Here is a 113669-nt window from a genome sequence, read left to right as displayed (position 1 = left end):
ATACCGCGCTGGTGCAGCTCTTGCGCCAGGGAAAACAGGTACTGCGCGTTGGTGCCCAGCGGCCCGCTGGCATGGGCAATCAGCGGCGCGATAGTATTTGAACAGGTGTCCGCTTCATATAACGGATGACGCGGATCCATGATAAATACCAGCGCCGAGACCCGGCGGCCATCTTTTAGCGTCAGCTCGCGCCAGCTGGGCAGGTAGCAGCCGGTCACCATTTCACGTTTCCACAACAGCTCCAGTTCTTCATGCAGCCGCTCATGCGGCAGACGAAAAGCCAGCCCGCTGGTGATGCCGCCCTCTTTCAACGCCAGCATGCGTCCGGGCTGCTGCGCCGTGCCGCGTCCTGCGGTTAAGCGCAGACAAAACGCGCGATGCCAGCCGTGCAGCGTGGCAGCCGCCACCTCTTCTGCCTCAAATACCGGATTCCACATCAGGGAGCCGTAGCCAAAAATCCAGACCGGACTGTTGTCGGGCCGACAAGCCAGCGTTGCTGCCAGCGATGCCGCGCGTTGTTCACTGGTCCATAACAGCGACTCTTCAATTTCGCCAAAAGCGGTTTTACAGTCTGCTTTTAATAAGAATTCGCGTGTTAACAACCTTACCTCCTCAGCCTTGCTTATCTTACCTCTGTCGTATCGCCCTCGCGCCTGCGAGGGATCACCGCAGCGCGGCTGCCGTTGCGTCAGAATTAAGAAACCTTATTCATTTCCGCCAGCGCTTGCAAGCGTGAAGCCGAACGCATACATATTCGATGTTATAAAAAGCATCGGCGGCGCGAAGGAACTCTTGAGTGATTTAAGGGAAATTTTTATCGTGAGAACTAACGGGGAGCGAACCGGGGTAATATGACGCAGCGGTCAGCGCGCGCGCGGGGAAAATCATTCAGCCCGATACGCCGAAGCATAATATTATCCGGCAACATGGCGCGGGGAAAATGCTGGCCAGAGGCGCAACATTACTGACCCGATAAACAGACGTAGCTACGGCTTTTGGCCGGGTACAGGGCGCACCCGGCGACGCGCTTATTTTTTGGGATGCCACTTATCGTCATCACCCTTTTCATATTTACTTTTTACCGCCGCCCAGGCCACCTTATGGGCGACTTCTTCACGCGATTCGTCGCCCCGCCGCGCTTCTTTCTCTTTGTATTCATCCCAGGCGCTGTTAAACGCCGCCTGATAAATATCCTGCGCATGGGCAGGCAGGACATTTTTGACATTATCCGGCAATGAAGCTGTGGTTTTATAAGGCATATTTCCTCCTGTGATCGTCGATTTAAGTGTGGCCTGGCATGATTTTTTACGCAAACCTTGCGGCTAAGGCGCTGTTGATCTTTTCTGACGCAGAAGCGCTATAAGCTCTGGTTTACCACGCCATTTCCAGCTTTAAGCGGTAGTTTGATTATATTTTTATTATCGTAATGTCTTGATTTAAATATAGTTACCGGAGATTTCTCATAAAAATTAACGTTCTGAACTTATTCGCGCAAAAAAGTAAACTAAAGTAAAAAAGCATGCATATTTATGTCAGGCCACTACACTGTTGGCGCTGGTAAAAATGATTACAGCGTTTAATCTTTAGAGGCCCGCTATTGGGTTTCTGTAATAAGGGATGTCCCGATCAGACAGGAGGATATGTTGCCTATGGGTACACACGACAGCAAGAAAACCCGCCATACCGAATATTCACTTTTTTTCCCTCTGGCTGCGCTGGCTGTTTTATGGTTTTACGGTAGTGCAGATTCTCTGCCGCTGGTGATATCCATTAATCTGTTAGCGCTGGTAGGCATTTTGTGCAGCGCCTTTAGCGTGGTACGTCATGCGGACGTGCTGGCGCACCGACTGGGCGAGCCTTATGGTTCGCTGATTTTGAGTCTGTCGGTGGTGATTCTGGAAGTCAGCTTGATTTCGGCGTTAATGGCTACCGGCAGCGCCGCGCCCGCGTTGATGCGCGATACGCTTTATTCCATCATTATGATTGTCACCGCCGGGCTGGTAGGGTTTGCGCTGCTGCTGGGCGGCCGAAAATTTGCCACGCAGTATGTTAATCTTGCCGGGGTGAAACAGTATCTGATTGCTATTTTTCCGCTGGCGATTCTGGTTCTGGTGTTCCCCAATGCGCTGCCGGGCGGCAATTTCACCACCACGCAGGCGCTGATTATTTCCGCTATTTCCGCCGCCATGTATGGCGTGTTTCTGCTGATCCAAACTAAAACGCACCAAAGCCTGTTTATCTATGAGCATGAAGATGAAGGCGATGATGACGATCCGCATCACGGTAAACCGTCCGCCCACAGCAGCCTTTGGCATGCGATCTGGCTGGTGATTCACTTGGTGGCGGTGATCAGCGTAACTAAAATGAACGCGGGCCCGCTGGAGCATCTCCTCACTGAACTCAACGCGCCTGAACAGTTTACCGGCTTTTTGGTGGCGCTGCTGATTCTGTCGCCGGAGGGTCTGGGTGCGATTAAAGCGGTGCTGGCGAATCAGGTACAGCGCGCCATGAACCTGTTTTTTGGTTCGGTGCTGGCGACCATTTCCCTGACGGTGCCGACGGTAACGCTAATCGCCGCGATCACCGATCAGCAGCTGATTTTCGGTCTGGAACCGCCGCATATGGTGGTGATGAGCGCGGTGCTGATCCTGTGTAATATTTCGTTCTCGACTGGCCGCACCAATGTCCTGAACGGTGCGGCGCACCTGGCGCTGTTTATCGGCTATCTGATGACGATTATGCTGTAAGTTTGCTTGCCCAACCGGCACGCAGAACCATAAAAAAAGCAGCGGGTTAACCGCTGCTTTTTTGATCCACAAGCCTGCGCACTTACTTGCTGGTGTCCAGCTCCGGGAAGCCTTTTACCAGATCGTCAATCGCTTTCATCTGCGCCAGGAATGGTTCCAGCTTGTCCAGCGGTAGCGCGGACGGGCCGTCGCATTTTGCGTTAGCCGGATCCGGATGCGCTTCAATAAACAGACCCGCAATGCCCACCGCCATACCGGCGCGCGCCAGCTCAGCAACCTGCGCACGACGACCGCCGGAAGCGGCGCCAAACGGATCGCGCGTTTGCAGCGCGTGGGTGACGTCGAAGATCACCGGGCTGTTGTTAGAAACGCGCTTCATGACGTTGAAGCCCAGCATATCAACCACCAGGTTGTCATAACCAAAGTTAGCGCCGCGATCGCACAGAATAACCTTGTCGTTACCGCCTTCGGCAAATTTTTCAACGATATTGCCCATCTGGCCTGGGCTAACGAACTGCGGCTTCTTGACGTTGATGACCGCGCCAGTTTTCGCCATCGCTTCAACCAGATCGGTCTGACGCGCCAGGAAGGCAGGCAGCTGAATGACATCAACCACATCGGCAACCGGCTGCGCCTGGGACGCTTCATGCACGTCAGTAATGATTTTCACGCCGAAGGTTTGCTTCAGCTCCTGGAAAATCTTCATGCCCTCTTCCAGGCCCGGACCGCGATAGGAGCGAATTGAGGAACGGTTAGCTTTATCAAAAGAGGCTTTGAAAACGTAAGGAATGCCCAGTTTGTTGGTTACGGTGACGTAATGTTCGCAGATGCGCATCGCCAGATCGCGCGACTCCAGTACGTTCATTCCACCAAAGAGTACAAACGGCAGATCGTTGGCGACCTGAATATCACCGATACTGACAACTTTTTCTTTCATGCCTTCGCCTTTTTTCATTGAATGGTCAACACCGCTTAGTGCAGCGTCACCTGTTTCTGTTCTATTGCGTGAATCTGAACTTTAATCATCTCGCTGACCGGATCTTCCGGGCACTGCTCAACAAAGTAGATCAGATCGCTCAGGGCAACGTGTTCACAATCAAGCTGGGCGTAAATCAGCCCGCGATCGCGAATTTCATACGGGTCGTCCGGGTCGATCTCCAGCAGCAGGTTACAGACATTCAGCGCCAGCTCCATGCGCTTCTCTTCCATCAATGCCGTTTTCAACGTATCCAGCATTTTGCGGACCACGGTAGCGGATTCCGCCTCATCGAGATCTTCGTCATACAGCTCCGCCGTTGGGCTGATGTTGCCCTTCAGCCAGACTTCCAGCGTATGCTCACTCAGCGTGTCGCCGTTAAATGGATTGATCAGCCACATTTCGCCATCCATCCAGTCGGCGCGCAAAATCAGCTGCGTCGGGAAAATCACCGGCATTAGCGGCAGCTCCAGCTGATGCGCAATATGCAACAGCACCACGCCGAGCGACACCGCCGTTCCCCGACGCGTGTTTAACACGTTATCCAGCCAGAGCACGTCGGAAAGCTTGTAGACGCCGCTGGCGCCGCCAAATTGCCACTTTTTATAAAACAGCTCCAGCAGCTTTTCCAGCTGAAAATCGGGCCCTTCTACTGTGGAAACCCAGGCGCGCGCTTCTTCAACCAGCGCCTGCAGCTGCGCGTTTACCGTTTCTGCCGGAAAGTCAGTGCGGATAGCGCGCGAAGTGGCGATCACCGCTTCACACAGCGGCGCTTCGCTAAAATCGATATTTGTTACGGATGTCATACAATCCCCAAAAGCGGCACTTTGGTTACGGCCAGCTTAATAATGATGCCCAGCACCGCCAGCGCCACGATAAAGGCAATCCAGCGTACTTTAGCCTCACGCGGGCGGCGGCCAAATGCCACTACGCCCAGGGCGACATAGATAATAACGCCAAACAGCTTTTCCGTCAGCCATGTACCCTGCGGCGAAAACGGATAAAAGTGCGTAATCACTACCAGAGAGATCCCGGTAATAAACAGCAAGGTATCATTGACATGCGGCACGATGCGCACCCAGCGCTGCGACATCATCGCCGAACCGCGTTGCAGCCAGAAAAAACGCAGCATAAACAGCAGTACCGTCACGGCGACGGTGAGCAGATGAAGATGTTTAATTACGCCATAATAAGCAGCCATAGTGCTCTCCCTGTTAATAATTGGCCAGCGTTACGCGGTCGTGACCGGCATAGTCCTGGCAGGTTTCTGCTGCCTGATAGTTATGGGCCGAGAGGATAGTACGCACTGCGGCGCCCTGTTGCCAGCCATGCTCCAGCATTATCGATCCTTCCGGCAGCAGGTAGTCGCGGGCGGCCTGCGCAATATGCCGAATATCGGCCAGCCCCTGCTCATCCGCGACCAGCGCGCTGAGCGGCTCAAAGCGTACGTCGCCCTGCTGTAAGTGCACGTCGGCGGCATCAATATAGGGAGGATTGCTGACAATCAGCGCAAAGCGTTGGCCCGCCAGCGCGCTGAACCAGTCGCTCTGCAGGAAAGTGGCGTTGGCGATGTGCAATTTTTGTGCGTTGTGCTGCGCCAGCGCGACCGCTTCCGCTATCCGATCGACGCCGATAACCCGGCAGTCGGGCCGTTCGCTGGCGATGGCTAACGCCACTGCGCCGGTGCCGGTGCCGAGATCGAGAATATCCACCGCGTGATGAGGCAGACGCGCCAGCGCCTGCTCCACCAGAATTTCAGTATCGGGACGTGGAATCAGGGTAACCGGCGAAACGGTGAGCGGCAGCGACCAGAACTCCCGTTCGCCGGTCAGATGCGCAACCGGTTCGCCACGCGCGCGCCGGGCGATAAGCGTATCGAGCTGTGCCAGCTGCGCAGCCTCCAGCGGCGTCTCATCAAACGCCATCAGCCAGCTGCGCGACTTCCCGGTAACAAAAGAGAGCAGCACTTCGGCATCGCGCTTCGGGCTTTCGCCGCCGCACAGCGTGGCGCAGGCGGCTTTTAACCAGCTGCGAATCTCCATTAATCCTGCCCGGACAGCGCAGCCAGCTGATCGGCCTGATGCTCCTGCACAATCGGTTCGATCAGGGTATCCAGCTTGCCTTCCATCACCTCATCCAGACGATAGATCGTCAGGTTGATGCGATGGTCGGTTACGCGCCCCTGCGGGAAGTTGTAGGTACGAATACGATCGGAGCGATCGCCGCTGCCTAACAGATTGCGACGCGTGGACGCTTCCTGCTCATGCCGGCGGGCCATCTCAGCAGCATGAATACGCGCGCCCAGCACCGACAACGCTTTGGCTTTGTTTTTATGCTGGGAACGTTCGTCCTGACACTCCACCACAATGCCGGTCGGCAAGTGGGTGATACGGATCGCGGAGTCGGTGGTGTTAACGTGCTGACCACCAGCACCCGACGAGCGGAAGGTATCAATTTTCAGGTCGGACGGATTGATATCGGGCAGTTCTGCTTCCGGCAGCACCGGCATCACGGCAACCGTACAGGCGGAGGTGTGGATGCGTCCCTGAGATTCGGTTTCCGGCACGCGCTGCACGCGATGGCCGCCGGACTCAAACTTCAGCCGACCATAAGCGCCTTCGCCGCTGACGCGCGCGATCATCTCTTTATAACCGCCGTGCTCGCCTTCGTTGGCGCTAATCACTTCCACACGCCAACGGCGCGCTTCGGCAAAGCGGCTATACATACGGAACAGGTCCCCGGCAAAAATCGCCGCCTCGTCACCGCCTGCACCGGCACGTATCTCTACAAAGCAATCGCGTTCGTCGTCGGGATCTTTCGGCAGCAGCAATACCTGTAGCTGCTGTTCCAGCTCTTCGCTCTGCGTACGGGCCGTTTTCAGCTCGTCCATGGCCATATCGCGCATTTCCGCATCGCTCAACATCTGCTCGGCGGTGGCAATATCTTCCTGCACCTGCTGCCATTGACGGAAGCATTTACTGACGTCGGTAAGCTGAGCATATTCGCGCGAAAGCGCACGGAAACGCTCCTGCTCGGCGATGACGCTGGCATCGCCAAGCATCGCTTCCACTTCTTCGTGGCGCTCCTGCAAGGCTTCCAGTTTGGCAACAATAGAAGTCTTCATCTGGTATGGTTTACCCTGTATTGGTGTGGAATTGTTCTAGTCCAGCCCGAGGCTGTCACGCAGGATCTGCAGGCGCTCACCGTCGCCGTCGCGTGCAGCCTGCTGCAGGGATTTTGTAGGGGCATGAATCAGCCGGTTGGTTAGCTTATGGGCCAGGTCTTGCAGCACGTCCTGCGCATCGGCGCCCTGCTGCAACGCGGCCAGCGCTTTTGCTTCCAGCTCAGCACGTATTTGCGCCGCCTGATCACGATAGTCGCGAATGGTTTCGACCGCGCTTTGCGCGCGCAGCCAGGCCATAAACTCACAGCTCTCCTGCGCAACGATGGTTTCAGCCTGGACGGCTGCCGCCTTACGCTGAGCCATGTTGTTTTCAATAATCGCCTGCAGGTCATCAACGCTGTAAAGATAGGCGTTAGCCAGCTTGCCGACTTCCGGCTCGACATCGCGCGGTACGGCGATATCCACCAGCAGCATCGGCTGATTACGGCGCGCTTTTAACGCCCGCTCAACCATGCCCCGACCGATAATCGGCAGCGGGCTGGCGGTGGAGCTGATAATAATATCCGCTTCCGCCAGGCGGCTGTCGATCTCCGAAAGGCTGATGACTTCCGCGCCCACTTCATCCGCCAGCAGCTGAGCGCGCTCGCGGGTACGGTTGGCGATGATCAGTTTTTTAACGTGATGTTCGCGCAGATGGCGCGCCGCCAGCTCGATGGTTTCGCCCGCACCGACCAGCAATACGTTAACGGTCGCGAGCGATTCAAAGATCTGGCGCGCCAGCGTACAGGCGGCAAAAGCCACAGAAACGGCGCTGGCACCGATCTCGGTTTCGGTACGCACCCGTTTGGCAACGGAAAAGGTTTTCTGGAACATGCGCTCCAGTTCGCTGGAGAGCGAATGGCCGCGCTGCGAGTCGGCAAAGGCTTTTTTCACCTGGCCTAAAATTTGTGGCTCGCCGAGCACCAGCGAATCCAGCCCGCTGGCGACGCGCATCAGATGGCTCACCGCCTCATTGTCATGATGCCAGTAAAGGCTTTTACGCACCTCGTCTTCGCGCAGGCCGTGATAGTCACATAGCCATTGCACCAGACGTTCATGCAGGTTTTCCTGCTGCTCTACGCTAAGATAGAGTTCTGTGCGGTTACAGGTGGACAGCACAACGCCCCCCTGCACCATCGGCTGCGCCAGCAGGCTGTTTAAAGCCTGTTCCAGCGTATCCGGCGAGAAGGTCACTCTTTCGCGTAAGGCAACAGGTGCCGTTTTATGATTTATTCCGAGGGCCAGCAGCGTCATGGTGAATCAGATCGGGTTATCCCAATGTTGTTGGGGTTTTATGGGGCGCATTCTACAAGATGCGTGGGATCATGAAAAGCCATACAAAGACTATGACTGTAATAAGATATAGCTGATAAGACTAAATTTCGACAATCTGACGTTGACGGGTAACAGGTGAATGATTAGCGTTACTCGTTTGGCGTTAAAAAAGTGTTTGAGGAGAAGATCCGGTGTTTGACTCGTTTATCCGTCGCCCTTTGCGACTGTTACCCCTTGCCAGCGTGTTGCTGGCGGCCTGTACCATCAATAAACCACAAGGCCCCGGTCAAAGCCCGACCTCCCCGCAGTGGCAGCAGCATCAGCAGGCGGTACAAAAAATTACGCAGTATCAAACACGCGGCGCTTTCGCCTGGCTTTCCGATCGGCAAAAGGTTTACGCGCGCTTTAACTGGCAGCAGACCGCGCCTGACCGCTATCGCCTGTTGCTGACCAACCCGCTCGGCAGCACGGAGCTGCAGCTGGATGCGCAGGGCGAAACGGTGCAGCTGGTGGATAACAAAGGCAAACGCTACGTCAGCAACGACGCGGAGAAAATGATCTCTCAGCTGACCGGCATGGATATTCCGCTGGCGAACCTGCGGCAGTGGATGCTTGGCCTGCCGGGCGACGCCACCGACTTCACGCTGGATGAGCAATATCAGCTGCGTACGTTGAGCTACAGCCGCAACGGGCTGCAGTGGGATGTCACCATTCAGGGCTATGACAACAAGGTTAACCCCGCCTTGCCTGCCAGCATTGAGCTTAAACAGGGCGATAAACGCATTAAACTGCGCATGGATAGCTGGACCGTACAATGATCACCACCTGGCCTGCACCGGCGAAACTTAATCTGTTTCTCTATATCACCGGCCGTCGTGCTGACGGCTACCACAATCTGCAAACGCTGTTTCAGTTTCTCGATTATGGCGACAGCCTGGAGATTACGCCGCACGCGCATGGCGAGATCCGTTTATTAACGCCGGTGGTCGGCGTGGCGCATGAAGATAACCTTATCGTGCGCGCCGCGCGGCTGTTAATGCACGCCGCTGCCGAACGCGGCACGTTGCCGCCGCAGGCGGGCGCGGATATCGCCATTGAGAAGCGCTTGCCGATGGGCGGCGGGCTGGGCGGCGGCTCGTCCAACGCCGCTACGGTGCTGGTCGCGCTTAATCATCTGTGGCAGACCGGGCTGGACACCGACACGCTGTGTGCGCTGGGGCTGCAGCTGGGTGCCGATGTGCCGGTGTTTGTGCGCGGTCACGCCGCTTTCGCTGAAGGCGTGGGCGAGGCGTTGCAACCCGCTACGCCGCCAGAGAAATGGTATCTGGTGGCGCACCCTGGCGTCTCGGTTTCTACGCCGCACGTGTTTAACGATCCTGAACTGTCGCGTAATTCGCCGGTACGCTCATTTGCTGCGCTGTTACAGGCCCCTTTCAGCAATGATTGTGAGACAGTCGTAAGAAAACGTTTTCGCGAGGTTGATGCGCTTGTTTCCTGGCTGCTAGAATACGCGCCGTCGCGCCTGACAGGAACCGGCGCTTGTGTGTTTGCAGAATTCGACACCGAGTCCGCTGCCCGTCAGGTGCTTGAGCTGGCCCCGAACGGGATGCAGGGATTCGTGGCGCAAGGCGTAAACCTTTCGCCTCTCCATCGCATTCTTTCCGGGCACCTGGCGTGATGTGACAGTGTCACCCTGTTCCTGATGCTGCACAGAACGCTTTAATACACCCGTATGCACGCACGCGACGGATATAGCGCGCCCGTTGCCGTTCGCCTGTTTGCATTCTCTGGACGCAAAGCCTGAGGTTCTTCTCGTGCCTGATATGAAGCTTTTTGCTGGTAACGCCACCCCGGAACTAGCACAACGTATTGCCAACCGCCTTTACACCAGCCTGGGCGACGCCGCCGTCGGTCGTTTCAGTGATGGTGAAGTGAGCGTACAAATCAACGAAAATGTACGCGGTGGTGATATTTTCATCATCCAGTCCACCTGTGCCCCTACTAACGATAACCTGATGGAGCTGGTTGTCATGGTAGACGCGCTGCGTCGCGCTTCCGCTGGTCGTATTACCGCTGTCATCCCCTACTTTGGCTATGCTCGTCAGGACCGTCGCGTTCGTTCAGCACGCGTGCCGATCACCGCTAAAGTGGTTGCGGACTTCCTTTCCAGCGTCGGCGTTGACCGCGTGCTGACAGTGGACCTGCACGCAGAACAGATCCAGGGCTTCTTCGACGTTCCGGTCGATAACGTGTTCGGTAGCCCGATTTTACTGGAAGATATGCTGCAGATGGGCCTGGAAAATCCGATTGTGGTTTCCCCGGACATCGGCGGCGTTGTTCGCGCCCGTGCTATCGCGAAGCTGCTTAACGATACCGATATGGCCATTATTGATAAACGTCGTCCGCGCGCTAACGTTTCTCAGGTTATGCATATTATTGGTGACGTGGCAGGCCGCGACTGCGTGCTGGTTGATGATATGATCGATACCGGCGGCACGCTGTGTAAAGCGGCTGAAGCGCTGAAAGAGCGCGGCGCCAAACGTGTCTTCGCCTATGCCACCCACCCGATCTTCTCAGGCAACGCAGCGGAAAACCTGCGTCACTCGGTGATCGATGAAGTTATCGTATGCGACACCATCCCGCTGGCCGACGAGATCAAGGCGCTGCCAAACGTGCGCACCCTGACCCTTTCCGGCATGCTGGCTGAAGCGATTCGCCGCATCAGTAATGAAGAGTCTATTTCTGCGATGTTTGAACATTAATCGCTGACAGGTTGAAAACCGGGCTTCGGCCCGGTTTTTTTTTACCTAAACCTTTGTGCTATCTGCAGATAAGCCTGCGGCGCGTATAGCTAATCCCGCGATCGATTCTGGACAAAACGCGTAAAGTTACAGGCGTTCGCTTTTTACCGCTGCGTTAAGCGCTTTTGACAACCGGCGAGTCGTGATATTTTGCTGCGGTTTTTTATGGGGAAGCGCGTTTATGGCACTTGATGTCTACACACTGTTTATCTGTGAACTCTATGTGCTGGGCTTTCTGAGCATAATCATGATTTTTGCCTGGAGCGGCGCGCAGTACGATCGGGTGCTGGGGTTTACTGCCATGGCGATTGTCGCCACCATGGCCTCGGTATGGCTCGGCAGCCTGCGCGGTCACGGTCATCTGTTTTTGCCGGTGGCGGTCGGCAACACGCTGGTAATGTTGGCCTACGGCATGTGGCTGAACGCGTTCCGGGTGTTTGCCGGGCTGCGGCCAGGATTCAGCTGGCTGTTTGGTGCCCTGCTTTGGGCGCTGCTCTGCTGCTTTCCTTCGTTTTATCACTCAATGCCGAAACGCATTATGGTGAGCTGCCTGTTGTGCATCAGCTATACCGTTGCGCTGATTATGATGTTAACCCGCTCACGCGCCTGCTTGCAGATCACCTTTTGGCCTGCCCAGCTGCTGCTCTGTTTTCATCTGTTTTTCCATCTCTCGCGCATGTGTTTCGACAGCGGCGCACATGGTCACGGCACCGACAGCCCTTTTTCCAGCTACGTTATTCTGGAGTCAACGCTGTTTGTCATCGGCCTGACGTTTACTATTCTGGCAATGGTGAATGAGCGCACGCAGATACGCTACAAGCAGGCTTCGCTGCGCGATCCGCTGACCAGCGTCTGGAACCGTCGCGCGCTGTTTGCTCAGGCAGGCCTCGCCGAGAAAAAAAGTGCGCAAAAGCAACAGCCTCTTGTCGCTTTGGTATTCGACCTCGACCACTTTAAAAGCATTAACGATCGTTATGGTCATAATCAGGGCGATCGGGTATTGCTGGATTTTTGCCGCGTCGCAGAGAACGTTTTGCCTGCGGAATGCACCTTTTCCCGGCTGGGCGGTGAGGAGTTTGCCGCGCTGTTTATCGGCGACGTGGCGAAAGCGCAGAGTTTATGTGAAGAGATCCGGCTGCTGGCGATGGTTTCCCGCCCGGATAATATCGAATATACGGTGAGTATTGGCATTGCCGCCGGACGAACCCACAGTTTTTCATCGTTAATGATGATGGCGGACAAGGCGCTTTACGCGGCAAAAGCGAACGGGCGCAACCGTATTGAGCTGATGACTTCAGCGCCGCAGACCGCGACGCTGGAGAGCCTCAGCGTTTAGTGGGAGTGAGGACGATGGTGTGAGGCGCGACGGCAACGCTGATCGCCACAGTGGCGCAGCCAGTAGTAGCGATCGGCCACTTTTTCCCGGCCGCTCACACGTGCGCCCACCAGCCACAGCAGAGCGCCGATGAAAATACTCAGGATCGCCAGCGGCGTAAACATGGGCGGCAACTGGAGCTGCGGCAGCTCATTCAGTACCGCATAGCTGATGCCAACAATCATGGTCACTAACCCCACCCCCATTAAGCCATTACCGGCAATCATTGCGTTTTTACGTTTCATCCCCTGCCTCCTTTTTGTGGGCTGCACAGCACATACTGTTAAACCATCATAAGCTTAGGAGATGGCCCCGCTGTTCGTTGCGCGCACGATCACACATTTTAACCACTGTTTGACAAATTTTATCGATAAGCCGCTGTATTTATATAGAAAAGATATTATTACCTTGCGTAACTAAATAGGCGACCCGCTTTGTATTCTGCCCCCCAGGTCGCTACACTATCGCCCTTCGGTTTTAAGCAGGAACAACCCCGTGAGTGAGATTAAGCTGATTGTTGGCCTCGCCAACCCTGGCGCCGAATACGCCGCAACGCGCCATAATGCTGGCGCCTGGTATGTGGATTTGCTCGCAGAGCGCCATAATCAGTCCCTGAAAGAAGAGAGTAAATTTTTTGGCTATACCGCGCGGCTTAACGTGGCGGGGAAAGATGTGCGGCTGCTGGTGCCGACCACCTTTATGAACCTGAGCGGTAAAGCGGTGGCGGCGATGGCGACCTTTTATCGTATCGCCCCGGAAGAGATTCTGGTGGCCCATGATGAGCTTGATTTGCCGCCGGGCGTGGCGAAATTCAAGCTGGGCGGCGGACACGGCGGGCATAACGGCCTGAAAGATATCATCAGCAAGCTGGGCAATAATCCCAATTTTCATCGCCTGCGCATCGGTATCGGCCATCCTGGCGATCGTAATAAAGTGGTGGGTTTTGTGCTGGGCAAACCGCCCGCCTCAGAGCAAACACTGATCGATAACGCCGTTGACGAGGCGGCGCGCTGTACGGAAGTCTGGTTAAAGGACGATCTGCTGAAAGCGATGAACCGCCTGCACAGCTACAAGGCGGGCTAATTTTTCGCCTGGCGCATTAACCCGGCAGGTCAGCGATTTTACTGAGCGGCAGCGGCGCGTAAAGGTAGTTTTGCAACGCCCAAACGCCCTGCTGCTCCAGCATCGCCCGCTGCGCCTCATTCTCCACGCCATCCACGATCAGGCGGTTGGTCATCTGCATAATCTGCCGCAGCAGCACCACAAACATCGATTTATGCACGTTTTCGGCAAAAAAGCGCCGGTCCAGCCGCACCGCTTCAAAGATGTGGCTTTGCACCGCATTCAGATTTGCATACCCCGCCCCCAAATCACTCAGCCATAAGATATTCAGCTGTTCGCTCAGCGTACGGATTAACGGGTTATCACCGCCATCGTGCAGATTGGGAAAGGCTTCCGATAGCGACAGGCGTAAAAAAGGCAGATGCTGCAACGCATGGCGAATAAACGCCGACTCGGTAACCCGCTGCGCCAGCGCAAAATCAAGCGTAATTGAGCAGAGCCACTGACGCTGATGCAGCAAAGCGGACATGCTTTCCAGGCTCAGCAGCTGATGGATCAGCATCTCTTCCCGCTGCGCCGTGGAGAGGGAATCCAGCTTCAGCCGACCGAGCACGCTGCGGTATGCCCCCGAGTGCGGCTCATCATAGTGCAGATCAAGCGCAACGATACGCCCGGCAGGCGTATGCAGCACGTCGCACATTATTTCCAGCGGCTGTTGCAGCTTGCTCATAGAAAACGGGTTGCGCCTCCTGCCTCTCGTTACGCCTCATTCTTATTATCAGCAACAATCCGCACAATTGCCGATTTAATACGCGTTTTCCCGCAGGCTGAGGATGAAATCAGCCGCATCCGGGCCATAATTACGTGTATAATAGCGGCAAATTTTTCATGTCATTACCGGCAACGGTTATTGTCCGGTTATCTCAGCAATTAAGGTGATTCAAACATGGGATTCAAATGCGGTATCGTGGGCCTGCCTAACGTGGGTAAATCCACTCTGTTCAATGCGTTAACCAAAGCGGGCATCGAAGCAGCAAACTTCCCGTTCTGTACCATTGAGCCTAATACCGGCGTGGTGCCAATGCCTGATTCACGTCTCGATAAGCTGGCGGAAATCGTTAAGCCGCAGCGTATTATCCCGACCACCATGGAATTCGTGGATATCGCAGGTCTGGTTAAAGGGGCATCCAAAGGCGAAGGCCTGGGTAACCAGTTCCTGACCAATATCCGTGAAACCGAAGCGATTGGCCACGTAGTCCGCTGCTTTGAAAACGACAATATCATTCATGTTTCCGGCAAAGTCGATCCGGCGGAAGATATTGACGTCATTAATACTGAGCTGGCGCTTTCTGACCTTGATACCTGTGAACGTGCCCTGCAGCGCGTACAGAAGAAAGCCAAAGGCGGCGATAAAGACGCTAAGCTGGAGCAGGCGGCGCTGGAGAAATGCCTGCCGCACCTGGAAAATGCCGGTATGCTGCGCGCCCTGGCGCTGGATGAAGACGAGAAAGCGGCCATCCGCTATCTGAGCTTCCTGACGCTGAAGCCAACCATGTATATCGCTAACGTCAATGAAGACGGCTTCGAGAATAACCCTTACCTGGATCAGGTGCGCGCTATCGCGGAGCAGGAAGGTTCAGTGGTGGTGCCGGTTTGCGCCGCCGTGGAATCTGATATCGCCGAGCTGGAAGATGAAGATCGCGCTGAGTTTATGGCGGAGCTGGGCCTGGAAGAGCCGGGCCTGAACCGTGTGATTCGCGCGGGCTATGCGCTGCTAAACCTGCAGACCTACTTCACCGCTGGCGTAAAAGAAGTGCGCGCCTGGACGATTCCTGTCGGCGCCACTGCGCCGCAGGCGGCCGGTAAGATCCACACCGACTTTGAGAAAGGCTTCATCCGCGCACAAACCATCGCGTTTGAAGATTTTATCACCTACAAAGGTGAACAAGGTGCGAAAGAAGCCGGTAAAATGCGTTCAGAAGGTAAAGAGTACATCGTTAAAGATGGCGATGTGATGAACTTCCTGTTTAACGTCTAATTTTGTTGTTTCAGGGATCGCAGTACGATTCCCTGATGCGACAAGCGCTAAAAATCCACGCCTTGGCGTGGATTTTTTTATGGGCGGTGCTTAATGGCCCCAATAGCGGACGTCGCTGACGGTGTGGTTTGTGCATAGTGCGGACGCTGACAGAACGCCTGCGACACACCTTTTATGGCAAATTCAAGCTGTGAGTGAAAACGCTGTTAAAATTGCAGTATATTGCCTTTGCCAGTTGGTACAAGCGGGTTGAAAATCCGGCATTGCAGGAAAGAACGTCTGAGCTTACTTGCTTAATATTCTTAACTTTGGGCATATAACGTTGCTATAGTTTAGCGGCGTTGAAACCCAGCCATGTGAATGGTCATATTAATCAGCCAGGATGGCTCTGTGAAAAATAAAATCCTCTGCCTGTTATCTGCCTTTTCCGCATTTGCCGCTGCAACACAGTCTCCTGATGAAATTGTGGTTGCCGGTGGCAAATATTATGCCGGTAACGTTTTTGGTCAACATGACTATGCAGCACATGCCAACATCACGCTGAATTCTTTCAGGATTATGCGTACTGAAGTTACCTACCGGCTTTATTCAGATATTCAGGAGTGGGCTCTTGAGCGTGGTTATGCATTCGGTGCCGGATGTAACGGAGCTGCTTACGAGGATTGCCTGCCGGCGGATACAGACAACGGCGCACATCCGGTTACCAGTGTTGAATGGTCAGATGCGGTGATTTTTGCTAATGCCCTGAGCGAAAAGGCGGGGCTGAGACCCGTCTATCTCAATAAGCAGGGCGTCCCGGCGCGCGACAGCTCCCATTACGAATTTACACAGGATACTCAGGCTAATGGTTACCGCTTACCCACAATTGAGGAATGGCAGGTTGCCGCCCGTGGAGGAAAGGCCGCCCTGGAAAAGGCTTCTTATGGTTTCAGATTCGCTGGCAGTAACAACGCAAAAGCTGTCGCCTGGTTTCCTGACTTCAACGATCCGCATTTTGGTACTACCCGTGTGAAAAGCCTGCGGCCTAATGCGCTCGGTCTGTATGATATGAGCGGTAACGTGTCGGAATGGGTTGATGCTTTCGATACCCTTTCTGGCGTGAAAATGTATTACTTTTGTGGCGGCAGCTTCTTGTTGCATACGGGCAGTCTGACCAGCTGCGACACGCACAGCGCCGGCTATGCCCTGCCGGACACCGGCTTCAGACTGGTGCGGAAATTTTGAAACTGAAGATTCCTTTTATAATGTTGGCGGCCATGCTGATAAGCCTTCCGGCTTCATCACAGTCAGACACCCATATTTACCTGAAGAAAGGGCTGAACAGCATTGATTTGAATGATGACGGCATACTTGACTCTGTCTTTTCCGCCACTTACGACAATAATACGTCTCATCCCAGTGAAACCCTCAACATCTTTATCAGACAAGGACAAAACTGGTTTATTGTCCCGGTCCCGGACGACGATGGCTTTACCTGGACAGATTTAAGACTGTCAGCATCGACCCTTAAGGTAAGCGGCACAGAACTTCACTGCTATAAAAAACGGGTTTACCTTATCAGGGCTGTCAAATATGCCGGCAGCTCTGGTGATGGAGACCTTACCGATAAATCGCGTGTTAGGTTTTCACGATTCCGTCTGGAGGAAAATAACGACGATCCCGGGACGTCTGTTTTTTACTGGGATCCCGCGGGGATTTATCTCACTGAACAAACTTTTGATGAAGTGAATGAAGCTTTTCAGATTCTGGACATGGAGAAATTTCGTTGAAACGTATCACAGGGATTTTGCTTTTTTTCCTGCCGTTCTGCTGTCATGCGGGGGGCAAAAATCAGTATCATGTTCTGATACAGCAGTCGCTTAATCAGCAGTCTCTCTGCCTGGGGGAGAAGCAGTGGCCGGTTTCAATAAGAGCAGGCACCGACCGGTGGATTAATGCAAAAATGGAGGCGCTTGCCGATGCTGGCCTGATTACCTCTCATGTGAAAGCAGGAAGGAAAATCTGGGAGCTAACCCCTTACGGGCAAGCTTCGTTCACTAAATATCATGATTTCTGCTATGGAACCATGCGCGTCAGAGCCATAAAGGCTGTCTCGACAGATAACGCAGGCGTTACCGATGTGACCTTTACCTATTATATCCGTGCCCTGCCCGCCTGGGCGAAAAATCACTCAGTGCGCGTTGCCAATACCGATCTCGATAATTTAGTCATGGGGGTTGATTCAGTGCGTTATCAGGCCCAGTTTAATACCGACACTCAGGGAAATCTTCGGCTTATCAGTGAACCTGAACAGCTTGATTTACTGTACTAGCAGATGGGTCTGAAACAGGTTTTGGGACTTACCATTTTGTAAGCGACTTCTTTTAATCATGTAAAGACTGACATTGCAGCAATGCCCCCACGCCGGAGCTGGCTGTTCTTAACAGCTTCAGCAGCGGTTATATTTTCAAAGCCTGTATCTGGTGCTTACCTTTAAGTCAGAACCTATCCTGACAGTACAGGGAATAATTTGTCTGGTGCGAAAAAAGTTTAAAAGGAGTTACGGAAGATGAACGTTTCCATTGGTGTTCTTGCAGGTATGGGCCCCCGCTCTACTGCCCCCTTCATTGATATGCTTGTGACTGACTGCCAGATCAAATATGGCGCAAGATACGATATGGATTTTCCTAAAATGCATATTATCTCGTTACCTACACCTTTCTGGCCCGGCAAGGAAATTGATGATAAGGCGATGATCGCTACCTTGAAACGGGGTATATCTGAACTCGTCCAGGCAAAAGTCAGTTTGATTGCCATTCCGTGTAATCTTGCACACTGCTACTTTGCTGAAATGCAGGAAGCGAGCGCAGGTATTCCACTGCTTCATATTGCAGACTGCGCTCTGGAGTCGATGCCTGCAGAAGCAACCAAAATAGCTATTCTGGCTACAAAACCAACACTTGAGGCGGGCTTTTACCATGACCGCTTAAGGGCTGCAGGCAAAGTGATTATTGATTTCCCAGAGCTGCGTGAAATGACGACATCGCTTATCGGGCTGGTTAAAACTAAAGGTTTTCTCGATAAAGATGTTCAGTCAGCGTGGCAGAATATAATGGCGGTAATCGAAAACAATAAGGTGGAAGCGCTTCTGATTGCCTGTACAGATCTTAGCCCTTTGATAACTGAAAAACCCTTGAGCTTTGTTATCGTGGACACAGCCTCAAGTCTTTCCAGAGCAACGATTACACGCTTCAGACAATTTTCTGAAGGCGGTTAAAAGCGTTAATTATAATATCTGCCTGCCAAATGTCTGCTGCTCACTCTTTCCAAACCGGCTGCCCGTAGCGGGTCGCCGTTAAATTCAGTAGTAACTTCCGCATTTTCCTCTTTGTTTCACCCTTTCCCTTATATTTCCCTGCCACAACGGATCATTACGTCACAAGCTGGCGAATTAAACACTTTATTAACATTTTCATTGCGGCTGATGAAGAATAATCTTATTAATATTTAATCGCTTATCGCCCATAGCCTCGCTGCGGGTAAATAAAAGCAATTAAAAGGATACCTTATGACGACGAAACCCGCCGCTGAAGTTTGTGCGGCACCGGGTCTGTTCCAGACGCTAAAATCCTTTCCGGCGACGGTCCATGCGTTGCTCTTTTTTACGCTCGTCATACGTTTCAGCTATTTTATGGCCTGGCCGTTTATCGCCGTGATCATGACGCAGAACTACCATATGTCGCCGATCGCCATTGGCGTGGCGATGACCAGCAGCGCGCTGTTCTCGGTGGTGCTCGGTATGTATGGCGGGCAGATTTCGGACAGGCTGGGACGCCGCGTTATTCTTTTGCTGGGTTGTGCGTTTTCCGCCGTAGGCTATATCACCCTGGCGCAGGCAACCGGAATGGGCCTGTTTATCATCGGCCTGATGATCATTGGGGTTTCCTTTGCATGGGTAGATCCGCCGCTGCGCGCACTGATGAGTGATTTGCTGGGTGACCGTCGTCGTCGTGCCCTGGCCCTGCAAATGCGTTACTACCTGATCAACGTCGCGGCGGTATTTGGCCCGCTGGTGGGGATCATGTTTGGCCTGACATCGCAAAAAGGAACATTCCTGATAACCGGGCTCTCCTATCTGCCTTTTTTTGTCTACGTGCTGCTGTTTATTCCTGCGGGTAAACTGCTGGGTGAGGAACAGACCGGCAGCGAGCCGACGCTTAAGCTGCGCCAGGTGGCAGGCATTATCGCCAGGGATAAAACCTACCTTGCGGCGCTGCTGTGCAGCATTTTGTGCAGCGTGGTTTTTATCCATTACGAAGCCATCCTGCCGCAGTATCTCCTTTTACTTGACGGCAACGCGGCGGTTAAGTTGATTACCCTGATCCTGGTCACTAACGCCTGTACCGTACTGGTATTCCAGACTTTTATTATGCGATTTCTGACACGGGCCTCCCTGCCAAAACGCATTCTTCTGGGCGGCATGATTTTCGCGTTATCGCAGCTTTGTTTTTTTTCCATACGTTCGACAGAAATTTGGCCCTGGCTGATGGTCACCGGGGTGTTCAGTCTGGGGGAAGCGATTCTGATGCCCAACCTGAACATTTTACTCGATCAGCTGGCACCGGCAGCGCATCGTGGTGCCTATTTGGGTGCCTCCATGCTGTCGACGCTGGGGATCGCTGCCGGGCCGTTAATCGGTGGTGTGATGCTGGCGATGACCGGCGCAGGGGTATTTATCTGCACCGCATTGCTCAGTCTCTTGTTATGCGCGATCGTTTATGCCTGCCGGATTAGCATGCTGACACGTTTGCAGGACTCATAATAAAAGCCCAGGCATATTCATTCCGTTGACCAGGAAATGCCATAGCCATTGCCAGCGCTGAGAACCTGAGCAAACCCGGCTGGGCCTAAATGCATACCAGCAATGAGTAGCTTTTCTCTGACCGCCTGTTCCAGAACGTTTTTCCGCGTCTCTTCGGCCAGCGCGGGATCGCAGTCAAACAAAATGGAAACGGCCGGTCGGGCCAACTGAATATGAGGGTAATGGACGATGTCTCCCCATATTAATAAGCTTTGTCCACCCGAATCAATGCGAAACCCTGTATGGCCCGGCGTGTGGCCCGGTAACCATACCGGAAGAATGCCGTCGGCGATGTTTTCCCCGTTAAAAAAGCTCACCTTCGGCGCATAAGCCTGTAACGTTTGGCGCACCAGCCTGAAATTATGTTGCCCGCGCTCATTGGCTATTTCCCGTTTTTTATCATCCCACCAGTGTTCCGCTTCACGAGGATGCAGAATAATTTCAGCATATTTATAGACTGGCTGTTTTTCAGCATCGAGCAGGCCGCCAATATGGTCCGGATGGCAGTGGGTCAATAAGATAGTGTCTACATCGTCAGGGCTGACCCCAGCTGCTGCAAGGTTTGCTTTGAGCTGCCCTCCCACGTTGTTCAGCATCCCTGCGCCGGTATCAACCAAAATCGTCCTCCCCCGCCCGCGAATAAGATAGCAATTTATATGAATATCGCCGGCCTCAGCGATCCCGGCATAATGCTGAATAACGCCTGCATCCGTTGGTTCAATACCGGACAAGAGATCCAGACTGGCGGCCATGTTGCCGTCGCTCAGCGCGGTGATCTGAAAATCGCCAATCTGACGAAATGGAAAAACAGGATGGTTCATAAATGCCTCAGGATCAGTTTCATGACATTGGTAAAGAGGGGATGAACATTTTTTCGTTCTGCGCCGAAAATTTCACAGCGCAGAGCGCTGCAACTGCGATGTAAAAGGTTCATCAAATAAGCCTGCTCAGTGACTTTTATGCATGCTACAAGCTGCTTTTACCGCGTTAAAACGATAATATGTCACGTATCGATGACATTAAATCAATGTAGCTAAATCAGATGCCCTGAGAAAGGGAAGGTTTTATGCGCAGAAAGCTACCCAGCAGCACTTCCCTTCAGGCCTTTGATGCCGCCGCGCGGCACGGCAATTTTGCGCGCGCAGCAAAGGAGCTGTCGCTGACAGAAGGCGCTATTAGCCGTCAAATTGCGCGTCTTGAATCCTTGCTGAACTGTCGTTTATTTGACCGCACGGGAAGCCGCGTAAAGCTTAATCCTGTGGGTGCACGTTACGCGCATCACGTCCGTGAAACGCTCGAACGACTCGAAAGAGATACGCAATACATCATGGGCATGCCTGAAGGTAATAAGAGTCTGGATATTGCCGTCCTGCCGACCTTTTCCAGTCGATGGCTTATTCCCCGCCTGAACAGCTTTAAAGCGCTACATCCGGATATCACCTTGAATATTGCGGCCAGAACGGATCCTTTCATTTTGTCCGGAAGCGGCTTTGACGCCGTCATTCACTTTGAACATCCCGCATGGACAGGCATGCGTATGCAATTCTTGTTTCAGGAAAAACTGGTGCCGGTGTGCCACCCTGCACTGTTAATAGATAAAGACGTCAATAAACAGTTAAACGAACTGCCGCGGATTCATCGTCGACAGAATCCGGATGCCTGGCATCGCTATGCGCAGGAAAGAGAGATAATCCTTGATAATCCGGCTCAGGGCGTTCGCTATGATCTTCATGAAATGGCAATAGCCGCCGTAATGGCGGGGCAAGGCGTAGCACTGGTACCACGCATGTATATTGAGAATGAATTGAGTAGCGGCATGCTGGTTTCACCCTGGCCGGTATCAGCAAACCTGAGCAAAAATTTCTGTTTAGTAAAGCCCTCGGAAACAGGAATAAATGAAGCGGCGGTAGAGGATTTTGAACGCTGGTTGCTGGCTGAAATGAATAGCCCTGCAGACGTGCTGATTTAACTATGTTTAGCGCTAAAAAGCATAATGTTATGTCTGCTTCTCGCCTGTATAAGATAAGCATAATCCTGTTCTCTGCATCACTGAGATGACAGATAACAATGCTGCCCTGGAATAAAAGCGGAAAACGATTAGGAGATAGCTCAGGTTAGCGGCCAAAAATTCGAATAGCCTATGCACGTCTTTAATTGAGACACGGGAAAACGCCTTTTATAAAATCGACCTTTATCGATCCAGGCGCATAAGGCGATGCCGTCTTCATATTCAAGCACAACCATGGTTTTTCTTCTTTTTCGACGCCGAACGATTGTGCCTATCAGCATCATGTTGATACCTTTATTGACAACGCTTTGTCATCAGCAGATCTGTTTAACAGCACCGACCTGACGATAAATTCGTTACTCTTCCTGAGGTCTGCGATATCTGGCTGAATTTTTCCATATACCCGCATTCCTTCCAGCATCATAAAGATGCTCATTGCCATTACCCTTGCCTCTTCATCCATTCTGAAGACTTGCTGTGCCTGCCCCTTAATTAAAATTTTCTCCAGTTGGTTAATTATGCTGTGAAATTTATATACAACCTTGTCTTTGACCTGTTCATCGCCGGGTAAAAGCTCGCTGGCAGCAGCAATGGTAAAGCAGCCTTTCTCCCCACCAGGAGCAGAGGATAATAGCGCTGCAAATTCGAGCGTTTCACGCAGTGCCGCTTCTGGCGATAAATCAGCATCTCGTTTTATGCCTCTTGAAACGCCTTCATCCATATATTGCTGCAAGGCAGCGAGGTAGATAGCCCGCTTATCTGGGTAAAGTTTATAAATGCTGGCGCTTGCCAGGCCTGAGGCTTTCATCAGGTCAGACATAGAGGTTGCCCGATATCCTTTCTGCCAAAAGCATTCAAGCGCTGTGTTGAGAAATTCTTCTGGATCGAACTCTCTGGGTCTGCCTGGAGCGGGTTTCATATGCTTCTCCTCAGTTGAAAATCAATTGTAGATCGTCCAATCTACAATTGAAAAGATTATTTTTACTTATCTTGTAAACTCAACCTGGCTGCCCTTTATATATGCCGTGCGTCCGCTTCAGCAGTATCCACAGCATTAAGGGCAGCATAACGATTTGTGCGGGAACGTTCTGATTGGTTTTTTAGCTATAGCCTGTTCAGCAGCGCTGTCTGGCTGCGGTCTGATACAGCATGATCAGAGGCGGTCCTTCGCAAGGTTTGCGTTATACAGGGCAATGAATAAATGTCGTTCGGGCCGCAGGACTGTGTGTCCACCGAACGACCGGTTTATTTACCTGATTTCACTAACATCTGCTCAGCAGCCTTGAGATGCTGCTCAACCACCGGCGTGTGTGCGTCGGCCAGCGCCTTCACATCTGCATCCTGGAGCTTTTTGGCATCGCTTTGCAGCGTTGACAACACCTTCCGGTGATCTTTGGTGCCAGCGTTTTCCATATACATCTTGTCAAATTCTTCGCCGCTCTGCTTTTCCAGCGTGGCGGCCATGGCTTTGTGCTTAGCATCCGGCTCAGTGGGTAGTGTCACCCCCTTCTGCTGGGCCACCGCCTCTACTTTGCTCAAGGCTCCACCGTGATCGTCAATCATCTTCTGAGCATATGCTTTGACTTCACTGCTTTGGGCCTTGCTTAACGCGATCTTAGCGGCAGCGATTTCATTAATATTGGCCTGCGCCATGTCCTTTATCGCCTTTTCATCACCGGAACTAAGTTTGGCGCTCGATCCGCTTTGAGCTGCGGCGTCATGCTGTGCGGCGTGGGTTGGCGTCTGGGCTTGCACGCCAACGGTGCTGAGCATAGCGGCTACCGCTGATACAACGAGCAGTCCTTTTAAGGTTTTATTCTTTTGCATGTTGTTCTCCTGAAGGTCGTAGGGAGTGTAGATGTCAGGTCATTAACCGGGCGCAGCCTCGTCTGTAAATGACTACTGCAATGGTTAGTATAGTGAATGATTCGAGCCAGCGGTTTACGTGATGGCTCTCAACGGATGACGGCAGGCCATCACGAAAGCAAACAAGCGGAAATGGCATAGCGCGGAGCAGGCGTGCGCGTCCGGCTGTCTTGTGCCACAAGCAAACGTTGAAATATCAGTGGAATTGTTGCGTGATGAAACAGATGACGGATGTATCTGTCTCTCGTAAGGTAAATGATGATTTTAAAGACACGTTTTGCGGTGAATTACCCGAAGGTTTTATTGTAATCGCCCGCGAATATCATATCCCTCACGGACAGGAGTAATATGTGCTGACAATATGGGGAAGGAAAACGTCATCAAACGTGCAGGCTTTGATGTAATGTGCAGGCATATTATCAACGTCTTACCTCCCGGCAGGCTTTTCGCGAACATGTCATGATCTCATATGATGAGCTAAGAGCTTAAGCGGCATAACCGGCCTTAACGTACCCCACCGGTGACGCCCCGATACCTATTTGGCAACGCTTAGCAGCTGCTGCGCCAAATAGCGCAAATCCTCTTTTGCCGCCAGAAAGCCTGATGTAGTGGGATCAACGCTAAGTATATCGGCATAGCCATTCACCGCAGCGCCAAGCAGGCGGGCAATGCGCTCAGCCTCAACTTTTCGATAAAGCCCCTGGCTAATGCCTGCGGCCACGATGCTTTCTATCAGCTTAATCCAGCGGTTCATGTTGTTCATGGCCAAATCGGCATAGGCGGGATCGTGCAGGGCCTGCGTCCAGACTGAATTGTACAGCAGCCAGTCGGCATCATGGGTGGCAGGCAAACTGGTAATAAAGGTATCAAGCGCGACATCAGGCGCAAAATCAGCGATAGCCTGTTTAAAAGCATCCAGATCGGCCTGCATAAAACGCTCAACCGCCTCCAGCCTGAGCGAACCCCAGTCGCGGAAGTAGTGATAGATATGGCTACGTGAGATACCGACATGTTCAGTAAGTTCTCTCGTGGTCACTTTATCAATGCCTTTATCAATAAAAAGCGCTATCGCCCCGTCGAGAATTTTTGTCCGAAGATTTTCGGCTGGCATATTTTTCATCATTCCCCTGGATTGACTTTGAGCAACCGCTCAAATAGACTGATTTTCGATTTTGAGCAACCGCTCAAGACTACCATAAACAGAAGTTAACCATGCATACCTTTAAAACGCCAGCGGCACCTGCAGCTGCACGCAGCGCCCTTCAGACCCTGAAAATGTTAGGCCGTCGACATCGTAAAAAGCTGCTGCTTACTTTTCTGCTGGTCATTGCCGAGAACGTGACCTATCTGCTTTACCCGTTACTGGCGGGGTTTGCCATTAATGCCATTCTTTCCGGGCAGGCGCTGCACGCTATGTTATACGCAGGTATGGTTTTTACTATGTGGGCGATTGGCGCGGCACGACGCAGCGTAGATACCCGTACTTTTGCCCGCATTTACGCCGAGCTGGCGGTGCCGGTGATCATGACTCAACGCAGTGAAAACCACGGCGCATCAACTATCGCGGCACGCGTGACCCTTTCGCGTGAGTTTGTAGATTTTTTTGAGAAGCATCTGCCGGTGCTTATCACCTCCGTGGCGTCCATTATCGGTGCCGCTGTAATGCTGCTGGTCATTGAGTTCTGGACCGGCGTGGTCTGTATCGCGATCCTCATTTTCTTCGGCTGCTTTCTGCCCGGCTTCACGCGTAAAAATGAAGCGCTGTTTGTGCGTCTGAATAACCGGCTGGAAAAAGAAGTAGGCTTTGTCAGCAGCGCCAGAGCGCCTTCGCTGGCGAAGCATTACGGCGTACTGGCCGGGCTGCGCATCCGCCTTTCCGATCGTGAAGCGATAGGTTATCTGGCGATTGGTTCAGTGATCGCACTGCTGTTCGCCATGACCCTTATCAATATGGCGTTAAACGGCGTCAGCGACGCCGGGCATATCTATTCGGTGATGACCTATATGTGGATGTTTGCCATGAGTCTGGATGATGGCCCGCAGCTGCTGGAAAAATATTCTCAGCTCAAAGATATCGGCCGCCGCGTCAATACCGGGCAGATCTGAGCATCACATACAGCCCTACTCTTTCCCGCTTAATTATCGGACATTTCAATGCCGTAATTCTTTATTGCAAGGCCTGTGTTTGCCTGGGTTATCGCCCTGTTTATCGTGCTGGCAGGCGTGATCGCCATTCCGCAGTTGCCGGTGGCGCAGTATCCTTCGGTGGCACCGCCCAGCGTCAGCATCACGGTGACCTATCCCGGCGTCACGCCTGAAACCATGAATACATCGGTGATTTCACTGATTGAGAGAGAGATCTCAAGCGTTGACGATATCCTCTACTTTGAGTCCTCAAGTGATACCTCAGGCTCTGCCAGCATCACCATTACCTTTAAACCCGGAACGGACATCAAGCTCGCTCAGGTTGATGTGCAGAACAAAATCAAGGTGGTTGAATCCCGGTTGCCGCAAACCGTGCGGCAAAACGGTCTGGATGTGGAAGCGGCCAACTCCGGCTTTCTGATGATTGTCGGGCTGCGCTCACCCACCGGTCAGTACTCAGAACAGGATTTGAGCGACTACTTTGCGCGTAACGTTTCTGAGGAGCTACGGCGCGTGCCGGGCGTCGGCAAAGTTCAGCTGTTTGGCGCAGAAAAAGCGATGCGCGTCTGGCTGGATCCGATCAAACTGTTTAACTATAAGCTTTCGATCAGCGACGTCACCACCGCGCTGAGCCAGCAGAACGCGCAGGTTTCGCCGGGCAGAATCGGTGATGAACCGGCGCAGCCCGGACAGTCTGTCACCTGGCCGCTCACCGTACGCGGACAGCTCAGTTCGGTAGACGATTTCCGCAACATTACGCTAAAGGCGCTGAGTAACGGCTCGCGCGTGCGACTGGCTGACGTGGCGCGCGTCGAACAGGGTCTGCAAAGCTATGCGTTCGCTATTCGCGAAAATGGCCATGCGGCCACCGCCGCCGCGATCCAGCTGATGCCCGGCGCCAATGCCGTCAGCACCGCTGCGGGCGTGCGCGCTCGGCTGAATGAGCTCTCAACGGTGCTGCCGCAGGGCATGGCGTTTTCGGTGCCGTTTGATACCGCGCCGTTTGTGAAGCTGTCGATTGAGAAAGTGATACACACCTTTTTTGAAGCCATGGTGCTGGTCTTTCTGGTGATGCTGCTGTTTCTGCAGAATTTGCGCTACACCTGTATTCCGGCGGTAGTCGCGCCGGTGGCGCTGCTGGGCACGTTCACCGTAATGCTGATAAGCGGGTTTTCCATTAACGTACTGACGATGTTTGGCATGGTGCTGGCTATCGGCATTATCGTTGACGATGCGATTGTTGTGGTGGAAAGCGTTGAACGTCTGATGGCGGAAAAAGGGCTGTCACCGAAAGAGGCGACGCGCGAAGCGATGCGCGAAATCACGCCAGCGATTATCGGCATCACGCTGGTGCTTACCGCGGTATTTATTCCCATGGGATTCGCTACCGGCTCGGTCGGCGTCATCTACCGCCAGTTTACGCTCTCGATGGCCGTTTCCATTCTGTTCTCGGCTTTCCTTGCGCTGACCATGACGCCCGCGCTGTGCGCTTCGCTACTAAAGCCGATTACGCAGCACGGTGAGGAAAAGAAAGGCTTCGCAGGCTGGTTTAACCGCCGCTTCAACGCCCTGACCACCCGCTATGAGCGAGGCCTGCACGCCACGCTGCGCCGCAGCGGCCGCGTCATGCTGATTTATGCCACGCTGTGTGCGGTAATTTTTGCCGCCTACTCGGCGCTGCCCTCGTCCTTTCTCCCCGACGAAGATCAGGGTTACTTTATGACGTCGATCCAGCTGCCCTCCGATGCCACGCAGGAAAGAACCCGCTATGTGGTCGATCGGCTGGAAAAAACCATCATGGCAAGGCCCGGCATTAACAGTAATCTCTCGATCTTTGGTTTTGGTTTTTCCGGCTCCGGTCCGAATACCGCGCTGGCTTTTACCACGCTGAAAGACTGGGACGAACGGCAAGGCGCGACCGCTGATGGCGAAGCAGCCTTTGTCCAGACGAAAATGAGTAGCGACCCCGCCGCCACGGTAATGAGCCTGATGCCGCCCGCGATCTCCGATATGGGCACCTCTTCGGGGTTCGACCTTTACCTCGAAGATCGCGCGGGTCATGGCTATGCCGCATTGTTGCAGGCGGCCACAGAACTCACGGCAAAGGCCAACCGCAGCAAAGTCGTCAGTGACGTTTACATTGAGGGTTTGCCTGCGGGCGTAAGCGCCAATCTTGACGTAGACAGGGAAAAAGCGCAGGCGATGGGCGTCAGCTTTGATGAAATCAATCAGATGCTCTCCGCCGCGATCGGCTCAAATTACGTTAATGACTACGTGGATAACGGGCGTGTGCAGCAGGTTATCGTGCAGGCGGATGCCGCTTACCGTATGCAGCTGGCAGATTTGCTCAAACTCTACGTCAGGAATGCCTCGGGCGAGATGGTGCCGCTGTCGGCGTTTGTCACGGCAAACTGGTCGCAGTCGCCGCAGCAGCTCAACCGTTATCAGGGCTATCCGGCAATTAAAATCACCGGCAGCACCGGCGAAGGTTACTCCAGCGGCGCCGCGATGGCTGAAATGGATAAACTTGCGTCCTCCCTGCCGACAGGCTATTTCGCTGAGTGGACGGGCGCCTCGCTACAGGAGCGCAGCACAACGGCGCAGATGCCGCTGTTGATAGCCTTATCCATTCTTGTGGTTTTCCTGGTGCTTGCCGCGCTGTATGAGAGCTGGTCAGTGCCGCTCTCCGTGATATTGGTGGTGCCGCTGGGCATGGCTGGCGCGCTGCTGGCGGTATTTATCGCGGGTATGGCTAACGACGTTTTTTTCAAAGTCGGTATGATTACGCTCATCGGCCTTTCGACCAAAAACGCCATCCTGATCGTGGAGTTTGCCCGGCAGCTTTATGCGCAGGGTAAACCGCTGCTTGAGGCAACCAGGGAAGCGGCGCGCTTACGTCTGCGCCCTATCATCATGACCTCACTGGCTTTTACGCTTGGCGTGGTGCCACTGATGCTGGCGACCGGCGCGAGCGAGAGCACACAGAATGCGATTGGCACCGGCGTGTTTGGCGGGATGATCAGCGGCACGCTGCTGGCGATTTTCTTTGTGCCGGTATTCTTTGTGATGATCACATCCGCTGTGCAACGGCTTAGCGGCTGGTTAAAAAAGTAAATCAGGCAAAAAGCACTGATGCTTGAGAACCGACTTATTGATGCCATGATCCATTCAGACACCGAGACGCTTGATGCGCTTATTGCTGACTCACTGATATTCATCAACCACGTTGGGCAGAACGTCACCAAAACCCAGGATTTGGCGATGCATGCTTCCGGGCTGATTCATATCCAGTCGATGACGCGGGAAAGCTTCCAGGCTTGTGAATATCGCGACTGTCTGGTGGTGGATACATGCATATCAATTACCGGAACCTATGCCGGTCAGAGCGCAAACGGTCGGTTTCATCATTTACGTACTTGGGCTGTGACCGGCGAACAGTGGCAGGTTGTGGGCCTGAAAAGCTCTGTGGTTTGCGATAGCTGAGCAGGCGCCGGGAGCGCCCTTTCGTCTTATCGAAGGCTAAGATTGTGCTTTACGCTAATGGCAAACGGTATGCCTGGCGACCGTCCGCTTTGTGCCAAAGCGGACGTTGTTACAGCAGCTTGTTTTAATCAGTCGGGGACTGTTCAAGGATTTAATGTTCCTTCACGCTGTTTAACACGTGAACTTACAGACATGTTGTAATGTCCTGAAAGGTTACTATCAATAATGAAGTCCTGTTCATGAATTCAGATACGGCAACGTGATCTGCTCCCTGACAACTAACACATGATTACGTTAGCCTTTTTCAGTAACTGCAGAAAGGTTATCGATATCCGCTCTTGGCTCACAGGGGATCACCCTACACAATCCCTGGCTTAATGAAACATCCCCCGGAGCGTTACTTATTCAAGAATGCCTCAACCGCGCTGGAGAACCGTTCTGGCTGATCGAGCATGATAAAGTGAAAACTGTTATCAATACGCGTGAAATGAATATCCGGTGCAGCGACATAGGCTTGACGGTACATCGCATCCACGCCAGCGGCGGGCACCCCGAACAGGGCATCATAGGCGTAGACGATCTCAATCGGCGCTTTGATGCGCCCAAGCTCCGGACGCAAGTCGGTAATCATCAATTCATATACGGCATCGGCAACGGTTTTGCGATCGGAATTGATCCCCGCAGCGACCAGAGCAGGCCTCACCGCTTCGGTTTTGGCTAAGCGGGCTACGGATGTATTCTGAGATGCTAACCTTTGCTCTGGCGACTGCGCCAGCAGCCAGTCCCGCGTAGCCGAGGCTTCGCGTACAGCCGTTTCGCTGGTCGCCGCAGGGTCAATCATCAACGTATAGAACGGTAAGGCATCGACTATCATCAGGCGACCAATCTGGTCGGGATAGCGGGCACCCAGCATCAGGGCAATTTCCCCGCCGAGAGAGTGGCCAATAATCGCCGGTGCGTTGAGGTGCTGACTGCGAATGTATTCAGCGATGGCATCAACTGCCGGAGCAATAACCTTTCCATCCGGGGTGGAAATGGCAGGTGTGCTGGCAAAGCCCGCGAGTTCTACCAGATGAATGCGGTGGCGCTTACGTAAATCTGCTGCTAAATCAGCCCAGACTTCGCGAGACGAGGCCAGTCCCGGAATCAATATCACATCCGATCCTGAGCCTTGCGTCTGTACAGAGATACGCTGCGAGTTTAGCTGTTCTGAGGCTACAGACGGTGACTGAGCTGTGGACGCCGAGACGCAGAGTGACGTCAGTAAAAGCGTTACTACGATCGTGGCAAAGCTATTTGTAGTATGCATCAGACTTCCTTATTTACGCTAAGCGGTATGAGAGTAACAGGCAACGCGCTCGGCCGCGAATCACCAATGCATGTGCATAACGGTCAGTCACCAACAGTAAGGTCCGTTTTTCGCTCAAAGCGGACATCAGCCTTCACGTAGTCCGCTCTGTGTCAGAAGCGGGCATTGTCGTTGCGAACTCATGCTCAAATAGTGACGTGTGTTCTTAAAAACGATAGTGCACACCTGAATGCCTGGTTTTTCAAACTTACACAATCAATTATTCCAGCCTCATTTAGGTAATGGCATAATCAGGCTGGCGAAAGTGAGGGTGAAAATGGATAACACATCTAAAAATCAGATAGTAGATAGCGACATTGCACGTTTATTGCTTAAACACAGAAAGGCTCGCAACTTGACCGTAACTGAGCTTGCTCAACGATCGGGCGTCAGTCAGGCTATGATTAGCAAGGTTGAACGCGGTACCTCCAGCCCCAGTGCAACGATACTGAGTCGTTTAGCTAACGCGATGAATATTACGCTATCAAAACTTTTCGCAGAGCTTGAGCACCATCAGAACTCACTGGTTCTCTTTGCTCATCAGCAACAGCATTGGACGGATAAGCAATCAGGCATTACCCGCTGGTCTCTTTCCCCGGCGGGGGCAAGCCCCGAACTTATCAGAGTTGAAATACCTGCAAAGGGGGAGCTGACGATACCCGCTTCCGCGAATGAACATCTTTCCGGGCAAACACTTTGGATGCTGAGTGGCAGCCTTGATTTTCGCGTCAATCATCAGACCCATCATTTACGCGCCGGTGACTGTCTTGCCCTTACCTTCGCAAGCGAGTACCAAATGAGCAATCCTGATAAGGAACAGAGCTGTTCTTACATCGTCGCTTTCAGCCAAAAAAATCAATGATATTTCTCTGCCACAACGATTACGCCTTATTCGCTCTTCTTAGATGCAACAGCGGGTATGGCCTTCCCTGATTATCCTGCCCGGAACGCCCCGATACCTGAAAACCCATATGCTGATAAAACCCTACAGCCTGCTGGTTTTGTTCATTTACATCGACGCTTAGATCTGGATGCAGCGCCAGTGCATGTGAAATCAAGCGTTTGCCGACGCCAAGTCCGCGAGCAGCCGCATCGACAAAAAGCGCCTCCAGATGACCATCATGCAAAAACATGAATCCCAGTGGCTGGTCATCCTGAGTTGTTGCAACCCATACAGGCGTTTCTGAAAAAAAGCTGACAACTTCTTTTTCGATTTCTTGTCGATCAGGAACTGTCAGAAAATCGTGCGTGGCCTCTACTGAACGCTTCCAAATCTGGATGATTTCTGATGCTTCAGATGGTCGTGACATTCTGATTTTTAACATTTTTCAACCTTCAAGCGATCTTTACATTGTGTATTAACGTACAAAATAAGCGCGCTTAAATTTACTATAGTGAAATTAAATTCACAATAGTAATTCAACCATCATACCTTTTATTCCTTATGCGTTGTGCTGCCACGCTGGTTGGCCTGAACCTGTCCATCATCTGCGACAGAGATCCTGCTCTTTTTAGAACAAACGTCCGCTTTTCGCTGTGCTAATCAGTGGTGATGTGGTCAGGCTGGATAGTACGTTTAGCCAGTTTCTTTTGCAGTATGATGACCATGACAGGAAATCCAGATGCGGCTACGGCGCTTACCATCAACAATCCGTTTAGGTTTTGCGTGGTTATTTCCTGGTCAGGCAGTAATAAGGAAGACAAAAAGAACGCGAGCGTGGTTAGCAGGTACATGATTGCTGTCTGTAGCGAGGAAAAACTGGCGCGTTGTTGATCTTCAGGATACTGAACGGCAACCGCCGAAGCGGAGACCAGTCGGCTATATGAGGCGCCAAGGAATAAGGTGATAAACAGAAATGTATTATCATAGCCCATCGCAGGAATCAGCAAACTTGCTACGAATAATAGCGTTGACGCTGTTGCAAGCGTCAACGAAGAAAAACGCAATGTCAGCACACCGGTTATTTTTGTCGAGAGATAACCGGCAATCCCGCCACTCAGGAACAATAACGGTAACAGGCCTGGCTGTGCGCCCATATATTGCGCCATTAATGGCGTTAAAATGGGAACAATCAGCATAGAACTAAACTGTACCAGGGCAGTAAAGGAGGCGAAAAGCAAGGTTTGAGCATTAATCGCCAGCTTAGCCTTCACGCCTGAGGGAATTTTATCGTTAGGGAGGAAAAATACGATTAACGGTAAAGAGATCAGGCAAAGTGCACTGATTAACCACAGCGCCTTATGCCAGCCATAATGCGTGCACAAAAACAAGATAGCAGGCATGCCGACAATACTCACCAGCGAAAAAGACGCAATCACCGTCGCCAGTATTTTCCCCCGTAAATTGGCTGGGGCATGATTGATTAAAATACTCATCCCCACGCCCATTGTCGTCCCGCCTACCAATCCTGCGCAAAATCGTAATACCAGAAGCGTTGCAAAATGCGTGGTGAGTGTGGACAAAACGGTTAGCGCTGCCAGCAGCACCATATTTTTGAGCAAGAATTGTTTTTTATTAAACCGGCCAATGCAATAAAAAGCAGCAATGCCAGAAATCACCGCGCCCAGCGTATACATCCCGGAGACATAGCCAGAAAATGATAACGGAACTGAAAACTCGTCTGCCATAAAAGCAAAAACCGGCGTAAACGCCATATACTCCAGCGCATTAGTGAACTGGATGAAAGCCATTACAATGGCCATTCGCATAAGGGCTTTGTGATTAAGTGTTTGTGTGGTTAGTGGCATAGCAAGCAACCTATGGATGAAAGATATCCGAGCTTAGCTGCTATCAATTCCGTTTATAATAGCGTAAAACTGGCAATCATTATTATCATAAGTGGGATAGTTAATGCGTTCAGCGCTGGATTTTAACACCCTGAAAGTGTTCGTTGCTGCGGTTGAACAAGAGAGTTTCGTTGGGGCAGCGAGAGTCCTTGAAATGCCGACATCGAATGTCAGTCGTTGTATTTCTCAGTTAGAAGAAAAACTGAATCTTCAGCTTATTGAGCGCAGCACCCGCCATATGAAACTTACTCAGGCGGGGCACCTACTCTATACCCGATCTAAGCCGTTACTGGAGGCGCTTGCGCAAACGGAAACAGAACTCACCCTGCGGCAAATGCAACTGAAAGGCCCATTACGTCTCTGTATTCCCAATGAGCCAGGCCCTGCATTGTTGGGTTCGGTTATTGCCGATTTCGCCTGTCAGTACCCGGAGCTGGAGATCAGCTGCGTCACCAATTTATCCGGTTTCGAATCCCTGCGGGACGATCTGGATTTAGCGGTCATTATTACCCGTGGTCAAATGGATGACAGTGACTATATAGCCCGTCATCTGATGACTATCCCTTGTACCATTGTTGCAGCGCCCTCCCTCATTGAGCGTTATGGCACGCCTTCTCATATCCAACAATTTGAAGAATTACCCTGTATTACCACGGTAAGCGCACTGAAAGGTATGCCCTGGCAATTTGTTAATAAAAAGGGAGGGATCGAAACAATTAAGGTTAAGGGGCATTATCGGGTAAACAGCGGCGAGATGGCGGGACGCGCTGCGGTGGCTGGCGTCGGTTTTGCCATTCTGTCGCAACAGGGCTGCCAACCTTATATTAACGACGGGCGGTTAATTGAAATTACGTTTGAACAATCGCCCGCCCCCTTGCAATTGTTCGCACTTTATTCAAATCGGCGCTACCTGCCCGCTAAAACCAGAGCGCTGATTGATTTTATGCATCAGAAATTGAGCGATATTTCCTTAGCAACATGACCGGACTTAAATTCAATACACAACGCAGGGGTAAAAAAGCCCGCATGTAGCGGGCTTTGGTTACGACATACTTACTCGTTCGGGTTCTGTTACTCCAACCAGAGACGCCAGTGGAATGTTGAACATTTTATGCAAATTGCGGATCATCGGCAGCGTCAGCGCGCGCTTATTGTTTAGCACCTCATAGACGCGGTTTTGGCGTCCAATCGCTGGCACCAGGTCTTTCGCCGTCAGCCCCATCTGTTCCATGCGGAACTTAATCGCCTCTACCGGATCGGGTGCTTCAATCGGGTAGTGTTCCTGCTCGTATTTTTCGATAATCAGGATCATTACCTCCAGAAAATCTCCGGCTTCACTCCCCGGCTCCGGCTCATTGTCAAATAGCGGGGATACAGCGGCCAAAGCGGCCTCATAATCTGCTTCGTTGTGAATCGGTTTGATTTTATAAGTCATCACATATCCACCATGTTTGCGTCTGTCTTGTCGTATTCAGCGTGCGTTCCAACAAACTTGATGTAGACCGCCTGAAACCTGTACGCCACTGCGACAATCAGACGGTAGTGGTTACCCTTAATATCAAACACCACCCGATTGTTGCTCAGAAAATCTGCTGTCCTGTAATTGTCTTTAATGTCCTGTGGGGTTTTCCATTGGGCCTTACTGACTTCATCTACCCATGCTCTCAGGGGTTGCTCCGCCTGATTATGTATTTCCCAGAACCGCTTGAGAGATGCGGTCGATATAATTCGCACTGGCTTTCCTTGCTGTTCCGTGGTGGGACTAACATAGCAGTCCCATGGTGGGACTGCAAGACTTCAGAAGCTACTTTGGTTAACTGGCTAAACACATACCGCTTACTTACAACAGGCATGCTATGACAGACTTCGCTTCGTGCTATTACATCTGCGGTTTCTGGACAGTAACAGGCGAACTCAGCACGCGCAGGAGAAGCCAGCCACAGCAGTGGATTCATTTTCCTGTTGCAGCGGAAGGCCTTCGTCTACCCAGCCGGTAAGGCCGCCGATCATCTCTTTTACAAAGAATCCCAGGCCAGCCAAACGAACGGCCGCACGATGTACACCGTTACAGTGCGGACCTGCGCAGTAAACAACGAACAGGGTGTCGCGTGAATAATCGGCCATCCGCTCCGGCGTAATCGAACGTGTTGGAATGTTGATCGCCCCTGGCACGTGCGCTTTTAAAAAGGCTTCCTGGCTTCTCACATCCACCAATACATAGTCGGTATCGCCCTGCTTCTGGCTGTGATAAACATCGGAACAGTCGGTTTCAAAGGCTAAACGACGGCTAAAATGCTGCAAAGCTTCAGCCGGTGTGGCTGGCGCAATCTCACTGATTAAACTCGGCATAATTTATCTCTCCTGTCTGAATGTTTGTTGATTGTATGCAGCCGCATCAGACTGATAAAGTGGCGGTTCTGACAATAACCGGTAGTTTTCCGCCAATGTTAAATAATGCAGGTTTAGTCGCTACGCTGGCCTATGACGGACTCTGTACTTTTGAGTTCGGCATTGCCGTTGAGATTTTCGGCCTTCCCCGTCCTGAGTTTGACTTTCCCTGGTATCAACACCGGATAGTCTCTGTGGATACCTCCCCGATGCAGGTGTCAGAAGGCATTCAGATTGTCTCCCGTTTTGGTCTCGACTCCCTCAGCGAGGCGCAAACCATTATTATTCCCGGATGGCGTAATCGCGCTGAAACGCCACCGCAGGCATTACTCGATGCGTTATGCGCAGCCCACCAGCGAGGCGCGCGGCTGGTGTCGATCTGTTCAGGCGTATTTGTTATCGCCGCTGCTGGCTTACTGAATGGCAAGCGCGCAACAACCCACTGGCGATATACCGATGAACTGGCAAATCGTTATCCTGAAATAGTGGTTGATCCGAATGTTCTGTATGTCGATAGCGGTCAAATCATTACATCAGCCGGTAGCGCTGCGGGTATCGATGCCTGTTTGCATCTGATCGGTCGGGATTATGGCACGCACATTGCCAATATTGTGGCGAGACGTTTAGTGATCGCTCCTCAGCGTTCCGGCGGGCAAATCCAGTTTATTCCCTCTCCTGTCGCACAAAAGCCGCGGAATGAGATTGCGCCGCTACTTGACTGGGCGCTGCAAAATTTGCACTGTAATTTGTCAGTCAGGCAAATGGCGCAGCAAGCATTAATGTCAGAGCGGACTTTCCTGCGGCGCTTCAGTGAGGCGTTAGGTATTACCCCTAAAGCCTGGTTGCTTCAGGCCAGAATGAACCTGGCGCGCGAGCTACTGGAAAATAACCATCTTCTTAATGAACAAATAATGGAACGTTGTGGGTTCGGGTCGATGGAGAGCTTTCGTGCCGCATTCCGTAAATCCGTTGGCGTCTCACTCTCAACCTATCGCAAGACGTTTGGTGGCTAAAGGCGCAACGATCAAGCCAAACGCGCGCGTTTTTTTGGCAAAAACATAAACCAGTTTTTCCTCTGCTCTCACAAAATAATGTGAGCGGCGGAGGGCGCGTTGCGCCAGAGGCGGACGTTCATACAGTGGGAAGCGGAGCAACACAAAAAAATGCAAGTGCTTTGACCTGTCCCCATTTATCATGCTTTGAATTGTTAGCTAAGCCTGTATCGACGGTGAGAACCAGCGTGTACGTCTTCTCTTCACTGATAACAGGCCTCCCACATATCTTCAGTTGATATTATCAGGGCGATGCCTACGCATCGCCCTGCACTGCCCGTTAAGCCATCGCTATCAGACGTAAAGCCTTTCCCCATCCCTTACTCCTGTTTCCGCTGCCTTAGCGCATAGGCCAGCACCACGGCAAAGCACAGCAGCGGCAAAGCGTAGGCCACGGCGGTGCTGACATGGTCAGAAATCAGCCCCATGAACCAGGGCATAATCGCGCCGCCGACAATCGCCATAATCATAAATGAGCTGGCCTGTTTCGTGGCCGGGCCGAGGTTTTTGACGCCCATGGCAAAGATGGTGGGAAACATGGTGGACATAAAAAAGAAAATAGCGATCAGCGCAACCACCGAGACATCGCCTGCGCCCAGCATCACAATGGCGCACAGCACGATATTGATCAGCGCATAGGCTGCCAGCATCGCTGCCGGTTTCACCCTTCCCAGCAGCCAGGTGGAGAAGAAACGTCCCAGCATAAAGCAGATCATCGCCACCGAAAGCATATAAGAGGCGCTTTGGTTGGTCACACCGTGCCAGTGCTCGGTGGCGTAGTTAATAAAGAAAGCGCCCACGCCCACCTGTGCGGCAACATAGAAGAACTGCGCAATCACGCCGCCGACAAAATGTTTTTGCTGCCATAGGGTCGTGCCAGGCTGCTGCGCCTGTTCGCTGGCGGCTTCACGAATATCCGGTAGCGCGGTGCGTTTAAATAACAGCGCAATGGCAATGACCACAAACGCAATCACCACGTAGGTCATTTTAACGCTCTCCTGCGCCGCATCCTGACTGGCGTGGGTAAAGAACAGCGAGCCGCCAATCATCGGTCCGACAAACTGCCCCAGGCCGTTAAAGGATTGCGCCAGATTAAGGCGACGCTCCGCGCCGTTTGCATCGCCCAGCACCGTGGCATAGGGGTTAGCGGCGGTTTCCAGGCAGCCAAGCCCGGAGGCCAGCACAAACAAGGCAAACAGAAATACCGCGAAATTATTCACCATCGCCGCCGGGACAAACAGCAGCGCGCCAACAGCGTACAGCGACAATCCCGCTAAGATCCCGGCCTTGTAGCCGTGACGGCGCATAAAATAACCGGCCGGCAGCGCCACAATAAAATAGGCGCCAAAGTAGGCAGCCTGTAATAATCCCGATTGCGCCCTGGTGACGTTTAATGTCTCCTGAAAGTGTTTATTCAATACATCCAGCAGGCCGTATGACACGCCCCACATAAAAAACAGGGTGGTAATCAGCATGAACGCCCAGCGCAGGCTAATCGTCCCCCCGACGCCAATATTTTTTGTCGTCTCGACGCGTTGTGTTGACATGGTTATATCCTCGTAGCGTACAGTCGGTAAGTGTTGTTATTGATCCTGCAAAGAGAATATTCGCGCCATCGCCACCCATTTTTCCCCTGCGGGCGTCCAGGGCGTTGGCTGCTGAAACTGCCACATCAACGCTTCCCAGCGCTGAATATGCGGATTTTGTTCAGCTGCCTGAGCAAAATCCTGTGCGTTAAACCGGGCATTCACCTCCATTACCATAAACAGTCGGGTGCCAAGCCGATATATCTCCATATTGACGATGCCGTGCAGGCGCAGATGATCCGCCACCTCCGGCCAGATGCGCTGATGCAGGCGCTGGTATTCAGCGATCTTGTCCGCCTCGTCCACCAGATCCAGCGCCAGACAATAGCGTTCGGAAGCGCCGCTCATAACAGCGCCCGATCGAGATGCAGATAGCCGCCATCGACGCTCAGCCACTCGCCGGTGGTGTGCGAAGCACGCTGTGACAGCAAAAACACCACGGTATTGGCGATCTCCTGCGGCGTGGTCATACGCTGGCCGAGCGGAATGCGCTGGGTGATTTTCGCCAGTTCGTGCTGTGGATCGGCAAAGGTAGCGATCCAGCGCTCATACAGCGGCGTCATCACTTCGGCGGGCACCACGGCATTCACCCGCACGCCGCTGTGACGCAGCGATACCGCCCACTCTCGCGTCAGCGCCAGAATCGCGCCTTTCGCCGCGCAGTAGCCGCTGGTGCCGCCCTGGCCGCTCAGCGCGGTTTTTGACGCAATATTCACAATCGCTCCGCCGCTGTTTTCCAGCGCCCGCTGGCAGAAATGCGTCATCTGGTAATAGTGCAGCAGATTTTTTTCCAGCGAGGCGACAAACGCGCTGCGCCCCGCCTCCAGCCCGACGCCATCATTAACGCCCGCATTGTTTACCAGCCCGTCGATGCGCCCAAACTGCTGCTGCACCGCTTCAACCGCCTGCTGGCAGTTATGCTCATCGCAAAGATCGGCCAGCAATACCTCGGTTTGCGGTTGAAGCTCGCGCAGACCGGCCAGCCACATCTCTTCCGGCTGCGCGTTGGTGACAATCACCGGAATCGCGCCCTCTTCCGCCAGCAGACGTGAGATAGCCGCACCGATGCCCGACCCGCCGCCGGTCACGATCACCACTTTATCCTGCAAAAACAGATTCATTGTTTTCTCCTGTCAGGCCATAGACCTGCGCGGCCGTGTCGCCCCAGATGGCGGCCTGTTCGTCGGCCGATAGCGCGGTTATCGCTTCATCAATCAGCTGCGCCACCGCGTGATACTCCGCTGCCAGCAGGCAGACTGGCCAGTCCGAACCAAACATCAAACGCTGCGGCCCAAAACGCGCCAGCGCTTCGTCGATAAAAGGTCGCAGCTGTGCGCGCTGCCACTGGCCGTGCGGCGCTTCGGTCACCAGCCCGGAGAGTTTGCATACCACGTGCGGCATCACGGCCAGCTCCGCTATTTGCTCGCCCCAGGCGCTGGCGCCGCGCGCAATATCCGGTTTACCGAGGTGATCGAGCACCAGCCAGTGGCGATCGTGCCGCGCGGCAAACCGTGTCGCCTCTGCCAGATGCCGCCAGGTCACCAGCATCTCCCAGACGTAATCACGCTGTTGCAGCTCACGGATACCGCTTGCCACGCGCGGCTGTTGCAGCCACGCAGCGGGATCACGCTCATCCTGTACCTGATGACGAAAACCGCGCAGCAGCGGATGCTGTAAGGCCGTCAGCTGCGCCGTGAGATCGGGCGCGGTAACGTCAACCCAGCCAACCACCTGCGTTGCCGGTTGCTGCTGCGCCCACTGCAACAGCTGCTGCGTCTCCGCCACGCACTGCCGCGCCTGTACTGCAATCGAACCCTGTAGCTGCTGTTGCGCCAGCAGCGGCGCGAGGTCGTCAGGTAAATAATCCTGTTGCAGGCGCGTCATGGAGGCGGCGATCCAGGGATAGTGCGCCGCGTCGTAGCGCCAAAAATGCTGATGAGCGTCGATTCGCACCTCAGCCTCCCTGCGCGCGATAGCGGTATTTCTCACGCGAAGCGGGATACATCTCAATGGAAAAACCGGGCGCGGTAGGCGGCATATAGGCCGCGTCGCGGATTTCGCAGGGATGCAAAAAATGTTCGTGCAGATGATCGACATACTCGATAACCCGCCCCTGGTGGCTACCGGCAATGCAGACAAAATCGATCATCGACAGATGCTGAACGTATTCGCACAGCCCAACGCCGCCAGCATGCGGGCAGACCGGCAGCTGATATTTCGCCGCCATTAACATCACCGCCAGCACCTCATTAACGCCGCCGAGACGACAGGCATCGATCTGCACAACGTCAATCGCTTCGCGCATAATTAGCTGCTTAAAGATAATGCGGTTCTGGCACATCTCGCCGGTTGCCACCTTTACCGGCGCCACGCCCTGACGAATTTTGCGATGGCCTTCGATATCGTCCGGGCTGGTTGGCTCTTCGATAAACCAGGGGCGCGCAAACGCCAGCTGTTGCACCCACGCCACCGCGTCATTCACTTCCCATACCTGATTGGCATCAATCATCAGTTGGCGATCCGGCCCCAACACGTCGCGCGCAATACGCACGCGGCGAATATCATCATCAAGGTCGCGCCCGACTTTCAGCTTAATGTGCGAGAATCCGGCATCGACCGCCTGCTGGCAGAGACGGCGCAGTTTGTCATCGTCATAGCCAAGCCAGCCCGCGGACGTGGTGTAACAGGGGTAACCGTGCTGCTCAAGCTGGCGGATGCGCTCCGCCTTACCCGACTGCTGCGCCGCCAGCAAGGCAAGCGCCTCGTCCGGTGTGATGCAGTCGGTGAGATAGCGGAAGTCGATACAGCGCACCAGCGCCTGCGGCGACATATCTGCCACCAGCCGCCATAACGGTTTCTCTTCCGATTTCGCCCACAAATCCCATACCGCGTTGACCACCGCGCCGGTCGCCAGATGAATCGCGCCTTTATCCGGGCCGATCCAGCGCAGCTGGCTGTCGCTGGTGATGTCGCGCCAGAACTGCCCCATATCGGCGGTGATCGACGCCAGCTGCCGACCCACGATCAGATGTTCCAGCGCGCGTATCGCCGCACAGCAAATCTCATTGCCACGCCCAATGGTAAAGGTAAGACCGTGCCCGCTGAGCGCCGCGTTATCTGTCTCGATAATGACGTAAGCGGCGGAATAGTCAGGATCGGGATTCATCGCATCTGAACCGTCGAGATGCTCGGAGGTGGGAAAGCGGATATCTTCAACCCGCAGTGCGGTAAGTCTGGTCATGCTTCGCTGCCCTCGGTGATTTGACGCTGTTCGCCAAGCCCGCTGATGCCTAAGCGGATGACTTGTCCCGGACGCAGGTAAACCGGCGGTTTCTGCCCCATGCCGACGCCCGGCGGCGTGCCGGTAGAGATCACATCGCCCGGCTGCAGGCTCATAAAGCGGCTGAGATAGCTGATGATGTGCGCAACCGGGAAGATCATGGTGCGGGTGTTGCCGTTCTGATAGCGCTTGCCGTCTACCTCCAGCCACAGCGACAGCTGTTGCGGATCGGCGATTTCATCAGCCGTTACCAGCCAGGGGCCGATCGGACCAAAGGTGTCGCAGCCTTTGCCCTTGTCCCAGGTCCCGCCGCGTTCGATCTGGTATTCACGTTCAGAGACGTCGTTGACCACGCAGTAGCCCGCCACATGCGACAGCGCCTCCTCTTCCGCGATGTAGCTGCCGCCTTTGCCAATCACCACGCCCAGCTCCACTTCCCAGTCGGTTTTCACCGAGCCGCGTGGAATGCGCACCGCATCGTTAGGCCCAACCACCGCGCTGGTCCATTTGCTAAACACCACCGGCTCCTGCGGGATCTCAGCGCCGGTCTCCGCAGCGTGATCGGCATAGTTCAGGCCGATACAGATAAACTTACCGATCCGCCCGACGCAGGCGCCAATACGCGGCTGCCCGCTGATTTTCGGCAGTTCGCTAAGCGGTAGCTGGCGCAGTCTCTCCAGCGCGGAGGGCAGCAGCACATCGCCCGCGATGTCGTCGATAAAATGCGATAAATCGCGCAGTTCGCCCTGTTCATCCAGCATCGCCGGACGCTCTTTCCCCGGCTCGCCCACACGTAATAATTTCATTTTTCCACTCCTGTTAGTTGCTCCAGCCGCCATCAATAATCTGTACGGTGCCGGTGGTATAGGCGCTGGCATCAGAAGCCAGATAGGCCGCCAGATACGCGATCTCTTCTGTTTTGCCGATACGGCCAATGGGCTGACGCGCCACAAAGGCGTCATAGACTTCCGCTTCCGTACGGCCTTCCGTCTGCGCCTGCGCGGCGATACGCTGACGCAGCGACGGCGAATCGACCGTGCCGGGGCAAATGGCGTTGCAGCGGATCCCGTTACCGATGTAATCCGCTGCCACCGATCGCGTCAGGCCGATCACCGCCGCTTTGGTCGCGCTATAGGCAAAACGATTAGCCACGCCTTTCACGCTGGAGGCCACGGACGACATGTTAATAATCGATCCTTTCTGCTGTTGCAGCATGGCGGGCAGGAACGCCTGGATCATGTGGAACATTGCCGTGACGTTAAGATCGAGCGCGAACTGCCACTCCTTTTCGCTGCACGCCAGCAGGCTGCCGCTGTGTACCACGCCTGCGCAGTTAAACAGCACGTCGAGCGTGCCCAGCTCCTGCGCCGCCGCACCGATCGCCTGATGGTCAGTAACATCCAGCTGATAAGCCCGGATATCAGGGAACGCTTGCAGCGCGGTAAGGTTGATATCGCTGGCGATCACCTCTGCGCCCTGCTGAGCAAAATAGCGTGCGCTGGCTAACCCGATGCCCTGCCCGGCGGCCGTGATTAATACGCGTTTTCCGTGTAAATTCATTACGTGTCCTCTGGTTCAAAGATCTAATGGTCAGGCCAATAAGCATGGTTTTTGTCCTGACGGGCTGGCAAAATAACGCTGGCTACTTTTTTGCTGACGCATTACTTTTTATTGACAATTGCATAACATTGACAAGCGACCTGATGATTATTTGTGCAGCAAGTCACTTAATTTATTTAGACGGGTAGCCGTACGATGCCGATAAAAAAGATGGAAAACCCAAGACTTTACAGGCAGATAGCTGACCAGCTCATCAAGCTTATCGACAATAATGAATTTCCTCCCGGCAGTCGCCTGCCAGCGGAACGTGAGTTGGCCGAGCAGCTACAGGTTAGTCGCGCCTCGGTGCGTGAAGCGCTGATCGCGCTGGAAGTGATTGGGCTGGTGGATGTGAAAGTTGGCAACGGCGTGATTGTGAAAGCGCGTTCCACCACCCAGGAGCCGGTAATGATACAGGCCGGGCGCGATCAGTGGCGTGAACCGGATGATGAACTGGGTATCAATCTGGACTTTTCCACCGAGCTGCCGCCGTTTTCCCTGCTGCAGGCGCGGCGGCTGATTGAGCCGGAGGCCGCTGCGCTTGCTGCGGTGCATGCCAGCGAACAGGAGCTGACGCTGATCCGGGCGGCCTGGCTACAAAACTGTGAAGATAACCGTGCGCAATCGCGTACCCATCCTGGCGACCGCCTATTTCATATCCGTATCGCCCAGGCAAGCGGCAATCCGGCCTATGGCTTTATCATTGGTCACCTGCTCGGCCATCGCTATGGCAGTATGTTCCGCATGTTGCAGGCGCACTATACGCCGGGCGATATGCCGTCCATCTCTGAAGCGGAGCACCTGGCGATTCTTTCGGCGCTGGAGAAACGTAATGCGAAAGCCGCCAGAGCCGCGATGAAAAAGCATATCGACCGGGTGATCGCGACGTTTGAGCGTGTGCAGGAGTAACCGCGTTTCCTGGCAAGAAAAAAATAAAGTCAGGCATGTCATCCCTCTCAGGGTAGAGAGCCTGAGGGGCTGGTGACGCGTTAAAGGCTGAGTTTTGTTTGCATGATAAGCGCAACCAGCAAATGCAAAACAACATAAGGAGATGTTTAAGTCATTGGCACGGCTTTAAAATTAAATATTGATACAGGCTTACTGGAAATCGCCGCGCATATCACGCCATGACAAGGCCTGATTACCCATCGCTGGATATCCCCCTTCACTGCGCTGATATTTCATTATTTACCTTGTCAATCAACCCAGACCATTTAGCCAGGTCAAAATTTAACGGGTCGTTGTGCCCGCCTTTTTTAAATGGAATATCGATCACGGAATGAAAAGCGGGTAACAAATATTTCCCGGCACGATAAGACCCGGCAAGATAAACAATTGCCAGCCGTTCTAATTGCGCATCCGTAAAGCCCGGCACCGGTGACCGATAATCATTGGCGATACCGGATTGTGTTGGCAACGTTGCACGTGGCTGGATGAGCTCAACGCTGATGAAAACATAACGCCTGCCAATTTTTTCATTTTCAAATTTGGTTGTACGATAAAACGTTGAAAAATCAATGCTGGTTTTGGATTGGCCAGGCCGGTTAATAAAAACATGCGCATTATTTTCCGCACTCTTGCCGTAGGCGCTTAGTTTATTTCCTGACCACTCATCATTAATATCAGAAGGAAACTCATTGTTTTGCAGTGCAACCGGGGTGCTGGTGTCATGGATTACGATATATTTTGTTTTTTTGTTTAACGGCGTCGCTATATCACCGCCGATATCCTTCTCATTCACATTGTTGTTAGCCAGATATTTTTTTAGCTGTCCCTCACTAAAGTCCACACGTTGCTTTTTCACCAGCGAGACCAGTCCCTGCGGAATAGCCTGTTTTTTAAATATATAAGCTGCGCCATCTGTTTTCCTTAACAGGCATGTTAGCTGCTCTGCTTTATCTTCTTCATACTCCCCTTGTCTGTCATTGAACTTACAAGGCTCAGCAGCCAGTAATGCACCTGAATTGATAACACCAGCAACCAACAGCAACGCTGAAATTCGCATCATGGTATCAAACCTCATATTTACATGTATATCGTACCGTTAATAACGCATGCTCTTCAGTGGTTACACTTTCTAAAAGCGCTCTGTTTACAGAAATGACATTAGCCATAATGACCTCAGAAAAGTTTTTATTAAAAGGGTAATAAAACCCAGCGGAACGTAATAATGTTACCGGTTCGTTATTCCCCACCCAACAACCCTATAATGAATAGATTAGGCACCAGATAAAAGTGTTAAGCACCTCTTATTTCCTCAATGACGTCAAAATTTCCTGGCAAAAAAATTCCCGTGATTAAAAATACAAAAATCGTTCCGCCGCTTTAAGCCGTTGAGATAAATGCAATGCTGGCAAAACATTCCCGTCTTCACTATTCCCGCATTTCGCTTAGCATGAATATTGCTATTCAGATCGCTTTTTATGCTGGTTGCTAATGATAAGTGCCTTCAGACGCTCTATGCTTTGAAAGCCATGGTTTTTTTTCCTCATAACCTTCTGCTAAAAGGAACGCTCTATGCATGCGCTGCGCCTTTGTCTGATTGCCGGACTGGCTGCTACCGTCCTTGCCGGTTGCTCATCGAAAGTAGCGGATAAACAACAATATTCTGGTTTTCTGTCCGATTACACCAAACTGCAGGCGATGGACTCTCCAGGCGGTCATCCGACGCTACGCTGGGTCTCACCAGATTTTCACTCCGCTGACTACCACGGCATTTACTACACGCCGGTCGTCTACTATCCGGCGGCAAAACCTGGCGCGCGCGTCAGTCAAAGCACGTTGGATAATTTGAAAAACTATGTTGATAGCCGGTTAAAAGTTGCGGTGACCAAACACAAGCCGCTGGTCAACACGAAGGAACCAGGCACGCTGGTGATGAAAACGGCGATAACCACCGTCAGCGCGGAAAATCAGGATATGAAGTTCTATGAGGTGGTGCCCGTTGCCGCGGTGATCGCCAGTACCATGGCCGCTTCTGGCCACCGTACGCAAAATAGCGTTCTCTATCTGGAAACCCAATTAAGTGATGCGCAAACCGGAGAGGTCATGCTGGAAGCGGTACGCAAAGCTTATGGCAAGACGGTACCTAATAACAGCACTCCCATCACGCTGGACGATTTGCAACAGGGCGTTGACGAGATGGTTAACGACGTCACCGCTTTTCCTGTTCAGCCATGATAGTTGATGCTGGCTGACAGGCGTTTCAGCGTACTGACAGGTTACTAACGTCGCTTCGTTCCTGAGACGCCCATAAGCAAAGCGCTTATCTGAGACAGGCAATATACTTTTCACCCGATCGATGCACGATATCTTTGGCATTTGCCATGATCTCCTGTCCTGCAAACGCGCCGTAGAGTTGGGTAAACTTTACGGCGCTCAGACGGTGCATCATATCGCTGACCGTTGCTGCCGGTAGCGGCAGCATATTAGGATAGCTCCACATAAAAGATACGGCGTCGGCACCCGGCGTGACCTGCAGGATGTCCCCGGCAAGCAATACACCGTCATTTCGCGTCCAGTGAAGCACACTGCCGCCAGCAAAGTGCCCACCGAGCCGTATGATACTCACGTTAGTCGCCAGCTGAAGGGTCTCGCCTTCCCAAAGGGTAATCAAAGGGCTGTCGCGCATAATCCATTGACGATCGCTGGCATGCAGGTAAATCGGTGCATTAAATTCCGCTGCCCAATCTTGCATGGTGGTGTAGTAGTGAGGATGAGATATAGCGATAGCCTTAAGCCCGCCCAGTGAGGCGATTAGCGTTTTCGTGGCCTCGTCAAGGGCAGCAATACAGTCCCACAAAATATTGCCTTCCGGCGTCCTCACAATAAACGCGCGCTGATTAATGGCAAAAGCAGGCACGGTTTGGATGCTGAGAAGGTCAGCATCATGCTGTTTCCACTTATTGGTGTGTGAAGCGCAAAGGCCCGGCAAATCGATCCACTCTTGTCCCGTTACCGGCACATACTGACGCTCATCTTCGCAAATTTTGCACTGTTCTGGCTGGAAGCTGGCGATCTCATAGGATGTGCCGCACGCTTTACATAATGTAATCATTAAACGCCTCTTCTGTTCTGGTTAAGCACGCCTGAAAGCAAGCGGCATAGCGTCTATTTTATGCATCTTTTATCACGTTGATGGGAAAAACGCGCCTGTAAAAAGGTATTACTTCGCGCCGCCGTTGAAATTTCATCGCATGCTGCGGGCCTCGGGTTTATATCGCTACAGATTTATCGCTAAGCTAAGTAGATAAGCGTGTACACTGCTGCGGTTTTGAATCTAAGCGCCTCAGGAGGCAACAGTATGAAAGAAGGCCCATTGACCGAGAAAGAGCTGCAATGGCTTGACGAAATGCTGGAAAAATATGGCAACGACGCGTCGATTGTGGATGTCGCTGAGCTGGATGGCCTGCTGACCGCCGTGCTTTCCGGTCCGAGATCGATTGAACCCAGCGAATGGCTGGTCGCGCTCTGGGGCGGCGAGAAGCGCATTCCCAAATGGAGCAACGAGCGTGAAATGAATCGCTTTATGGATCTCTGCTTCCAGCATATGAACGATATTGCCGATCGCCTCGCCGAGTTCCCCGAACAGTTCGATCCGCTGTTTGGCGTGCGTGAGACCGAAGGCCAGGATTTCACCGTGGTGGAAGAGTGGTGCTTTGGCTATATGCGCGGCGTGGCGCTGAGCGACTGGTCATCGCTGCCGCAAGATTTACAGCCCGCGCTGGATGCCATCGCCCTGCATGGCAAAGAGGAAAATTTCCCGCAGCTGGAGCAGCTTTCCCCCGAAGAGATGGAAGAGCGTTTCGCCGCCATCCGTCCTGCCGCGCTGGCGCTGCACGATTACTGGATCGCGCAGCCGGAAGCGGTGCCTGCGCCACAACAGCCGGTAGTTGCCGAGCAAAAGCCGGGCCGTAACGATCCCTGTTTCTGCGGCAGTGGTAAAAAGTATAAACAATGCTGCCTGCACTAAGCATGATGCGCCTGCGGGCGCATTTTTAGTGGCTTATCGCCACTCTCTTACCCACATGCGCCCACTTTTTTCTTCGACGTATGTTTTCAGGCCTATGTCGTAATTTATCCGACCGGAAGCGTCCATTTTGACCTTCATCAAGATATTGCCTTTATCCAGGCAATTTTCGTCGGCTGTCATATCCTCAAAGCAGAAGTGATCCGGCTGTGAGAACTCCAGAAAACTTCCTTCACGATACACTTCATAGCCGCTGCCATAATCCCAGATCACGACGGAATATCTGCTGCCTCCCGATACCTCCAGGTCATAACGCGTTTTAAGCAGCGCTACGTTGCTTTTCCACCAGCTGATTTTAGCTTTATCGGTTAGCGGAAAGTGCTTTACCACCAGATGCTGGCTATATATATATTTGCCAGCTGGATAAATATGCCCTTCAACGATTTCCGTTTTTCTTAGCGCGTAATAGGTACCGTAACCGATGGCGCACAATGCCAGCAGTAACAGAATCAGCCTAAAGTGTTTGTTGCTTTTCATGTTCATATCCCGATATCTCTACGCGCGCGCACATATTGATCATAAAAGGCTTATAGCCAAAGCGCTCATAGCGCTGTAGCACAAACCAGATACGAAAGAACCTGAACTGATGGAAGTGGGGCTTAAGGATATCATCCTTATCGAGGCCAAAATGGTCCTGGATGTTATAGCGGATAACCGCTGTAAACTTACCCTCCTTTATTACTAAATCCTCTATTATGATTTGTGCGGCAAAAATATCATGTACCGTTATGGCCATGCCGTTAAAGCTGTCTTTAATCCTGTTAAATTTAGGGAGGCGACACTCTTTCATATCTGTATATATGGACCTCCTTTTACCTTCAGGCAATATCCCTTTATCCCATAAGATATTTGCTAAGATAGATTGCCTTAACATTTCCAACGAATTACTCTCTTTTTTATCCTCAACGATTCGCTCCTTTAGCGCCGCATCCAGTAATATATTTTCAAACGGCGCGCCGCCGCCGTGCTGCATATGCGTAATCATCTGTTTAATCAACATTTTATAAGGGCTATAAACAGCAAACGGAAAGCTGGATAGCGCACGGAACTCGTCAAAAAGGATAGCAATACATGCCTCACGCGACACGCTGGCACCCTGCTGGCGTGAACCGTGAAAGCGTGAGTGCGGTTGGTTAAAAGGAGAAACCCTTGTCAGGGTCCAGGGATCAACGCGGGTAGAGACATCGTTTAAATGAAAGTAAGATTTAAGCAGCGACTCACTCAAATCTCCATAACGCATATCTTCCGCCACGTAGTCCTCCATCTTCTTTTGCGTTTCAAAAACAACACATGGGAAACTGACGGACTGCAAGGATGGATCGGTTAATTCCACCATAGAACCTCCTGTTCTTGTATATGATTAATCCGTTACACTGAGCAATAAACTACGCCGAAACGACTATAAGGTAAATAGATTACCTTCGCGCTTGAAGTGTTTTTGAAGTTGAAAATGAATGCGGTAAGATATTTTCGTTATGCTTACTATTTAATTGACCAGCTAACTGTTCCTTTTCTTTACATGAGGGGGCGAAAAGAGGGAGAGTGAAAGATTTATCGGCGGCATCAACGTAATCGTTAACACCGCCACAGAACATCAGCGCTATATTTTATATATCAACAATCAGCTTACCTGAAACTCCACTGCATGCTGATAACAAAAACCGACGGGAAGATAATCCCACTTTCAACGCCAAAGTAATCGGTAAAATTATACTGCACGGCATGGTAAATATAGGGAGCGAACCCTACACCAGTGGTTTTTTTGAAAGAACGGTAAATACCATCATCACCGCAGTGACTAAAGGTATCGAAAAAGAATTCACCGGTATAACCGTAAACGCCTTTAAACGTCCAACGGCTTTGTTTTTTCCAGTCTTTGCGGACGCCCAGCGCCAGGCAACGATCGCCATAACTGTTTTTCATCGTCCCGAGCAGCAGACTGTATTCTGAATTCTCAGAAAAGCGTCTCTCCGCAGAGAAAAATTGATTATCAAATTTTTCAGTATACATTCCTTGATTATCAAGGAGATGATAAACAAAAGACCCTGTATTAACAGAATATAAATTGATTTCGCGAGCCTGACCCGTTGGTATAAAAAGCTGAAGAAACAGAAAAAATAAAATAAGCGAGCGTGCGGACATTTCAGAATAACCACGACTATTTAGGGAGTATTATATGTAACGTTCACATCAGGATGTTATGTACATATGCGTATATTTTTGGCCATCTGCGCCGTTTATTGCCCGCGCATAAGGAAAAACAATTTCCTGTTTGATTATGACCAGAAGAATAGCCAGCACGTCATCCGTGAACCTGTCAGGAACCCCTCCCCGCTTTTTCCCTGTGTAACATCCTGTCTACAGCTAAGACTAATCCAGCGCATCTTACTGCGGCCGAATTGTTAACGTCAATGTTAAATGTTGTGGTCGATATTTAGCGAAGCGGCCATAAAAAACCCTTTTTTCTTATACGCCCGCCGCTAAAGATTTGTCGGTTAGCGCCGATGCTTAAGCATCCTTACGGCATAACTGGACTGACCACAACTCTCGGGTAATCACATATGTTTAAAAATTTAACCATCAAGCGAAAGTTTATTCTCGCGTTCGGGGCGGTTGTCGCAGTGCTGTTGCTGATCTGCGCCGCTTTTTACGCCAATTTCTCACGCATCGTCACCGCAAATAGCTGGAACGTACACACCTATCAGGTGATTGATGAGAGTCGCGGCCTGGTTGAAAGCCTGGTCAATATGGAAACCGGGCTGCGCGGCTATGCGCTTAACGGTAAGGAAGAGATGCTACAGCCTTACCTCTCCGGGCAAAAAACCTTTTTACAGCATCTGGAACTGGCTAAAAACCTCACTTCCGATAACCCGGTGCAGCAAGATCGTCTGGATCGGCTGTTGCAGCTGGAAAAAACCTGGCTTAGCGCTTTTGCTGCCTCGCTGACGGAAAACCGTCGCGCCGCCAACGCCGGAACCCTAACGGAGCAGGCGTTCATCGACGCGTTTGAAGCGAATACCGGCAAAGCGCAAATGGATAATATGCGCGCCATCATCGCAGAAATCGCAGACGCAGAGCGGTCGCTGCTGGCGGAACGTCAGGTAACCGTGGCATCCACCACTTCACAAACCATGCTGACGCTGCTGTTTGGTTCGCTGTTCGGTTTAGCTATCGCGGTCGCACTGGGTTATATGCTGACGCGCGCTATTACCCTGCCGTTACAGCGCGCGGTAAGCGCCGCGCAGGCAATCGCAACCGGCGATTTAACTACCCGACTGGTAGCGGATTCGCGTGATGAAACCGGTACGCTGATAACCGCGCTGGCTGCCATGCAGGCCCAGCTGACCCGCGTCGTCTCGGATATTCAAAACGCTTCTGCCTCCATCGACAGCGCGGCGAAAGAAGTGGCAACGGGCAATATCGATCTCTCCAGCCGCACCGAGCAACAGGCGGCCTCGCTGGAAGAGACTTCAGCCAGCATGGAACAGCTGACCGCCACGGTACGGCAGAACACCTCTAACGCCCAACACGCCAGCACGCTGGCCAGCGATGCGTCGCAGGTCGCGCTGCGCGGCGGCAATGTGGTGAACCAGGTGGTGACCACCATGTCGGCGATTGCGGAAAGCTCCCAGCATATCGTGGATATTATCAGCACCATCGAAGGCATCGCTTTCCAGACCAATATCCTGGCGCTGAACGCCGCGGTTGAAGCCGCACGTGCGGGCGAACAGGGACGCGGCTTTGCGGTGGTTGCCAGCGAAGTCCGCGCGCTGGCGCAGCGCAGCGCAACGGCAGCGAAAGAGATCAAACAGCTGATCCATCAATCTTCAGAACGCGTCACGGAAGGCACCTCGCTGGTGGCCGATGCCGGCACCACCATGAAAGATATCGTGACCTCTATTCAGCGCGTGTCAGAGATTATGACTGAGATCTCCAATGCGTCCGATGAGCAGGCAAACGGTATTGAACATGTGGGCCAGGCGGTGACGCAGATGGATGAAGTCACGCAGCAGAACGCCGCGCTGGTGGAACAGGCAGCCGCAGCGGCCGCGTCGCTGGAGGATCAGGCGTCTCACCTTAGCCGCAGCGTAGCGATTTTCAAAACCGCCGCAGTGTAAAACTTCATGAGAGGCGTTTACGCCTCTCATGAATTAAAAACCGGTTCAGCGCCAGTATACGCGCTCATCGCTGTCATACAGCGGGTCGCGCAGCGCGCTATGATGCTCACTCATTAGCGCAGGGAAGCGCTCTTTATCACTCAGATGCAGCGTTTGCCGTCCCGGCAAGTTCACTGCAATCAGGCTTTCTTCAAGCGCGTCCAGCGTTTCATCACGCTCGTCAAACAGGCTACGGCTTACTGACATCATCTCTCTCCGTTGAAAGTGCATCCTTTTAAGCATAGTAATACTATGCCGTCACGCCAGATCGCCAGAGGAAAGGCTGTTTTTTCCGATATTTCCCCCTATCGTTTTACCAACCGGGATTAACGCCCATTTTTCACACGTACGATATCCGCCATGATCGCCAGCGCGATTTCCATTGGCGTTTTGCTGCCGATCGGCAGGCCGATGGGTGCGTGTATGCGTTGCAAGGCGCGCTCATCCAGCTCACCGATGCGACGCAGGCGCGCCAGCCGCTGCTGGCTGTTGCGCGCAGAACCCATCGCGCCCAGATAAAAAGCGGGCGTATTCACCGCTTCCAGCAACGCCAAATCGTCCACGCGCGGATCGTGCGTGGCGCAGATCACTGCCGTTTGATCCGTTGCGCCGTGCAGCTCCAGATAGCGCGCCGGATGCTGGTTAATGCAGCGCAGATGCGGCTGCGGCGCATGGTTATCCTGTAGCTGCTGCCAGAAAGCGTCGCGATGCTCACATACAAGGGTCTGCATCCCCAACATTAGCGCCAGACGCAAACACTCGCCCGCTACCGTGGAATACCCCGCCAGCAGCAGCGTCGGTACGCTGCCCACCGATAAGGAAACGCTGTCGCAGTCATAACAGAGCGCGCGCGGCACGCGATCGGTATCGGTTTCCAGCTCTGCGCGCTGCCCGATGACCAACTGCTTGCGCAGACGCTCGCCGCCCGTCAGCGCCTGCTGCAAACGTTGCAGATGGTTCAGGCTGGCAGCGTCCGGCGGCAGCCGCTCGATCAGCACATCCAGCACGCCGCCGCACGGCAGACGAATGGCGGTCGCCAGCCCGCCTTCGCCATAGCGCACCAGCTGGCTGGCAGCATTAAAACTGCCCTGCTGTAAGCGCGCCAGAAAATCCTCTTCAATACAGCCACCCGAGAGCGAGCCACAAAATTGCCCCTGCTGATTTGCCACCAGCAGCGCGCCAGGCGCACGCGGCGCCGATCCCCAGCTGTGCAAAACGGTGCAAAGCCAGACGCATTCTCCCTGCTGATGCCATTGCAACGCACGGTCGATAACCTGTTGATCGAGTGAGTGCATTATTCCTCTCCTGATAGCATCGACGGCAGATCGACATCGCGCACCACGCCCGCATCCTGCGTCGCCAGCAGATAAACATCGTGCTGCGCCAACAGCTCACGCGCCGCCGTTTCGCCGCTTAACGCAGCCAGCTGAGCGTAGCAGCTGCGACCAAAACCAACCGGATGCCCCGGCTGCCCCTGCCAGCAGGCGCGTACCCGCTGATGCGTTTTCAATGCTTCTGCCGTCTGTTGCAGCGTTGTCGGACGAAGCCATGGCATATCCGCCAGCATAACGAGCCAGCCTTGCCAGTGCGCAGTCGCCTGCACGCCAGCGGCGATAGAGCTGGCGATGCCCGCGCTGGGCAAAATGATCTGACGCGCGCCGCCAATGCAGCGCCGCAGCGCCAGCGGTTCCGGCCTGAGCACCACCGCCACCGGCAGATGGCTTTCCCTGGCGATACGGTAGCTGCGCGCCAGCATCGGTTCGCCCGCCACCGGTTCCAGCAGCTTGTGGCGGCCGCAGGCGGCGCGATAACGTCGGCTTTCCCCGGCTGCCAGCAGCAAAATTCCCACGTTCATAACGCTCCCGTTACGTTGGCGTAAAGGCTAAGCATAGAACGTCAGACGCGGGAGATCCGTCACGCTGGCGACAAATCAGCATAACGCAATAAAAAAGGGGCGATAAACGCCCCTTAGTCGGCAGGTAACATCAGAAAAAGCCGAGCGGCTCGATGCTGTAGCTCACCAGCAGGTTTTTCGTCTGCTGATAGTGATCGAGCATCATTTTATGGGTTTCACGCCCAATGCCCGATTTTTTGTAACCGCCGAACGCCGCATGCGCCGGATAGAGGTGATAACAGTTGGTCCAGACGCGCCCCGCTTTGATTGCGCGTCCAACGCGCCAGGCGCGGTTAATATCCCGTGTCCAGACCCCCGCGCCAAGTCCGTAAATCGAATCGTTAGCAATCGCGATCGCTTCCGCCTCATCTTTAAAGGTGGTAATGCCCACCACCGGCCCGAAGATCTCTTCCTGAAACACCCGCATATTATTGCTGCCTTTCAGCAGCGTCGGCTGGATATAGTAACCGCTTTGCAGCTGCCCCTGAGTTGGCTCGATGCCGCCGCCGGTCAGGATCTCTGCGCCCTCTTTCTGCGCAATCTCCAGATAAGAGAGAATTTTATCGAACTGCTGCTGCGAAGCCTGCGCGCCAATCATGGTTTCGGTATCGAGCGGATCGCCGCGTCGAATGGTTTTAATTCGCGCCATCACCGCAGCGATAAACGGCTCGTAAATGGATTCCTGAATCAACGCGCGCGAAGGACAGGTACAAACCTCGCCCTGGTTAAGAAAGCCCAGCACCACGCCTTCCGCCGCTTTTTCAATAAATGACGGCTCGGCCTGCATAATATCTTCAAAGAAAATGTTCGGCGATTTACCGCCCAGCTCGACGGTAGAAGGGATCAGATTTTTTGCCGCCAGCTCCAGAATATGGGTGCCGGTAGCGGTTGAGCCGGTAAAGGCGATTTTCGCGATGCGCGGATTGCCCGCCAGCGCCTCGCCCGCTTCACGGCCAAAGCCATGCACCACGTTCAGCACGCCAGCGGGCAGCAGATCGCCCACCAGCTCGGCAAACAGCGTAATCGAAAGCGGCGTCTGCTCGGCGGGCTTCAGCACCACGCAGTTGCCCGCCGCCAGCGCCGGTGCCAGCTTCCAGGCCGCCATCAGCAGCGGGAAGTTCCATGGGATAATCTGCCCTACCACGCCCAGCGGTTCGTGAATATGGTAAGCGGCGGTATGTTCATCGATTTCCGCCGCCGTGCCTTCCTGCGCGCGAATACAACCGGCAAAATAGCGGAAGTGATCCACCGCCAATGGTAAATCTGCCGCCAGCGTCTCGCGTACCGGTTTGCCGTTATCCCAGGTTTCATGTACCGCGATACGCTCCAGATTCTGCTCCAGGCGATCGGCGATTTTCAGCAGCAGCTGTGAACGTACCTGTACAGAGGTTTTACCCCAGCGATCGGCGGCAGCATGCGCGGCGTCCAGCGCATTTTCGATATCCTGCGAACCGGAGCGCGGGAATTCGCCGATAACCGAGCCATCCACTGGCGATGTGTTGGTGAAATAGTCGCCGTTAACCGGCGCAACAAATTCACCGTTGATGTAGTTGCCATAACGCTGCTGTAGCGTTATCAGCGAATCTTTATATCCTGGCCAGGCGTAACGCATACCGATTCTCCTGTGGTATTAGCTAACAAATGAGCAACCATTGATTAACATGACCGAGTGCAAAGGCTTTGTCAGTCGCCACAAGAGAAAAGTGTGAGCACGGTGGGAAGTAACCCTCTCAGACGTTAAGCGGATCACGCTGTCAGAAACACCGTAAAATCAGGCGTGGATGCAAAGGCAAGCCGGGCGACAGGACAGCGGCCGCTACAGTGATGCTGTATAAGTACCCGGCAGCGGCTGGCCCATCACTTTTGCCGAAGATGTCCCGATTGATGATAAGCAGGCTTAGTAAATCGCCGTGCTAAGGCTTGTCTGCCTGCCGATACCTGTCATGATAGTTAATGATTTACGTCTGACAATTAAGGATGGTGTCGTGGCTCTGCGTCATTTTTTGCTGGTGTTGATGGTGGTAACTATCTGGGCGTTTAATAATGTGGCCATTAAATGGGGGCTGCTCGATCTGCCGCCGTTATGGATGACCTGTATGCGTTTTGTGGTGGTCGCGCTGATTCTGATCCCTTTTACCCGCATTACGCGCGCTCAGCTACCCTGGCTGGCGGCGCTGGCGTTTACCTTCGGCTTTATGCATTTCTCGCTGCTGTTTGTCGGCATCAGCTACACCGATGCGGGCACCGGCGCGGTGCTGGTGCAGCTGGGCACGCCGATTGCCATGCTGCTGGCGTGGGTAATGTTAAAAGAGAAGCTCACGCTGATTCAGCTGCTCGGCATCGCGGTTTCCCTGAGCGGCGTGGTGGTGTTAACCGGCAGCCCGACCATCTCCTCCTGGTGGGTGCTGGCGCTGTTACTGACCAGCGCCTGCGGCTGGGCTATCAGCAATCTAATTGTTAAAAAGGCGCCGCCGATTAAGCCATTAGCCATGACCGGCTGGCTGTCGTTTATGGCGATACCGATTGTCGGCCTCACCTCGTGGCTGACCGAAGCGCATCAAATTGACGCGCTGCTGCACGCCTCGTGGCGCGGCTGGTTCGGCATTTTATACAGCGCTATCGCCTCTTCTGTCGTGGCCTATTCGCTGTGGTATGCGCTGCTGAAAAAATATAACGTTAACCTGATTATGCCCTACTCGCTGCTGACGCCGGTGCTGGCGGTGATCATGGGCGTGCTGGTGCTGGGCGATAGCATGAATATGTATAAAATCATTGGTTCGCTGCTGGTGATTTGCGGCACGGCGATCGCGGTGATCAATATCCGCAATTTACGCATGCATGCCCGTTTCCCGCGTTTATCGCACCGGCGGAAACGCCAGCCGTAACAGGAAAACGCGCTGCCGGGGTGTACGCACGTTTTCCGCCAGCTGGCTGCCAGCCTGATAACAAATCGGTGGGACGCCGGGCTTACGGCCTGGCGCGCTGTAACCACGCCAGCTACATTATTTCAGCGGATTTTTTTATCGGAAAAGTGCCCAACGGCTTGATCTCTTTCAGTACAAACATGCTTTGCATTTCTTTGATACGCGGCAGCCTACGCACCACCGACATGGCAAAATCAGCATAGGACTCCAGATCGGAAGCCACCACCTGCAACAGAAAATCGGCATCGCCGCCGATACTGTAGCAGGCCACCACATCCTCCAGCGCCGTCACCTCCTCCTCAAATTTTTTCGCTTCCGCTTCGCTATGACAGTCAATCACGATACGGATAAACACCATGACGCCCAGGCCGATCTTTTTGCGATTCAGCACCGCCCGATAGCCCTGGATCACTTCATCCTCTTCCAGCTTGCGCACTTTCCGCCAGCAGGGCGAAGCGGACATGCCGGTTTTTTCCGCCAGCTCCTGATTGGTCACGCGGGCATCATCCTGCAAAAGCCGCAGGATTTTCATTTCTGTCGTGCTGAGCGTCATAATGGGAAATTCCTTTCTTTTTATCCGCAATAAATGATGATTCTTACCGCTCAGAGCGCGATTGGCAAGCAATTCAGACAGCCTTTTCCTGCACGCTTACGGCATACTGTATCTCAATATCAACGCGCCTCGCCGGGCCGCGTGCAATGGGTAACTTACCTGCACGTTGCCGGCAACATGTCCCTTTTTCAGCGCTTACTCTGCTCGTTAACTCAGGAGTTTTTATGCCCGAATCCGCTCAAATCGTTTCATATATTGCTGCGCTGGGCTTAGCCGCAGCGATCCCCGGCCCAGGCATGACGGCATTAGTGGCGCGCAGCGTAAGCGCAGGCGCAGTGGCTGGATTCGCCATGCTGGCGGGGTTGATTTTGGGCGACCTGTTCTATCTGTCGATATCGGTGTTCGGCCTGGCGCTGGTTGCTCACAGCGGGTCGGCGCTTTTTACGCTGATTAACTGGGCGGCCGCGCTCTATTTAGGCTGGCTGGCATGGCAGTTCTGGCGCTATAACCCGCAGGCAGTGGATATCGCGCAAAAGGCGACGAAAAAGGATCTCGCGTCAGCCTGGTTTTCAGGGTTGACCATTACCCTGGGCAATCCGAAAACGATCGCCTTTTATCTGGCCATTCTGCCGCTGGTGATGTCGCTGGATAGTATCTCATTGCTAATCTGGGGGATGGTGCTGGTGCCGCTTACGGCGCTGATATTACTGGCGGTCGGCGCGGTGTTTATTCTGGCAGCGCTGAGGATTCGCCACTTTCTTACCAGCGCCGCCGCGCAGCGCATTTTATTCCGATCTGCCGGATTGATTATGCTGCTGGCGGCGCTGGGCATGGTGGCGAAGACGTTTTAAGCGGAGCCGGGCAGCGCGCAAAAGCCCGCCCGGTTAACAAGGTGAATCACGCGCCATCAGGCGTCGTCGTCGCCCTCTTCACCCTCTTCTTCTTGCGCTTCCCACAGCTCTTCGCGCATCGCCTGTAGCGCTTCACGGCTTAAGGCCGCCAGCGTACGATAAAAGCCGCTGGTGGCGTGCGCTTCCACTTTCCCCAGAAACGCGCCGCACCAGGGCAGCAGATAGTCATCGAACAAGGCGATTTGCGCCTGGATTTCATCTTCCTGCGCCTGATCTTCCAGCCACGAGGCCGCCAGCAGCAGCGCGCCGAAATGATCGGCTGGCGCATCGCTCAGCGGCATACCGCGCTGTTGCAGGAAGTTGCGTACGTCTGCCTCTGCCGGGCCATCTTTCCACTGCGAGCCATAAGGCGGCACGCTGCAATCGCTGCCGACAAACAGCGCATTGTAATCGGCGGCCAGCGCCTGCGGATCGGCATGCTGTTGCAGACGTGTCAGCAGTTCATCCTGCTCCAGCGGCCAGTTCTGCTGTAGCTTGCCTTCACGGATCAGCGTAAATAGCGGCACCAGCAGCGGGTCCTGCGGCTGACGATTAAACAGCGAGCCGAGCACGCGGCAGATGATGGAAAACTCATTCATTACTTTCAGTCCGTTCAGAGGTTAAGACGCCGCCGTTAAAAGTCAGCAAACGCGTCGACAGGCTTCCCGCCCCGCTGTTCCAGAAAATCGAGCAGGCGGCGCGGCGTGACATTTAACACGCGTTCCTCTGGAAAATCCACCTCGCGCGCAATACGCAGGCAATGGTCAAAAGCAACGCACGAATCTTTTATTAGATTATTAGAAAATCAAGATTGATAACATTAGATATCACTCGTATTCTCAGCGCATCCTCAGGCGGGATATTCCCGCTGTGGTACGCACCTATGACATTTACCGCGACTCATAGATATTCGGATCAACTATGTCAAAACAGTACATATACGACGAAACAGGTAAACCGCAATTTGTGGTGTTGCCTGTAGCAGAGTACGAAAAGCTTCTCTCAGACGCCGAAGGCGAATGGGAGAGTATACCTATTGAGGCTGATGAGCATGATGATGAAACCGTACCGCATGACGTGGTTGGCATTATGATTGAGCAGGAAGTCAGCCTACAGGCCGCCTGGCGCATACACCGCAATCTTTCACAGCAGTATGTCGCTGAACAGTTAGGCACGACTCAGAGCGCTATCTCTCAATTAGAGCGTGTTGAAAGCAAACCGCAAAAGAAGACACGTGAACGCCTGGCAAAACTTTATAAATGTCGTCCAGAACAGTTAGTCCTTTAAATTGAAAGGCCACTGCAAAGGTGGCCTTTCAGTCATTTGATGTTATATGTTGAATTATCAGCTGAGCCGTCACTGTATACTTGCTTCAAATTGAGTTTGTTGCCGTTAATACTATAGGTGATAACTTCATCGGCTGGATGATTACGCCACCGGCCCAGGCTATCTGGATTATCAGAAGCCCAAAGTACTCTGTCATCCTCAAGTCGGCATTTAATTGCCCAGCGTGAATTATCTGATGGTCGGTTGTAATGTACGTAAGCGATACCCTCAGCATCTACTTTATCCAACTTCATGATTTTATAATCACGCCCAAAAGTCATTGCGGCAGTAGCTTTACATATTTGACCTAACTTTGGATTCACATCAAATTTTGCAGCCTGCGCTTGCTGTACAGGAGCACCTTTGGGAGAGAACTGCGCATACGTAGTAAGACCAACAACCGCGATAATGAAGATATGACGTTTTTTCACGAGGAATCCTTTTCTAAAGAATAGACAAAAGTTATATCGGCATTATTTGCCTGTTCTTTAATCACTGTAATGTTTGTTCTTTCGGTAGTAGCACTGAGCGATAAGATAATCCCGCCCCCTACTCCGCCTTCACGTGGCATAGGCATCTCTTGGATGTACTCGGCCTCTTGTGCTACTACGCGGTCAAGGTATATGCTTAATGAGACCAGTCATTCTCACCATATATTTGGCAATTAGTTTGCTACATCGCAAAGTTTTAAACTATTTTGGAATTGTCAGAATGTTCGGGATACCGTTTAGACTTTTTACTCATGAACAATATCCCGAATAAAATATTTAGAAATCCGCCAGTTCGGCAATCTGCTTGCCAGTATGCAGCTCCAGAAAATCGAGCAGGCGGCGCGGCGTGACATTTAACACGCGTTCCTCTGGAAAATCCACCTCGCGCGCAATACGCAGGCAATGGTCAAAATTTCCCAGCGTAAACGCGGTGTGCGAATCAGAACCAAACGACAGCATCCCGCCCGCCGCTTTTACCGCCGCGGCGATAGCGCGACAGTTTGCCTCGCTGCCGGGCCGCGAGTGGGTAAAGGAAGAGTTGTTGAGCTCCAGCGCTACCTGATATTTCGCCGCCGCTTCGGCAATTGCCGGAATATCCACCGGAAACTTCGGGTTGCCGAAATTAAATAGTACACATAAAATTTTTTCGTGATAAATGCCTTTTCAATCAAAGTATTGTAGTACTTAGCGGTTAATAAGCAACCACAATCTATGAAAAGATAAGTCAAATATGGCTATGAACATACGGAGCATCTGCAAGATTAGATAATTAGATAAAATGATCTTGCAATGATTAGATATTGATCATATTATCTAATCATCCCAAGCGGGATATGTTCTTTAAAAATGAGGTGCGTAGTGGTTAAAGTGATCTGGTCTAAGCGTGCTTCTAAGCACCTTCTCAAGATCGACAGACGCTACCAGAACACCATTTATCAGAAAGTTGGCGAGTTAGTTGCTTTCCCCTTAGTGACCTTAGACATTAAAAAACTTCAGGGAAGCGAAAACCAGTACAGGTTACGTGTTGGAGACTACAGAGTACTTTTTGAATTAATATACGGTGAACCGGTAGTACTTGAAATCAAGGAAGTGGCACGAAGAACATCGGTTACTTACTAACTAAGCGGGGGTTTCCCCCGCTTCATTACGCACCTATGACATTTGCCGCGACTCATAGATACACGGATAAACTATGTCAAAACAGTACATATACGATGAAGCAGGAAAACCACAGTTTGTGGTACTTCCTGTAGCAGAATACGAAAAGCTTCTCTCAGACGCTGATGGCGAATGGGAGAGTATACCTATTGAAGCTTCTGAAGATGATGACGAAACCGTACCGCATGAAGTGGTAGGAATCATGATTGATCAGGAAGTGAGCCTTCAGGCCGCCTGGCGTATCCATCGTGGTTTAAGTCAGTACGATGTAGCGGAAAAATTAGGTACTACGCAGAGTGCTATCTCTCAATTAGAACGTGCAGAGAGCAAGCCACAGAAGAAGACTCGTGAGCGTCTGGCAAAGCTCTATGATTGCCGTCCAGAACAGTTAGTACTCTAAAGTGAAAGGCCGCTATGATAGCGGCCTTTTGAATAATTTTGAGAGAATTTTTAATAGTAATCTTAATCCTGATTACTTTCTGCAAAAGTTGATACCAGACGCTCCGCTTCTTCTTTTGGCATAAAATGAGAATAAAAATGAATCATTTCTTCGGCTCCATCATCATTTTCATCAGTTACCAATGCCCAGTTAATTGGCTTTTTGCGATTTAACCCCTCAAAATTGTTCACCAACATTAAATCACGGAGAAAACCGTATATATTATTGTCAGGAGTAAGTTCGTTCGATATCTTTGCATAATTCTTAGGGATAGAATTGGCAAGAATTTCAAAGTTTGACATTTCAGCATATTTTAACTCCTCGATAATATCTTTAGTTATTTTTCCTCCCCAAGATCTTACTGGCTTAAGCTTTAATCCTATTTTTTCAGCAAGTTGGCGAACAAACTCTTTAAGATTTATTGAGTTTATTTCTTGTGAGAAGAATTGTTCTAAACCGTTCGATTTTATAGAAGCTTTATAATCCTCGATTGAACTTACTATTTCAGAAAAACCTTCATCAGCAATTTCTAACATCCCTGAATACAAGTTAATTTTCCTCTGTATTTGCAACGGCAGATTAGCACCAAGCTTATAATTCCTATCATGTGTTAATTCAGCCCATGCATGTTGTAACATTGTTCTAACTTGAATCTCACAATTTAGTGAGGAGATATATTCATATTCTTTTAAAGCATTCCTTTTTTCGCCTATATTGCAAACGTAATGCACTGACCTATAACCGATTTTATCCGATGAAAGCCTACCTTCATTATCTGTACTATTTTCAAAATCTATGCTAAAAGTGGATTTTATAATATCACTTACTTTTTTTATGTCCGATTCAAGATACAAAATCACCCTCACACCAGAAATATCCGTAAGTTCAACCATAGGATTTTTGTAATTTTTTCGGTCAACTTTCTCTAAAATACCTTCCTTAGTTTTAGTTCTATAACTAACAGAAAGATATTCTACCTTGTTTTGCTGCAAAAGGTTTTCAATGATAAACGCTATGTGCTTACCTAAAAGTTCAAATTTAGATAGATTATCATCAACCCATGTGTTAAATTTTTCTTCTTCCATTATTTTTTGTTCCACTTTTAGCACCTGTTATATATAATGCTTGAGATCGCGTAAACTAACACAAATGAGTTAGTTTTTAGATTACCGCCCCTATAATCCGTTTATGTAAGAAAAATTCAACTGTTAATTTTAGTATTCAAAGTAAAAATTCGACTTTTGACAGTAGTACTGAGCGATACAGATAACCCTGAACACCCCATACATCAACCTCCTTCAAAATCCCCAGCTCGCCCTTCTCTTCTACACCTTCAATAATGATGCGATCACAGTATCGCTTGATGTTCTTTACCAAAGTACTAAAGGTTGGCTTCTGTACTTCACGCCGATAGAAAGCTTTATCAAGTTTGATTGTGTGATAGCAGCCTGTAGTAAGTGCTGCCAGGTTAGCTCGCCCTGCACCTAAATCATCAAGGAAAAGATCATTACCGTTGGCGATAAGTCTTTTCAGTAGAGGTTCATTGATACCGTACTCCAACCCATCAAAATCTTCAGAAATTTCAATACGCAGAAAATCACTCAAGCCTGCCAGCCATTCGACTAACTCACGGTCATACGCACATAACCGTGCCTGATGCCGATCAACGTTCAGAGAGCAAAACAAACCATAGTCCCTGAACCAAGACGCGGAGATCTGAATCTCTGTTAGTTGCTGTATCAGTAGTTGCCGCTTCTGCTCTATCGGCATGGCGAGTATGTAGTACTTGCTATCCAGTACTGGCATATCTGCATGATTGAACTTAGTCAGTAGTTCTACCCCTAAAAGCTTTCCGTCAGTACTCATTACTGGTTCTGCAAAGAAGGTTTTGTTGATCATTCTTGTTATCTCTTTTTTTGGTAAGAGATCAATTATTGATCATTTTTAGTTGTTATACTTGATCATTAAGTGCTTGATATTGATCATTTTTATTGTTTTTTAGCAGTTTTGCTTGTTGAAGCAGATATACTTTGCAACACTGTACGCATGAACAGTATTTTATTGGGGGGAAAGTAAAATGGCTATCATTGAGATGAGTGGTAAAACTATTGTGCATTGTCAGAAAGGAGACGTTTTCACCGGCTACAAACCTGAGCTACACGGCTGTTACGGGCTTTTCGAAAGCTACACAAACCCATGTTTTTACTGGATTGTCTTCGTTTATTCACATCACGTAGAATTTATAATAAACACGCCAATGTACATAGATGATGCGTTCAGAATCGTTCAGGAACACGGTACGAGTACTTTCTTAGTATGTGAAACTCATAGTATGATGTTTGAAGATCTCGATAACCCTTTTGTTTAACTATAAAATGGATTTTCAAAATGTATCTCAGAACATATTTGAAAGCGTTAATATCAGCTATCCATGAGTATTTTGAGTTATTCGGTAAAATTCAATCTTACATTGCATCTGCAATAGCTATAGTTGCTATTTTTTATACAGCTAATTTCACTGCTTACTTAGAACCGTTGAAGCCTTATTACCGCCATTTAGTTATAGCTGGTGCAATTATGCTTCTTTTCGTATCAGGATACAAAGCTTGGCTAAAGCAATATATTTTAAACACAGCTAAAAATGAAATACAAAATCAAATATCCATTGAAAACATTACTGCAACTTGTCGTATAAGCTCATATACAAACAATGTCAAGATAAGTTCTTTAGAGTTAAAATTAAACTTTATAGTTTCTAATAAAAAACCTTATCAAATTCAAGTTAAAAACTTCGAAATTATAACTTTTGCAGAAAATTTAGGACTTGAACTCAAAAATAGAGTGCAATCGAACCCTGATGCCTCTCCAGTAACAATTGAACCTTCATCGGCTAAAGAGTTTAATTTCTCAGCTCCATGCGATCTTACAAAGTTAGACCTTGAGCAACAGCTTATCCTAATAAAAGAACTACAGAGTAAAAATGAAAAAGTTGTAGCCAATATATATTCCGTTGATGGATTTGAAAGCATATCTGTACCAGTAAAAATTGATAACAGCTTATTAATTAAAAGGCTCAAAGATGGGGAAAGTACTTTTGACGCAATGATTATTAAGCATGTGTTAGGGTAAATTCGGAAAAAGTGTCGCCCATAGAGGTTTGCAGAACACTCTCCCATTAAGGTTAGGGCGACCATCAATTTTAAACTAAATGAGTTTTAATTAAAAGCTTAATCAACAATGGGGCATTATGTTTAGTGAATCCTTTCAACAATTTCTGATAGAAGCATCTTTAGCAAGTACATCAATCCGTGGTGGGCTTACAGCTCTTAATAAATGCACCATTACGAACAAAGGTACTTTCTACAGTGCTTTCTTCCAATTATCAGTTGGTCTTGAAAGATTTTTTAAAATAATTTACATCTTGCAGTATATGATTGACAACAATCTTAACAAACCTAAATTTGAAGAAATTAAAAGTTTGGGGCATAAAATAGAAATTCTACATAAAAACGCTATAGAGGTTGGAAAAAAGCATACTACTAACCCTCTAAAATTCGAACCAAACGATTTACAGAATGATTTAATAGACATGCTTTCCGAATTCGGCCATCAGTCTCGATACTACGTTTTAAATACAATCACTAAAGCCAAAAAGAAAACTAATGACCCGTTAGAATCATGGAATGATATACTTGAATCCGGCTTTTGGAGTTATTTTTCAGCAAATAAAAGGCAAAAGGTAGTCAATGATGCTTTAAGTATTGTCGATAGATCAGGTAAATTCACCTATAGCCAATACTTTAGCTTGGATGGCTATATTATGTCTGAAGTGGATTTCATTGTTTTAGAGTGGAAAATAAAAAATGTTACTCCGCATATAGTATCTGAAATAATCGGCCTTCTACAACCTTATTACACTTTATTAAGAAAGTTGAGAGAAGGAATTTTTATTATTGATCAGGAAGCTGGAAGTCGAGTACAACCAGCACCCTATTTTGAAGAACTTTTCCCATATCTTTTAGAGTCGCCAACGAGAGCAAAAAAACGTAGAAACTGGCTAAATTAAAAAAGGGGATACCATATGGTATCCCCTCTTCTACTTCCCAAATTTGTGTATATAGCTTTGAATCTCTACTTTATCCGTCATAGTACCGGCAAGTAGTTCACTCTCCATTAGACGCCTTGTGTACAGTCCGTAGCAAAGCTTGTTAGACTTACCGTGATGGTACTGAGAGCAATCATAGAAGTACTTACCATTTCTGTGTTCCCATTGTCCCTTAGAGTAATCTGGCTTCTTCTGTGATACGTAACGCCATTGCAGTACTGCCTTACTTGCTTGTGCATAGTTACCTTCTGCAAGTTTCTTTTTCACTGTACTGCTATTCGCTGCGTTTATACCTGTGTTATAGGCGAAATCCAAAAAACCTACAGTTGTTGAAACTGGCATTACTGGTAGGTTGTTCAGTACTACTGTGTACTTATAAAGTGTCTTATCAAGCAGTACATCACACTCTTTTTTTGTATACTCTTTTTGAATGGCCTCTGTCATTTGTGGTACATAGCCATAACATAGAGTCGTAATACCAATAGGATCTTTATACGGCGAGTAACTACCGTTAGGATTCATTGATGGTAATCCTTCAAAGGTTACTACGCTTGTTCCAAACAGAAATATTACCCCTGCACTTACTCCCTTAATTGTGCTTTTTAAATCCATCCATAGACTCCGTTTTTAATATCTTGAAGTCAGTTATATCAGTACAATCATGAATCTTTCCATCCACTACTACACATTGAATATAACTAATTCCTTTCGGCTCTGTTTGTTTACTATTGTGTGCAAAGAACAGAACAGAACCGACAACGATAATAAGTGCGATAACAATCTTTTTCATATAAACCTCTCATTAAGTTAAAAAATCAGGAAGGAAAGTTATTTTCCTTTCCTGATATTATTTAATGAATTAATACTAAAAAGAGGCTCAAATGAAATGAGCTTATTGTTCTTTTTTATCTTTGTAATACTTTCTGATTTTCTTATACCATCCATATGAGAACTGTATAAACTTCACCAAATTCATCACAAACAAAAGCACTGCACCTATAGCGAGAATGATTGTAACCCATCCGCCTAATGTTACTCCCAAGAAAGCTAAGTTAGAGATTTGAGTACTTGTTAATGCTGCTGCAATTCCTTGATGTGTTAGTTGGTCAGTAATACATGAACCGTATACTGTTATTGCTGTAATTACTTCTTTATCTGGTAGCATCCCTGCCCCCTGGTTAAAGGGGTAATCATTACCCCTGTAGTTTATTATTGTTATCCACTGAATCAAGGTAGGCATTAACCCCATCACTTAGCTTTGAAATATATGCCGGATCATTTAACCCCCTCCATCTTTGAACAAGTTTGTTATAATCGCCGCCATTTTCTGAATCTAATATTTCAATTATCTTTTTGGCAATTGAGTTATATGTTTTTCTGAATTGTGACGTACTGCCCATAACGCCTTTCTTACCGTACCCAAAAGTAGGATCATCAGGACGTGCAGCCATCACCTTAGCCTGGTCAATAAAGTTGTTTGCATACTCAAGTTCTTCACTGGTGAAGTACTGCGAGTAACGTGAAACCATATCTTCCATCAAACTACCGGTAATCTGTGCAGGGCCATATGCAGTACTTGTACCGCCTACAGTACTATCCGGTTGGCCTGTACGTATCCACGGATCTTTAAGCCCGCCAGTTTCAGCATGAACAATACCGTTATACAACGCCTCGTTACGTAAGCTGATTTCTGGTGCAGTACTTTTCTGTGCTTCAGCTTGAGGTACTTCTACAGGCTGAGGTGTTTGAACAGGTTCAGGTACGGATTGGGGCTGGCTTACAGGCTTTTTAGACGATGTATCAATAGTACTTGCACCACGTCCTAATGCCTCTGCTGCTTCCATACTGCTATCAATCACCTTTTGGATCATAGGTACGTTTTTACGTGCAAGAGCTTCCATATCCTTCTGAGAGAGAGAATTCCAGTACTGTACCGCCTGGTTGTATGTATCAATATCAGCCTGGCTTGCATAATTACCTGGTGCAGTAGTTTGAGATACACGTTGTGCCTGTAGCCGCTGCATCTCTTTCTCTGCAAGTACATCAGTCATGTTCTTGCCCTTATTACTTTTCAGATAGCTTTTGAGTGCTAACGACTCTTGTACTTTGGCAGCGTTATCTGGCTTTGTTAACCAGTCAATGTACTGGCTCGCCTTACGGTTAGTACCACGTAAGCCATCAATCACACCTTCAGTAATCGCTTTTCTGGCTCCTGCTCCTGCAAGATGGCCAGCAAGATATCCACCAGGGCCACCGACGAGACCACCCAACACACCTGAACCCCAACCGATCCCCCCGCCCAAATTGCCATACCAGAAGGTATTGCCGGGATCTTTAGGTTTAGCACGTAGCTTAGTAATATCAGCAGCGTCTGAAAGGGCACTGTTAATTGATTGCTGAACAGGTGCATTCGGTAATTGACTGCCAGCGGCAATAAGTTCATCTGAGGCACTACTTTGTACATCGGAGTTTCGTAGTACTTTGGCAAGAGTACCAAAGTTCATTTGACCAGAGGTTTCAGCCTTCTCCACCGCACGGTTACGTACAGCAGTACTTAAGCCCTGCCCTAATTTTACCGCATTATTGCTTACTGCTGGACTGTCATTAGTTGCAATACGCCCAAGTACAGAATCTTTTACGTTATTCGTATTAAATTCACCTGAAGTTGGATTGAAGAGTTTATTTTCTGCGGCTTGTTCATTTGGATCATTGGCAATCTTACTTAGTACTGATTTTCTACCAATAGCATTTACACCATCACCATAAAACTCATCAGCCTCACGATATAAGCTACCAGCAGCAGGACTAATACTACTGATTGTTGCATCAGCTTCCTGTTTCAATCCTGATAATACTTCTCGGATAGCATCTCTGCTTGTGTAATCTCCCTGACGAAAGGCAATGTCTGATTTATTAGTGAGGGTGCGTTTCCATTTATCTAAATCTTGAATATTACGTAGATCTGCTTTGTTAAAATTCTCAAGAGTTCTGCGTACTTCTGGACTTAGATTCACATCACCCATGCGTTCATTTTCATCAAGATGGTACTGAGCTACTTGCTTAGTACGTGGCATCTTGAGTTGTCCAACCTGAGCTTGATCCAGTAAATCCTGTGCTTCGTTCGCTCTCGCAGTATAGAGTTGGGAAGCTTCTTTATGGAAATCATTACCTAAAGCAACCCCTGCATTTTGAAGCGTGGTTGGACTTACGTTCACGTCCTTGATTGCATCCTTGATCGCATCGCCAGTATCAGTAGCTGCATTACGTTGTGACCAGAATGAATCATCTTTGTTGAGTGCCCTACGTTCAGCATTGATATAACGACTGCCTGTATCGTTGAACACCTGAGAAGGCACAAGTAATGAGTTACCTGCATCATCAGTAGTTGCAGCAGTAAACGCCTTCTGTGCTTCAGTACGTGCTATAGGATCGGCAATGTTGCTTTGAGTGATGTTCTGTACTGTATCTGAATTAGTTTTATCGCCGTATCTGCGTAACATGGCTGCATCTTTAGTGATACCAAGTGCAGGTATATCTAACCCTAAATCAGCCAGTTTATTACCAATACCGGAACCTAATGCAGTTACCCCTTTAACAAGATAAGGTGCTGCTGCACCGCCTAAAGCACCAAGGCCAGCACTGGTAGCCAGTTCACCGCTATCAAAAGCATCGCCAGCAGTTTTATCACTTACCGCTGCATCTGTTGCCTGACCAGCTAATGTACTTCCAGCGGTTAGTGCAGCCCCGATACCCAAACGTGCCAGTAGCGATGCACCACCGGTAACCGGTAGTGTTGCTGCAAGAGTTGAGTACTCTGCGAGATCTTTTGCATCCTTACCCATTGCCAGACTACCAGCCAGATCAACTTCATCCATTGGGTACTGTTCAGGGTTCTTAGCCTTCAGTGCCTGAGCCTGCGGTAAGTACTCTTCAATCTGCTGCTTACGAGCCTGGAACAGTTCTTCTTCATCAGGATTACGATTCTTACTTTTGAGATCTTTGTACTGACCAGCGTAATCAAATGATGTAGCCCCATCCCAAATAGCACCGTTTCGGTCTGTGAATTTTTGGAGTAAAGAACGGTTATCAGCACCGCTTGGTGAACCTAATGATCCATCTGCTGCGGCCTGATGTAATGCGTTTTGAGCATTAACTAACTGAGCATCGATAGTACTGGCAGTATCAGAAATGGGTAATGCATTGGAAGTAAAATCATTGTAGACAGTACTTACATCATCACCATTCTGTTCAACCTGTGGGCGAATTACTTTATTAAAATAATCTTCTGCAATTACACGTTGTGTTTCAGGTGTTTCGTTTAGAAAATCCTGACTGTTTTTAATTTCTGACCATGACTTAGCCATATATTCACCTTATTATCAATAATTATTTTTAGGCGGCTGCTAACCGCCTTTTCAGGATGATTAATAGCCGTACTTGGAACCGAAGTTAGTACTTGAAGAACTGGAATTAGCAGGTGCAGTACTCACAGGTTGACCACGCTTAGTTGCATTGAACTGTGTTGTATATGCCTGAATCTTTTCCAGTGAGTTCTGAAGTGCTTGAGGAGAAGTTTTATCGAGACGAGGCATTGCCTTGAAATACATATCCGCTTCTGCTTTGGTATTGATACCAGAGGCTCCCATTGCTTTTGCATTAGCAACACCGCCAGTTAACATATTACCGTCTATACGTTGTGCTGCTTTATATGCCTCACGTTCTGCATCAGAACCACGTAATGAACTGTTCCAGTCTGCAACGGTATCTGAACGCCCTGCTACCTGACCGGTAAAGGTGTCGACATTACCGTTTTTGATAGCATCCTGAAGTTCTTTAATGTCACCACTCATCTGTGTTTCTGATGCACTTGGTAAACCACTTACTTCTTTGGCATCCAGTTGTTTTTGCATCTCCGGGCCTGCTGGTTTGTAACCTGTGAATTGCCCCTTGCTTGTAAAGTTAGGTATTTGCCATACACCGGTACTGTCTTTCTTAGGTGCGTATTCAGTACTGTCAGCCGTAACATTCCCTTGTGCCAGACGTTGGAGACGTGCAGCGGTTTGTTCTGTGACTCGTTGATCAGCTATCGAACGTTGGTTATCAATACGCTGAGTACCCAACTGTACTTGTGCCTGCTGCCACGGGGTTAGCTCTTGTTGTTTAAGTACAGAAGCATCACCAGTACTTTGATACTGCTGTACGCTATCTGGTGTGTACTGGCGATACAGAGAATCACGGTATGCTGCCTTATCATTCCATGCCTGTTCTGCTTGTCTGTCTTCAAGCTGCTGTTGTCTCGCCAGCTTCTGCTGCTGAGTTCTGCTAATTTCCTGTCTACGTTCATCCATCGTCTGTGCGTAAGCATTCATACCACGCTCAAAACCACCCTGATCACCGGCAAGTGAACTACCGAACGCTGAAGCAGATTGTAAGAACGCTGGATTACTGAATAGATTTGCAAGATTATCCAGAAAACCGCCAGAACTATTAGTACTCTGAGGCTGTTCATCTGAAGAAGTACTTTGAGGTAAAACACTTTGTGCATTTAAATCATAATTATCATCAACTGAGTTACCAATGTTGTTAAAAACGCTTAGTGCTTGCTGTTGATCCTCTGGAGTACTTTCAGGATTTTGATGTAGCCAATTATCAAATAATGAAGCCATATTTTATTATCTCCGAAATGGGTTAGTACTGAACTGATTTGTTCCCAAGGCTTGGTTTAGTAATTGTTGTGCCTGAGAATAAGCAGTACTTGAAGGTGGCTGATAATTAAAACTGCCACTCTTTGTATGTAATGTTATTTGTGGTGCTTGCTGTTGTTGATTCTGGTTTTGGCTTTGCTGAAGTCTGCTTATACCTTGCTGGATAAGCTGCGGATTAATACCAGAACTACCAGATGAACTTAAACCAGCACTAAAATCTGGTGCAATACCTGATCCTGTCCCACCAAGTACAGTACTTTGGGTAGGTGCATAACTAAGTGCTGAAGTACCTGCACCGCTTGCAATACCCTGTGAACCTGTACCTGCCAGTACTGAGCTGGAAGAAGGTGCATAAGCTAATGAACTGCCAGCAGCAGAAAACGGAGTTGCAGATACTGAACCTGCACCGATACCCGTCATGCCAGCAGCACTACCTGTACCGGCTCCAGCAGAAGCAGCACCAGTACCACCGGCTGCACCTCCTGCATATGCACCACCGGCTGCCCATCCTCCAAAGATAGAGGCCACTACCGCCGCTGCTGTTTCTTGGGGGTGATCACCTACCCAACCTTTTATCCCAAAACCTTTTTGAAATAGATCCTGATCTTTATGCTCATTATGAGTATACAAATCAGTAAGCTCGTCCCAGCCCTTTGACGGATCGGTAACTAAGTCCTTACTGATTTTTACTGGATGAGATACAAGATCTCCTACCCGTTTACCAATTTCCCCTAAGAAGTTTCCCATGAGTATTATCCTTCTTAGAGTTTGCTGTAATCGACGATTAGGAATCCAGTACTTGGATCAGTACTTACCGCTTCAGGTTTCTTCTTAAGTACTTCCTGTGCAATCACCCCTCGTGCTGGTTGATTACCTGCAAGTTCTTTACCGCGTTTAGTCCATTCCCATTCATAGACGTTGTGACCGGCTTCAGTTCCTACTTTCCTGATATTCTTCTTCAGGCGTTTGTCAGAGAAACCTTGATAGATTTGTGAAGCCGCCGCCCCGCCAGATAGTAATGAGTTGAACATTGAAGAACCGCCAGGCTGAGTACTGGAACCAGAGGTAGTACCGCCTAAGCCAGCAATAGAGCCAGATACAGGTAAGTAGTACTGAGAAATGAGGTTAGCCAGGTAGTCACGATTACCAGTAGCATCAGTCTGTTGTTGCTGTTGAATGAGTGCTGATAGCTGAGAACTCTGTAACTGTGGAGACAGACCATTCAGTACTGAAGACGCATAGTTACTGCCCTGTGAGTACAACTGATTACCAGTACTGGCAGTACCTGCAAGCCCCGCTAACTGCATGTTAGAGTTATTGTTTAGGGTATTAGCTGCGGTATTGATAGCATTGTTGTATGCGTTGCCAGTAATGGTATTAGCGTTGTCAGTTTTCATTTGTGCAGCATCACGTGCAGCGATAGCCTGAGCTACCCCAGCACGAGAGGAACCCGCGTTACCGCCAGCGACCGCATTACGATCAATGCCGGTAAAGGTTTGCTCTGTGAGAGTGTTATCAATCTGACGGTTAGCAGCTTCGATCTGTTTGTTTACTAAGTCATTGTTATAAAGACTCGATGCAGCATTTGCTATATCGCCAGTGCTGTAACCAAGTCCACCATTTGCGGCATTCTGATAGCCAGATAATGCAGACTGTGCAGCACTGTTACCCTGACCAAGCAGACTGTTAGTAGTATTCGTTGCATCAGAACTTACACCGTTTAAACCTTGTAAGTACTGGTTAAAAATTGAAGACAGATCACCAGTAGGTGAAATGTATCCTGTTTTTTGAGCTTGGTTATACCAATCACTAACATCACCTAAAATGTCTTTGAGGTTACTTTGTGCTGGTTTCCAGGGTTCAGATGATGATTTTTGTGTAGCAGTTTGAGAACCAGATTTGAATAGAGATCCCATCTTTATTCCTCCTTGAATTATTTTTTAAGGTACAGATAAGTCATCCCTATATCTTTACCTTCTTTTTTATATTGTGTAAGACTCCAGTTTATTTCTTGAAAACCTATTCGCTTAAGTACTTTCACAACATACTTTGTATGATCAGGTACTGAGGTGACGATTGTATCAAATGAAGAGATCTCAAAGATAAACGTAGCAAAGGCTTTTAGAAATTGAGTACTGTAACGACGCATATAAGGAATTATGTATGCATGTACTTCACAGGTCTTAATGCCACAAATAGTACCTAAATCATCAACTGTAAAAACACCACCAAATTCACCACCAATGCTAATCTGAAATAAACCTTCATGATCATTAAGGTGAGTCATTATATCTTCTTCAGTACAATCATCATGTACTAAGTTGTCGAAAATTCCTGTCTGGTAAAAAAGTTGAGAAACATCTCTGAAACTATCAACATTAAGTACTTCAATTAGCCCTTTCATATCCACTGAGGATGTTGGCTTGTTATTATGATTTTTCCCCATAAACGTTCCTTGTTTTATGTTAGTGTAAATTTCCTCCAAACCCCATCTACGAATATATAGAGTCCTGCACCTAAACCACGGGGATTCCATGTAACCCCGTCTGCATATCGAATCTGTAATTCAACATCTTTAGTTGGTGCATCAAATGTTTTTTCTGTAGCTATGTGTTCGCCTACGCTTGTGAAACCTTCCTGAATACGGCGTAGTTCTCTTTCAACGTCGAACAGAGAACCAATAGTAGGTGCTGGTACATATACGCTTTTCTTGTTCGCCATTACCTCTTCCCTCGTGGTGTTACGTCTATTCCATAGCTGGTTAACGTCCAGTACTCTTTGCTGAATGCTTCAAAGCGGATAGAGATGTACCTTCCTGATATCCTGAAATCTGCCTTTCTATCTACGCCTACCTCAAACTCTACTGACTCACTCCAGGCTGGAGCATCATATGGGTTCTCTGCAACGCCAACTGAAATGAAGACAGTGCCAGTACCGGAGATCTGCGGATAAATACCCTTCACCATTTTGTGGCTCGTTGCTTCTAAGCCGTAATCGTCAAAATCAATGTTCTGTTTGATAGCGATGGAAGGCAAGTTAACAGAACCGCTTGAACCTTCGTCTACCGCCCACCAATCCAGTTCTTTAGTATTCACAAACAATGAGCCTCTTACGAAGTCCTGGCCGACACCGTTGAACGTAGTTGGATCATCGTCCATTAGCATGTTCTGCAAATCGATTAAGCGATCATTGTCAGTAGGAAGGATGCCGTAACTGATTGTGGTTACGTTTGGTAGTTCACGATAAGTCCATGTATTGCTGTTAAGCGAGTAGATAGCCGCTCTATCCAGTGCTGCCCCTTTTGATGATGGATACAGTACCCATACCTCTTGCTTCGCCGGATATGCCTGTACTTTAACGTTCGCCGTTTCCCCTGCTGACATGGTTTCGAACAGATCGCGTTTAATCTTGTTCTCAATGATGGACTCCCATGTGCTGCCGTTGTGAATCACTATATCGGACGTTGTAACTAAGAAGTGACCGCCTTTCACCTGAGCAACACATTCTGGAGCCAGTATTGAAAGGTTATCGAAGATCTTACGGAACGTGAAAATGTCATTACCACCCACGTAAGTTACCAGGAAGACTTCTTGAGAGGTGTACAGAATGAAGTACTCACCCATTGGTAGACCGTCGATAAGCTTACCTCGTGCTTCTGAGAGGTCATTGAACCCTGCTGAGCCTGTGGTACTGGTAGCGTCCCATGATGGCGGTGCTTCGTTTGGTAGAGCTATGTCTGACCACCGGATACGCTGTGTATAGTCAACACCATCTTCTAACATGCCAATTGCGATTAAGAAGTTCTTGAAAGCACGTAGCTTACTGGTACGCCAGTTAACAGTACTTCCATTTTCAGTACCCCATGCTGTTAGATCTTCAAATCGGTTAGATGTAGGCTTAAACATCTGAGGTACGTTAGATTCATTGGTAAAAATAACTACGTTTGATAATTCAGTACAGAACCATTCATCAGAAGTCAGGTAATCGCCTGTATTACGCGAAACATCAATATTAGCCACACCAGTAGCACGAATAATCTTGTCATGAGTACTGTAAAAGATGTTGCCGTTCTTTGGGTATATTTTATTAACTTGATCAGTTGAAGGGATCATTACTGATTCACGTGTACCTGACTTACTTAACCCACCATTTTCAAAAGAACAATTACGTACTTCTGTCCATGCATTAGCAGGCGTTTCAAATGGTGGAACATCAGTAATTACTCCATACTGAGACAGTCCTTTTATGACTACTTGTGTCATTTATTATTCTCCTAATAGAAGCGGGGATGTTGTATCCCCGTTCTTCTCCATAAGTGGGCGATTTTAATTAACCAGTACGCACCCAAATAAACACAGCAACGAACGGTTGCATAATATTGTGTGCGGCGTTTCCTCCACGCCAATCTGTACCTGTAGTTTGAGTTTGTGGGGATGGGAAACGCATATAAGGCGGTGAGCTGTCAGAGCCGTTACCACCGTCACCGTTGTAACCTAATGCAATACCGTGGTTGTGGCTGGGCATCTCTGCTTCAGTCAGTACGTGCTGGTACTCACCACCTGCTGCACCTGCTCCATAGTTGCGTACTTCTCCACGTGAATCTGATGTTTGCCCTACACCGATCAGTACTCGACCTTGTGAGTATGCAGCCCATGTACCTTCCCCAAAGAAATCACGAGGATTGTTACCACGCGAGTAATTCATGTAGATCGAACCTACCGGATACATCATGTTTGTGACGTTGGTACGCATCTGTGCCCAGCCACCCGCACCGCCATCAAGCCCTGACATAAGGTTCTGAAGTGCTACGTTTTTATTACCTATATCACCAAGGTTATTAGCTTTGAGTAAGTACCGACCATCGTTATAAGAACGAGGTTGTACAGCAGTACTGTTATCAGATGCCTGTACATTAATGAGCGGGCTATTCTGCATATCCCATGCAGTACCATTACGTTTCAAATATGTTTTAAGATTATTAAGTTCATCTGAAGTAATGGTTGTTTGTTTATTGATATTGGGAAATGATTGCTTCATAGTCTTCTTTATTTCACGCAAGAAATCATCGACCATTGAAACAGTATCCACGGAGCCGACAGGGTTGTTCGTGTTCATCTCCGAGATATAGTTACTATTATCTAAAGGCATCTTTTAATGCTCCTTGTTATTATTTTTGAGATCCATCTCATGAAAGTACTGGCAAGTTAATGCCAGTACTTTTGTTGTTATTTTCTTATTGTTTTGTACATATCCTGTTTTGGCTTCATCTGCTTATAGAGTAAGTACATACCCAAGCCTCTCAGAATTTCACCACTCCAGAAGCCAAAAAACATCCCGTTGTTCTCTACACCATTGCCGGTATCCAGACGTACAGCAGGACTCCATGAGCCATTCATGATATGCCCTGGTATTCCGGTATTGATAAAGTTACGCTCCAGTTCACCTACAACGCCTTCAATGAATTCAGGCAGTACAGACAGTGTTGAACCAGCCAGTACTGCAAAGCATGAACCGGCTAACCATAAACCTGACATATGCCCTGTGAAGTCTGTGGTATCGAATACGCTACTCCCATCAGTGTTCCAGTCAGTAGGCGTACACCCATGCTCTTTGAATTTCTGAGCTAACCAGGTAGCCCAGTTATCTACGTACTGTTGCAACTTAGCCGGTACTGGTTTGTTCTGGATCACCAGCTCGTACCATGCACGTGCAGCACTACAATAAGCCCTGGGCTGATAGCCCGCCCACGCATGACCATCCCCCCAATGGAAGAATGTCCAGGTATCTGGTTTACCGTACTTAAGGTTGTCCCAACGGTTCCAGATGTACGCACTCATACCCGGCCCTAACTCCCCAAAGTTGTTGTAATAACTTTGTTGAGATGACCATAAAAAATCGATCATATTATTCAGGTGAGTACTCCATTCGTTGGGTACTCGATCATGGGTATAGATGAACGGGTGCATGTACCCCGGATATGGGCTGCCTCTCCATCCATCGAACTGAATATTATCTGGAACAGAAATATTGCTGAACGGTATAACACCAGGCGTGAATGCTAAGTTATTTGATTTGTAATTGATAATTGTACAATCACCTAATTTAGCAGTATGTGCAGCATCACCAGAAATCGTCACGCTGTACTTCATGGTGTAGCCATCATCCAGTGAGAACGTTGGCGGTACATCATTCAGGCAATACCAGTAGAAGTGAGTTTCAGCATTCTCTACTGGTGTAACAGAGAACTCTTTCAGTACTGAGTATACCGGCGTGGATGGCCTTACCTCAGTATCTGCATGGTTAGGCTGATAGTCTCTTAGTACTAACTGGCTTGAGAACAGATTGTGAGTAACGTAAGTACTGGTAGGCTGCAATGTCCACTGCCAACGCCAACCATTATCATCTTCAATGCCGATTTCTACCGTTCTGGTAGCTTTGTAAGTAATGCTGTTCAGTACTGATGTGCCTGCATCCAGTAACCAGAAACCGATACCCATACCTGCACTGTCTGATGTGAATACCGTGTGGTTCACTGAACCCTGACGTGTTCCAAGGATGTTGTAATCCGTCATCATCGAAGTACTTACATCCGGCTCACCATACGTATAGACGCTACGCAGATCAGCCATGAAGTATTCTTTCCCGTTAAGGTCAGTTACAGGTGTGAGAGAGCTAAGAGGAACATCATACGTCTGTACAGCAGTAATGGTACTCTGTGGTAAATCGTACTGGTACTCACGTGCTGATGGATCTTTATCTGTATTCTGCTGTGAGAGTATCAACCTGATACGGGCACGTAACGGATTACCGGCACTGTCTACCCCACCATATTGAGTACGTACCTTGGAGTCCTTCGAGATCCTGAACCATACGGCCTGTTGTTCTAAAGTACTTTGTGCCTCTGCACTTTGAGTGATAACTATGTACCCTTCTGAATCACGGCTGTAAGAAGCTTCCTGTTCACTTGGGTAGAAATAGTCATAACTGATACCATCAGTAAAAGGCGATTTGTCATTAGTACTTTTACGGAAGAATCGATCATACAAATCAATTTCAGAATATGATTTACAGGTTTCTAAAGAACATTGCCAAGCACGGTAATACATATCCTCGCCAGTAATTTTCCATAACAGATATGCCGCATCTGCAAACCATTGTTCAGCATCGGCTGCATTTCCGAAATTACCTTTAGTTACTGGCACGTTTACCGGCCTATTATGCCATGCAGAGTTAGTAGGCATTAAATATCCACCAAACTCTACCGGTACTTTACCTGTGAAGTTCGTTTTGTAGTTGCCAGTGATAGAAGTATCTTTCAACTGCATAGTACCTTTCTCATCTTCTGAGTGTCCGGTACTTAATACATTGCCGTCCCAATCTATTTTTTTACCTTCCCAATTGATGATCCAGTCAATGTCATACTGTTGACCGTCATTACTCCAGTCAGTACTACCATCTGCTTTCAATGCCTGTACTGAAGCGTTGATAGCATCCCATGCAAGTTCACCTACAAAGGCAAAAGTAGCTTTATCAAGGTACTCACCAAAGTAAGGTGAACCATGAGGTACTTTCGTTAATCCGTTCGTATATGGAAGTACTACACGTTTGAAGCCTGAGTGTGTTGGTGATTCCCAATCGATAGGGTAATTTGCAAGTGATGATTCCTTACCGTTGATGATCCAGTTACAGATATACATTCGTGTAACGTCTGGTACTGGCTCCTGATAGAAGTGCTCTATATATGCCTGAAAAGTCTTCTTAGCCATATCAAGCTGCCATTCATCGCGAGTAGCCATGTATGCATAGCAATGACCAAGGATCTGTAACGATTGTCCTTCTGTGGTGGCGTCTCCGTTTGGCTGTGCTTCTTGCATACTTGATGCAATAAAATGACGGTTATTACTCAAAACCATTTGTTCATTAAAAACATAATGCTGTTTTGTAGCATCAATGGTTTTACCCGTATTTCTTTCAAGAAAGTACCTGTGCCCTCTCAAAAGTTGTAATACGTTACCAGAGGAATCTTTATCATTATCCCATATGCTATGTATCATATAATCCTCTTTATTAATTCATGTTAAACCATCCACCATTAAAGAAGCCTAACCATGTATTACCACCGTCATAGCTGGCGAGTGTCAGTACATCCATTATGTTTGCATCTAATGATAGTTGTGGTTTTCTGTCCTGTGACCATTTCACGTTTGAAGGCCAGTTGATGGCACGATCACCAAAAACATCTTGCAGAACTAACAATGTAATCTGACGAAATGCAGACTCACCGCCATAAGGTGCAAAGGTGAGATTAGTACTGGCACGGTCTAACGTAATGTGGAAAACAGATGCCGTACTTGCGTCAATTTTGATCGAGTCTGCACCAGCTACCTTTTGTAATTTGTAGTTGGACGCGATTGGAAACGGGTTCGCTTCTGTGTAGTACCGGTACTTCATACCAGTACTGGTTTTAGCGAAGATTACGCCATCCTCCTGTAGTCCCAATATAGCCTTAGAGTTACCGTGCATGATCTCTAAATCTGTTGTGAGATTGTTCATACGTAACTCAGAACCATTACCCCCAAATGCCAACCCAACACCCTCGTTAGGTGTGGCGGCGTTGAAAGAGAACAGTCCTGTGATGGTCTGTGCCGTAGTCTTTACTGCTACGTCTGGTTTACTGGTAATGTCATTCCAGCCTGGCGACCATGTTACAGAACGGGCACCAACCATATCTGCCGTGTAGTCACCCTTCTGAGGGTACACAGCCCCATGACGCTCATTGAATAGAGCCACGCCAGATACAGCACCTGCTGCCAGTTCCATGTAATGCTTTGCCTGATCTGCATCGGCTGCGGCTGATGACTGTGAGTTAGTCGCACTGGTAGCTGCCAGTTCTGCACGCTTGGCGTTTTCCTCACTGCTACTGATCCATTGCGGATCGTCTGTAGCGAGAGAATCAAAAATCCCTGCCATTTAATTTCTCCTTTTTAATAGTACCGCGTGATGTTGTCTGAGTTAGCCCACGTCACTAAAGTACTGCCCTGATATGATTCCCTTAGTAGTTGCTCCTGTAGTCCTGTTAACGAGGTTTCCGCCATGTTACGCCAGTACTGAGCCTGGTCTGGCTGACCGTCAAATATGTATGCCTGTTCCAGTGCTACCCATAGTAAGAAATCTGGTACGGCAATCAGATACAGGTTGCTGGAATTACTTACATCAAGCTTTTCTGGTGCAATGTAATACACCACTTCAAACGCAGTATCAGTACTGACAGCTTTATCCAGCTTGTACATATTGGATACTGAGGCAAAGGCTATTGGCTGATTAGAGTAGTTCTGTACGTCATAGATCTTTTCATAGGACTGACGATACAGAATCTGATTGTTCGACCGGTTACGGATTGATTTTAATTCCAGTAAGTTTTTAGGTGCAGTCAAATAGTCATAGCCTGCACTCACAGTGAATACATCCACTTTTTCAGCAGCAGGATGACGCAAACGGCGGTCTAATTCAGTTTCTGCAAAGTACACCCACGCTGGAATTTTACTAATGAAATAAGCTTCCTTAGTATCAACGTATTTTTGTACATCCGTGTACAGGTCAGATACGTTTTGGTATTGAGCCATTTTATATCCTTATAAAATAAAAAAGGGTAAGGCACAGACAAAATTTGTCATTATGCCCTACCCTTGAGGATTGGTTAATTGAGTACTTAGTACTCAATTCAATTAAACTTTAACGTTATTGATTAAACCAGCAGATTTGAATGAGCGGTTTTTCAAGCCACATTCAACGATTAGTTGACGTGCTTCGCTATCACCAGTTTTAGCCAGTTCATTTAGGCTATATGGACGTAGAGTAACAAGTTCCCACATAGATGAATCGAATACATAAATGTCACCAATACCAGTACTTGCATCATACTTTGCAAGGCGGTTATTAATAACATCGACCGCACCTACTGGAGATGTATAACGAACGACATCATTAACGATCTCAGTACCGTTTCCTACATCACGTAGTACCCCATCACGTTGAGAAATAGCTTTAACCAGTGCATTACGTACACGTGGGTGACACATGATGTAGTCTGGCGTTGCACCATTTTCGAATAGACGGGTTAGAAGTTCATCAATTACATCAAGAGTAATTACAGCGGATGCCTGATCAATAACGTTACCAGCATCAACCTGTGCTTGATAAGACGCAGTTAAACGGCCTACAGAAGCAGTCTCACCTGTTTTAACCTGGCCTGATAGAAACGCAAATTCCTGATCACGTTTTAGTTCTTTAGCACGTAGTTCAACCTGATGTGCAAGTTTTTGTTTTTGACCAGCAATACTTGTAACCATTGCAGAACCAGACAGGCGTACAGTCTTGGTAAAGATTTGCGTATAGTTGTCGTGTTCAAGCAAAACATTGTCAACATGGTCTTTTGCGTCAGCCCCTTCCTTTGCACTGTTACTACCAGCGGCTGCAAGTTCTTCTTCAGTCCAGTAAAATAGTACGTTATCAATAGTACTTTTACCGATCATTGAAAGGAACGGAGTCGATTCGGGTGAGATATTTTCGACAATATCCGAGAGTGCTTTGTGTTGTCCCTTTAGATTGGCAGTTAATTGTTGTGCCATATACTTCTCCTAATTTCTTATAATAATTTTGATAGCAGATCCTGTGTAATTTTGGATTGTTCCCTGCCCCTTAATTGTTTTTGTCTTTGAAGTCCTTTCTCGATTTGTCGAGATTTACTTCCTTTTTGATCTATCTTTTTAACAGGTGCACTCAAATGTGACTTAGACTCAATCTCTTTTTTCTTCTCAGTTTTTACATTCTTGTTAGTACGTTCCTGTAGCTTCTGGTATTGCATTGCGTCATACACAATGTCCCATGCTTCAGGCGAGGTCATGCTTAGTACTTGATCCTCTGTAAACCCACGGTTTGATAGAAATTTGTCTAACTCATTAATAGTACCGGCATTGAAGCCATCACGAGTACTTGCCATCTCTTTAAAGATGTTCTCGATATTTTTTGCGTTTGTTTCACGCATAGAATTTGATGTTTCACGTAAAATATCATCAGCTAATTCTGCGTCTTTTTTAGCTTGGATATAACGCGAGTGAAATTGGTCATATTGTTCTGGTGAAGCTTCACGGCGTAAACCATCCCAACCGCCCAATTGTTTTAATGCACCATCTAAACGTTCCATTTCGATGTTTGCATTGAACTTGACAGCCTCAGACCGTTCAACTGCTTTGGTCAGTTCTGCTTCAAGTGCTTTACGCTGAGTTGCAATCTCTTGCGTCTTCTTGGTAAATGCCGCTTGTCGCATGTACCCACTTTTGAGTTCACTACCCTTTACGGTAACTTCCTCACCGTCGATAGTAAGTGTGAAGTCATGATCATCAATGTTGTTGGCCTCAGTACTGATAGTACTGTCATCATCGCTTTCATGTTCTTCATCATCGCTATCTGCGGTTGACTCTTCTTCTGTTTCATATTCGTCTTCATCGTCATGAGTACTTTCTTCAGTAGTTGATTCGTCGGTGTCAAGTTCCTCTTTTTCTACATCATGAGATTGTTCCGCTGGGGAGTCTGCTGGCGATTCAGAATCTAAGAAACTTAGAATTTCGTTTGTTGTTTCGGACATAAGTATTCCTCACTATGCATAGTGATAAAGGTTATATTTGTAAGATGTGTTATTTCAGTTATTACGTATTAGTAGTCTGATACATCTATGGGTTTGGAAAGTATATGTTTTTGTTTTGCTGCACTGAATGTAAGTGCGTTAATCTTTCCAATAATGCGTTGTAATGCCTGATACTCATAGTGAGAAATCACAGCGTCATCAGGGGACTTTTTAATCCCTGATATAATATCTTCTTCGACTTGCACAAGAATCTCTTTGAATACTGGATTGTTCAAACACTCTGAACGCAAGGATTCAAACTTCTTTAGTACTTCATTGTCATTCATTCATGCACTCCATAAATTAACCCCGTATTTCAGTACGGGTTCCATTTAGTGGACTACTTTACTCAACTTCAGATACAGAAATCACAGCACTTGTATAGCTGATATTCTTGATAAAAATATTTCCAGTACTGGATAGCGTAATTGAGTATGGCGTAACAAGTTCAAATCCATCATGAGAAGTATTTGATGTAGTTCTGATAACGATCTTTGCTGTCGATTTGTTCTGTACTAACAGTGTTTTCCCTACAGAGTCAGAGAATACTGCATATAGGGAGATTTCACCATCAGCGGGGATAGTGTAATCAGGGTAAGTAATTTTCATTGTTATTCCTTATTTTATTATTGTGGGTCTACCTGGAAGTACGAACTGTCACTTGCTTCTGCACCTCTGAACTTAGCTTTAACGCCAATACGGGTATTGCCATCAGTTACGCCTGTAGTAAGGCCAGTACGGCTGATAGTGGCAATAGCGGGATCATTGCTGAAGAACTCAAGTACCAGTTCTGGATGAGTAGCCGCCTCAGAAGGACTGATTGTGTACGTGAGCTGGTAGGTTTGGCCAACTTTGATAGTCCTGGTACTGTCCGTGTACGCTGATAGCGTTGAAGTAAACACGGCTGAGCTATCATTGACAGTACTGCCATCGGTGTTAGTCAACGTGACAGCTATGCTTACCCCGCTACTATCTTTCAGTACTGTCCATGTGCTATCCGCGTTGATCTGCACAACAGTACTATCTGTAGATGAATACTGTGCTGTGTAGCCTGTAGAGGCTTCTGGATTCGTCGTGAAAGGTACTTGAGGGTTAGTACTACCGATAATCGCTAAGCCCACAGAGCTTAGGTATACGGCCTCTGCGGGTACTACTGGTACGTTAGTACTGTCAGTTGTGAGGATACCGATAGAAGCGGTCCTGTACGTCTTATTGGTGAGATATACGGTTACGTCCTGATCTACAACTAAGGTTTCCCCTACCTGTAATTCATATCCCTGCATTGTATTGTTTGAAGCACTTATTAGTACTGGAGCCGTTTTAGGCTGAATCATATATGGTGCAGTTTGATTTAGCTCCTGAGTACTATTAGGTGCTAATGAAATGTCGCTTAATGTTTCGGACATTATTAACTCCTGTAATTTTAGGGGAAATCCATTCCCCCTTTAAATTGATGTGAAAATATTATTTCCAGATTTAATTTCAGCCTGAGCCATTTCCTCTTTGAGTGCTTCTTCTTTCTCAAGTAGGGCTTGCTTATCAGCCATGTTCTGCAATTTGCCATCAGTTTCATCCTGCTTGCGAATCTGCTCATGTGCCATGTTTTGCATGTCTGCCTGAGCTTGCTGTTCCTGAAGCACAACCTTACGTTCATCCAGTTCAAGCTGCTTCTGTGCCATGTTGTTAGCAGTACTCTGTAGTACCTGATTCTGGTCTGAAAGCTGCTGTAGCTGTTGAGTCATCTGCTGCATTTGCTCCTGTAGCTGTGATAGCTGCTGCGTGAGCTGGTCTTTTTGCTGGATAGTACTGTCATCGTTCATGTAGTACTGAGCATCGGCAATATCCATGAGTTCATAACTCTTCACCATTGCGGCACGGATGTTATTTGCACTGGCTAACTTAGCGAGTTCAGTACCTGGTGCAGCCGTTGCAAGTACTTGAGCAAGGTTGCCGTACTTCTGGCTTTGTTCAAGTTTGGCTGTAGTACCCAATGGTGTCTTGATACGCACATTACGTAGTTCAGGCCATTCGTTCGGATTGATAGTAAGTTTCTCACCATCTACCTGTAGATCCCAAGTACTGAAGTTTTCACGCAACATGTTATAGAGTGCTTTCACCAATGGGATGATCGCACCGTTGAGTAGTGTGTTGATTACACTCTTCTGTACAAGTTGGCCTTCAGATAAAATCATTGCAGCACTTTGAGTACTGGAACCTGCTGCAAGAGCTTCACCTAACATGCCTTGACCAACAAATGACATACCAGTGCCAGATTCACGCATGGTATCGAGCATTTGAAGTAGACCGGCTGAATCACCTGCCATAGCCGTGAGCTGAATAGGATTGATCGTACCTGAAACCTTTACCGCAATACCCGTACCTGGGGCTGTATTGAAAATATCTCGTACATTGTGAAGTTCTTCAGGGTTGTATTCGAAACGTGGACGGCTTGCCATTTCGTTATACACGAACTGCTGGCGTAGTAGTCCGGTGCGGGCACTCTGAATACTCTTCGTTAGGTCTACCATCCCCTCACCCCAAAACATATGAGGTCTTGGAATTGGTGAAGTACCGCAATATGGTACTACATCTGTTTCCTGGTACGCTAAAAGTACGCCTTCGCAATAAAATACCTGATAGAGTTTGGATACGGCTATTTCTTTATCAGTACCTACAGTTTCTTCTACAGATGATTTGATATATAACTCATATAGCTCTACTTCACGTTGTGAGTTATCAAGAGAATCATCATCATTATCCAGTACTAAACCGGATTTACGGGATAGTGATGCAATATTACTATCAGCATCGTCATCATTACACTTCTCCCAAACCTCCAGTACTTTATCTTCATCAATGCCCATTTCTAATAGAGTACTGATAGTAGTCATTGCCTTGTGACCAACAATACGAGCATCGTTAATCCCACGAGCATCTTTGTTGATAATAAAGTTTTCAGCAGGTACAGCTTCAATTTTAATTGTCTTCACTTTCGAAACGATAGCGAAGTATCCCGTATAAAGCGTCTGTTCCATTACAGTGCTCATACCTGTTACATCCATCTGCCCAAGTAAAGATGTTGGCTCAACCGGCATATCATTGCTGATCTGTTCGTCTTTCCTGTCAGTAACGATAACCTCTACTGATTCGTACTGATCATCAGACTCAAGCTGAGCCTGTCTGAACTGAATCACATCTGGTGTTAGTTCTGTGAAGAATTCTTTTTCAATCTTGTTCTCTTCACGGATGATTGGACGCATGACAGAAGCACTACTTACCATCGCATCTTTGAAAAACGCACGGTACAGGGTTTGCCTGTCGTTATCGCTATCCAGTACATCATTAAGTACTTGATTGATCACCTTCAAAGTTACTGGTGACATTACACCATCAGGGACAACTTCAAGTGATTCACCACTACTGAAGGCATCCATACACGCAGCTACATAATGTTCTACTGTCGCATTACAGGTATTGTCTACAAACGATGGTTCACCTTCACGCTTCTTAGGCAATGTACCGTTAAAGAATCCCCAATTTTCAGTAATCTTTGGGCGAATAGTTTCTTCAAGGTACTCTTCACAATCATCTACATCTGAACGTACTTGTTTAAGTAGTGCTTCCTCAAAAGCTTCTAACTTATCTGAAGATAGATCAGGGGTTCGACCTGTAGTTAGGTCTGTATATTTAAAATCCATTTTAATTATTTCTCCGTTAGTAAGTATCGTATGTATTTGTGTACTTACTCCATTCATTAGCACTGATTACTTTGTTAGTACCTTTTGTTTCGTGTTCGTATTCAGATACGCCAAACTTATTGATTGCCATGATGTTATATCTAAAGCTATCAATGAAATGGTTATCTTTGTCGATAAAGTTTCCGTCTTCATCATATGAGTACAGGCTGAATTCTTTTAAGAAACCCGTGCATTTAGGATGTACTTTAAGTTTGCCTGATAGCATTAACTCACGCATGAACATAATGCCGGATTTTACGGTACGGTCTTTGCCTGTAGGATCAAAGTACCAGTTACGTGCATATTCCCTTGTTAGTACTAAACCTGCTCCTTCAAAGATAGATTGGTATGTTGCTCCTAATCCCCTTTCAGCCTTGGCATCAGTAGGTAGGATCATTGGTATATATCCGTGCTGCATTGGACGTACACCGGCTGCACAAATTATTGCATCGGTCTTTGTATATGAAAGTTCGTCATAGAGGTAGTAAGTACCGTTATCGGGGTCGTACGCAATGAAGCTGAATACCATATCATCTGAATAGCCTAAATCGGCTGCTGCCATACGTTTCCAGTACTTACCGATCCGGAATGTGTTATCAAGTAGGCTTTCTTTCAGGATACCTGCGAATACTGCACCACTACCGGCACTTGGGATGCCTTCAATACTGAACTGTCTGGCCCAAGGTTCGATCTGCTCATTCATCTTCACCTTTTCTTCATCGGTGAATCTATTACTGTCCCATAGCGTTACGTGTACCAATCCGCTGTGGTGAGTACCGTCTTCTTCCCAGAACTGTTTGATTACTTCATCGAGTCCTTTCTCTGGTGTTGCTACATAAAGAACTCGACCGCGTGAAGTCCATGTACGCTTCTTAACTTGGCTGAAAATGTCTTCAGGTACTTGTTCATCAAGTAACGCAAAATCGATTTCCATACCCATAAGAGTACCAACGCCAGCACTGTACACATCAAAAGTGATACGGCTTTCACCGTCACATACACCTGCTGCATCGTAATGCTTCACGTATACAGTACTGACTGTGTTCTGAAGTCCTGTCTTGGGGATTAGCTTTACAATGTCTTGTCTTGGTAACCAGCCAGTACCACGCCTATCAGCCGTACCTAAGATGCACTCTGCGGTACATTTAGGCCGGTTGATCTGGCTCCAGTCCCAACCGAGTACCAGTACGTTTACTGGTTTGGTATAGCGGTGTCCTGTCCATCCTTCAGGGTATCGGCCTGTAGCGTGAATGACGGTTTCATAAGTACCGAAGTATGTTTTTCCGAGGCGGTTTCCTGCACAGACCATCCTGAAATCTTCAGTACTGCCTAACGTGATCGCGTCAACCTGCCACTGGTCAGGTTCAAAGAACTCAAGCTTGTTGTATTCCCTGTAATCTTTGCAGGCTTGCAGATAGTTCAGTACTGATAGTTGTTCATCTTTAGTTAGAGTACTGACATATGCTGGTATATCTTGAATATGATCCAATAGGGTTAAATCCATTTAACGCCCCTTTATTTTTTATCTAATAATTTTTTAATTGCATCCTCAACATTGTTAGGTTCAATAGTGTTATTGATTTCTACGTTTGAACGTATTGCTTTGGCAAAGTAAGGTGCGGCGTTATTCGCTGCTTTTAAAGCACGCTGAAATGAACGCTCGTACTCTTCGCTATGTAAGTCATGCGTCTTTAAAGTACTTGCAAGGTCTTCAAAAGCATCATTAGCAATAAGGAATAATATTTCTGCGATATTCTTATAACCTTCCTGCTCATAGCGAGCTTGCATCTGTAGTGTGTCTTCGTTGAGTTTTGGTGAGAGGCGTGCTTTTCGTGCTTTGCTTCTGTCCTGTACATAGGTAGTACGTTTCTTTTTATTTTCTTCTGCCATGATCAGTACCCTTCTTTGAAGGAATACCCATGAACATTTAGCCAGGTTTTACCGATAATTGATTCTGCGGCGGCATATGGAATTCCAATAGTCTTACAGTACTGTTCCAGTGCGGAGACAGGTACTACCTGAATGACTTCATAGTTCTTGATTACGGATACTATATCTTCACCTTCGATTGGTTTAGTACTGACACTGTTAACAGCATCAACTACATCAGCAAGCGATTGATGAAATTTGATTTGTAGATCTGATTTGAGGTTCTTGAGTGAGCGTGATTTTACTAATGTTGTGATGCCTAATGTATTGGCATAATCGAGTACTTCATCTTTAGTACTCAACGCGTTTAGATATTCCTTATCCATATTATTATCCTGTTATTGAAATATTCAATACTGCATCCCTGTGAGTTAAATTGTGCAGAACTAAACTGGTGCATGTAATTTTAATTTCATCGAGTACTTCAATTGATCCTTTAGTGAGATCATCGCTGATAAGTACTGTGACACCTGATTTATTCTGAATAACCAGAGTTTGAGTATCTGATAGTGAAAGTACTGAAAACACGTTCACAGTACTCTCTTTGGGAACAGTAATATCAGTTGATACTTTCAAATTGATAAACCGCTGCTTAATGATTGATGTGTCCATGTGAGTTCTCCTTTTCATCTAATCCATTAAGTGGGCGGCTTTACTTACATATAGGCGTTGTATGCAGTCTTTAGATCTTCTTCCCAGGTATCCCACGTATCTTCTGTAGGTACATGCTTCAGTTCGTCTGGTACTGCTTCTGGCGGTATGCCATCCAGTAACTGATCTTTGAGGTTTTCGAAGTACTCACTCTTTGCTACAGCCAGTAGTGAGTTGGTTACGGCAGTCTTAGTACTTTCAATGTTGTTGGGATGTACGCCTATGGAGTCGTGAATGTAGGCCATATCTGCTTCTAACATACCGTGTTTGATGAGGTGCAGTAGTGCAGCATCGGCACTGTGTATGATGGATGGTACTGAGCTACTGGTAGTCTTGCGTTTGTTGGTAGTACTGGTCTTCTTGTTGATACGGCTGGTTAGCGTCTTCCCGTGTACCTTGTAGCTTAGAGAGATCGATTCCTCTTCATAGACTCTGAGTACTACCGGGAAGTTATTAAGCGGGTTCACGAACTCAATTACATCTTTATGCTTTAGTACAAACGCCAGCAATTTACGAAAGTATCCAAGAAATTTAATAGCACTTGGTACACCTTCTTCCATTGACCAGAAGATCATATTAGTCATCATGGTAATTTCTGAGGGGGTAAGTGAATAGATAAAGCCATCCTCAAAGCTTTTAAGCTGGCTTATTACGTCTTGTCTTGAAGTGCGTTGAGTACCGCCATAGTTAGTGATTACCATTACCGACTTTTTGAAAGTTTTACGTGCAAATACTTCATCGGCATGTTCAGACATTTTAATGCACAAGTCACGTTGAGCGATTAAAGTACTCAACGTTTGCTCAACGGATAGTTTTTTATTACGGCAAGATTCAATTAGTTTTAGTTGCAGGTGATTAATGTTCATATTCATCCTTGATAGAACACGATAAACATTTGTCACCGTGTATTTTTTAATTTAATTTTGCGAAGTGCTTACTTTAATTTTACCCATTATTACCTTCAATTAACTTACAACCATGCTTGGCTAAAAATGCATCGCGTGAATCGTAAGGTTCTCGATTGATTATAACGTAGAAGTCAAATGAAATTTCAATAATGTTTTCTTTTTTGCCGTCAATCGTTAACACTTGAAATTCAGAAACACTGAATGTACAGGGCTGTTTAACATCAAATTTAAAGCTCTTTTCTGAAAATGAAACTGTTACTATTGGTACAATATACCGAGCTAAGGGTTTTACAGACATAAATTTCTCCTTGATTTAATTTACATTGTATTTATCTTTTTATTTCATAAGTTATCTGTAATTTTTTAATTCAAAGTAACTATGACATATAGAGCAACTTAGAATTGTCATTCGATTTGTAAAATGCCTGAAGTACCTTTTTTATCTCATCATCGCTTTGAGCGGCGATTTCAGTACACATAGCTTTGCAGGTATCAGCTACGGCTTTATATGCATCACGCAGTTCATCAGTAGTGTTAGGTAACAGATTCGTTAGCCCCGCTGCCTTGGAACATTTCTGTACCAACGCCTGTATCTGGATTGCAGAACTGGTAGCGTCAATGTATGCGAGTATGCCGGTCTTATAGGTACTGTCTTTGTTGTGCATATAGAGTGTGTACATGATGTTCAGTGCCTGAAGTACTTCATCCTCATCAAGCAAATCAATCACACTGTAATCGCTGTGTTCGATGCACTTTGTGAATGCCTCATGTAGCTCCTGTACGCGGTTATAACGGGGATTGGTATTCTTCTTACTGAATCCCTCAATCATGCCACCAAGCAGTACCTTAAGCTGGTATACGCCGCTATCGGTTAGCCTTTCAGTACTGAACGACCTAACCAGTACTTTAGCGAGTGAGTTACCCTGGAATGACAGAGACGTATTGTAGGTATAGACACGGCCACGGTTATCACAGAAAACAGGGTGATAAAACTTCTCGTACTGGCTGTAGAAATCAGCATCAGTAATCGTCTGTTCCCATCCTCTTGCCTTGCCTACTGCACTGGTAGCATTCACCAGTTCTTCGCTAAGTTTGTCGATCTCATCATTAGCGTTGAGTGCATCACTAATGTGTTGCGTCTTCTCATCCTCATCTTTCGTTTGAGTACTGAGATAGTTACTGGTTTTCGCTGTCTTCTGAAGTTTTGCAATCTGTGCGTTAATTTCTTTGTTCTGCATGTTCAGGTCAATCTGCATTTTTTTAATGTTGTTATTGAAGTACTTCATTACTGATGGATGTTTGCATTGCTTCATCCATTCAAGGAATTCAGTGTTAACAGCCCATTCAGTACTTTGCATCTTATTGATAGTGTCGAAGAACATTTTGCCTTCGTTGTCACTTGTAAACTTGTACTGCCTAACTTCAGCCCACTCAGGATTTTTGAGTACTGGAGATTTGATTTCCAGATACCCGCCATCATGATCGAGTAGGTTGCTATGAGGTAGTGGCGGAACAAGCATAGGTTTGTACGCGGCATGGCTTTCTTCAATAGTATTAAGTAGTTCTTCTTTGCTGATCTGTAGGGTACTGAACTCTGGTTTTATCTTGATGATAATCCCATCAGGTAGATTCTGTGTTTCGAAGTACTTACAGTAATTGGTTGCAACGTAAATTCTAACCAGTTGAATTACGCCCGTTAGAGCATCATCAGAAGCTTCCCCAAAGAAGTTGTAGCTTTGCATATAATAGTTGGCGATCTTCCTACAAAAGACAGTCAATACAATATTCTCTCTTACCATTAACTTCGTTAGTTCTTTTGTAATGAAGTAGGCCAGTAAAGTAATTGGGTTTTCATAACGAGGTACAAACAAAGAGTACTTCGCTGCATTTGTCATATCCTTCTGGTACATCAAAGACTGCTGTTCAATTAGGGCTGTATAGAACTTAGATTTACGTGCCTTCTTTAACTCGCTTTCAATGGATTCATACAAAAAGGATTGTACGGCACTGAATGTTTCAAGGAAGAATTGCTTTCCTCTTGGTAAGTCCAGTACTGAACCGTTTCCTTTAGCTGCCCTTTCATAACTCCCTGAAGCTTGAAGTAGATCTTTCTCATACCCTTGCATCAGTAACTTTCTCTCAAGTTCCCTTTGTAGTTCTTCCATGTTAGTTATAGTCCCTGTAAAAATTGTAGTTATGAACTGCTTCGTCAGTCCATCCTAATTCTCCTGTTAATTCATCAATACTGTCAGGTAGATAGTATGTATCTTCAAAATCATCTTCGTACTCGCATTCATCCATTTTATAAACTCCGTTTGTTATTTTAATATTACGGAGTATTTATCAATTCCTTTAGGTTATGAGTGTAAAAGAAAAGAAACCCGTTTTTAGCAGCCCATTCTTCTTGTGTCTGCTTAGTACCGTCTTTTCGTTTTTTGGCATTAGGCATTGGCGTATTAGCTTTCATGAATACAAATACAATTTCATGATTAGCAGGAAGTACCTCACGTACATGTTTGTATTTGGCGGCTTCAGTACTGGTACGGAATCTGCCCTTTGATTCAATGAGGTAAGTTTTAGTATCAGTGCAGTACATAAAATCTGGTTCGTAACGTGAAGGGATTGTGTACTGGATAGTATTTTCAGGATGGTACTTAAGCTGCGGAAACTGCTTATCTATTTGTTGTTCAAATTTCGAATCATACTTTTTTGTCATATTCCCTAATTCCTTTTATGGTTTGTATTAGTGCATCATTCCGTGAGGCACATTCGTTATAGAGGCTCTGGTACTCAATCAGGGCTTGCATGAGGGCTTTGCCGGTAGTATCTGTAGGTATAGGTGTGTCTGTACTGCATGGCTGTAGAAGTGCTTGCTGTTCGATTACAGGGGCTACTTGTACTGGATTGCTACAGGCAGTCAGTAGTAGAGCAACGCCGATGAGAGCAGCCTTAAGGCTTCTTATTACGTAGTGCATTGCTTGCCTCCTTGTACCTCTTCAATAGTTCTATTCCGTCTTGATCAATACATTGCTGTGAGTAGATAGGCCGTTCAATTATCGTCTGTGATTCCTTGAGTACTTTGAAGTCCTGATCCTTCAACTCATTGAGCTTCGCTGTTAATTGTTCTGCTTGTTTGTACTGCATATCACTGATCTCTTTTTTGATGGATGCAGTGATGTTTTTTTCGAGGTTCATTTCATAACCTGTGTAGTACGTATTTGCTTTCCATCCAGAAAAGACAGAAAGCAGTACTATTAAAATTATTGCTTTGTAAGAAGCCATAGCGATTCCTCAGTACTTTCTTGGGAGTACTTTTATGTATGTGTTGATGTAGTCAATGAAGCGAAAGAGATCCCTTACAACAATTCTCAACCAATCAGTATCCATTCCATTTACAGTCATGAATTGGAATTCAAATCCTTCCCATTCGTCCTGATCATGTACTGGTATCTCAAGTATGTTAGTACTGAGTACATCTGGTTCTTCCCCTCTTCTTCTGATTTTCTCTATGTAGAGAGATCCATAATTTGCATGACAAACCACATATATAAGTCCTTTGTTCATAGTAATGAGTTGGGTTTTACTTTCGTAAGTGAAGTACCCATTACTAACTGAAAATTCTAATTGTCCCATTTGTTGCTCCTTGAATTATTTAGTCCATTAAGTAGGAGTCTTTACTGAAGTAACTGAGAAAGGAAAGTAAGGGCTTAAACAGCTTTGAAGTACTAATTCAGTGAGTTCAACACGAACACACAAGGCGAAGCCGCGTAGTTACTCAAGAAGACGACAGGCCAAATCAGTATGAGGGTTTTGAAGTAATTCAGTTCTGTACTCAAAGAAAAAAAGAAAAACCCACATCGGGGATGACAGTTTCCTTCGAAGAAGGGAACGGGAATCGCAGATTACTGATTTATATGTAGTGACGACTTCAGGAGGAACTACATATGAGCATGGCGACACAGGAGCACATGCGTTAAGCAGCCGCAGGCAGTACTTCCATTATATTCTAATATTGTTGGATTAATTCGGGAGACCTATGCAAATGATCATAAAACGTACATTTAACTCGTAAAATGAGCAAAAATAGGCTTAAAAACACACAAAATCATGCTCTAACCCTTTTAAATCCAGCAAATGACCCGATTTATTCCGGTCAGTCCCGATTTATTCCGGTGATTTACCGTATTTAATCGGGACATTTTCAATAAGTCGCTTCTTAGTCCTGTCATACAAAATTATTAAAATCAGTACTAACGAAGTACACCACGAAAAAATTAAACTTTTTTCGCAAAAAAATTTTTATTACACGTCACTTTAAAAATAAAACACTAAATACTACGTATTATAAAAACAAGAAGCGAATCACAAAAATGAAACGATTTAAACTCTTGTGGTATAATATAGGTAAGCAAAAAGTTTAGTGATGAATTCTGATTGTGGTCTTTTTAGTCATAAGAAACCCCGTTCATGAGGCGGGGTTTCTTTATGCAAAATTAATCATAGAATTTGTCGACAAAAGGAATTTAAATGAAAGAGAATAAAGAACATAGAGTAACAGTACGTATTTCTGACACTCAGAACAAACTAATTGAAAAGCTAATAGCTGATGGTACTTGTAAGACTCCATCAGCAGCAGTTCAGTACATATTAAACATAGCAATTTTAAAAGGAATTATAGACTAACATCATCACAAAGTTAGTATAGTTTAAATGGACATAAAAAATGACTAAAAAGAAAAATCCAGAAGACCTAAATAAACGTGGGCGTCCAACTGATGAATATGACAATGGTGATCTAAGTGCTCACTTAGCAGGTATTGTACATCTGAAAGATTTGAATTTCGAAGCACAAACTATCATTCGTAAGACTGTTAAAGAATTTAATGATAAAACAAACAGTGATCGTGCTTACGATACTAAGAGCATCTTGTTCTTGGTAGTTCGTCTAAGCCGTGTAACTACAGCAAGTGTAAAACAAACTATCGATTCATCTGACAAATTTGATTGTTCAGATTATGGTAAGACAAGCGTTAATAATTACAAGCAAGTACTGGTTGCGGTTGCTAAACGTTTAAGTGAGCTAAAAGAAAAAAAAGGTACAATCAGAAAAGATCAACGTAATGGTGAAGAGTACTATTCTGATAGTCAACTATTGAAGCTAATATCACTTATGGAAGAAGGCGGTAGTGTAAGTGCTATCGATATGATGATTGAAGAATTCAAAAAGGAAATCAAGGGCAATTAAAACCTCGAGCACACATAAAGAAATAAAATTTCTTAACCAAAAAAACATCAAATATTAATTCTATTTGCGGCACTTCATGGATGAATTGCCATAAATAGTACAGAAGATTAAAACATAACTATGAAAAGGATTTCATATTAAAAGAAAACTCACCCTTCGTGATAAAGCAGTACGTGCATATAACTCTATGGTGCTTCGCTGCAAAGCTAATAAGAACTATCAGCACATTGCTATTGATACTGCATGGATCAACAACCGCGAATTATACATTGCTAATTTCATGCAAGGCTACATACCAAATTGGCATTTAGATAAAGATTTAAAAGTACCCTACTCTAATCTTTATAGTGCTGAAACCTGTATGTTCGTTCCAGCACACATCAATAATATATTACGTGGCAAAAAGTCAAACAGTCGTGGTAATGCTGATAACTCTGTGGTACTTCCATTAGGTGTTAGCATTTCGAAAAGTAGTAAAAATCCTTACCAGGCACATTGTAAAATTAATGGAAAGCAAACCCACTTAGGATTATTCAGTACTCCAGAAGAGGCACATCGTGCATGGCAATTAGGTAAGATTGATCAGTTACAGTACGCACTTATGGATACAGAATTAACCTCAGAAATTATTGAAGCTTTGGAACAATGGATTAATATCATTATCAGTGATGTTGAAGCAGGACGGGAAACTAAGTTAGATTAAAAAGAAGCCAGTACTGCAAAGTACTGGCTTACTGTTAATCTTCCCACCATCTTAGTTCTTTTCTATCTATCGTACCGTTGTTGATTGATTCTTCAAAGTACATCAATAAATCCATTGAACTCTTACCAAACTCAGGGGCTTGCTTTTCTGTGCCGGTATAATGTTCACGATACTCAATTAGCTTGTTCAAAAGTTTATGCCTGATCTTAACATTCATGATTAGCTCATTAATGTAATATTCCCGATCTTTATCAATCATTTCTTACTCCAAAGCAGCATAGGATCAATATCTGGATAGCCGTTCAGCCTCATTAGCTCTTGTGCCGATTTGAAACTTTGACTCAAAAGAAATGCTGAAAAACCCTCCATTTTTTGTCCTTCAATTTCTTCATAAAAGTAACGCTCCTGCTTTTTCTTGATGTTCCTTATTCTGCCTACTCTGGTAACGTATTCTATACCTCGTGCCTCATACCTTGATGAAATGACTTCTTCTATCTCTGGCTTTTCCTCGCCAGCACGATAAATCACTTCAGTATCGTTACCTATATCAAACGTAATTGCTATTTTTTTATCTGCTTTGTTTACCCTAATCCCCTTAATGAACTCCCTGATGACTTCTCGTAACTTTGGTCTTGAGGGATGTTCTATATCTTTCAGTACTTCATAAGGGGTTTCATCTAAAAATTGACTGATAGTGTCAAATGTTACATCGCCCGTTTTTGAATTAACTGCACGCTTACTTGAAATTTTCGCTTGTTCTAACTGTAAAATATCCCTATTAGCCTTATGAACCTGGAGAAGTGCTATAACTTCATCAATATTACCTGTAACTGTAATTGCTTGCGTTAACTTGCTAATGTTTTCGGTTTCGGCTGCTATTTTTTCTTGAATTATTCCAAGCTGCTTTTCATAGTCGTCTTGGGTAATCCGTCCTTTAACTGCTGCTTCAGAAAATGCAATAAGCAATACTTGTATTGAGCAATATTCAACAACGTTTGATACTGACCAAACCTTGCAGACCGTTTTAACGTTCTGAGCACCATCACAAACATATCTAATTTTATCGCCCTGTCGCATGGAGTTCATTGTGCTTCCACAACGACCGCATCTAATGAGCTTCATGCCAGATAGCAAATTTACAGTGTTTGGCTGTTTTTTGTTAGTTATATAGGTATTGTTTTTACTAATATCATTTAGTATTGACCACTCATCATCAGTACATAACTTTGGGTAATAATCTTCGAATGTATAAGTTTTCCCTTTTTCCTTATTATTAGGTTCATCCCTGTCCTTAAAATAGATTACTCTTTTCCCTATTACGGCTTCGTTAGTTCTTAGTTTTCTTACGTTAGGAGTTGTCCAAATTCGTTTTGAGCTTGGATACATGTTTGGATACTTTTCATTGAGATGGTTGCAAACACTCCATACAGATGTACCGGCTAAAAACATCTCAATTGCTTCACGAGCAATATTCCATAGTACGGGATGTTTCTTTACTCCTTCATGACTTGGCCCAGTATCGTCTATCCAAAATGGATGATTCCCTACTGACTTAACGACTACTTTTTCACCGTTTTTATAATCTTGGTACAAAGCTTCTACGTTGCCTAACACCCTTTTTCTTTTCGTTTCGCTCTCTTCATTCGCACGCACGAAAACCATTACTGTCATGAACAATTCATGAGGGTTTTTGTTCAGGTATTCACGTGTATAAACCTTTTCACCGTCCATCCCTGCGACTACAGTGATTCCAAGATTTATTAAGGTGAGAAGTAACTCTTGTGCGTCTGTGACCTTGCCTCTATGAAGGCGGTCAAGGTTTTCCGTATAAAGCCAAGCAGTACTTTCGATTGCACCCTGCTTTACGGCAGCAATAAATGACCCGAGTGCGGCTGTAGGCAGAAGGTGTTTTCCCGCGAATGCTGAGACCCCTTTATCGAAAATTTCTACCATTTCTAAGTTGTGCTTTTCTGCAAACTCTTTTGCTCTTGCAGTTTGTCGCTTCAACGAGGTTCCGCTTGCCTGACGCGGTGTACTCCAGCGTACATACGAAAACATTCGTTGCTTCACAGTTATCCTCTACTCCCACAATAATGTTATTTGTGTACCTTATCATATAGGCTTGCCGGGATGGCTGATAATATGCACATTGCCGCTAGCCATGGCGGCGATCATTGCTTCGGTGTGCGCAACCTTATCCTGCGGCGCGAAAACCGGCTCATGAAAACCGGCAACCACTAAATCCATGGTCTCCAGCATCCGTCCGGTGCAGTCGATCTCGCCAGCGCTGTTTTTAATATTGGCTTCAATGCCGCGCAGAATGCCTACGCCATCCACCACGCGCGGCCAGACATGCATATTGATAAAGTGCCAATAATGCGGCGCATCGGCCATATCGGGGCCGTGATCGGTAATGGCAAACAGCTTGATACCGTTCTGTTTTGCCGCAGCGATATAGTCGTGCAGCGTGCTGTATGCATGCGTACTGGCTACCGTGTGCATATGTAAATCAACGGGATACATTTCCAGCTTTCTCCTTCTGATTGGGCAAGGCTGGCGCGCCCTGCCATCGTTATTATTACGGTTAATAACCGCGCGTCAGATCCACACGACCTTCGGGCTGCTGCCCCGCTTCCAGCTGCGCAATCGCGTTGGCGATATAGTGCATCGCTTCATCCGGCAAGGTCACCGCAGCATTATGCGGCGTCAGCGTGACGCGCGGATGAAGCCAGAAAGGGTGATCGGGCGACAGCGGCTCCTTAACAAACACGTCCAGCGTCGCGCCTTTGATTTTGTTGTCATTCAACGCCGCCAGCAGATCCTCTTCAACCACATGCGCGCCGCGCGCCAGGTTCATCACAAAGGCGCCGTCATTAAGCTGATCCAGCAGCGCCCGGTTAATGATGCCAACGGTCTGCGGCGTATTGGGCAACAGGTTAATCAGCACTTGCGTGCCGGAAAGGAAATCGGCCATTTGATCGTTGCCGTGGAAGCTTTCAATGCCTGCCAGCTGCTTGGGCGAGCGGCTCCAGCAGCGCAGCGGAAAACCCCAGCTTTTCAGGCTCTCTGCCACACTCAGTCCCAGCACGCCCGCACCCATAATACCTACGGTAAAATTTTCACGCTGATAGTTGCGCAGCGGCTGCCAGAGCGACTGCTGCTGCTGTAGACGGTAATCGTCGAAACGACGAAACCAGCCCAGCACCGTATGCACGGCATATTCCTGCATTTGCAGGCCCATACCGGTATCTTCCAGACGGAACAGCGGTACCGCCGGATCGATCATATCCGGATGCTGCTTTAGCAGATCAAGAATATCATCCACGCCCGCGCCAATGGCAAAAATCCCCTTCAGCCCGCGCCGTCCCTGCAGCATTTCAACCGGCGCGAAGCGCATTAAGGCATAGTCGGCATGATCGTTGTCGCCCGGTTGCCAGCGCCGCAGCCGCGCCTGCGGCAGGCGCTGTTGCAGGCCCTGCTGCCATTTTTCCAGGCTAAAGGTAGGGTGGTAAAAGATGATATCCATAGTGCCTCCTCTGTTTTTATTTCACCCAAGGCTCAGGGAAATTGGCGGCGCTGGCAAGAGAAATGTGCGGGATTTGGCCCGCCGCAGCGGACGGGCCTGAAGGGATTACGCCTGCGGCGCGGTGGATTGGATTAATCTTCGCAGCAGCGGGATAAGAAATAGCATCACTAACCCGACCGCCGCCGCGCCCCAACCCAGCAGGTTGAAGATGTGGCTGTAGCCGGGATTGGTGAGCAGCGCGCTGCTGCCGCTGTTTTCCGGCATCAGCGCGGAAACGTAGCCCGCCAACACCGATGCGACGCCGGTGACCATCATCCAGCAGCCCATCATGATGCCCTGATAGCGTGTCGGCGCCAGCTTGCCGATCATGGCGTAGCCGATTGGGGAGATCAGCAGTTCGCCAATGCTTTGCAGCACGTAGCTGAAAAAGATCCATTTGAACGCCACCATGCCATCGCTGCCTGCCAGCATAATGCCCAGCGGCAACACCAGCATGCCCAGCCCGATACAAAACAGCGAGCAGGCGAACTGCAACGGAATATCGATACGCCAGCCGCGCTGACGCAGGCGGTTAAAGGCGACGGCCAGCAGCGGGCCGCCAATCACAATCACCAACGTATTGATGTTTTGTACCCACTGCGGCGCAACGCGGATGCCCCACACGTTCAGGTTGATATTATGTTCCACAAACAGCATCAGCCCCATCGGTGCCAGCTGGTAAAGCATCCAGAACACCAGCGAACCCAGCGCCAGCAGCAGGTAAGCGGTCATACGGCGCTGTTCGTGGCGCGGTCGATGGCGCAGCGTGGTGATACAGAGCAGCAGAAAGATCAGGCCGCCCAGCGCAATCACAAAGGATCCGGTGAAATCGGCGTGCGTCAGCATCACCCGAATAATTGGCACCAGCGCTACCAGCACCGCGAGCCCAATGGCCATGCGCAGCCGGTATTGCCGCGCGTTGACATGCAGCAACGGCGTATCAATATCCGCCAAAATTTTCCAGCGCAGCAGACTGATAATAATCGCCAGCGCGTTACCCACGGTGGCGAACAGGAACAGCGCCTGATAATGCTCGCCAAGCTGGAAATAACCGGCACCGGTGAAACCGATAAAGAACCCCAGATTCATCCCGGCATAGTTCCATAAAAACGCGCTTTCGCGGCGCTGGTCATCCGGTGCAAAGCGCTGGGTAAGCATCATGTTGATGCAGGTGACATTCAGGCCGCTGCCGGTCAGGAACATCGCCAGCCCCCAGTAAAGCCCCTGCGCGCTTTCGCCCGACAGCACCCAGCAGCCAGCGACCTGCAACACCATACCTAAGACAAACAAATTGCGGTTACTGAGGAAGCGCCCGCCCAGATAGCCGCCGAACAGGTGGAGGCCATAGTTAAACGCGCCGAAAACCCCCATAGTGGCATTGGCCTGCGCTTCGCTGAAACCGAGGCGTTTGGTGGCGTACAGCACCAGCGTGGAGTAAAGCACGGCGAAACCGAGCGTCGCGAAAATTTGAATAAAGAACAGCGCGCCGGATCCAGCCGGGATCCCCTGTGGTTGCGCTTTGGTTGAATTGTTCAAGCTGACCTCAGTGATTTTTAAGCAGTTATCGCGCATCAGTATGCATCTTATGTAGGGGGTTGTGCAGTCTGATTTATGTTATTCAACTGCATTCAACGACTTTTTGCTTACTTTCGCGCCGAAGTGGTTTAAAACTGACTAAACGCATCATTTATCGCAGAAAGTTGATTGACGCGCTGCGGCAAAATCCCTACATTAGCGCCGGTCAGCAGTGTGCCTGTTGACGACAATATGGTGAGGTGTCCGAGTGGCTGAAGGAGCACGCCTGGAAAGTGTGTATACGGCAACGTATCGGGGGTTCGAATCCCCCTCTCACCGCCATATTTCATGAGAGAGCCTGAGCGAAAGTTCAGGCTTTTTTGTCTGCATAGTTCACCGCTTGAGAGGGGTGATGAGAACCCCCGCCGGGTTCGACAACCTGCGAAGCAGGTTGGACAGCCACAGGCTGCCCGCAGGGCGAGCGCGTCAGCGCGAGTCAATCCCCCTCTCACCGCCATATTTCATGAGAGAGCCTGAGCGAAAGTTCAGGCTTTTTTGTCTGTATAAAGCACCAGAGAGAGGGGTGATGAGAACCCCCGCCGGGTTCGACAACCTGCGCAGCAGGTTGGACAGCCGCAGGCTGCCCGCAGGGCGAGCCAACCCCTCCAACTATAAAGCCAGCTTTTGATAAAAATCCATAATTAGCGATGATACCAGCGCTGGATTTTCTTCATGAACGGAATGATTACAGAAAGGGATATTGGCAAAGTGCGCATGATTAATCATTTCTGCCAGCTGAACGGCGTGGTCGCAGGGAACCAGAAAATCATCATCGCCACGAATAATTAACGTTTCACACTGGATATTTTTCACCTTGTCTTTAGGGTAACTATTATCACTTTGATCTAACCACATCGCCTTTACGGCCAGCAAAAATTCATTAAACCTGGGTTGCTTGTTAATTTTATGATAATAGTCAACGTCATCGTTAAACTTCTCGATCCACATCTCGGGTGTTATCGATTCATATAATTTAATCGCAGGATCGTCATCTGTCAGGCACCATTGCGCGCCGATCAATACCAGGCTGTTTACTAATTCTGGTCTGGACTCGGCTAATTTCATCGCCACTATCCCGCCATCGCTATGCGCAATGATATCTATTTTCTCTACGTTCAAAACCGCTAAAAGCTGTTCTACATCCTGACACAAAGAATGATAGGATAATGAATCCGTAAAGGTAGACGCGCCGTGACCGCGGCTATCCATACCGATAAAATAAAAACTATCAGGTAAACAGCTCAACATCCCATTAAAAGATTCAATGTTCAGCATACCCCCATGTAGTAATAACAGAGGCCGACCGGTATTATCACCGGTGACTTCATAATAAATATCTGCATCATTTGATTTAAACCAGGTTCCATTTTTATGCGAAAACCTTTTCATTTCATCTATTCCAGTTAAGTTATAATTTCTGCGCGTTAATATATCCGATGATAAATCCAGCCCTACTGTTATATCTGATCGTGCTGACCTTATAAATGAGCTTTCCGACATCAATGTCACAAAGAAGCCCAGGAATAACCTTAGGCTTCTTGCGCTATAAATACTAAAAATACAACTATAATAGAATGCTACAAATGCAGCCCGCCGGTGCCAAACGCCTCGCTATATATTTTCTCTGCGGGGATACCCAGCGCCGTCAGGGCGCGGTACTGCTCCTGCATAAACGGAATTGGCCCACATAAATAATAGTCCGCCTCTTTCGGCAGATACCCAGCGGGGAGCGCGTTTAAATCCAGCCTGCCCTTCAGGTGATAATCTTTTCCTTCCACCTCGTTCTCATGCACATTCTCATAGGCAATAAACAGGTGCAGGTTATGATTCTGGCTGGCCAGGTTTTCCAGCTCCTTACGCAGCGCATGGACTTCAGAACTGCGGGCGGCATGAATAAAATAGATATCCTTTTTTAACGCCGGGTTCACGGTGCCCTGCGGATGGTTTTCTTCACGTAGCGTAGGACTAAAATTAGGATCGGCGTGTTCAGCCAGCAGATGATTCACCATTGAGATCATTGGTGTCAGCCCGACGCCGGCGCTGATCAGCACGTTGGTAGCATCCGGGTTCAGCAGATAGAAATTTCCTGCCGGTGCGCTCAGTTCCACCACGCCACCTTCATCGACAAGGTTATGCAGCGTAGAAGAAACATAGCCCGGATCCTGCCCTTCGGTACGCGCATCTTCGCGCTTAACTGAGATACGCAGATAAGGATCGGCCGGGCTGCTGGACAGGCTGTACTGGCGCGGTTGCTTGATCCCCAGCGCCGGAACCTCTACCCGCAAGGTGATATATTGCCCCGGCTGATAAGCAGGAAGCGCCCCGCCATCCTGCGGAACCAGATAAAACGAGGTGATTTCCTCGCTCTCTTTGACCTTTTTATCAACCACAAAATTGCGCCAGCCCGTCCAGCTGCCGGTGCTGTTTCTGCGCTCCTCGTACAGAGCATTTTCAGTTGCAATAAAGATATCAGCCAGCTGTTGATAGGCCACGCCCCACGCGGTGATCAGCTCATCATCCATCGGGATGCTCAGTACTTCACTGATTGAGTGCAGTAAATTCTCACCAACAATATTGTAATCCGGAGACTGGATATTCAGGCTGACATGTTTATGGCAAATAAGCTCAACCACCGGCATCAATACCGAAGGATCGTCAATATTTTCCGCGTAGGCCAGCACCGCACCCGCCAGCGCCTTTGCCTGCGCCCCGCTGCGTTGATGCCCCATATTGAACGTCTCTTTCAGGTGGGGATTATTTTTTAACATCCGTTTGTAAAAATAATCCGTTAAGGCTTCACCATTCTCTTTCAGTACCGGTACCGTGGCTTTAACCAGCTCTTTCTGCTTTTCATTTAACATAGTTGCCTCACATTGCTTTCAGCTTTTCCAGCGATAAAAGTAGGCCCGTGCCTTTCCAGGCGCACGGCTTTAAATATAGATCGCGTCAGCCTGTTGAAGTTCAGCTTTATTAACGGCCTATGACGGCGCGATAAGCAGGCGAAACTATAAAACTTCAACCACTTCAAACTCTTCGGTAACCAGCTCCATATCTTCCGACCAGGTTCCCTGACGAGTGAAAAACGCTTTGTGCTCCTGCTGCCAGTAGGCCAGACTCAGGTCGCCTTCACCCTCTTTACGGGCAAACGCTTCGGTAATTTCAGAGAAGCGCACCAGACGCAGCGCTACGATACGGATGACGCACACCGGCTCCTGCTGGCCGTTGAGAATAATATTGTAACTACCAATTTTCGGCGCTGAGGCGTCCGTCATAAAAGAGGCTAACGAGCCGCATGATGCCGTTTTGATCCCCCGACACACCAGCTCTGCCAGTTCGTTTGCCATAGCGGGGCTATCGCCGATTGACCAGGCCAGCGCGCCAGGATACTTCTCTTTTAACGTATCGGTTAATGTCATTATTGAATCCTTTAAATAAGCTTTTGAATGCCGCAATATTTTTTTGATATGCGCTGCGGCACCGAGCCATAGCGTGCGCCTGCATATTACGCTTCACATTCGGGAAGGTCTGAACGATCGCCACGCGTGGTGGGATGAGAAATAACAATGAACTCCACGGCGGAATCAGCGCGGTTTTGCGCCTGATGCTTTGCGCCAGGCGGAATTTCTATACCCTGTCTGGCATGGATCTCCTGTTGTTCCCCTGCCAGCTCCATGGTCAGGGTACCCTCAAGCACAAAGAAAAACTGCCTGGCGAGTGCATGGTAATGACGTTTTTCCTGCGTGCCCGGCGGCATTTTCTCATGAATAATCAGCATATCCTGCCGATTCACCAGATACCATCCATCGCACTTTTCACCCCAGATATAATGCTCTGCATTTTCTTTAGAAATCATAGGTTCCCTTTAATGCGAATTAAGCGGCATTGATAAAGCACCAGGCCGATACGCCGTTATTTCCCCGGCAGCACCTCATGAGAAGGCGCAGCAGATGACTTAACGGTGACTTAGCGCCAGTCTGGCGGCAAAAAACAGGAAAACGCCGCCCGTGACCCGATCCATCCACTGTACAAACAGCGATTTTTTCAACACGCCAGAAGCGAAATGCGTACCGGTAATTAATACGGACGACCAGATGGTGCCGATAATGATATGCACAGCGACCAGCAGAAAAGTCCACAGCACCGGAGAGTGGCCTGCAGGTATAAACTGGGGCAGAAACGAGACGTAAAACACGCCAATCTTGGGATTTAATACGTTGCCCAGCATCCCTTTAACAAACCAGTTGGTTGATGAGGGATTCGCCGTCTGGTCAGGTGTTAATGCCCTACGCGGTTTGACGATCATCTGGATACCCAGCCAGCACAAGTAAGCGGCGCCGCACCACTTAAGCAGGTTATAGGCCAGCTCAGACGTCGCCAACAACGCGCCCAGGCCAAAAGCGACCAGCGCACCCCAGATAAAACAGCCGGTATTAATCCCGATTGCCGCCTGAAACGCTTTCTTCCTGCTTTCCACGGTGGCGGTACGCAAAATAAGCGCGGTATCAAGCCCGGGCGTTAATGTCAGAAGCAAGGCGGCAAAAGAAAATGCAAGAAGTGAATCCGTGACAGACATGCTTTTCTCCGAAAGCGCAGATTTCCGGTAAAAAATCGCGGTGGAAGGTTTAATTGATAAGAATTTTTAACCTTTAAACCACCTAAAATCAACCGCTTATTTATATACATGGAACGGAACGGCGTGTGCCGGTCCCTTTTCAGGCACCGTTGTGCAAACCCTAATCCAACTCACATTTCCCAGTTTCTCACCAGGCAAATTATTTAATCTCGTCTAAAGTTTTTTGAATGGTCAAACACTTACAGGCCATGTCTGGTCTGGACAAGGAGAATACTGATGATGAAAAAGGCCGTAACGTCTCAATGGAAAGGCGCTCTGCTGTTGCCTTTGATGATTACCGGCGCGCTGGCAACGGGATCGTTTTATGCGCAGGCAGCGGACGAGCAGCAGCGCCATAACCAGGCACCGCAGTCGCCGGATGTGCGCCTGGGGCCGCTTTATCATGCCGTTCAGTCAGCGAAGTTCTTCCCGGATCAGAAAACCTTTGCCGATGCGGTGCCAAAATTTGACCCGGCCACCATTCTGGCCGACTGGCAGATGCAAAAAAATCAACGCAACTTTGATCTGCGCCGCTTTGTGGACAGCAACTTCATTGTGCCGACCGCAGGCGAAGCCTATGTGCCGCCTGCCGGACAAAGCCTGCGCGAACATATCAACGGGCTGTGGCCGGTGCTGACGCGTACCACCGATAAGGTTAACCAGTATGATTCGCTGCTGCCACTGCCGAAACCGTACGTGGTGCCGGGTGGCCGTTTCCGCGAGGTTTACTACTGGGATAGCTACTTCACCATGTTGGGGCTGGCGGAAAGCGGTCACTGGGATCTGATTCAGGATATGGTGGATAACTTTGCCGATCAGCTGGATAAATACGGTCATATTCCCAACGGCAACCGCAGCTATTATCTCAGCCGTTCGCAGCCGCCTTTCTTTAGCATGATGGTGGATTTACTGGCGAAGCATGCCGGTGAAAGCACCTACAGTAAGTATCTGCCGGAGCTGCAAAAAGAGTATCAATACTGGATGGCGGATGCGCAAACCGTTACGGCCGGTAAAGCCAGCAAGCGCGTGGTGAAGCTGAAAGATGGCACCGTGCTGAACCGTTACTGGGATTCGCGCGACGCGCCGCGTCCTGAATCCTGGATGGATGACATCGCCACGGCGGAAAAAGCTAAGGGCCGTAACAAAGCAGAACTCTATCGCGAACTGCGTTCCGGCGCGGCCTCCGGCTGGGATTACAGTTCACGCTGGTTTGACGATCCAAACGATCTCACCACGATCCGTACCACGGAGATCGTTCCGGTTGATCTGAACGCCCTGCTGTATCACCTGGAGAAAACCCTGGCGCACGCCAGCAAGGTTGCGGATAAGCAGAGCGATAGCCAACGCTATAGCGAGCTGGCGGAAAAACGTCAGGCGGCAATTAATCGTTACCTGTGGAACGCAGACGGCGGCTGGTATGCCGACTATGACTGGCAGCGCAGCAGCGTCCGCACGCAGCTGACTGCCGCCGCGCTATTCCCACTTTATACTCAGGTAGCCAGCGACGAGCAGGCGACAAAAACCGCCGCCGCGGTAGAAAAACAGCTGGTTAAAGCGGGCGGCCTGGTTAATACCAACGTGCATAGCGGCCAGCAGTGGGATGCACCGAACGGCTGGGCGCCGTTGCAGTGGGCCGCAGTAGAAGGCCTGAATAACTACGGCAAACAGACGCTGGCGAAAGAGATCGGTATGCGCTTCCTGGATAACGTGCAGGCCACCTATGACCGCGAGCATAAGCTGGTGGAAAAATATGTGGTGGAAGGTAACCTCGGCGGCGGCGGCGGCGGTGAATATCCGTTGCAGGACGGCTTTGGCTGGACCAACGGCGTCACGCTTAAGCTCATGGATATGTACTGCCCGAAAGACGTCACCTGTAATAATGTCAGCGATATGAAAAAAACGCAGTAATTTTCCCCCGCCCGGCCAGCAGGTCGGGCGCTTTCTTCCGGTTTAATCCCCTGAATCCCCACGCTTTATCTGGAAATAATCAGATAAATCACAGCTTGAATTGACAAGCGATAAAGATAATAATTCTCATTAGTCTTTTCAGTTACATATTTTTACGCTTGCGTAATACTTCTGGCCGCGCTCCGTTACCGGGCGGCCGCTTCGATTCTGTTTAAGGGATATGACATGGGAATGCCTTTTAACCTGAAACGTTCTGCGCTGCTTTGTTCACTGGCGCTTGCCGTCCCGGGTTTTGCACTGGCGGAAGAGACGCTGACGGTTACCGCTCAGCCCGCTGAAACTGCCGATTCACCTACCTCTGGCTACACCGTTAAAACCAGTAAAGGCGCGACCAAAACCGATCAGCCGCTGATTACTACCGGCCAGTCCGTTTCGGTGATCACGCGCCAGCAGATGGAAGATCAGGGCGCGATGAATCTCAATCAGGCGTTAAACTATACGCCAGGCGCCTTTACTAACTTTGCCGGTGGCGCCAGCCGCTTCGATACCATTTCGCTGCGCGGTTTCCACGGCACTGACGTCAATAACACCTTCCTCGATGGTTTGCGCGTAATGAGTGACAGTAACAGTCACAACATTTTGCAAATCGATCCCTGGTTTATTGAACGCGTCGATATTATTAAAGGCCCCTCTTCCGCGACCTATGGTCAGACGATTCCTGGCGGGTTAGTGAATATGACCAGCAAACTTCCGCAATTTAATCAGGAAGGTCATTTCCGTCTCAGCACCGGCACGCAGGAGACCAATGGTGCCGCGTTCGATTATACCAACGCCATTAACAGTCAGTGGGCCTGGCGCCTGACCGGGATGACGCGTAAAAGCGATACGCAATACGATCACGCGCGCGAAGAGCGCTACGCTATTTCACCCTCAGTGCTATGGCAGCCCGATAGCGATACCTCATTATTACTTAAAGCCTATCTGCAGAAAGATCCGTCTGGCGGTTTCCACGGCTCGGTCCCGGCCGATGGTTCTTTATATGAACACAACGGTTATAAACTCAGCCCCGGTTTTAATGATGGCGCGGGCTCACCAAACCAATATAAACGTCGCGAACAGATTTATAGCTACGCCTTCTCGCATCGCTTTAACGATACCTGGGCGTTCCGTTCAAATGCCAGCTACAGCCATTCGAACGTCGAGATCGATCAGCTTTATCAATCCGGCTGGATAGGCAACACGAATACGCTTGCGCAAAGTTTGTCTTCCTCGCGCTCTTCGCTGGATGCTTTTGCCATTGATAATCAGCTGCAAGCGGATTTCACTACCGGCGCGCTTGCGCATACTTTATTGATGGGTGTGGAATATCATCGTTATAAGAATGATATTTCTGAACTGCCTTACCCCGGCATCATCGGTTCAGTAGATGCAAAAAACTACACCACCACGCTGGATGCGTTTGACCGCAATTATAACGATGTAATTCATCGCTATTACCAAACCGGCGCTTATCTGCAAGATGAAATGGTATGGGATAAGTGGCATCTGAATCTGTCTGGTCGTTACGATCGTATTGTTACCAATGCCAGCGATACGGATCGCCGCCAGGACGACTATATCAGCGCCCGTAGCTCGTTACTTTATGCGTTCGATAATGGCCTTTCGCCCTATATCAGCTGGAGCCAGGGGATTACGCCAACGGCATTTAGCGGCCTGAACACGCGCCAGCTGCTGAAGCCCTCCACATCAGAACAGTATGAAGCTGGTCTGAAATATCAGCCGCCGGGCACCAGCGATCTCTATAGCATTGCCGCCTACGATTTGACGCAAAACGACGTCGCTAACCGTAACGTTAATCTGGGCTATTATGAACCTGCCGGGAAAGTCCATTCGCAGGGCTTTGAGCTGGAAGCACGTAATCAGCTTACGCCGCGCCTGAGTACCATTGCAGGCTATACGCTTAACCATGTCCGTTATAAAGAAACGGTGGATGGCAATGATGGTCATACGCCTTACATCACGCCAAACCAGATGGCATCGCTGTGGGGCCATTACCAGTTCGATTACGGTATCAGCGCAGGCGCGGGCGTGCGCTATATCGGCAAGCAGTGGGCGGATAATGAAAATACCCGCCGCATGCCGTCGGTCACCCTGTTTGATGCTTCGGTGAAAGCCGATCTGGGCGTCTGGAATAATCAGCTGAAAGGCGCATGGGTACAGGTGAATGCTAATAACCTTACTGACCGAACTTACGTAGCTGCCTGTTATGGCACCGGCAACTGCTACTGGGGCGCAGAGCGAACCATTACCGCTACCGTGGGTTATGATTTCTGATAACGCCAAACGGCATCAGGCGGATTAACCGGAAAGGTGGTTAACAGCGTATAACGCCAGCGCGTTAAATTCAGGGGCTACGTATTAAGCGTGGCCCCTTTTGTTTGCGTGCCCCCGCTGTCAGCAAGGTTAAGCGCTGTTTCCTTGCTCGAAGAGAAAGCCGCAGGCTGAATTAACGGATTGATTAATCAGCAATTTTATCCATGTCTTTCATCACAAAAAACAAGCTAAGCGCTGGATCACTCTCTCTTTTTTCGCCAGGTTAGGACATCGTTATAGTGCCATAAGGATATGGATAATGAGCTTCAGCCTGCCCGAAACCAACCTTTATTACCTGCGATGTGATGACCTTGCGCCAGAAAGCTATGAACGTATTATCTCCCCTTCCGCCACCTGGTCATATATCGACAGAAACTATGTTTTTGACGATCGTTGGTTCGCCAGTGGCAGGCTTATTAATATGCAAAGACGCGATTTTAACGGCTATGGTAATCAGTTACCGCCAAACGGCTTTCGGGAGCGCGAAAAGCTAAAAAGAATGATTTATGAAGGTGAGGTAGTGATGCTTGATACATTTTTAACCTCATCGTACCCGCTATTTTATATCAATAATCAGGGCGAGCTGGTTTGCCGCGATCCGCTGACTTTTCATATTAACGGTGCAGAAAAGATCATCCGCGAATATCACCGTTCCGTCGCCCGCCGCGACTATCGCAACAAAGGCGGTAAGCCGCGCCCAACGGCGGTTTCTGTGCCGAACGTCACGCAACAGTCTGCTCCGCCCAACACCATTAACAGCAAAATGGCAGGTCGGCTGCTGGCCGCTGGTGGGATATATCATCAGAATCCAGAGATGTATGCCGAAACGGCACGTAACCTTGGCGGCGCGGCAGCAGAAGGTTTTGATGAGGTGCTGAATGAACAGACGTCGGGATCGTTGGTGGCTCTGTCGTCAATTGTTATGCTGGGTAAAGCCTCCGTTGCAGGTCGTCCTTCAGACGCAACGTTAGCAGAGCTAAAACGTTATCTGGGTAAAACGAAAGGGGAAGCAAAGCTCCTGGATAATATTACAGTTGTAAAGTTAGATTATAAACGGCGCGACCGAGACGAACTGGCCATGCTTCGCAGAAAATTTCAGAGGGTGAAGCCAGAATTTTATAAGACTCTGGCTATACATCCGACAGTAAAAAAACGTTTTAATGCCAATGAGCTGGCAAAAATGGCAAAAGGAATGCGACCAAATAACGAATGGGAGATACATCATAAAATCCCGTTGGATGATGGCGGCACCAATAATTTCCAGAACCTGACGCTTATACACAAAGATGCGCATAAAATATTCACTAAAGCGCAGAAAACCATTACCCGTCAACAAAGCAAACATGAAGTCAGCCAGGTATTATGGGCGGTGCCAACAGGTGTTGTTTATCCTTAAAAAGGTGAGGCCATGACGATTGACAAAAAATTAGTTAACGATCTGAAAGACATTATCAAAGGTAAAGAAGGTCAGGCGTTTCCGCCTGTATCTCTGCCAGAAACGCTCTATCACTATGACTTCAAAAGGAATATAGGAAAAGCCCCGATTGAATTCTGGACACAATATAAAGAATTTGTTGCCCAGATGGATGGTTTTAACATCGACGGGTTTTGTATCTATGGTATAAACGATTACCCTGGCTACAAAAACAATCTCTTTCACGCTAATGAACTGCTCACTGATATGACGGGGGAAAATTATCAGTTACTTATTGAGGATGATTTATATTGCATAGAGATTGGCAGTTCCTCACTCGATGATTATATGTATGACGTAAGATCCAATATGTGGGAAGCCAGAGATAAATTCCAGCATGACAACCTTTTTATCTCATGCCATACCCTGGAAGCGTTTTTATACGCGGTATCTAATGAGATACGCCAGATATAAAACCTGGATAATAGTTTCCCCGACGAAATACAAACGTCCAGTCATTAAAAAGGGACCTACGCCCCGGTATTTTAACTATTTCAGCGCGGCGGCAATGGACGCCTGCCACAGCGTGCTGGCGTTGGCCGACTGGCTGGAAAGCCATTTTCCGCTGATGCAGGCGCACAGTGCGCAATCGCAGGGATAAAAAAAGGAGGCCGCAGCCTCCTTTTTTCTCTGTACAGCTTAGTGACGTACTTTGCGATAGATGAACAGCACCACGATGGCACCGATCACTGCGACCACAAAGCTGCCGAAATTGAAGCCATCAACGCGGCCAAAGCCAAAGAAGGTACTGATCCAGCCACCGACTACGGCACCGATAATACCGAGAATGATGGTGATAATGAAACCGCCACCGTC

The 113669-nt window shown here is 48.7% G+C and carries 120 protein-coding genes, 1 tRNA gene and 3 pseudogenes (2 of these 124 running past the window's edge); 38 read left to right on the top strand and 86 right to left on the bottom strand.

Annotated features, from left to right (window positions below; all coding sequences use genetic code 11):
- Together J2X14_RS03055 and chaB are read right to left on the bottom strand one after the other, a co-directional pair.
- Window positions 1-602 carry the 5' portion of a gamma-glutamylcyclotransferase gene (locus J2X14_RS03055; protein WP_352409732.1) on the bottom strand. It extends 76 nt beyond the left edge of the window, so the window shows 602 of its 678 coding nt (coding positions 1-602); the start codon lies at window positions 600-602; its stop codon lies off the left edge, out of view.
- A 426-nt stretch (window positions 603-1028) separates the two neighbouring features.
- Window positions 1029-1259 carry a putative cation transport regulator ChaB gene (gene chaB / locus J2X14_RS03050; protein WP_352409731.1) on the bottom strand — a complete coding sequence of 77 codons (231 nt, stop codon included), beginning with the start codon at window positions 1257-1259 and terminating at the stop codon, window positions 1029-1031.
- A 390-nt stretch (window positions 1260-1649) separates the two neighbouring features.
- Between chaB and chaA the strand changes: the two genes are divergently transcribed.
- Entirely contained in the window at window positions 1650-2747 is a 1098-nt protein-coding gene (chaA, locus tag J2X14_RS03045) for a sodium-potassium/proton antiporter ChaA (protein WP_352409730.1), read from the top strand.
- 82 nt (window positions 2748-2829) lie between these two features.
- Here the strand turns inward: chaA and kdsA are convergent, their stop codons facing one another.
- Genes kdsA through hemA form a run of 6 tightly spaced genes read right to left on the bottom strand, consistent with a single transcriptional unit; the run spans window position 2830 to window position 8140 of the window.
- Window positions 2830-3684 (bottom strand): 3-deoxy-8-phosphooctulonate synthase, encoded by an 855-nt coding sequence (kdsA, locus tag J2X14_RS03040; protein ID WP_352409729.1) that lies wholly within the window; start codon window positions 3682-3684, stop codon window positions 2830-2832.
- Between the two features lie 35 nt (window positions 3685-3719).
- The gene (gene sirB1 / locus J2X14_RS03035; protein WP_352409728.1) at window positions 3720-4529 is read right to left on the bottom strand and encodes an invasion regulator SirB1; all 810 of its coding nucleotides are present in this window, start codon (window positions 4527-4529) and stop codon (window positions 3720-3722) included.
- Entirely contained in the window at window positions 4526-4924 is a 399-nt protein-coding gene (locus tag J2X14_RS03030; RefSeq protein WP_352409727.1) for a SirB2 family protein, read from the bottom strand. The genes sirB1 and J2X14_RS03030 overlap by 4 nt, the downstream gene beginning before the upstream one ends.
- A 13-nt stretch (window positions 4925-4937) precedes the next feature.
- The gene (gene prmC, locus J2X14_RS03025; protein WP_352409726.1) at window positions 4938-5765 is read right to left on the bottom strand and encodes a peptide chain release factor N(5)-glutamine methyltransferase; all 828 of its coding nucleotides are present in this window, start codon (window positions 5763-5765) and stop codon (window positions 4938-4940) included.
- Window positions 5765-6847 (bottom strand): peptide chain release factor 1, encoded by a 1083-nt coding sequence (gene prfA, locus J2X14_RS03020; protein WP_352409725.1) that lies wholly within the window; start codon window positions 6845-6847, stop codon window positions 5765-5767. Before prfA ends, prmC begins: the two co-directional genes overlap by 1 nt.
- 36 nt (window positions 6848-6883) lie before the next feature.
- On the bottom strand, window positions 6884-8140 hold the full coding sequence (hemA, locus tag J2X14_RS03015; protein ID WP_352409724.1) for a glutamyl-tRNA reductase: 1257 nt from the start codon (window positions 8138-8140) through the stop codon (window positions 6884-6886).
- A gap of 212 nt (window positions 8141-8352) precedes the next feature.
- Between hemA and lolB the strand changes: the two genes are divergently transcribed.
- The 4 genes from lolB to J2X14_RS02995 all read left to right on the top strand — a co-directional run bounded on the left by lolB (window position 8353) and on the right by J2X14_RS02995 (window position 12298).
- Entirely contained in the window at window positions 8353-8979 is a 627-nt protein-coding gene (gene lolB, locus J2X14_RS03010) for a lipoprotein insertase outer membrane protein LolB (RefSeq protein WP_352409723.1), read from the top strand.
- The gene (gene ispE, locus J2X14_RS03005; RefSeq protein WP_352409722.1) at window positions 8976-9839 is read left to right on the top strand and encodes a 4-(cytidine 5'-diphospho)-2-C-methyl-D-erythritol kinase; all 864 of its coding nucleotides are present in this window, start codon (window positions 8976-8978) and stop codon (window positions 9837-9839) included. The genes lolB and ispE overlap by 4 nt, the downstream gene beginning before the upstream one ends.
- 136 nt (window positions 9840-9975) lie before the next feature.
- The gene (gene prs / locus J2X14_RS03000) at window positions 9976-10923 is read left to right on the top strand and encodes a ribose-phosphate diphosphokinase (protein ID WP_352409721.1); all 948 of its coding nucleotides are present in this window, start codon (window positions 9976-9978) and stop codon (window positions 10921-10923) included.
- Window positions 10924-11143: 220 nt separating this feature from the next.
- Entirely contained in the window at window positions 11144-12298 is a 1155-nt protein-coding gene (locus tag J2X14_RS02995; protein ID WP_352409720.1) for a GGDEF domain-containing protein, read from the top strand.
- Here J2X14_RS02995 and ychH read toward each other — a convergent pair.
- Window positions 12295-12582, bottom strand: a complete 288-nt coding sequence (ychH, locus tag J2X14_RS02990) for a stress-induced protein YchH (protein WP_352409719.1) — start codon at window positions 12580-12582, stop codon at window positions 12295-12297. The genes J2X14_RS02995 and ychH overlap by 4 nt on opposite strands.
- 250 nt (window positions 12583-12832) lie before the next feature.
- Here ychH and pth point away from each other — a divergent pair, with 250 nt between their 5' ends.
- Entirely contained in the window at window positions 12833-13420 is a 588-nt protein-coding gene (gene pth / locus J2X14_RS02985) for an aminoacyl-tRNA hydrolase (protein ID WP_249894395.1), read from the top strand.
- A 16-nt stretch (window positions 13421-13436) separates the two neighbouring features.
- Here pth and J2X14_RS02980 read toward each other — a convergent pair whose 3' ends face one another.
- Window positions 13437-14129: an EAL domain-containing protein gene (locus tag J2X14_RS02980; RefSeq protein WP_352409718.1), complete on the bottom strand. Its 693-nt coding sequence runs from the start codon at window positions 14127-14129 to the stop codon at window positions 13437-13439.
- 216 nt (window positions 14130-14345) lie between these two features.
- Between J2X14_RS02980 and ychF the strand changes: the two genes are divergently transcribed.
- From ychF to J2X14_RS02950, 6 genes are all read left to right on the top strand, one after another.
- Entirely contained in the window at window positions 14346-15437 is a 1092-nt protein-coding gene (gene ychF / locus J2X14_RS02975) for a redox-regulated ATPase YchF (RefSeq protein ID WP_352409717.1), read from the top strand.
- A 390-nt stretch (window positions 15438-15827) separates the two neighbouring features.
- A complete protein-coding gene (locus tag J2X14_RS02970; protein WP_352409716.1) occupies window positions 15828-16661 on the top strand; it encodes an SUMF1/EgtB/PvdO family nonheme iron enzyme in 834 nt (277 codons plus the stop codon).
- Complete coding sequence (locus J2X14_RS02965) at window positions 16658-17206, top strand: carbapenem self-resistance protein CarG family protein (protein WP_352409715.1); 549 nt, start codon at window positions 16658-16660, stop codon at window positions 17204-17206. Before J2X14_RS02970 ends, J2X14_RS02965 begins: the two co-directional genes overlap by 4 nt.
- Window positions 17203-17748: an SEN1982 family lipoprotein gene (locus J2X14_RS02960; RefSeq protein ID WP_352409714.1), complete on the top strand. Its 546-nt coding sequence runs from the start codon at window positions 17203-17205 to the stop codon at window positions 17746-17748. The genes J2X14_RS02965 and J2X14_RS02960 overlap by 4 nt, the downstream gene beginning before the upstream one ends.
- Window positions 17749-17985: 237 nt before the next feature.
- A complete protein-coding gene (locus J2X14_RS02955) occupies window positions 17986-18693 on the top strand; it encodes an aspartate/glutamate racemase family protein (protein WP_352409713.1) in 708 nt (235 codons plus the stop codon).
- 291 nt (window positions 18694-18984) lie between these two features.
- Window positions 18985-20238, top strand: coding sequence for an MFS transporter (locus tag J2X14_RS02950; protein ID WP_352409712.1), 1254 nt, complete (start codon window positions 18985-18987; stop codon window positions 20236-20238).
- A gap of 17 nt (window positions 20239-20255) precedes the next feature.
- Here the strand turns inward: J2X14_RS02950 and J2X14_RS02945 are convergent, their stop codons facing one another.
- Window positions 20256-21098 carry an MBL fold metallo-hydrolase gene (locus J2X14_RS02945; RefSeq protein WP_352409711.1) on the bottom strand — a complete coding sequence of 281 codons (843 nt, stop codon included), beginning with the start codon at window positions 21096-21098 and terminating at the stop codon, window positions 20256-20258.
- Between the two features lie 245 nt (window positions 21099-21343).
- Here J2X14_RS02945 and J2X14_RS02940 point away from each other — a divergent pair, with 245 nt between their 5' ends.
- Window positions 21344-22246: a LysR substrate-binding domain-containing protein gene (locus J2X14_RS02940; protein WP_352409710.1), complete on the top strand. Its 903-nt coding sequence runs from the start codon at window positions 21344-21346 to the stop codon at window positions 22244-22246.
- Window positions 22247-22565: 319 nt separating this feature from the next.
- Here J2X14_RS02940 and J2X14_RS02935 read toward each other — a convergent pair whose 3' ends face one another.
- From J2X14_RS02935 to J2X14_RS02925, 3 genes are all read right to left on the bottom strand, one after another.
- A complete protein-coding gene (locus J2X14_RS02935) occupies window positions 22566-23204 on the bottom strand; it encodes a TetR/AcrR family transcriptional regulator (protein ID WP_352409709.1) in 639 nt (212 codons plus the stop codon).
- A 326-nt stretch (window positions 23205-23530) separates the two neighbouring features.
- The gene (locus tag J2X14_RS02930) at window positions 23531-24112 is read right to left on the bottom strand and encodes a DUF4142 domain-containing protein (protein WP_352409708.1); all 582 of its coding nucleotides are present in this window, start codon (window positions 24110-24112) and stop codon (window positions 23531-23533) included.
- A 574-nt stretch (window positions 24113-24686) separates the two neighbouring features.
- Complete coding sequence (locus tag J2X14_RS02925; RefSeq protein WP_352409707.1) at window positions 24687-25262, bottom strand: TetR/AcrR family transcriptional regulator; 576 nt, start codon at window positions 25260-25262, stop codon at window positions 24687-24689.
- Between the two features lie 101 nt (window positions 25263-25363).
- Here J2X14_RS02925 and J2X14_RS02920 point away from each other — a divergent pair, with 101 nt between their 5' ends.
- The 3 genes from J2X14_RS02920 (at window position 25364) to J2X14_RS02910 (ending at window position 29779) form a co-directional block, all read left to right on the top strand.
- A complete protein-coding gene (locus J2X14_RS02920) occupies window positions 25364-26257 on the top strand; it encodes an ABC transporter six-transmembrane domain-containing protein (protein WP_352409706.1) in 894 nt (297 codons plus the stop codon).
- Between the two features lie 63 nt (window positions 26258-26320).
- The gene (locus J2X14_RS02915; protein WP_352410127.1) at window positions 26321-29410 is read left to right on the top strand and encodes a multidrug efflux RND transporter permease subunit; all 3090 of its coding nucleotides are present in this window, start codon (window positions 26321-26323) and stop codon (window positions 29408-29410) included.
- 18 nt (window positions 29411-29428) lie between these two features.
- Window positions 29429-29779, top strand: coding sequence for a nuclear transport factor 2 family protein (locus J2X14_RS02910; protein WP_352409705.1), 351 nt, complete (start codon window positions 29429-29431; stop codon window positions 29777-29779).
- A gap of 397 nt (window positions 29780-30176) precedes the next feature.
- Here the strand turns inward: J2X14_RS02910 and J2X14_RS02905 are convergent, their stop codons facing one another.
- Complete coding sequence (locus J2X14_RS02905; RefSeq protein WP_352409704.1) at window positions 30177-30935, bottom strand: alpha/beta fold hydrolase; 759 nt, start codon at window positions 30933-30935, stop codon at window positions 30177-30179.
- Between the two features lie 469 nt (window positions 30936-31404).
- Here J2X14_RS02905 and J2X14_RS02900 point away from each other — a divergent pair, with 469 nt between their 5' ends.
- Window positions 31405-31989, top strand: coding sequence for a helix-turn-helix domain-containing protein (locus tag J2X14_RS02900; protein ID WP_352409703.1), 585 nt, complete (start codon window positions 31405-31407; stop codon window positions 31987-31989).
- A gap of 19 nt (window positions 31990-32008) precedes the next feature.
- Here J2X14_RS02900 and J2X14_RS02895 read toward each other — a convergent pair whose 3' ends face one another.
- Both J2X14_RS02895 and J2X14_RS02890 read right to left on the bottom strand, forming a co-directional pair.
- Complete coding sequence (locus J2X14_RS02895) at window positions 32009-32452, bottom strand: acetyltransferase (protein WP_352409702.1); 444 nt, start codon at window positions 32450-32452, stop codon at window positions 32009-32011.
- A gap of 214 nt (window positions 32453-32666) precedes the next feature.
- Window positions 32667-33875 (bottom strand): MFS transporter, encoded by a 1209-nt coding sequence (locus J2X14_RS02890; protein ID WP_352409701.1) that lies wholly within the window; start codon window positions 33873-33875, stop codon window positions 32667-32669.
- Between the two features lie 103 nt (window positions 33876-33978).
- On the opposite strand from J2X14_RS02890, the gene J2X14_RS02885 reads away from it, so the two are divergent.
- Window positions 33979-34896 carry a LysR family transcriptional regulator gene (locus tag J2X14_RS02885; RefSeq protein WP_352409700.1) on the top strand — a complete coding sequence of 306 codons (918 nt, stop codon included), beginning with the start codon at window positions 33979-33981 and terminating at the stop codon, window positions 34894-34896.
- Window positions 34897-34956: 60 nt separating this feature from the next.
- Here J2X14_RS02885 and J2X14_RS02880 read toward each other — a convergent pair whose 3' ends face one another.
- From J2X14_RS02880 to J2X14_RS02870, 3 genes are all read right to left on the bottom strand, one after another.
- The gene (locus J2X14_RS02880) at window positions 34957-35349 is read right to left on the bottom strand and encodes a helix-turn-helix domain-containing protein (RefSeq protein WP_352409699.1); all 393 of its coding nucleotides are present in this window, start codon (window positions 35347-35349) and stop codon (window positions 34957-34959) included.
- Window positions 35349-35648 (bottom strand): type II toxin-antitoxin system HigB family toxin, encoded by a 300-nt coding sequence (locus J2X14_RS02875; protein WP_352409698.1) that lies wholly within the window; start codon window positions 35646-35648, stop codon window positions 35349-35351. The genes J2X14_RS02880 and J2X14_RS02875 overlap by 1 nt, the downstream gene beginning before the upstream one ends.
- Before the next feature lie 180 nt (window positions 35649-35828).
- Window positions 35829-36263, bottom strand: coding sequence for a rhodanese-like domain-containing protein (locus tag J2X14_RS02870; RefSeq protein WP_352409697.1), 435 nt, complete (start codon window positions 36261-36263; stop codon window positions 35829-35831).
- A gap of 95 nt (window positions 36264-36358) precedes the next feature.
- Here J2X14_RS02870 and ftrA point away from each other — a divergent pair, with 95 nt between their 5' ends.
- On the top strand, window positions 36359-37315 hold the full coding sequence (gene ftrA, locus J2X14_RS02865; protein ID WP_352409696.1) for a transcriptional regulator FtrA: 957 nt from the start codon (window positions 36359-36361) through the stop codon (window positions 37313-37315).
- Between the two features lie 359 nt (window positions 37316-37674).
- Here the strand turns inward: ftrA and J2X14_RS02860 are convergent, their stop codons facing one another.
- Genes J2X14_RS02860 through J2X14_RS02830 form a run of 7 tightly spaced genes read right to left on the bottom strand, consistent with a single transcriptional unit; the run spans window position 37675 to window position 43780 of the window.
- Window positions 37675-38901, bottom strand: coding sequence for a sugar MFS transporter (locus J2X14_RS02860; protein WP_352409695.1), 1227 nt, complete (start codon window positions 38899-38901; stop codon window positions 37675-37677).
- A 36-nt stretch (window positions 38902-38937) separates the two neighbouring features.
- A complete protein-coding gene (locus tag J2X14_RS02855) occupies window positions 38938-39288 on the bottom strand; it encodes an L-rhamnose mutarotase (RefSeq protein ID WP_352409694.1) in 351 nt (116 codons plus the stop codon).
- The gene (locus J2X14_RS02850) at window positions 39285-40061 is read right to left on the bottom strand and encodes an L-fucose dehydrogenase (RefSeq protein ID WP_352409693.1); all 777 of its coding nucleotides are present in this window, start codon (window positions 40059-40061) and stop codon (window positions 39285-39287) included. Before J2X14_RS02850 ends, J2X14_RS02855 begins: the two co-directional genes overlap by 4 nt.
- Window positions 40039-40893 (bottom strand): amidohydrolase family protein, encoded by an 855-nt coding sequence (locus tag J2X14_RS02845; RefSeq protein ID WP_352409692.1) that lies wholly within the window; start codon window positions 40891-40893, stop codon window positions 40039-40041. Before J2X14_RS02845 ends, J2X14_RS02850 begins: the two co-directional genes overlap by 23 nt.
- A gap of 1 nt (window position 40894) precedes the next feature.
- Entirely contained in the window at window positions 40895-42181 is a 1287-nt protein-coding gene (locus J2X14_RS02840; protein WP_352409691.1) for an L-fuconate dehydratase, read from the bottom strand.
- Window positions 42178-43026 carry a fumarylacetoacetate hydrolase family protein gene (locus J2X14_RS02835; protein WP_352409690.1) on the bottom strand — a complete coding sequence of 283 codons (849 nt, stop codon included), beginning with the start codon at window positions 43024-43026 and terminating at the stop codon, window positions 42178-42180. Before J2X14_RS02835 ends, J2X14_RS02840 begins: the two co-directional genes overlap by 4 nt.
- A gap of 13 nt (window positions 43027-43039) precedes the next feature.
- A complete protein-coding gene (locus J2X14_RS02830) occupies window positions 43040-43780 on the bottom strand; it encodes an SDR family oxidoreductase (RefSeq protein WP_352409689.1) in 741 nt (246 codons plus the stop codon).
- 195 nt (window positions 43781-43975) lie between these two features.
- Between J2X14_RS02830 and J2X14_RS02825 the strand changes: the two genes are divergently transcribed.
- A complete protein-coding gene (locus tag J2X14_RS02825; protein ID WP_352409688.1) occupies window positions 43976-44728 on the top strand; it encodes a FadR/GntR family transcriptional regulator in 753 nt (250 codons plus the stop codon).
- A 256-nt stretch (window positions 44729-44984) separates the two neighbouring features.
- Here the strand turns inward: J2X14_RS02825 and J2X14_RS02820 are convergent, their stop codons facing one another.
- Window positions 44985-45827, bottom strand: a complete 843-nt coding sequence (locus J2X14_RS02820) for a hypothetical protein (RefSeq protein WP_352409687.1) — start codon at window positions 45825-45827, stop codon at window positions 44985-44987.
- Window positions 45828-46336: 509 nt separating this feature from the next.
- On the opposite strand from J2X14_RS02820, the gene J2X14_RS02815 reads away from it, so the two are divergent.
- Window positions 46337-46999: a DUF3313 domain-containing protein gene (locus tag J2X14_RS02815; RefSeq protein WP_352409686.1), complete on the top strand. Its 663-nt coding sequence runs from the start codon at window positions 46337-46339 to the stop codon at window positions 46997-46999.
- An 85-nt stretch (window positions 47000-47084) separates the two neighbouring features.
- Here J2X14_RS02815 and J2X14_RS02810 read toward each other — a convergent pair whose 3' ends face one another.
- Entirely contained in the window at window positions 47085-47876 is a 792-nt protein-coding gene (locus J2X14_RS02810; RefSeq protein ID WP_352409685.1) for an MBL fold metallo-hydrolase, read from the bottom strand.
- A 246-nt stretch (window positions 47877-48122) separates the two neighbouring features.
- Here J2X14_RS02810 and J2X14_RS02805 point away from each other — a divergent pair, with 246 nt between their 5' ends.
- Window positions 48123-48791 carry a YecA/YgfB family protein gene (locus J2X14_RS02805; RefSeq protein WP_352409684.1) on the top strand — a complete coding sequence of 223 codons (669 nt, stop codon included), beginning with the start codon at window positions 48123-48125 and terminating at the stop codon, window positions 48789-48791.
- A gap of 33 nt (window positions 48792-48824) precedes the next feature.
- Here the strand turns inward: J2X14_RS02805 and J2X14_RS02800 are convergent, their stop codons facing one another.
- The 3 genes from J2X14_RS02800 to J2X14_RS02790 all read right to left on the bottom strand — a co-directional run bounded on the left by J2X14_RS02800 (window position 48825) and on the right by J2X14_RS02790 (window position 50990).
- A complete protein-coding gene (locus tag J2X14_RS02800) occupies window positions 48825-49325 on the bottom strand; it encodes a DUF943 family protein (protein WP_352409683.1) in 501 nt (166 codons plus the stop codon).
- Window positions 49303-50184 carry a DUF3289 family protein gene (locus J2X14_RS02795; RefSeq protein ID WP_352409682.1) on the bottom strand — a complete coding sequence of 294 codons (882 nt, stop codon included), beginning with the start codon at window positions 50182-50184 and terminating at the stop codon, window positions 49303-49305. Before J2X14_RS02795 ends, J2X14_RS02800 begins: the two co-directional genes overlap by 23 nt.
- A gap of 290 nt (window positions 50185-50474) precedes the next feature.
- Window positions 50475-50990 (bottom strand): hypothetical protein, encoded by a 516-nt coding sequence (locus tag J2X14_RS02790; protein ID WP_352409681.1) that lies wholly within the window; start codon window positions 50988-50990, stop codon window positions 50475-50477.
- A gap of 419 nt (window positions 50991-51409) precedes the next feature.
- Between J2X14_RS02790 and J2X14_RS02785 the strand changes: the two genes are divergently transcribed.
- Complete coding sequence (locus J2X14_RS02785; protein WP_352409680.1) at window positions 51410-52966, top strand: methyl-accepting chemotaxis protein; 1557 nt, start codon at window positions 51410-51412, stop codon at window positions 52964-52966.
- 45 nt (window positions 52967-53011) lie between these two features.
- Here J2X14_RS02785 and J2X14_RS02780 read toward each other — a convergent pair whose 3' ends face one another.
- From J2X14_RS02780 to exaC, 4 genes are all read right to left on the bottom strand, one after another.
- Window positions 53012-53215, bottom strand: a complete 204-nt coding sequence (locus tag J2X14_RS02780; protein ID WP_352409679.1) for a hypothetical protein — start codon at window positions 53213-53215, stop codon at window positions 53012-53014.
- Between the two features lie 116 nt (window positions 53216-53331).
- A complete protein-coding gene (locus J2X14_RS02775; RefSeq protein ID WP_352409678.1) occupies window positions 53332-54300 on the bottom strand; it encodes an XdhC family protein in 969 nt (322 codons plus the stop codon).
- On the bottom strand, window positions 54300-54860 hold the full coding sequence (locus J2X14_RS02770) for a nucleotidyltransferase family protein (protein ID WP_352409677.1): 561 nt from the start codon (window positions 54858-54860) through the stop codon (window positions 54300-54302). The genes J2X14_RS02775 and J2X14_RS02770 overlap by 1 nt, the downstream gene beginning before the upstream one ends.
- A 130-nt stretch (window positions 54861-54990) precedes the next feature.
- A complete protein-coding gene (exaC, locus tag J2X14_RS02765; RefSeq protein ID WP_352409676.1) occupies window positions 54991-56511 on the bottom strand; it encodes an acetaldehyde dehydrogenase ExaC in 1521 nt (506 codons plus the stop codon).
- A 373-nt stretch (window positions 56512-56884) separates the two neighbouring features.
- Here exaC and J2X14_RS02760 point away from each other — a divergent pair, with 373 nt between their 5' ends.
- Window positions 56885-57784, top strand: coding sequence for a DMT family transporter (locus J2X14_RS02760; protein WP_352409675.1), 900 nt, complete (start codon window positions 56885-56887; stop codon window positions 57782-57784).
- Between the two features lie 112 nt (window positions 57785-57896).
- Here the strand turns inward: J2X14_RS02760 and J2X14_RS02755 are convergent, their stop codons facing one another.
- Entirely contained in the window at window positions 57897-58376 is a 480-nt protein-coding gene (locus J2X14_RS02755) for an Lrp/AsnC family transcriptional regulator (protein ID WP_352409674.1), read from the bottom strand.
- Between the two features lie 224 nt (window positions 58377-58600).
- Here J2X14_RS02755 and J2X14_RS02750 point away from each other — a divergent pair, with 224 nt between their 5' ends.
- On the top strand, window positions 58601-59227 hold the full coding sequence (locus tag J2X14_RS02750; protein WP_352409673.1) for a LysE family translocator: 627 nt from the start codon (window positions 58601-58603) through the stop codon (window positions 59225-59227).
- A gap of 56 nt (window positions 59228-59283) precedes the next feature.
- Here the strand turns inward: J2X14_RS02750 and J2X14_RS02745 are convergent, their stop codons facing one another.
- Both J2X14_RS02745 and J2X14_RS02740 read right to left on the bottom strand, forming a co-directional pair.
- Window positions 59284-59865 (bottom strand): TorD/DmsD family molecular chaperone, encoded by a 582-nt coding sequence (locus J2X14_RS02745; RefSeq protein WP_352409672.1) that lies wholly within the window; start codon window positions 59863-59865, stop codon window positions 59284-59286.
- A gap of 35 nt (window positions 59866-59900) precedes the next feature.
- Window positions 59901-60035 (bottom strand): annotated as a pseudogene (locus J2X14_RS02740) (phosphatase); the annotation flags it as partial.
- Window positions 60036-60187: 152 nt separating this feature from the next.
- Between J2X14_RS02740 and J2X14_RS02735 the strand changes: the two are divergent.
- Window positions 60188-60553: a helix-turn-helix domain-containing protein gene (locus J2X14_RS02735; protein ID WP_352409671.1), complete on the top strand. Its 366-nt coding sequence runs from the start codon at window positions 60188-60190 to the stop codon at window positions 60551-60553.
- 32 nt (window positions 60554-60585) lie between these two features.
- Here J2X14_RS02735 and J2X14_RS02730 read toward each other — a convergent pair whose 3' ends face one another.
- The 3 genes and pseudogenes from J2X14_RS02730 to J2X14_RS02720 all read right to left on the bottom strand — a co-directional run.
- Window positions 60586-60999, bottom strand: coding sequence for a hypothetical protein (locus tag J2X14_RS02730; protein WP_502889958.1), 414 nt, complete (start codon window positions 60997-60999; stop codon window positions 60586-60588).
- A 20-nt stretch (window positions 61000-61019) separates the two neighbouring features.
- Window positions 61020-61163: a hypothetical protein gene (locus J2X14_RS02725; RefSeq protein ID WP_352409669.1), complete on the bottom strand. Its 144-nt coding sequence runs from the start codon at window positions 61161-61163 to the stop codon at window positions 61020-61022.
- Window positions 61164-61359: 196 nt separating this feature from the next.
- Window positions 61360-61701, bottom strand: a pseudogene (locus tag J2X14_RS02720) (phosphatase); the annotation flags it as partial.
- A 240-nt stretch (window positions 61702-61941) separates the two neighbouring features.
- On the opposite strand from J2X14_RS02720, the gene J2X14_RS02715 reads away from it, so the two are divergent.
- On the top strand, window positions 61942-62202 hold the full coding sequence (locus J2X14_RS02715; protein WP_352409668.1) for a type II toxin-antitoxin system RelE family toxin: 261 nt from the start codon (window positions 61942-61944) through the stop codon (window positions 62200-62202).
- A gap of 73 nt (window positions 62203-62275) precedes the next feature.
- Window positions 62276-62641, top strand: coding sequence for a helix-turn-helix domain-containing protein (locus J2X14_RS02710; protein ID WP_352409667.1), 366 nt, complete (start codon window positions 62276-62278; stop codon window positions 62639-62641).
- 62 nt (window positions 62642-62703) lie between these two features.
- On the opposite strand, the gene J2X14_RS02705 is transcribed toward J2X14_RS02710, so the two are convergent.
- Together J2X14_RS02705 and J2X14_RS02700 are read right to left on the bottom strand one after the other, a co-directional pair.
- Window positions 62704-63780: a GTP pyrophosphokinase gene (locus tag J2X14_RS02705; RefSeq protein ID WP_352409666.1), complete on the bottom strand. Its 1077-nt coding sequence runs from the start codon at window positions 63778-63780 to the stop codon at window positions 62704-62706.
- A gap of 121 nt (window positions 63781-63901) precedes the next feature.
- Window positions 63902-64579 (bottom strand): EAL domain-containing protein, encoded by a 678-nt coding sequence (locus J2X14_RS02700; RefSeq protein ID WP_352409665.1) that lies wholly within the window; start codon window positions 64577-64579, stop codon window positions 63902-63904.
- A 489-nt stretch (window positions 64580-65068) separates the two neighbouring features.
- Between J2X14_RS02700 and J2X14_RS02695 the strand changes: the two genes are divergently transcribed.
- A complete protein-coding gene (locus tag J2X14_RS02695) occupies window positions 65069-65809 on the top strand; it encodes a hypothetical protein (protein ID WP_352409664.1) in 741 nt (246 codons plus the stop codon).
- 118 nt (window positions 65810-65927) lie between these two features.
- Complete coding sequence (locus tag J2X14_RS02690; RefSeq protein WP_352409663.1) at window positions 65928-66746, top strand: hypothetical protein; 819 nt, start codon at window positions 65928-65930, stop codon at window positions 66744-66746.
- Window positions 66747-66776: 30 nt separating this feature from the next.
- Here J2X14_RS02690 and J2X14_RS02685 read toward each other — a convergent pair whose 3' ends face one another.
- The 31 genes from J2X14_RS02685 to J2X14_RS02540 all read right to left on the bottom strand — a co-directional run bounded on the left by J2X14_RS02685 (window position 66777) and on the right by J2X14_RS02540 (window position 95031).
- Window positions 66777-67397, bottom strand: coding sequence for a glycoside hydrolase family protein (locus tag J2X14_RS02685; protein WP_352409662.1), 621 nt, complete (start codon window positions 67395-67397; stop codon window positions 66777-66779).
- Window positions 67375-67575 (bottom strand): hypothetical protein, encoded by a 201-nt coding sequence (locus tag J2X14_RS02680; protein WP_352409661.1) that lies wholly within the window; start codon window positions 67573-67575, stop codon window positions 67375-67377. The genes J2X14_RS02685 and J2X14_RS02680 overlap by 23 nt, the downstream gene beginning before the upstream one ends.
- Window positions 67576-67677: 102 nt before the next feature.
- The gene (locus J2X14_RS02675; protein ID WP_352409660.1) at window positions 67678-67950 is read right to left on the bottom strand and encodes a hypothetical protein; all 273 of its coding nucleotides are present in this window, start codon (window positions 67948-67950) and stop codon (window positions 67678-67680) included.
- A 28-nt stretch (window positions 67951-67978) separates the two neighbouring features.
- Window positions 67979-71149: a hypothetical protein gene (locus J2X14_RS02670; RefSeq protein WP_352409659.1), complete on the bottom strand. Its 3171-nt coding sequence runs from the start codon at window positions 71147-71149 to the stop codon at window positions 67979-67981.
- A 60-nt stretch (window positions 71150-71209) separates the two neighbouring features.
- Window positions 71210-72451: a hypothetical protein gene (locus J2X14_RS02665; RefSeq protein WP_352409658.1), complete on the bottom strand. Its 1242-nt coding sequence runs from the start codon at window positions 72449-72451 to the stop codon at window positions 71210-71212.
- A 6-nt stretch (window positions 72452-72457) separates the two neighbouring features.
- The gene (locus J2X14_RS02660) at window positions 72458-73237 is read right to left on the bottom strand and encodes a hypothetical protein (protein WP_352409657.1); all 780 of its coding nucleotides are present in this window, start codon (window positions 73235-73237) and stop codon (window positions 72458-72460) included.
- A gap of 14 nt (window positions 73238-73251) precedes the next feature.
- Window positions 73252-74406, bottom strand: coding sequence for a tail fiber domain-containing protein (locus J2X14_RS02655; protein WP_352409656.1), 1155 nt, complete (start codon window positions 74404-74406; stop codon window positions 73252-73254).
- 17 nt (window positions 74407-74423) lie between these two features.
- Window positions 74424-74936, bottom strand: coding sequence for a DUF2824 family protein (locus tag J2X14_RS02650; RefSeq protein WP_352409655.1), 513 nt, complete (start codon window positions 74934-74936; stop codon window positions 74424-74426).
- Between the two features lie 14 nt (window positions 74937-74950).
- Complete coding sequence (locus J2X14_RS02645; RefSeq protein ID WP_142295077.1) at window positions 74951-75211, bottom strand: hypothetical protein; 261 nt, start codon at window positions 75209-75211, stop codon at window positions 74951-74953.
- Complete coding sequence (locus J2X14_RS02640) at window positions 75211-76752, bottom strand: hypothetical protein (protein ID WP_352409654.1); 1542 nt, start codon at window positions 76750-76752, stop codon at window positions 75211-75213. The genes J2X14_RS02645 and J2X14_RS02640 overlap by 1 nt, the downstream gene beginning before the upstream one ends.
- A 67-nt stretch (window positions 76753-76819) precedes the next feature.
- Window positions 76820-77638, bottom strand: coding sequence for a phage baseplate protein (locus J2X14_RS02635; RefSeq protein ID WP_352409653.1), 819 nt, complete (start codon window positions 77636-77638; stop codon window positions 76820-76822).
- Window positions 77639-77715: 77 nt separating this feature from the next.
- On the bottom strand, window positions 77716-80544 hold the full coding sequence (locus J2X14_RS02630) for a phage tail protein (protein WP_352409652.1): 2829 nt from the start codon (window positions 80542-80544) through the stop codon (window positions 77716-77718).
- A gap of 13 nt (window positions 80545-80557) precedes the next feature.
- Window positions 80558-81460 (bottom strand): hypothetical protein, encoded by a 903-nt coding sequence (locus J2X14_RS02625; protein ID WP_352409651.1) that lies wholly within the window; start codon window positions 81458-81460, stop codon window positions 80558-80560.
- A gap of 14 nt (window positions 81461-81474) precedes the next feature.
- A complete protein-coding gene (locus tag J2X14_RS02620) occupies window positions 81475-82113 on the bottom strand; it encodes a phage adaptor protein (protein ID WP_352409650.1) in 639 nt (212 codons plus the stop codon).
- A gap of 102 nt (window positions 82114-82215) precedes the next feature.
- Window positions 82216-83118: an SU10 major capsid protein gene (locus tag J2X14_RS02615; protein WP_352409649.1), complete on the bottom strand. Its 903-nt coding sequence runs from the start codon at window positions 83116-83118 to the stop codon at window positions 82216-82218.
- Between the two features lie 17 nt (window positions 83119-83135).
- Entirely contained in the window at window positions 83136-84134 is a 999-nt protein-coding gene (locus J2X14_RS02610; protein ID WP_352409648.1) for a hypothetical protein, read from the bottom strand.
- Window positions 84135-84202: 68 nt separating this feature from the next.
- On the bottom strand, window positions 84203-84460 hold the full coding sequence (locus J2X14_RS02605; protein ID WP_352409647.1) for a hypothetical protein: 258 nt from the start codon (window positions 84458-84460) through the stop codon (window positions 84203-84205).
- A 58-nt stretch (window positions 84461-84518) separates the two neighbouring features.
- Window positions 84519-84782, bottom strand: coding sequence for a hypothetical protein (locus J2X14_RS02600; protein WP_352409646.1), 264 nt, complete (start codon window positions 84780-84782; stop codon window positions 84519-84521).
- A 17-nt stretch (window positions 84783-84799) separates the two neighbouring features.
- The gene (locus J2X14_RS02595; protein ID WP_352409645.1) at window positions 84800-85579 is read right to left on the bottom strand and encodes an Ig-like domain-containing protein; all 780 of its coding nucleotides are present in this window, start codon (window positions 85577-85579) and stop codon (window positions 84800-84802) included.
- A 39-nt stretch (window positions 85580-85618) separates the two neighbouring features.
- Window positions 85619-87871, bottom strand: coding sequence for a portal protein (locus J2X14_RS02590; RefSeq protein ID WP_352409644.1), 2253 nt, complete (start codon window positions 87869-87871; stop codon window positions 85619-85621).
- Window positions 87872-87887: 16 nt separating this feature from the next.
- Window positions 87888-89414, bottom strand: a complete 1527-nt coding sequence (locus tag J2X14_RS02585; RefSeq protein ID WP_352409643.1) for a terminase large subunit domain-containing protein — start codon at window positions 89412-89414, stop codon at window positions 87888-87890.
- An 11-nt stretch (window positions 89415-89425) separates the two neighbouring features.
- Window positions 89426-89800 (bottom strand): hypothetical protein, encoded by a 375-nt coding sequence (locus tag J2X14_RS02580; protein WP_352409642.1) that lies wholly within the window; start codon window positions 89798-89800, stop codon window positions 89426-89428.
- Between the two features lie 2 nt (window positions 89801-89802).
- Window positions 89803-90165 carry a hypothetical protein gene (locus J2X14_RS02575; protein WP_352409641.1) on the bottom strand — a complete coding sequence of 121 codons (363 nt, stop codon included), beginning with the start codon at window positions 90163-90165 and terminating at the stop codon, window positions 89803-89805.
- 4 nt (window positions 90166-90169) lie between these two features.
- Window positions 90170-90451, bottom strand: a complete 282-nt coding sequence (locus J2X14_RS02570; RefSeq protein WP_352409640.1) for a hypothetical protein — start codon at window positions 90449-90451, stop codon at window positions 90170-90172.
- A gap of 44 nt (window positions 90452-90495) precedes the next feature.
- Entirely contained in the window at window positions 90496-91356 is an 861-nt protein-coding gene (locus J2X14_RS02565; protein WP_352409639.1) for a DNA-directed RNA polymerase, read from the bottom strand.
- A gap of 79 nt (window positions 91357-91435) precedes the next feature.
- On the bottom strand, window positions 91436-91696 hold the full coding sequence (locus J2X14_RS02560; protein WP_352409638.1) for a hypothetical protein: 261 nt from the start codon (window positions 91694-91696) through the stop codon (window positions 91436-91438).
- A gap of 79 nt (window positions 91697-91775) precedes the next feature.
- Window positions 91776-93563 carry a hypothetical protein gene (locus tag J2X14_RS02555; protein WP_352409637.1) on the bottom strand — a complete coding sequence of 596 codons (1788 nt, stop codon included), beginning with the start codon at window positions 93561-93563 and terminating at the stop codon, window positions 91776-91778.
- Window positions 93564-93727: 164 nt separating this feature from the next.
- Window positions 93728-94114, bottom strand: a complete 387-nt coding sequence (locus J2X14_RS02550) for a PDDEXK family nuclease (protein ID WP_352409636.1) — start codon at window positions 94112-94114, stop codon at window positions 93728-93730.
- Window positions 94098-94373 (bottom strand): Rz1-like lysis system protein LysC, encoded by a 276-nt coding sequence (lysC, locus tag J2X14_RS20985; protein WP_502889935.1) that lies wholly within the window; start codon window positions 94371-94373, stop codon window positions 94098-94100. Before lysC ends, J2X14_RS02550 begins: the two co-directional genes overlap by 17 nt.
- Window positions 94348-94680, bottom strand: a complete 333-nt coding sequence (locus J2X14_RS02545; protein WP_352409635.1) for a hypothetical protein — start codon at window positions 94678-94680, stop codon at window positions 94348-94350. Before J2X14_RS02545 ends, lysC begins: the two co-directional genes overlap by 26 nt.
- Before the next feature lie 9 nt (window positions 94681-94689).
- Window positions 94690-95031, bottom strand: a complete 342-nt coding sequence (locus tag J2X14_RS02540) for a hypothetical protein (protein ID WP_352409634.1) — start codon at window positions 95029-95031, stop codon at window positions 94690-94692.
- Between the two features lie 894 nt (window positions 95032-95925).
- On the opposite strand from J2X14_RS02540, the gene J2X14_RS02535 reads away from it, so the two are divergent.
- From J2X14_RS02535 to J2X14_RS02525, 3 genes are all read left to right on the top strand, one after another.
- Entirely contained in the window at window positions 95926-96081 is a 156-nt protein-coding gene (locus tag J2X14_RS02535; protein WP_352409633.1) for a hypothetical protein, read from the top strand.
- A 40-nt stretch (window positions 96082-96121) separates the two neighbouring features.
- Window positions 96122-96643: a hypothetical protein gene (locus J2X14_RS02530; RefSeq protein ID WP_352409632.1), complete on the top strand. Its 522-nt coding sequence runs from the start codon at window positions 96122-96124 to the stop codon at window positions 96641-96643.
- Between the two features lie 187 nt (window positions 96644-96830).
- Window positions 96831-97346 carry a hypothetical protein gene (locus J2X14_RS02525; protein WP_352409631.1) on the top strand — a complete coding sequence of 172 codons (516 nt, stop codon included), beginning with the start codon at window positions 96831-96833 and terminating at the stop codon, window positions 97344-97346.
- Between the two features lie 34 nt (window positions 97347-97380).
- Here J2X14_RS02525 and J2X14_RS02520 read toward each other — a convergent pair whose 3' ends face one another.
- The 5 genes and pseudogenes from J2X14_RS02520 to J2X14_RS02500 all read right to left on the bottom strand — a co-directional run bounded on the left by J2X14_RS02520 (window position 97381) and on the right by J2X14_RS02500 (window position 102447).
- Window positions 97381-97605 (bottom strand): hypothetical protein, encoded by a 225-nt coding sequence (locus J2X14_RS02520; RefSeq protein ID WP_352409630.1) that lies wholly within the window; start codon window positions 97603-97605, stop codon window positions 97381-97383.
- A complete protein-coding gene (locus J2X14_RS02515; RefSeq protein WP_352409629.1) occupies window positions 97602-99416 on the bottom strand; it encodes a recombinase family protein in 1815 nt (604 codons plus the stop codon). The genes J2X14_RS02520 and J2X14_RS02515 overlap by 4 nt, the downstream gene beginning before the upstream one ends.
- Window positions 99417-99464: 48 nt before the next feature.
- A pseudogene (locus tag J2X14_RS02510) lies at window positions 99465-99869 on the bottom strand (PHP domain-containing protein); the annotation flags it as partial.
- 61 nt (window positions 99870-99930) lie between these two features.
- Window positions 99931-100872: a glyoxylate/hydroxypyruvate reductase GhrA gene (gene ghrA / locus J2X14_RS02505; RefSeq protein WP_352409628.1), complete on the bottom strand. Its 942-nt coding sequence runs from the start codon at window positions 100870-100872 to the stop codon at window positions 99931-99933.
- Between the two features lie 105 nt (window positions 100873-100977).
- Window positions 100978-102447, bottom strand: a complete 1470-nt coding sequence (locus J2X14_RS02500) for a peptide MFS transporter (protein ID WP_502889934.1) — start codon at window positions 102445-102447, stop codon at window positions 100978-100980.
- A gap of 233 nt (window positions 102448-102680) precedes the next feature.
- Between J2X14_RS02500 and J2X14_RS02495 the strand changes: the two genes are divergently transcribed.
- A tRNA-Ser gene (locus tag J2X14_RS02495) sits at window positions 102681-102768 on the top strand.
- 327 nt (window positions 102769-103095) lie between these two features.
- Here J2X14_RS02495 and J2X14_RS02490 read toward each other — a convergent pair.
- From J2X14_RS02490 to J2X14_RS02470, 5 genes are all read right to left on the bottom strand, one after another.
- Entirely contained in the window at window positions 103096-103875 is a 780-nt protein-coding gene (locus J2X14_RS02490) for an alpha/beta fold hydrolase (protein WP_352409626.1), read from the bottom strand.
- Window positions 103876-104063: 188 nt separating this feature from the next.
- A complete protein-coding gene (locus J2X14_RS02485; protein ID WP_352409625.1) occupies window positions 104064-105347 on the bottom strand; it encodes a globin domain-containing protein in 1284 nt (427 codons plus the stop codon).
- 144 nt (window positions 105348-105491) lie between these two features.
- Window positions 105492-105902, bottom strand: coding sequence for an ASCH domain-containing protein (locus J2X14_RS02480; RefSeq protein ID WP_352409624.1), 411 nt, complete (start codon window positions 105900-105902; stop codon window positions 105492-105494).
- An 86-nt stretch (window positions 105903-105988) separates the two neighbouring features.
- Window positions 105989-106339 carry a cupin domain-containing protein gene (locus tag J2X14_RS02475; protein WP_352409623.1) on the bottom strand — a complete coding sequence of 117 codons (351 nt, stop codon included), beginning with the start codon at window positions 106337-106339 and terminating at the stop codon, window positions 105989-105991.
- A 99-nt stretch (window positions 106340-106438) separates the two neighbouring features.
- Complete coding sequence (locus J2X14_RS02470) at window positions 106439-107059, bottom strand: LysE family translocator (RefSeq protein ID WP_352409622.1); 621 nt, start codon at window positions 107057-107059, stop codon at window positions 106439-106441.
- Window positions 107060-107335: 276 nt separating this feature from the next.
- On the opposite strand from J2X14_RS02470, the gene treA reads away from it, so the two are divergent.
- From treA to J2X14_RS02450, 4 genes are all read left to right on the top strand, one after another.
- Window positions 107336-109006 carry an alpha,alpha-trehalase TreA gene (gene treA, locus J2X14_RS02465; RefSeq protein WP_352409621.1) on the top strand — a complete coding sequence of 557 codons (1671 nt, stop codon included), beginning with the start codon at window positions 107336-107338 and terminating at the stop codon, window positions 109004-109006.
- A gap of 225 nt (window positions 109007-109231) precedes the next feature.
- A complete protein-coding gene (locus J2X14_RS02460) occupies window positions 109232-111340 on the top strand; it encodes a TonB-dependent siderophore receptor (RefSeq protein WP_352409620.1) in 2109 nt (702 codons plus the stop codon).
- A gap of 298 nt (window positions 111341-111638) precedes the next feature.
- Window positions 111639-112775, top strand: a complete 1137-nt coding sequence (locus tag J2X14_RS02455) for an HNH endonuclease signature motif containing protein (RefSeq protein WP_352409619.1) — start codon at window positions 111639-111641, stop codon at window positions 112773-112775.
- 12 nt (window positions 112776-112787) lie between these two features.
- On the top strand, window positions 112788-113267 hold the full coding sequence (locus J2X14_RS02450; protein ID WP_352409618.1) for a YrhA family protein: 480 nt from the start codon (window positions 112788-112790) through the stop codon (window positions 113265-113267).
- 225 nt (window positions 113268-113492) lie between these two features.
- Here J2X14_RS02450 and J2X14_RS02445 read toward each other — a convergent pair whose 3' ends face one another.
- A protein-coding gene (locus tag J2X14_RS02445; protein WP_103057839.1) for a GlsB/YeaQ/YmgE family stress response membrane protein crosses the window boundary here: on the bottom strand, window positions 113493-113669 show its 3' portion. Its footprint extends 72 nt past the window's final position; the window shows 177 of its 249 coding nt (coding positions 73-249); its start codon lies off the right edge, out of view; it ends in the stop codon at window positions 113493-113495.

This window comes from Mixta sp. BE291 (genome assembly GCF_031457955.1).
Taxonomy (GTDB): Bacteria; Pseudomonadota; Gammaproteobacteria; order Enterobacterales; family Enterobacteriaceae; genus Mixta.
Note: the sequence above shows the minus strand (reverse complement) of the source record. Positions and strands in the feature narration are given on the sequence as shown.

Excerpts from the sequence above, each read along its gene's own strand:
- J2X14_RS02665 (WP_352409658.1), bottom strand. The coding sequence starts at position 72,451 with ATGGCTTCATTATTTGATAATTGGCTACATCAAAATCCTGAAAGTACT.
- J2X14_RS02850 (WP_352409693.1), bottom strand. The coding sequence starts at position 40,061 with ATGAATCTGTTTTTGCAGGATAAAGTGGTGATCGTGACCGGCGGCGGG.
- J2X14_RS02835 (WP_352409690.1), bottom strand. The coding sequence starts at position 43,026 with ATGAAATTATTACGTGTGGGCGAGCCGGGGAAAGAGCGTCCGGCGATG.
- J2X14_RS02910 (WP_352409705.1), top strand. The coding sequence starts at position 29,429 with ATGCTTGAGAACCGACTTATTGATGCCATGATCCATTCAGACACCGAG.
- J2X14_RS02640 (WP_352409654.1), bottom strand. The coding sequence starts at position 76,752 with ATGACACAAGTAGTCATAAAAGGACTGTCTCAGTATGGAGTAATTACT.
- J2X14_RS02620 (WP_352409650.1), bottom strand. The coding sequence starts at position 82,113 with ATGGCTCAATACCAAAACGTATCTGACCTGTACACGGATGTACAAAAA.
- J2X14_RS02660 (WP_352409657.1), bottom strand. The coding sequence starts at position 73,237 with ATGGGAAACTTCTTAGGGGAAATTGGTAAACGGGTAGGAGATCTTGTA.
- J2X14_RS02560 (WP_352409638.1), bottom strand. The coding sequence starts at position 91,696 with ATGTCTGTAAAACCCTTAGCTCGGTATATTGTACCAATAGTAACAGTT.
- J2X14_RS02570 (WP_352409640.1), bottom strand. The coding sequence starts at position 90,451 with ATGGACACATCAATCATTAAGCAGCGGTTTATCAATTTGAAAGTATCA.
- J2X14_RS02870 (WP_352409697.1), bottom strand. The coding sequence starts at position 36,263 with ATGCCGAGTTTAATCAGTGAGATTGCGCCAGCCACACCGGCTGAAGCT.
- J2X14_RS02780 (WP_352409679.1), bottom strand. The coding sequence starts at position 53,215 with ATGATGTCAGTAAGCCGTAGCCTGTTTGACGAGCGTGATGAAACGCTG.
- J2X14_RS02725 (WP_352409669.1), bottom strand. The coding sequence starts at position 61,163 with ATGCCACGTGAAGGCGGAGTAGGGGGCGGGATTATCTTATCGCTCAGT.
- J2X14_RS02700 (WP_352409665.1), bottom strand. The coding sequence starts at position 64,579 with ATGATCAACAAAACCTTCTTTGCAGAACCAGTAATGAGTACTGACGGA.
- J2X14_RS02455 (WP_352409619.1), top strand. The coding sequence starts at position 111,639 with ATGAGCTTCAGCCTGCCCGAAACCAACCTTTATTACCTGCGATGTGAT.
- exaC (WP_352409676.1), bottom strand. The coding sequence starts at position 56,511 with ATGCGTTACGCCTGGCCAGGATATAAAGATTCGCTGATAACGCTACAG.
- J2X14_RS02995 (WP_352409720.1), top strand. The coding sequence starts at position 11,144 with ATGGCACTTGATGTCTACACACTGTTTATCTGTGAACTCTATGTGCTG.
- J2X14_RS02790 (WP_352409681.1), bottom strand. The coding sequence starts at position 50,990 with ATGTCCGCACGCTCGCTTATTTTATTTTTTCTGTTTCTTCAGCTTTTT.
- hemA (WP_352409724.1), bottom strand. The coding sequence starts at position 8,140 with ATGACGCTGCTGGCCCTCGGAATAAATCATAAAACGGCACCTGTTGCC.
- J2X14_RS02860 (WP_352409695.1), bottom strand. The coding sequence starts at position 38,901 with ATGTCAACACAACGCGTCGAGACGACAAAAAATATTGGCGTCGGGGGG.
- J2X14_RS02615 (WP_352409649.1), bottom strand. The coding sequence starts at position 83,118 with ATGGCACAACAATTAACTGCCAATCTAAAGGGACAACACAAAGCACTC.
- lysC (WP_502889935.1), bottom strand. The coding sequence starts at position 94,373 with ATGCACTACGTAATAAGAAGCCTTAAGGCTGCTCTCATCGGCGTTGCT.
- J2X14_RS02820 (WP_352409687.1), bottom strand. The coding sequence starts at position 45,827 with ATGATGCGAATTTCAGCGTTGCTGTTGGTTGCTGGTGTTATCAATTCA.
- J2X14_RS02735 (WP_352409671.1), top strand. The coding sequence starts at position 60,188 with ATGTCAAAACAGTACATATACGACGAAACAGGTAAACCGCAATTTGTG.
- J2X14_RS02670 (WP_352409659.1), bottom strand. The coding sequence starts at position 71,149 with ATGGCTAAGTCATGGTCAGAAATTAAAAACAGTCAGGATTTTCTAAAC.
- J2X14_RS02800 (WP_352409683.1), bottom strand. The coding sequence starts at position 49,325 with ATGAAAAGCAACAAACACTTTAGGCTGATTCTGTTACTGCTGGCATTG.
- J2X14_RS02550 (WP_352409636.1), bottom strand. The coding sequence starts at position 94,114 with ATGACAAAAAAGTATGATTCGAAATTTGAACAACAAATAGATAAGCAG.
- ychH (WP_352409719.1), bottom strand. The coding sequence starts at position 12,582 with ATGAAACGTAAAAACGCAATGATTGCCGGTAATGGCTTAATGGGGGTG.
- J2X14_RS02890 (WP_352409701.1), bottom strand. The coding sequence starts at position 33,875 with ATGCCACTAACCACACAAACACTTAATCACAAAGCCCTTATGCGAATG.
- J2X14_RS02810 (WP_352409685.1), bottom strand. The coding sequence starts at position 47,876 with ATGATTACATTATGTAAAGCGTGCGGCACATCCTATGAGATCGCCAGC.
- J2X14_RS03030 (WP_352409727.1), bottom strand. The coding sequence starts at position 4,924 with ATGGCTGCTTATTATGGCGTAATTAAACATCTTCATCTGCTCACCGTC.
- ychF (WP_352409717.1), top strand. The coding sequence starts at position 14,346 with ATGGGATTCAAATGCGGTATCGTGGGCCTGCCTAACGTGGGTAAATCC.
- J2X14_RS02575 (WP_352409641.1), bottom strand. The coding sequence starts at position 90,165 with ATGGATAAGGAATATCTAAACGCGTTGAGTACTAAAGATGAAGTACTC.
- J2X14_RS02460 (WP_352409620.1), top strand. The coding sequence starts at position 109,232 with ATGGGAATGCCTTTTAACCTGAAACGTTCTGCGCTGCTTTGTTCACTG.
- J2X14_RS02675 (WP_352409660.1), bottom strand. The coding sequence starts at position 67,950 with ATGCTACCAGATAAAGAAGTAATTACAGCAATAACAGTATACGGTTCA.
- prmC (WP_352409726.1), bottom strand. The coding sequence starts at position 5,765 with ATGGAGATTCGCAGCTGGTTAAAAGCCGCCTGCGCCACGCTGTGCGGC.
- ispE (WP_352409722.1), top strand. The coding sequence starts at position 8,976 with ATGATCACCACCTGGCCTGCACCGGCGAAACTTAATCTGTTTCTCTAT.
- J2X14_RS02880 (WP_352409699.1), bottom strand. The coding sequence starts at position 35,349 with ATGACTTATAAAATCAAACCGATTCACAACGAAGCAGATTATGAGGCC.
- J2X14_RS02475 (WP_352409623.1), bottom strand. The coding sequence starts at position 106,339 with ATGATTTCTAAAGAAAATGCAGAGCATTATATCTGGGGTGAAAAGTGC.
- J2X14_RS02545 (WP_352409635.1), bottom strand. The coding sequence starts at position 94,680 with ATGGCTTCTTACAAAGCAATAATTTTAATAGTACTGCTTTCTGTCTTT.
- J2X14_RS02600 (WP_352409646.1), bottom strand. The coding sequence starts at position 84,782 with ATGAAAATTACTTACCCTGATTACACTATCCCCGCTGATGGTGAAATC.
- J2X14_RS02775 (WP_352409678.1), bottom strand. The coding sequence starts at position 54,300 with ATGCACTCACTCGATCAACAGGTTATCGACCGTGCGTTGCAATGGCAT.
- J2X14_RS02685 (WP_352409662.1), bottom strand. The coding sequence starts at position 67,397 with ATGGATTTAAAAAGCACAATTAAGGGAGTAAGTGCAGGGGTAATATTT.
- J2X14_RS02830 (WP_352409689.1), bottom strand. The coding sequence starts at position 43,780 with ATGAATTTACACGGAAAACGCGTATTAATCACGGCCGCCGGGCAGGGC.
- sirB1 (WP_352409728.1), bottom strand. The coding sequence starts at position 4,529 with ATGACATCCGTAACAAATATCGATTTTAGCGAAGCGCCGCTGTGTGAA.
- J2X14_RS02785 (WP_352409680.1), top strand. The coding sequence starts at position 51,410 with ATGTTTAAAAATTTAACCATCAAGCGAAAGTTTATTCTCGCGTTCGGG.
- J2X14_RS02525 (WP_352409631.1), top strand. The coding sequence starts at position 96,831 with ATGGTGCTTCGCTGCAAAGCTAATAAGAACTATCAGCACATTGCTATT.
- J2X14_RS02935 (WP_352409709.1), bottom strand. The coding sequence starts at position 23,204 with ATGAAACCCGCTCCAGGCAGACCCAGAGAGTTCGATCCAGAAGAATTT.
- J2X14_RS02535 (WP_352409633.1), top strand. The coding sequence starts at position 95,926 with ATGAAAGAGAATAAAGAACATAGAGTAACAGTACGTATTTCTGACACT.
- J2X14_RS02795 (WP_352409682.1), bottom strand. The coding sequence starts at position 50,184 with ATGGTGGAATTAACCGATCCATCCTTGCAGTCCGTCAGTTTCCCATGT.
- J2X14_RS02490 (WP_352409626.1), bottom strand. The coding sequence starts at position 103,875 with ATGAAAAGGTTTTCGCATAAAAATGGAACCTGGTTTAAATCAAATGAT.
- J2X14_RS02695 (WP_352409664.1), top strand. The coding sequence starts at position 65,069 with ATGTATCTCAGAACATATTTGAAAGCGTTAATATCAGCTATCCATGAG.
- J2X14_RS02840 (WP_352409691.1), bottom strand. The coding sequence starts at position 42,181 with ATGACCAGACTTACCGCACTGCGGGTTGAAGATATCCGCTTTCCCACC.
- J2X14_RS02590 (WP_352409644.1), bottom strand. The coding sequence starts at position 87,871 with ATGGATTTTAAATATACAGACCTAACTACAGGTCGAACCCCTGATCTA.
- J2X14_RS02650 (WP_352409655.1), bottom strand. The coding sequence starts at position 74,936 with ATGGGGAAAAATCATAATAACAAGCCAACATCCTCAGTGGATATGAAA.
- J2X14_RS02530 (WP_352409632.1), top strand. The coding sequence starts at position 96,122 with ATGACTAAAAAGAAAAATCCAGAAGACCTAAATAAACGTGGGCGTCCA.
- J2X14_RS02605 (WP_352409647.1), bottom strand. The coding sequence starts at position 84,460 with ATGAATGACAATGAAGTACTAAAGAAGTTTGAATCCTTGCGTTCAGAG.
- J2X14_RS02450 (WP_352409618.1), top strand. The coding sequence starts at position 112,788 with ATGACGATTGACAAAAAATTAGTTAACGATCTGAAAGACATTATCAAA.
- J2X14_RS02770 (WP_352409677.1), bottom strand. The coding sequence starts at position 54,860 with ATGAACGTGGGAATTTTGCTGCTGGCAGCCGGGGAAAGCCGACGTTAT.
- treA (WP_352409621.1), top strand. The coding sequence starts at position 107,336 with ATGATGAAAAAGGCCGTAACGTCTCAATGGAAAGGCGCTCTGCTGTTG.
- J2X14_RS02745 (WP_352409672.1), bottom strand. The coding sequence starts at position 59,865 with ATGAATGAGTTTTCCATCATCTGCCGCGTGCTCGGCTCGCTGTTTAAT.
- ftrA (WP_352409696.1), top strand. The coding sequence starts at position 36,359 with ATGTTAAATAATGCAGGTTTAGTCGCTACGCTGGCCTATGACGGACTC.
- J2X14_RS02940 (WP_352409710.1), top strand. The coding sequence starts at position 21,344 with ATGCGCAGAAAGCTACCCAGCAGCACTTCCCTTCAGGCCTTTGATGCC.
- J2X14_RS02825 (WP_352409688.1), top strand. The coding sequence starts at position 43,976 with ATGCCGATAAAAAAGATGGAAAACCCAAGACTTTACAGGCAGATAGCT.
- ghrA (WP_352409628.1), bottom strand. The coding sequence starts at position 100,872 with ATGGATATCATCTTTTACCACCCTACCTTTAGCCTGGAAAAATGGCAG.
- J2X14_RS02645 (WP_142295077.1), bottom strand. The coding sequence starts at position 75,211 with ATGGCGAACAAGAAAAGCGTATATGTACCAGCACCTACTATTGGTTCT.
- J2X14_RS02980 (WP_352409718.1), bottom strand. The coding sequence starts at position 14,129 with ATGAGCAAGCTGCAACAGCCGCTGGAAATAATGTGCGACGTGCTGCAT.
- J2X14_RS02920 (WP_352409706.1), top strand. The coding sequence starts at position 25,364 with ATGCATACCTTTAAAACGCCAGCGGCACCTGCAGCTGCACGCAGCGCC.
- J2X14_RS02580 (WP_352409642.1), bottom strand. The coding sequence starts at position 89,800 with ATGGCAGAAGAAAATAAAAAGAAACGTACTACCTATGTACAGGACAGA.
- J2X14_RS02885 (WP_352409700.1), top strand. The coding sequence starts at position 33,979 with ATGCGTTCAGCGCTGGATTTTAACACCCTGAAAGTGTTCGTTGCTGCG.
- J2X14_RS02485 (WP_352409625.1), bottom strand. The coding sequence starts at position 105,347 with ATGTTAAATGAAAAGCAGAAAGAGCTGGTTAAAGCCACGGTACCGGTA.
- J2X14_RS02900 (WP_352409703.1), top strand. The coding sequence starts at position 31,405 with ATGGATAACACATCTAAAAATCAGATAGTAGATAGCGACATTGCACGT.
- prfA (WP_352409725.1), bottom strand. The coding sequence starts at position 6,847 with ATGAAGACTTCTATTGTTGCCAAACTGGAAGCCTTGCAGGAGCGCCAC.
- chaA (WP_352409730.1), top strand. The coding sequence starts at position 1,650 with ATGGGTACACACGACAGCAAGAAAACCCGCCATACCGAATATTCACTT.
- J2X14_RS02815 (WP_352409686.1), top strand. The coding sequence starts at position 46,337 with ATGCATGCGCTGCGCCTTTGTCTGATTGCCGGACTGGCTGCTACCGTC.
- J2X14_RS02805 (WP_352409684.1), top strand. The coding sequence starts at position 48,123 with ATGAAAGAAGGCCCATTGACCGAGAAAGAGCTGCAATGGCTTGACGAA.
- J2X14_RS02655 (WP_352409656.1), bottom strand. The coding sequence starts at position 74,406 with ATGGGATCTCTATTCAAATCTGGTTCTCAAACTGCTACACAAAAATCA.
- J2X14_RS02855 (WP_352409694.1), bottom strand. The coding sequence starts at position 39,288 with ATGAGCGGCGCTTCCGAACGCTATTGTCTGGCGCTGGATCTGGTGGAC.
- chaB (WP_352409731.1), bottom strand. The coding sequence starts at position 1,259 with ATGCCTTATAAAACCACAGCTTCATTGCCGGATAATGTCAAAAATGTC.
- J2X14_RS02555 (WP_352409637.1), bottom strand. The coding sequence starts at position 93,563 with ATGGAAGAACTACAAAGGGAACTTGAGAGAAAGTTACTGATGCAAGGG.
- J2X14_RS02930 (WP_352409708.1), bottom strand. The coding sequence starts at position 24,112 with ATGCAAAAGAATAAAACCTTAAAAGGACTGCTCGTTGTATCAGCGGTA.
- J2X14_RS02595 (WP_352409645.1), bottom strand. The coding sequence starts at position 85,579 with ATGTCCGAAACATTAAGCGACATTTCATTAGCACCTAATAGTACTCAG.
- J2X14_RS02520 (WP_352409630.1), bottom strand. The coding sequence starts at position 97,605 with ATGATTGATAAAGATCGGGAATATTACATTAATGAGCTAATCATGAAT.
- J2X14_RS02925 (WP_352409707.1), bottom strand. The coding sequence starts at position 25,262 with ATGCCAGCCGAAAATCTTCGGACAAAAATTCTCGACGGGGCGATAGCG.
- J2X14_RS02955 (WP_352409713.1), top strand. The coding sequence starts at position 17,986 with ATGAACGTTTCCATTGGTGTTCTTGCAGGTATGGGCCCCCGCTCTACT.
- J2X14_RS02710 (WP_352409667.1), top strand. The coding sequence starts at position 62,276 with ATGTCAAAACAGTACATATACGATGAAGCAGGAAAACCACAGTTTGTG.
- J2X14_RS02610 (WP_352409648.1), bottom strand. The coding sequence starts at position 84,134 with ATGTCCGAAACAACAAACGAAATTCTAAGTTTCTTAGATTCTGAATCG.
- J2X14_RS02635 (WP_352409653.1), bottom strand. The coding sequence starts at position 77,638 with ATGCCTTTAGATAATAGTAACTATATCTCGGAGATGAACACGAACAAC.
- J2X14_RS02750 (WP_352409673.1), top strand. The coding sequence starts at position 58,601 with ATGCCCGAATCCGCTCAAATCGTTTCATATATTGCTGCGCTGGGCTTA.
- J2X14_RS02540 (WP_352409634.1), bottom strand. The coding sequence starts at position 95,031 with ATGGGACAATTAGAATTTTCAGTTAGTAATGGGTACTTCACTTACGAA.
- J2X14_RS02895 (WP_352409702.1), bottom strand. The coding sequence starts at position 32,452 with ATGTTAAAAATCAGAATGTCACGACCATCTGAAGCATCAGAAATCATC.
- J2X14_RS02480 (WP_352409624.1), bottom strand. The coding sequence starts at position 105,902 with ATGACATTAACCGATACGTTAAAAGAGAAGTATCCTGGCGCGCTGGCC.
- kdsA (WP_352409729.1), bottom strand. The coding sequence starts at position 3,684 with ATGAAAGAAAAAGTTGTCAGTATCGGTGATATTCAGGTCGCCAACGAT.
- J2X14_RS02690 (WP_352409663.1), top strand. The coding sequence starts at position 65,928 with ATGTTTAGTGAATCCTTTCAACAATTTCTGATAGAAGCATCTTTAGCA.
- J2X14_RS02625 (WP_352409651.1), bottom strand. The coding sequence starts at position 81,460 with ATGGCAGGGATTTTTGATTCTCTCGCTACAGACGATCCGCAATGGATC.
- J2X14_RS02680 (WP_352409661.1), bottom strand. The coding sequence starts at position 67,575 with ATGAAAAAGATTGTTATCGCACTTATTATCGTTGTCGGTTCTGTTCTG.
- J2X14_RS02585 (WP_352409643.1), bottom strand. The coding sequence starts at position 89,414 with ATGGATTTAACCCTATTGGATCATATTCAAGATATACCAGCATATGTC.
- J2X14_RS02950 (WP_352409712.1), top strand. The coding sequence starts at position 18,985 with ATGACGACGAAACCCGCCGCTGAAGTTTGTGCGGCACCGGGTCTGTTC.
- J2X14_RS02755 (WP_352409674.1), bottom strand. The coding sequence starts at position 58,376 with ATGACGCTCAGCACGACAGAAATGAAAATCCTGCGGCTTTTGCAGGAT.
- J2X14_RS02945 (WP_352409711.1), bottom strand. The coding sequence starts at position 21,098 with ATGAACCATCCTGTTTTTCCATTTCGTCAGATTGGCGATTTTCAGATC.
- J2X14_RS02565 (WP_352409639.1), bottom strand. The coding sequence starts at position 91,356 with ATGAACATTAATCACCTGCAACTAAAACTAATTGAATCTTGCCGTAAT.
- J2X14_RS02630 (WP_352409652.1), bottom strand. The coding sequence starts at position 80,544 with ATGATACATAGCATATGGGATAATGATAAAGATTCCTCTGGTAACGTA.
- J2X14_RS02470 (WP_352409622.1), bottom strand. The coding sequence starts at position 107,059 with ATGTCTGTCACGGATTCACTTCTTGCATTTTCTTTTGCCGCCTTGCTT.